This is a genomic window from Phenylobacterium sp. LjRoot225 (assembly GCF_964252855.1).
GTDB lineage: Bacteria > Pseudomonadota > Alphaproteobacteria > Caulobacterales > Caulobacteraceae > Phenylobacterium.
In genome coordinates this window covers 1,786,428-1,898,380 of the sequence record NZ_CAXUPL020000001.1, presented here as the reverse complement: position 1 = coordinate 1,898,380, position 111,953 = coordinate 1,786,428, and the positions used below count along the sequence as shown (strand labels likewise).

Annotated in this window: 101 protein-coding genes and 1 tRNA gene (2 of these 102 cut by a window edge); 52 read left to right on the top strand and 50 right to left on the bottom strand. The window is 68.6% G+C overall.

The features are described from left to right. Positions 1–264: the 3' portion of an FG-GAP repeat domain-containing protein gene (locus tag ACSQ2B_RS08920; protein ID WP_436049094.1), read on the top strand. It extends 1,098 nt beyond the left edge of the window; 264 of the gene's 1,362 nt are visible here — the last part of the coding sequence; its start codon lies off the left edge, out of view; the stop codon is at positions 262–264. 158 nt (positions 265–422) lie between these two features. Here the strand turns inward: ACSQ2B_RS08920 and ACSQ2B_RS08915 are convergent, their stop codons facing one another. The 4 genes from ACSQ2B_RS08915 to ACSQ2B_RS08900 form a co-directional block, all read right to left on the bottom strand. Beyond that, positions 423–659, bottom strand: a complete 237-nt coding sequence (locus ACSQ2B_RS08915) for a helix-turn-helix transcriptional regulator (protein WP_436049610.1) — start codon at positions 657–659, stop codon at positions 423–425. Positions 660–1,307: 648 nt separating this feature from the next. Further along, positions 1,308–1,550, bottom strand: a complete 243-nt coding sequence (locus ACSQ2B_RS08910; RefSeq protein ID WP_436049093.1) for a hypothetical protein — start codon at positions 1,548–1,550, stop codon at positions 1,308–1,310. 260 nt (positions 1,551–1,810) lie between these two features. Further along, positions 1,811–1,887 (bottom strand) — tRNA-Arg (locus tag ACSQ2B_RS08905). 203 nt (positions 1,888–2,090) lie between these two features. Further along, positions 2,091–2,300 (bottom strand): hypothetical protein, encoded by a 210-nt coding sequence (locus tag ACSQ2B_RS08900; RefSeq protein WP_436049092.1) that lies wholly within the window; start codon positions 2,298–2,300, stop codon positions 2,091–2,093. A 263-nt stretch (positions 2,301–2,563) separates the two neighbouring features. Between ACSQ2B_RS08900 and ACSQ2B_RS08895 the strand changes: the two genes are divergently transcribed. Beyond that, positions 2,564–4,660: a TonB-dependent siderophore receptor gene (locus tag ACSQ2B_RS08895; RefSeq protein WP_436049091.1), complete on the top strand. Its 2,097-nt coding sequence runs from the start codon at positions 2,564–2,566 to the stop codon at positions 4,658–4,660. A 69-nt stretch (positions 4,661–4,729) separates the two neighbouring features. On the opposite strand, the gene ACSQ2B_RS08890 is transcribed toward ACSQ2B_RS08895, so the two are convergent. From ACSQ2B_RS08890 to ACSQ2B_RS08860, 7 genes are all read right to left on the bottom strand, one after another. After that, on the bottom strand, positions 4,730–5,242 hold the full coding sequence (locus ACSQ2B_RS08890) for a CarD family transcriptional regulator (protein ID WP_436049090.1): 513 nt from the start codon (positions 5,240–5,242) through the stop codon (positions 4,730–4,732). A 323-nt stretch (positions 5,243–5,565) separates the two neighbouring features. After that, positions 5,566–5,907: a ferredoxin FdxA gene (gene fdxA / locus ACSQ2B_RS08885; RefSeq protein ID WP_436049089.1), complete on the bottom strand. Its 342-nt coding sequence runs from the start codon at positions 5,905–5,907 to the stop codon at positions 5,566–5,568. A 174-nt stretch (positions 5,908–6,081) separates the two neighbouring features. Further along, positions 6,082–6,363: an RNA-binding S4 domain-containing protein gene (locus tag ACSQ2B_RS08880; RefSeq protein ID WP_436049088.1), complete on the bottom strand. Its 282-nt coding sequence runs from the start codon at positions 6,361–6,363 to the stop codon at positions 6,082–6,084. Continuing rightward, positions 6,360–8,927: a helicase-related protein gene (locus tag ACSQ2B_RS08875; protein WP_436049087.1), complete on the bottom strand. Its 2,568-nt coding sequence runs from the start codon at positions 8,925–8,927 to the stop codon at positions 6,360–6,362. The genes ACSQ2B_RS08880 and ACSQ2B_RS08875 overlap by 4 nt, the downstream gene beginning before the upstream one ends. Positions 8,928–9,091: 164 nt before the next feature. Further along, positions 9,092–10,546 (bottom strand): hypothetical protein, encoded by a 1,455-nt coding sequence (locus ACSQ2B_RS08870; protein ID WP_436049085.1) that lies wholly within the window; start codon positions 10,544–10,546, stop codon positions 9,092–9,094. A gap of 98 nt (positions 10,547–10,644) precedes the next feature. Beyond that, positions 10,645–11,400, bottom strand: a complete 756-nt coding sequence (mtnN, locus tag ACSQ2B_RS08865; RefSeq protein WP_436049084.1) for a 5'-methylthioadenosine/S-adenosylhomocysteine nucleosidase — start codon at positions 11,398–11,400, stop codon at positions 10,645–10,647. A gap of 207 nt (positions 11,401–11,607) precedes the next feature. Beyond that, on the bottom strand, positions 11,608–12,651 hold the full coding sequence (locus ACSQ2B_RS08860) for a glycosyltransferase (protein WP_436049083.1): 1,044 nt from the start codon (positions 12,649–12,651) through the stop codon (positions 11,608–11,610). Between the two features lie 254 nt (positions 12,652–12,905). Here ACSQ2B_RS08860 and ACSQ2B_RS08855 point away from each other — a divergent pair, with 254 nt between their 5' ends. Beyond that, positions 12,906–13,547, top strand: a complete 642-nt coding sequence (locus tag ACSQ2B_RS08855; RefSeq protein WP_436049082.1) for a peptidoglycan DD-metalloendopeptidase family protein — start codon at positions 12,906–12,908, stop codon at positions 13,545–13,547. A gap of 3 nt (positions 13,548–13,550) precedes the next feature. Here ACSQ2B_RS08855 and ACSQ2B_RS08850 read toward each other — a convergent pair whose 3' ends face one another. From ACSQ2B_RS08850 to ACSQ2B_RS08820, 7 genes are all read right to left on the bottom strand, one after another. Next, positions 13,551–14,750 carry a thiolase family protein gene (locus ACSQ2B_RS08850; RefSeq protein ID WP_436049080.1) on the bottom strand — a complete coding sequence of 400 codons (1,200 nt, stop codon included), beginning with the start codon at positions 14,748–14,750 and terminating at the stop codon, positions 13,551–13,553. Beyond that, positions 14,740–15,165: a Zn-ribbon domain-containing OB-fold protein gene (locus ACSQ2B_RS08845; protein WP_436049079.1), complete on the bottom strand. Its 426-nt coding sequence runs from the start codon at positions 15,163–15,165 to the stop codon at positions 14,740–14,742. The genes ACSQ2B_RS08850 and ACSQ2B_RS08845 overlap by 11 nt, the downstream gene beginning before the upstream one ends. Further along, a complete protein-coding gene (locus ACSQ2B_RS08840) occupies positions 15,162–16,373 on the bottom strand; it encodes a CaiB/BaiF CoA transferase family protein (RefSeq protein WP_436049078.1) in 1,212 nt (403 codons plus the stop codon). The genes ACSQ2B_RS08845 and ACSQ2B_RS08840 overlap by 4 nt, the downstream gene beginning before the upstream one ends. Then, positions 16,370–16,852: a nitroreductase family deazaflavin-dependent oxidoreductase gene (locus ACSQ2B_RS08835; protein WP_436049077.1), complete on the bottom strand. Its 483-nt coding sequence runs from the start codon at positions 16,850–16,852 to the stop codon at positions 16,370–16,372. Before ACSQ2B_RS08835 ends, ACSQ2B_RS08840 begins: the two co-directional genes overlap by 4 nt. A 29-nt stretch (positions 16,853–16,881) precedes the next feature. Continuing rightward, positions 16,882–18,165 (bottom strand): cytochrome P450, encoded by a 1,284-nt coding sequence (locus ACSQ2B_RS08830; protein WP_436049076.1) that lies wholly within the window; start codon positions 18,163–18,165, stop codon positions 16,882–16,884. A 32-nt stretch (positions 18,166–18,197) separates the two neighbouring features. Then, positions 18,198–19,808: an MFS transporter gene (locus ACSQ2B_RS08825; protein WP_436049075.1), complete on the bottom strand. Its 1,611-nt coding sequence runs from the start codon at positions 19,806–19,808 to the stop codon at positions 18,198–18,200. A 74-nt stretch (positions 19,809–19,882) separates the two neighbouring features. Further along, the gene (locus tag ACSQ2B_RS08820; protein ID WP_436049073.1) at positions 19,883–21,079 is read right to left on the bottom strand and encodes an amidohydrolase family protein; all 1,197 of its coding nucleotides are present in this window, start codon (positions 21,077–21,079) and stop codon (positions 19,883–19,885) included. A 264-nt stretch (positions 21,080–21,343) separates the two neighbouring features. Between ACSQ2B_RS08820 and ACSQ2B_RS08815 the strand changes: the two genes are divergently transcribed. From ACSQ2B_RS08815 to rpmB, 6 genes are all read left to right on the top strand, one after another. Continuing rightward, entirely contained in the window at positions 21,344–22,840 is a 1,497-nt protein-coding gene (locus ACSQ2B_RS08815) for an aldehyde dehydrogenase family protein (RefSeq protein WP_436049072.1), read from the top strand. A gap of 3 nt (positions 22,841–22,843) precedes the next feature. Beyond that, entirely contained in the window at positions 22,844–23,638 is a 795-nt protein-coding gene (locus tag ACSQ2B_RS08810; protein WP_436049070.1) for an SDR family NAD(P)-dependent oxidoreductase, read from the top strand. Positions 23,639–23,659: 21 nt separating this feature from the next. Then, positions 23,660–24,700, top strand: a complete 1,041-nt coding sequence (locus tag ACSQ2B_RS08805; protein ID WP_436049068.1) for an aminoglycoside phosphotransferase family protein — start codon at positions 23,660–23,662, stop codon at positions 24,698–24,700. A 193-nt stretch (positions 24,701–24,893) separates the two neighbouring features. After that, positions 24,894–25,727: an IclR family transcriptional regulator gene (locus tag ACSQ2B_RS08800; RefSeq protein WP_436049066.1), complete on the top strand. Its 834-nt coding sequence runs from the start codon at positions 24,894–24,896 to the stop codon at positions 25,725–25,727. A 154-nt stretch (positions 25,728–25,881) separates the two neighbouring features. After that, positions 25,882–26,928, top strand: coding sequence for a phosphotransferase family protein (locus ACSQ2B_RS08795; RefSeq protein ID WP_436049064.1), 1,047 nt, complete (start codon positions 25,882–25,884; stop codon positions 26,926–26,928). A 399-nt stretch (positions 26,929–27,327) separates the two neighbouring features. Then, positions 27,328–27,627, top strand: a complete 300-nt coding sequence (gene rpmB, locus ACSQ2B_RS08790) for a 50S ribosomal protein L28 (RefSeq protein ID WP_436049062.1) — start codon at positions 27,328–27,330, stop codon at positions 27,625–27,627. Positions 27,628–27,830: 203 nt separating this feature from the next. Here rpmB and ACSQ2B_RS08785 read toward each other — a convergent pair whose 3' ends face one another. Both ACSQ2B_RS08785 and ACSQ2B_RS08780 read right to left on the bottom strand, forming a co-directional pair. Further along, a complete protein-coding gene (locus tag ACSQ2B_RS08785) occupies positions 27,831–28,592 on the bottom strand; it encodes a dienelactone hydrolase family protein (protein ID WP_436049061.1) in 762 nt (253 codons plus the stop codon). Between the two features lie 156 nt (positions 28,593–28,748). Beyond that, positions 28,749–29,192 (bottom strand): pyridoxamine 5'-phosphate oxidase family protein, encoded by a 444-nt coding sequence (locus tag ACSQ2B_RS08780; RefSeq protein WP_436049059.1) that lies wholly within the window; start codon positions 29,190–29,192, stop codon positions 28,749–28,751. A gap of 355 nt (positions 29,193–29,547) precedes the next feature. Here ACSQ2B_RS08780 and ACSQ2B_RS08775 point away from each other — a divergent pair, with 355 nt between their 5' ends. Next, the gene (locus ACSQ2B_RS08775) at positions 29,548–30,324 is read left to right on the top strand and encodes a helix-turn-helix domain-containing protein (protein ID WP_436049057.1); all 777 of its coding nucleotides are present in this window, start codon (positions 29,548–29,550) and stop codon (positions 30,322–30,324) included. Here the strand turns inward: ACSQ2B_RS08775 and ACSQ2B_RS08770 are convergent. Then, a complete protein-coding gene (locus ACSQ2B_RS08770; protein ID WP_436049055.1) occupies positions 30,321–31,565 on the bottom strand; it encodes an alkyl sulfatase dimerization domain-containing protein in 1,245 nt (414 codons plus the stop codon). The genes ACSQ2B_RS08775 and ACSQ2B_RS08770 overlap by 4 nt on opposite strands. A 207-nt stretch (positions 31,566–31,772) precedes the next feature. Here ACSQ2B_RS08770 and ACSQ2B_RS08765 point away from each other — a divergent pair, with 207 nt between their 5' ends. From ACSQ2B_RS08765 to ACSQ2B_RS08745, 5 genes are read left to right on the top strand one after another with little or no spacing between them, the layout of a single operon-like run. Further along, entirely contained in the window at positions 31,773–32,777 is a 1,005-nt protein-coding gene (locus ACSQ2B_RS08765; RefSeq protein WP_436049053.1) for a zinc-dependent alcohol dehydrogenase, read from the top strand. A gap of 59 nt (positions 32,778–32,836) precedes the next feature. Continuing rightward, positions 32,837–33,991, top strand: coding sequence for a sulfotransferase family protein (locus ACSQ2B_RS08760; protein ID WP_436049051.1), 1,155 nt, complete (start codon positions 32,837–32,839; stop codon positions 33,989–33,991). A gap of 3 nt (positions 33,992–33,994) precedes the next feature. After that, positions 33,995–34,786 (top strand): SDR family NAD(P)-dependent oxidoreductase, encoded by a 792-nt coding sequence (locus ACSQ2B_RS08755; protein ID WP_436049049.1) that lies wholly within the window; start codon positions 33,995–33,997, stop codon positions 34,784–34,786. Positions 34,787–34,815: 29 nt separating this feature from the next. Continuing rightward, entirely contained in the window at positions 34,816–35,652 is an 837-nt protein-coding gene (locus tag ACSQ2B_RS08750; protein WP_436049047.1) for an NAD(P)-dependent oxidoreductase, read from the top strand. Positions 35,653–35,712: 60 nt separating this feature from the next. Continuing rightward, positions 35,713–37,014 carry an MFS transporter gene (locus ACSQ2B_RS08745; protein ID WP_436049046.1) on the top strand — a complete coding sequence of 434 codons (1,302 nt, stop codon included), beginning with the start codon at positions 35,713–35,715 and terminating at the stop codon, positions 37,012–37,014. 89 nt (positions 37,015–37,103) lie between these two features. Here ACSQ2B_RS08745 and ACSQ2B_RS08740 read toward each other — a convergent pair whose 3' ends face one another. After that, positions 37,104–37,358, bottom strand: a complete 255-nt coding sequence (locus ACSQ2B_RS08740) for a hypothetical protein (RefSeq protein ID WP_436049044.1) — start codon at positions 37,356–37,358, stop codon at positions 37,104–37,106. Between the two features lie 430 nt (positions 37,359–37,788). On the opposite strand from ACSQ2B_RS08740, the gene ACSQ2B_RS08735 reads away from it, so the two are divergent. Continuing rightward, positions 37,789–38,043 (top strand): hypothetical protein, encoded by a 255-nt coding sequence (locus ACSQ2B_RS08735; protein ID WP_436049042.1) that lies wholly within the window; start codon positions 37,789–37,791, stop codon positions 38,041–38,043. Next, the gene (locus ACSQ2B_RS08730; protein WP_436049040.1) at positions 38,040–38,594 is read left to right on the top strand and encodes an NUDIX hydrolase; all 555 of its coding nucleotides are present in this window, start codon (positions 38,040–38,042) and stop codon (positions 38,592–38,594) included. The genes ACSQ2B_RS08735 and ACSQ2B_RS08730 overlap by 4 nt, the downstream gene beginning before the upstream one ends. A 58-nt stretch (positions 38,595–38,652) precedes the next feature. On the opposite strand, the gene ACSQ2B_RS08725 is transcribed toward ACSQ2B_RS08730, so the two are convergent. The 8 genes from ACSQ2B_RS08725 to ACSQ2B_RS08690 all read right to left on the bottom strand — a co-directional run bounded on the left by ACSQ2B_RS08725 (position 38,653) and on the right by ACSQ2B_RS08690 (position 49,549). Further along, a complete protein-coding gene (locus ACSQ2B_RS08725; RefSeq protein ID WP_436049038.1) occupies positions 38,653–40,950 on the bottom strand; it encodes a TonB-dependent receptor in 2,298 nt (765 codons plus the stop codon). Between the two features lie 66 nt (positions 40,951–41,016). Beyond that, complete coding sequence (locus ACSQ2B_RS08720; RefSeq protein ID WP_436049036.1) at positions 41,017–41,445, bottom strand: DUF2946 family protein; 429 nt, start codon at positions 41,443–41,445, stop codon at positions 41,017–41,019. A 149-nt stretch (positions 41,446–41,594) separates the two neighbouring features. Next, complete coding sequence (locus ACSQ2B_RS08715; RefSeq protein WP_436049034.1) at positions 41,595–42,056, bottom strand: MucR family transcriptional regulator; 462 nt, start codon at positions 42,054–42,056, stop codon at positions 41,595–41,597. Between the two features lie 156 nt (positions 42,057–42,212). Next, positions 42,213–45,392, bottom strand: a complete 3,180-nt coding sequence (locus tag ACSQ2B_RS08710; RefSeq protein ID WP_436049033.1) for a PAS domain S-box protein — start codon at positions 45,390–45,392, stop codon at positions 42,213–42,215. A 372-nt stretch (positions 45,393–45,764) separates the two neighbouring features. After that, on the bottom strand, positions 45,765–47,126 hold the full coding sequence (locus ACSQ2B_RS08705; protein ID WP_436049031.1) for a sensor histidine kinase: 1,362 nt from the start codon (positions 47,124–47,126) through the stop codon (positions 45,765–45,767). Next, positions 47,123–47,794 carry a response regulator transcription factor gene (locus ACSQ2B_RS08700; RefSeq protein ID WP_436049029.1) on the bottom strand — a complete coding sequence of 224 codons (672 nt, stop codon included), beginning with the start codon at positions 47,792–47,794 and terminating at the stop codon, positions 47,123–47,125. The genes ACSQ2B_RS08705 and ACSQ2B_RS08700 overlap by 4 nt, the downstream gene beginning before the upstream one ends. 20 nt (positions 47,795–47,814) lie before the next feature. Then, entirely contained in the window at positions 47,815–48,333 is a 519-nt protein-coding gene (locus ACSQ2B_RS08695; protein ID WP_436049027.1) for a PepSY domain-containing protein, read from the bottom strand. A gap of 1 nt (position 48,334) precedes the next feature. Beyond that, entirely contained in the window at positions 48,335–49,549 is a 1,215-nt protein-coding gene (locus ACSQ2B_RS08690; RefSeq protein WP_436049025.1) for a glycosyltransferase, read from the bottom strand. A 77-nt stretch (positions 49,550–49,626) separates the two neighbouring features. Between ACSQ2B_RS08690 and ACSQ2B_RS08685 the strand changes: the two genes are divergently transcribed. The 4 genes from ACSQ2B_RS08685 (at position 49,627) to ACSQ2B_RS08670 (ending at position 53,469) form a co-directional block, all read left to right on the top strand. Next, complete coding sequence (locus ACSQ2B_RS08685; RefSeq protein WP_436049023.1) at positions 49,627–50,007, top strand: type II toxin-antitoxin system RelE/ParE family toxin; 381 nt, start codon at positions 49,627–49,629, stop codon at positions 50,005–50,007. Positions 50,008–50,325: 318 nt separating this feature from the next. Further along, entirely contained in the window at positions 50,326–50,451 is a 126-nt protein-coding gene (locus ACSQ2B_RS08680; RefSeq protein WP_436049021.1) for a hypothetical protein, read from the top strand. Positions 50,452–50,528: 77 nt separating this feature from the next. After that, positions 50,529–51,283 (top strand): IS5 family transposase gene (locus tag ACSQ2B_RS08675; protein ID WP_436049019.1). Its coding sequence is split into 2 segments (ribosomal slippage): positions 50,529–50,862 and positions 50,862–51,283, totalling 756 coding nucleotides; the frame shifts between segments, so codons are not numbered across the junction. Positions 51,284–51,861: 578 nt separating this feature from the next. After that, on the top strand, positions 51,862–53,469 hold the full coding sequence (locus ACSQ2B_RS08670) for an aldehyde dehydrogenase family protein (protein ID WP_436049017.1): 1,608 nt from the start codon (positions 51,862–51,864) through the stop codon (positions 53,467–53,469). Between the two features lie 93 nt (positions 53,470–53,562). Here the strand turns inward: ACSQ2B_RS08670 and glcF are convergent, their stop codons facing one another. Genes glcF through ACSQ2B_RS08645 form a run of 5 tightly spaced genes read right to left on the bottom strand, consistent with a single transcriptional unit; the run spans position 53,563 to position 58,699 of the window. Continuing rightward, positions 53,563–54,867: a glycolate oxidase subunit GlcF gene (glcF, locus tag ACSQ2B_RS08665; protein WP_436049016.1), complete on the bottom strand. Its 1,305-nt coding sequence runs from the start codon at positions 54,865–54,867 to the stop codon at positions 53,563–53,565. Next, a complete protein-coding gene (glcE, locus tag ACSQ2B_RS08660; protein ID WP_436049014.1) occupies positions 54,867–56,018 on the bottom strand; it encodes a glycolate oxidase subunit GlcE in 1,152 nt (383 codons plus the stop codon). Before glcE ends, glcF begins: the two co-directional genes overlap by 1 nt. Before the next feature lie 2 nt (positions 56,019–56,020). Next, entirely contained in the window at positions 56,021–57,514 is a 1,494-nt protein-coding gene (locus ACSQ2B_RS08655) for an FAD-linked oxidase C-terminal domain-containing protein (RefSeq protein WP_436049013.1), read from the bottom strand. A 9-nt stretch (positions 57,515–57,523) separates the two neighbouring features. After that, positions 57,524–57,877: a hypothetical protein gene (locus ACSQ2B_RS08650; RefSeq protein ID WP_436049011.1), complete on the bottom strand. Its 354-nt coding sequence runs from the start codon at positions 57,875–57,877 to the stop codon at positions 57,524–57,526. A 60-nt stretch (positions 57,878–57,937) separates the two neighbouring features. Then, complete coding sequence (locus ACSQ2B_RS08645; RefSeq protein WP_436049010.1) at positions 57,938–58,699, bottom strand: SDR family NAD(P)-dependent oxidoreductase; 762 nt, start codon at positions 58,697–58,699, stop codon at positions 57,938–57,940. 213 nt (positions 58,700–58,912) lie between these two features. On the opposite strand from ACSQ2B_RS08645, the gene ACSQ2B_RS08640 reads away from it, so the two are divergent. Both ACSQ2B_RS08640 and ACSQ2B_RS08635 read left to right on the top strand, forming a co-directional pair. Beyond that, the gene (locus ACSQ2B_RS08640; protein ID WP_436049008.1) at positions 58,913–60,100 is read left to right on the top strand and encodes an acyl-CoA dehydrogenase family protein; all 1,188 of its coding nucleotides are present in this window, start codon (positions 58,913–58,915) and stop codon (positions 60,098–60,100) included. Next, positions 60,097–61,170 (top strand): phosphotransferase, encoded by a 1,074-nt coding sequence (locus ACSQ2B_RS08635; protein ID WP_436049006.1) that lies wholly within the window; start codon positions 60,097–60,099, stop codon positions 61,168–61,170. Before ACSQ2B_RS08640 ends, ACSQ2B_RS08635 begins: the two co-directional genes overlap by 4 nt. Here the strand turns inward: ACSQ2B_RS08635 and ACSQ2B_RS08630 are convergent. The 4 genes from ACSQ2B_RS08630 to ACSQ2B_RS08615 are packed head-to-tail and all read right to left on the bottom strand — an operon-like array spanning position 61,128 to position 67,277. Continuing rightward, positions 61,128–62,567, bottom strand: a complete 1,440-nt coding sequence (locus tag ACSQ2B_RS08630) for an aldehyde dehydrogenase family protein (RefSeq protein WP_436049004.1) — start codon at positions 62,565–62,567, stop codon at positions 61,128–61,130. The two genes, ACSQ2B_RS08635 and ACSQ2B_RS08630, sit on opposite strands and share 43 nt — an antisense overlap. Positions 62,568–62,593: 26 nt before the next feature. Continuing rightward, entirely contained in the window at positions 62,594–64,084 is a 1,491-nt protein-coding gene (locus ACSQ2B_RS08625) for an acetyl-CoA acetyltransferase (protein WP_436049002.1), read from the bottom strand. Between the two features lie 9 nt (positions 64,085–64,093). Next, entirely contained in the window at positions 64,094–64,909 is an 816-nt protein-coding gene (locus ACSQ2B_RS08620) for a crotonase/enoyl-CoA hydratase family protein (RefSeq protein WP_436049000.1), read from the bottom strand. After that, complete coding sequence (locus ACSQ2B_RS08615) at positions 64,902–67,277, bottom strand: CoA transferase (protein ID WP_436048999.1); 2,376 nt, start codon at positions 67,275–67,277, stop codon at positions 64,902–64,904. Before ACSQ2B_RS08615 ends, ACSQ2B_RS08620 begins: the two co-directional genes overlap by 8 nt. Positions 67,278–67,446: 169 nt before the next feature. On the opposite strand from ACSQ2B_RS08615, the gene ACSQ2B_RS08610 reads away from it, so the two are divergent. From ACSQ2B_RS08610 to ACSQ2B_RS08600, 3 genes are read left to right on the top strand one after another with little or no spacing between them, the layout of a single operon-like run. Beyond that, positions 67,447–68,229: an enoyl-CoA hydratase-related protein gene (locus ACSQ2B_RS08610; protein ID WP_436048997.1), complete on the top strand. Its 783-nt coding sequence runs from the start codon at positions 67,447–67,449 to the stop codon at positions 68,227–68,229. Between the two features lie 32 nt (positions 68,230–68,261). Further along, positions 68,262–70,337 (top strand): 3-hydroxyacyl-CoA dehydrogenase NAD-binding domain-containing protein, encoded by a 2,076-nt coding sequence (locus tag ACSQ2B_RS08605; protein ID WP_436048995.1) that lies wholly within the window; start codon positions 68,262–68,264, stop codon positions 70,335–70,337. Between the two features lie 57 nt (positions 70,338–70,394). Then, a complete protein-coding gene (locus tag ACSQ2B_RS08600) occupies positions 70,395–71,570 on the top strand; it encodes an acetyl-CoA C-acetyltransferase (protein ID WP_436048993.1) in 1,176 nt (391 codons plus the stop codon). A gap of 188 nt (positions 71,571–71,758) precedes the next feature. On the opposite strand, the gene ACSQ2B_RS08595 is transcribed toward ACSQ2B_RS08600, so the two are convergent. Continuing rightward, positions 71,759–72,376 carry a glutathione S-transferase family protein gene (locus tag ACSQ2B_RS08595; protein ID WP_436048992.1) on the bottom strand — a complete coding sequence of 206 codons (618 nt, stop codon included), beginning with the start codon at positions 72,374–72,376 and terminating at the stop codon, positions 71,759–71,761. 155 nt (positions 72,377–72,531) lie between these two features. On the opposite strand from ACSQ2B_RS08595, the gene ACSQ2B_RS08590 reads away from it, so the two are divergent. After that, positions 72,532–73,638: an NAD(P)-dependent alcohol dehydrogenase gene (locus ACSQ2B_RS08590; RefSeq protein WP_436048991.1), complete on the top strand. Its 1,107-nt coding sequence runs from the start codon at positions 72,532–72,534 to the stop codon at positions 73,636–73,638. A gap of 82 nt (positions 73,639–73,720) precedes the next feature. Here ACSQ2B_RS08590 and ACSQ2B_RS08585 read toward each other — a convergent pair whose 3' ends face one another. Continuing rightward, on the bottom strand, positions 73,721–74,863 hold the full coding sequence (locus ACSQ2B_RS08585; protein WP_436048989.1) for an acyl-CoA dehydrogenase family protein: 1,143 nt from the start codon (positions 74,861–74,863) through the stop codon (positions 73,721–73,723). Positions 74,864–74,980: 117 nt separating this feature from the next. On the opposite strand from ACSQ2B_RS08585, the gene ACSQ2B_RS08580 reads away from it, so the two are divergent. From ACSQ2B_RS08580 to ACSQ2B_RS08570, 3 genes are all read left to right on the top strand, one after another. Continuing rightward, positions 74,981–75,742, top strand: coding sequence for an SDR family NAD(P)-dependent oxidoreductase (locus ACSQ2B_RS08580; RefSeq protein WP_436048987.1), 762 nt, complete (start codon positions 74,981–74,983; stop codon positions 75,740–75,742). Between the two features lie 105 nt (positions 75,743–75,847). Further along, complete coding sequence (locus ACSQ2B_RS08575; RefSeq protein ID WP_436048986.1) at positions 75,848–76,483, top strand: carboxymuconolactone decarboxylase family protein; 636 nt, start codon at positions 75,848–75,850, stop codon at positions 76,481–76,483. Between the two features lie 10 nt (positions 76,484–76,493). Further along, a complete protein-coding gene (locus ACSQ2B_RS08570) occupies positions 76,494–77,291 on the top strand; it encodes an enoyl-CoA hydratase/isomerase family protein (protein WP_436048985.1) in 798 nt (265 codons plus the stop codon). A gap of 1 nt (position 77,292) precedes the next feature. On the opposite strand, the gene ACSQ2B_RS08565 is transcribed toward ACSQ2B_RS08570, so the two are convergent. The 5 genes from ACSQ2B_RS08565 to ACSQ2B_RS08545 all read right to left on the bottom strand — a co-directional run bounded on the left by ACSQ2B_RS08565 (position 77,293) and on the right by ACSQ2B_RS08545 (position 83,470). Continuing rightward, complete coding sequence (locus ACSQ2B_RS08565) at positions 77,293–77,625, bottom strand: NIPSNAP family protein (RefSeq protein ID WP_436048984.1); 333 nt, start codon at positions 77,623–77,625, stop codon at positions 77,293–77,295. Between the two features lies 1 nt (position 77,626). After that, a complete protein-coding gene (locus ACSQ2B_RS08560) occupies positions 77,627–78,829 on the bottom strand; it encodes an aromatic ring-hydroxylating oxygenase subunit alpha (RefSeq protein ID WP_436048983.1) in 1,203 nt (400 codons plus the stop codon). Between the two features lie 48 nt (positions 78,830–78,877). Next, the gene (locus ACSQ2B_RS08555) at positions 78,878–81,346 is read right to left on the bottom strand and encodes a TonB-dependent receptor (protein WP_436048982.1); all 2,469 of its coding nucleotides are present in this window, start codon (positions 81,344–81,346) and stop codon (positions 78,878–78,880) included. An 88-nt stretch (positions 81,347–81,434) separates the two neighbouring features. After that, a complete protein-coding gene (locus tag ACSQ2B_RS08550) occupies positions 81,435–81,968 on the bottom strand; it encodes a nuclear transport factor 2 family protein (RefSeq protein WP_436048980.1) in 534 nt (177 codons plus the stop codon). Between the two features lie 5 nt (positions 81,969–81,973). Beyond that, the gene (locus ACSQ2B_RS08545) at positions 81,974–83,470 is read right to left on the bottom strand and encodes an aldehyde dehydrogenase family protein (protein ID WP_436048978.1); all 1,497 of its coding nucleotides are present in this window, start codon (positions 83,468–83,470) and stop codon (positions 81,974–81,976) included. A gap of 319 nt (positions 83,471–83,789) precedes the next feature. Between ACSQ2B_RS08545 and ACSQ2B_RS08540 the strand changes: the two genes are divergently transcribed. Both ACSQ2B_RS08540 and ACSQ2B_RS08535 read left to right on the top strand, forming a co-directional pair. Further along, the gene (locus ACSQ2B_RS08540) at positions 83,790–84,380 is read left to right on the top strand and encodes a TetR family transcriptional regulator C-terminal domain-containing protein (RefSeq protein WP_436048977.1); all 591 of its coding nucleotides are present in this window, start codon (positions 83,790–83,792) and stop codon (positions 84,378–84,380) included. A 126-nt stretch (positions 84,381–84,506) separates the two neighbouring features. Next, positions 84,507–85,283 (top strand): LuxR C-terminal-related transcriptional regulator, encoded by a 777-nt coding sequence (locus tag ACSQ2B_RS08535; protein WP_436048976.1) that lies wholly within the window; start codon positions 84,507–84,509, stop codon positions 85,281–85,283. 11 nt (positions 85,284–85,294) lie between these two features. On the opposite strand, the gene ACSQ2B_RS08530 is transcribed toward ACSQ2B_RS08535, so the two are convergent. Both ACSQ2B_RS08530 and ACSQ2B_RS08525 read right to left on the bottom strand, forming a co-directional pair. Continuing rightward, complete coding sequence (locus ACSQ2B_RS08530) at positions 85,295–86,095, bottom strand: SDR family NAD(P)-dependent oxidoreductase (protein WP_436048975.1); 801 nt, start codon at positions 86,093–86,095, stop codon at positions 85,295–85,297. A gap of 11 nt (positions 86,096–86,106) precedes the next feature. After that, the gene (locus ACSQ2B_RS08525) at positions 86,107–87,177 is read right to left on the bottom strand and encodes an acyl-CoA dehydrogenase family protein (RefSeq protein WP_436048974.1); all 1,071 of its coding nucleotides are present in this window, start codon (positions 87,175–87,177) and stop codon (positions 86,107–86,109) included. A gap of 121 nt (positions 87,178–87,298) precedes the next feature. On the opposite strand from ACSQ2B_RS08525, the gene ACSQ2B_RS08520 reads away from it, so the two are divergent. From ACSQ2B_RS08520 to ACSQ2B_RS08470, 11 genes are all read left to right on the top strand, one after another. Then, entirely contained in the window at positions 87,299–88,498 is a 1,200-nt protein-coding gene (locus ACSQ2B_RS08520; RefSeq protein WP_436048973.1) for an acyl-CoA dehydrogenase family protein, read from the top strand. Between the two features lie 38 nt (positions 88,499–88,536). Continuing rightward, a complete protein-coding gene (locus tag ACSQ2B_RS08515) occupies positions 88,537–90,273 on the top strand; it encodes a class I adenylate-forming enzyme family protein (RefSeq protein ID WP_436048972.1) in 1,737 nt (578 codons plus the stop codon). Positions 90,274–90,352: 79 nt separating this feature from the next. Further along, complete coding sequence (locus ACSQ2B_RS08510) at positions 90,353–90,793, top strand: Zn-ribbon domain-containing OB-fold protein (RefSeq protein WP_436048971.1); 441 nt, start codon at positions 90,353–90,355, stop codon at positions 90,791–90,793. After that, a complete protein-coding gene (locus ACSQ2B_RS08505; RefSeq protein WP_436048970.1) occupies positions 90,790–91,932 on the top strand; it encodes a thiolase family protein in 1,143 nt (380 codons plus the stop codon). The genes ACSQ2B_RS08510 and ACSQ2B_RS08505 overlap by 4 nt, the downstream gene beginning before the upstream one ends. Positions 91,933–91,976: 44 nt before the next feature. After that, positions 91,977–93,239 carry an acyl-CoA dehydrogenase family protein gene (locus ACSQ2B_RS08500; RefSeq protein WP_436048968.1) on the top strand — a complete coding sequence of 421 codons (1,263 nt, stop codon included), beginning with the start codon at positions 91,977–91,979 and terminating at the stop codon, positions 93,237–93,239. A gap of 125 nt (positions 93,240–93,364) precedes the next feature. Beyond that, on the top strand, positions 93,365–94,537 hold the full coding sequence (locus tag ACSQ2B_RS08495) for an amidohydrolase family protein (protein WP_436048967.1): 1,173 nt from the start codon (positions 93,365–93,367) through the stop codon (positions 94,535–94,537). A gap of 67 nt (positions 94,538–94,604) precedes the next feature. Continuing rightward, complete coding sequence (locus ACSQ2B_RS08490) at positions 94,605–95,348, top strand: SDR family NAD(P)-dependent oxidoreductase (protein WP_436048966.1); 744 nt, start codon at positions 94,605–94,607, stop codon at positions 95,346–95,348. A 10-nt stretch (positions 95,349–95,358) separates the two neighbouring features. Next, the gene (locus tag ACSQ2B_RS08485; RefSeq protein WP_436048965.1) at positions 95,359–96,438 is read left to right on the top strand and encodes a phosphotransferase family protein; all 1,080 of its coding nucleotides are present in this window, start codon (positions 95,359–95,361) and stop codon (positions 96,436–96,438) included. A gap of 8 nt (positions 96,439–96,446) precedes the next feature. Continuing rightward, complete coding sequence (locus tag ACSQ2B_RS08480; protein ID WP_436048964.1) at positions 96,447–97,454, top strand: NADP-dependent oxidoreductase; 1,008 nt, start codon at positions 96,447–96,449, stop codon at positions 97,452–97,454. Between the two features lie 208 nt (positions 97,455–97,662). Next, positions 97,663–99,951, top strand: a complete 2,289-nt coding sequence (locus ACSQ2B_RS08475) for a TonB-dependent receptor (RefSeq protein ID WP_436048963.1) — start codon at positions 97,663–97,665, stop codon at positions 99,949–99,951. A 77-nt stretch (positions 99,952–100,028) separates the two neighbouring features. After that, positions 100,029–101,369, top strand: a complete 1,341-nt coding sequence (locus tag ACSQ2B_RS08470) for a spinster family MFS transporter (RefSeq protein WP_436048962.1) — start codon at positions 100,029–100,031, stop codon at positions 101,367–101,369. Positions 101,370–101,376: 7 nt separating this feature from the next. On the opposite strand, the gene ACSQ2B_RS08465 is transcribed toward ACSQ2B_RS08470, so the two are convergent. Then, positions 101,377–102,162 (bottom strand): FadR/GntR family transcriptional regulator, encoded by a 786-nt coding sequence (locus ACSQ2B_RS08465; RefSeq protein WP_436048960.1) that lies wholly within the window; start codon positions 102,160–102,162, stop codon positions 101,377–101,379. Positions 102,163–102,381: 219 nt separating this feature from the next. Here ACSQ2B_RS08465 and ACSQ2B_RS08460 point away from each other — a divergent pair, with 219 nt between their 5' ends. The 6 genes from ACSQ2B_RS08460 (at position 102,382) to ACSQ2B_RS08435 (ending at position 108,388) form a co-directional block, all read left to right on the top strand. After that, positions 102,382–103,701: a CaiB/BaiF CoA transferase family protein gene (locus ACSQ2B_RS08460; RefSeq protein ID WP_436048959.1), complete on the top strand. Its 1,320-nt coding sequence runs from the start codon at positions 102,382–102,384 to the stop codon at positions 103,699–103,701. Between the two features lies 1 nt (position 103,702). Then, positions 103,703–104,917: a CaiB/BaiF CoA transferase family protein gene (locus tag ACSQ2B_RS08455; protein ID WP_436048958.1), complete on the top strand. Its 1,215-nt coding sequence runs from the start codon at positions 103,703–103,705 to the stop codon at positions 104,915–104,917. After that, entirely contained in the window at positions 104,914–106,116 is a 1,203-nt protein-coding gene (locus ACSQ2B_RS08450; RefSeq protein ID WP_436048957.1) for a thiolase C-terminal domain-containing protein, read from the top strand. The genes ACSQ2B_RS08455 and ACSQ2B_RS08450 overlap by 4 nt, the downstream gene beginning before the upstream one ends. Then, the gene (locus ACSQ2B_RS08445; protein ID WP_436048955.1) at positions 106,116–106,544 is read left to right on the top strand and encodes a Zn-ribbon domain-containing OB-fold protein; all 429 of its coding nucleotides are present in this window, start codon (positions 106,116–106,118) and stop codon (positions 106,542–106,544) included. The genes ACSQ2B_RS08450 and ACSQ2B_RS08445 overlap by 1 nt, the downstream gene beginning before the upstream one ends. Further along, complete coding sequence (locus ACSQ2B_RS08440) at positions 106,541–107,473, top strand: TIGR03619 family F420-dependent LLM class oxidoreductase (protein ID WP_436048954.1); 933 nt, start codon at positions 106,541–106,543, stop codon at positions 107,471–107,473. Before ACSQ2B_RS08445 ends, ACSQ2B_RS08440 begins: the two co-directional genes overlap by 4 nt. 108 nt (positions 107,474–107,581) lie before the next feature. Beyond that, positions 107,582–108,388, top strand: a complete 807-nt coding sequence (locus ACSQ2B_RS08435; protein WP_436048953.1) for an SDR family oxidoreductase — start codon at positions 107,582–107,584, stop codon at positions 108,386–108,388. Between the two features lie 288 nt (positions 108,389–108,676). Here ACSQ2B_RS08435 and ACSQ2B_RS08430 read toward each other — a convergent pair whose 3' ends face one another. Beyond that, on the bottom strand, positions 108,677–109,360 hold the full coding sequence (locus ACSQ2B_RS08430; RefSeq protein ID WP_436048952.1) for a MarR family winged helix-turn-helix transcriptional regulator: 684 nt from the start codon (positions 109,358–109,360) through the stop codon (positions 108,677–108,679). 41 nt (positions 109,361–109,401) lie between these two features. Here ACSQ2B_RS08430 and ACSQ2B_RS08425 point away from each other — a divergent pair, with 41 nt between their 5' ends. The 3 genes in view from ACSQ2B_RS08425 to ACSQ2B_RS08415 are tightly spaced (at most 20 nt apart) and all read left to right on the top strand, a layout consistent with a single transcriptional unit that may run on beyond the window. After that, the gene (locus ACSQ2B_RS08425) at positions 109,402–110,550 is read left to right on the top strand and encodes an amidase (protein WP_436048951.1); all 1,149 of its coding nucleotides are present in this window, start codon (positions 109,402–109,404) and stop codon (positions 110,548–110,550) included. Beyond that, complete coding sequence (locus tag ACSQ2B_RS08420) at positions 110,532–111,671, top strand: acyl-CoA dehydrogenase family protein (protein WP_436048950.1); 1,140 nt, start codon at positions 110,532–110,534, stop codon at positions 111,669–111,671. Before ACSQ2B_RS08425 ends, ACSQ2B_RS08420 begins: the two co-directional genes overlap by 19 nt. A gap of 20 nt (positions 111,672–111,691) precedes the next feature. Next, a protein-coding gene (locus tag ACSQ2B_RS08415) for a hypothetical protein (RefSeq protein WP_436048949.1) crosses the window boundary here: on the top strand, positions 111,692–111,953 show its 5' portion. Its footprint extends 110 nt past the window's final position; 262 of the gene's 372 nt are visible here — the first part of the coding sequence; its start codon is at positions 111,692–111,694; its stop codon lies off the right edge, out of view.

The following is a 111,953-nucleotide window of genomic DNA, read 5'->3' as shown; positions in this document are numbered from 1 at the left end:
CCCGGCTTTGTGCCCTTGCAGATGCGCGCCTGGCAGAACGATGGCGGCGGGCATTTCAAGGATGTGACCCTTTCGATCATCCCCAGCCTGACGGTGGGCAGGAGCTGGAACATGACCGAGGGTGACTTCGACGGTGACGGGAAGCTGGACCTTTTCGTAGGAACATGGGGCACGCAGGCCCGCCTCCTGCTCACCGACGAGCAGAAGATCCGCGCCTCCAGACCACCATTCAAGCTTCTTCGTCCGGCCGACCGGCGTTTTTGAACGCCCGTTCCATGCTCGCTTCAGCGAAGTCTCTTGGGCACGTCAACCCAGACGTCTCCTGATCTCAGCCGATCGCGTTGGCGGGCGGCTCGCGCCGGCCCGAGCGGTTCAGCTCGCGCAGGATCTCGATGGCGGCAAGGATGGGCGCTCCGCCGCTGTCAGAGCGCGCGAGCGCGAAACGCAGCGGGCGTGCAGCCGAAGGCTCGGCCGAACGCCGCTATGAAGGCGCTGGTCGATGCATAGCCGGCGTCCAGGCCGGCTTCGGTGACAGAACAGCTTGGGCTCAGCAACCTGGCCGCATGCGTCAGGCGGGCGCGCTGTCGCCACTCAGCGAAGCCAAGTCCGGTTTCTTCGAGGAAGATGCGCTGCAACGTGCGAGCGCTCGCCCCGGACATGCGGGCAAGTTCAGGCAGGCTGATCGCTGCAGGAGGCTCGGTCACCAAGCGCTCTGCCGCGCATCGCCCCCGGCGGTCTCGCGGCAAGACCAGTCTGGTCGGCAAACGCTCGGCGGCGCCCAGGCTGATCAGGGACAGGTCTAAGAGCGTTTGATGTTCTCGGTTCTCCGCCTCCAGAAGGTCAAGCTCGACAATCTGCAGGATAAGCTCCCGCAGAAGCGGCGACACCTCGACGCCGACGCATTTGTCGGGAACCGCCCAGGCGCAGCCTGGCGCGATATACACCGAGCGCATGGCGAACTCGCCACGGGCGAAGATCTCATGCGACACGGAGGCTGGAATCCAGACCGCCCGGGCGGGCGGTACGATCCAGACAGCTACGTCGCTGGCCTCGCGCTTGAGGACCCAGGGGAAGCGCGCCGCTCAACGCCTCCAGGCGGTCCAGGCGAATGTCCGATTCCTGGAGCGATCCCAACTTCCGGAATTGGCGCGGCTAGGACGCGGCGACGCTTGGGAAGCAGCCCAGCAGCGGACCCAAGGTCTCGACGTCAAACTCGAGGTCGCCTCGTCGCCCGCTCCCGGCGGGCACACCGGCGGAGCTCCGCAAGACAGGACGCCGCGGCGGGATCCCGACTCGGCAATGACGTATCAGGGCTCGATGATTTCCACGGTGACGCGGACCCGCTTGCCCTCAAACACGGGCTTGCCGTCCCGTTTGATGGTCGCAAAGTCGTTCACGAATTTCGCGACGCTGACTCCGCGCTCAAGCTCGACGGCGCTACTGAAGATGTGCGGGCCGACGCAACACTGGCATCGCTCGGCGTCCGGCTTTGTGGACCGGAGGAAGGAAATAGAGCCTTCCAAGCTGACGATGGCGATGGGCTTGGTCATGAGGACGCTCGTAGCGATCGAAGGCTGACTCGTCATGTGCCGGCGTGGTCGCTATCCACAGCGCCGCGCACTAGCCGGACGCCGCGCAGCCTTTCGTCTGGGTGCAGGCCACCCCGCGTTGGCTTCCGGATCACCGCGCACGCGAGACCGACAAGTCGCCGTTCCACCAGGGCGCACCGCGCTCTGAGCTGGATCAGCGTGACACTCTTAACTAGAAAAGTGGACACTCTTAACCTGCAAGCGCAGCAATTTTAATTGCGTGGCGGCCCGGAAGGGACTCGAACCCCCGACCTTGGCTTTAGGAAAGCCCTGCTCTATCCGGCTGAGCTACCGGGCCGCGCTCGCGAAATCAGTGGCTTAGCTGATCTTCGATCCCGTCTGAGTTTTCTAGGTCTCAGATAGGTCCCAAAGTGCAGCTGGCGCGCCGATTTGCCGGTGACGGATGCCATGCAGATCGAGCCGCCACAAGTCAGGACATGCTCCTGCTATCGGATTGGCGACCCCGAGGCCGCCCGACGGCGCATCAGCGCCGGCCTCGATCTATCGTGCGGGGCTTTCGGCGGACGATGCGCCGAACGATCCGGTTTCGCCGACGACCAGCTCCGCCTGGCGACCTTGGCTTTGAAGCCAGCTCACCAGATCCCTTCCGATCGAGGTCGCCTCCTCGAAGGAGGCCGTGTGCCCCAGATAACCGCCGCAGTGCCGGACCACCCATTTCTGCCCGTCACGCGCGACGTTGATGACCACCATCGATCCCCTCCAGGATTTAGGTCCGCGGTGCGGTCCAGCCCCTCTTGACCAGAGTTCTTCTCGCATCTCGCAACCCTGCGCTGTCCGATTGCGGACAGTTTGCCCGAACGCGGGTATCGGGCGGGGCGCCTGGGTTGTTTAAAACCAGTCAACACGGAACGCGCGACGCGCGGCGCTTACCCATTTGGTGGGCGTCGTCGAAGGTAAGATTGATTTGCATTCGCATTTCGATAGAAGGGCGCCCCTGGGATGGAGGGCGAACGATGTCGCGGCGGATGAACCGGGATCTAAGGCGCAGGGCGGTGTCCGGCGCGGCGATGGGCGCGCTGCTTTGGGCCGGATCGGCTGTCGCCCAGACGCCCCCGGCGCCTGTCGCCCTCGACGAGGTGGTGGTCACCGCCGACCGCCGGGAGAGCTTCAGCGCGGACTATGTGCAGGCGGGAACCTTCCGCGACGCGCGCCTGCGCGACACGCCGCTGACCATCACGGTGGTCACCAAGGAGCTGCTGGAGGCCCAGCAGGCGCGCTCGGTGCTGGACGCGGTTCGCAACACCGCCGGCGTCAGCCAATTCCAGATCAACAGCCTGATCTACAGCAACCTGGCGATCCGCGGCATCCCGGCGGACAACGTCACCAACTACCGGCTGAACGGCGTGCTTCCGGTCATCAACTTCATCGACATGCCGATGGATAACAAGGACCGGGTCGAGGTTCTAAAGGGCGCGGCCGGCCTCTACTACGGCTTCGCCACCCCGTCCGGGATCGTCAACCTGGTCACCGAGCGGCCCACGGCCGAACCGCTCAACACCCTCGAGATCTTCGGCGACAGCCACGGCGCGGCCGGCGCGGCGGCGGACGTCAGTCGCAACTGGGGCTCGGTGGCGGCGCGGATCAATGCGGGCGTCGCTGACCTGGAGACCGGCATCGATCGCACCCGCGGCGAGCGGCGGTTCCTGACCGGCGCGCTCGACTGGCGGCCCAACGACCGGCTGACGGTGCTGCTCGACGCCGAATACATCGAGCGGGAGATCACCGAGCCCACGGAGTTCGTCCTGCCCGCGGCGGTGAACGGCGGTATCGCTGTTCTGTCGCCGCCGTCGGCGTCGAAGAACCTGGGCGCGGCCTGGATGCTGGCGGAAGGAAACGAGACCAACCTGCTGGCCCGGGTCGAGTACAGGCTGTCGCCCGCCTGGAGCCTCTCGGCCGCCGCGGGGCGCAGCTATCTGAAGCGTGACCGACGCTATTCGTCCTTCAGCGGCTATGACCTGGCCACGGGCGCGGGCGTGGTCAACGTCGCCCTGACCCACGGCAACGACTACGAGAGCGTCATCGTGCGGGCCGACCTCGCCGGCGCCTTCCGCACCGGGCCGCTGACCCACCAGCTCCTGATCGGCGCCTCGCGCAACACGCGCGACACCAACATCCCCACGGCGGTCCGCTACAGCTTCGCCCAGAACCTGTACGCCCCGGTGGCGATCCCGCAGCAGCCGACGCCGCCGCGGATCATCGCCAATCCTTCGCGGGTCGAGGACGTGGGCCTCTATGTCTTCGACCGGATCAGCTATGGCGACTGGCTGCAGGCGACGCTCGGCTATCGCAGGACCGACTACAGCGACATCAGCCGCACCACCCGCTACGAGGTCGAGCCGGACAGCTTCTCCTACGGACTGATGGTCAAGCCGGTCGGCTGGATGACCCTCTACGGCAACTATATCGAGGGGCTGGAATCCGGCGGCATCGCCCAGCAGATCGCCGTCAACGCCGGCGAGATCCTGCCGGCGGCCCTGAGTGAGCAGAAGGAGGTCGGGATCAAGCTGGAGCCGCGACGCGGCCTGCTGTTCACCGCCGCCGGCTTCGAGATCGAACGCGCCTCGTCCTACCTGAACAGCGCCAATGTCTTCGTCCAGGACGCTCGCGCGCGATACCGCGGCCTCGAGCTCAGCCTGTTCGGGGAATTGACCTCCTCGCTGTCGCTGGCGATCAGCGGCCTCTATTTGGACGCCGAGCAGGTGTCGGGGCCGGCGACCATCCTCGGCAAGAAGGTGGAGAACACGCCGAAGCGCTCCGGCTCGGCCTTCGCCGAATACCGCATAGGCGCGGTCCCGGGCCTCTCGGTCTCGGCCGGCGTCTTCTACGTCGGCGAGCGGGCGGTGAACGCCCTGAATCAGGCCTTCATCCCGGACTACGCCACCCTCGACCTGGGCGCCCGCTACGAGACCGAGCTGCTGGGCCGGCCGACGCGGCTACGGGTCTACGGCGAGAACGTCACGGGAAAGCGCTACTGGGCGGCCACCGGCTCGGGCCTGGTCGCCCAGGGCGCGCCGCGCACGGTGCGGTTCTCGCTGAGCGCCTCGTTCTGAGGCGGCCGATCCCAGACGAAAACGCCCGGCGGTGAGGCCGGGCGTTCGCGAACGTCTAAGGTCGGCAGATCAGGCCGCGGCGGCGGTCTTGACCAGCGACTTGTTCAGCATGGTGATCGCCGCGTCGCGGTCGATCTGCTCGATCGCGGCGACTTCGCGGGCCATGCGGTCCAGGGCCGATTCGTAGAGCTGGCGCTCGGAATAGGACTGTTCCGGCTGGTTCTCCGCGCGGTGCAGGTCGCGCACCACCTCGGCGATCGAGATCAGGTCGCCGGAGTTGATCTTGGCTTCGTATTCCTGGGCCCGGCGCGACCACATGGTGCGCTTCACCCGGGCGCGGCCCTTCAGCGTGGTCAGCGCCTTGGAGACCACGTCGGTCTCGGCCAACGGGCGCAGGCCCGCGGTCTTGGCCTTGGCGGTCGGCACGCGCAGCGTCATCTTTTCGTGGTCGAACGTGATGACATAGACTTCAAGTTTCAGACCGGCGACTTCCTGGGTTTCGATCCCCTGCACCTGACCCACGCCGTGAGCCGGGTAGACGACGTGATCGCCAACCGAGAAATCATGACCGTTCTTGCTCATCGAGACACCCTCTCAAAATCTCCGTCCGGGCTAGGACCGGACCGCTAACGCGAGCGACCGTCGTGCGACAAGAATTCCGGTCCGCAGTAGGATCCGCGGCGGCTCATCGAATGACGGGAAAATCGACCTCTTAAAAGATAACCCTTGCCGATTCCGGGACGCTCGCCCGGGTCGACCGCTTCTTCTTCAGGAAGACAGGCAAAGGCACAGCCTTCTCGCCACGTCGTTCCTGACGATAGCATAAAATTGAGCCAGAAGAAAGGGTTGCCGCCGCGCAGCGCGCGTGAGCGCTGGCCGGGTCGATTTCCGGGGTGAGATCCGGCTCAGGAGCCGCGGCCAGGCTTCTCTGAGAAATACTTCTCGAACTTGCCGGTCTCGCGCTCGAATTCCTCGCGGTCCGCCGGGGGCTCGCCCTTCACCGTAATGTTCGGCCAGACCTTGGCGTACTCGGTGTTGACGCGCAGCCACTTGCCGTCGGGCTCGTCCTCGGTGTCAGGCTTGATGGCGTCGACCGGGCACTCCGGCTCGCAGACGCCGCAGTCGATGCATTCGTCCGGATTGATCGCCAGGAAGTTCTCGCCCTCGTAGAAACAGTCGACGGGGCAGACTTCCACGCAGTCCATGAACTTACATTTGATGCAGGGATCCATCACGATGTAGGTCATGGCGCGCTCGCAACTCCAGCTCTCCCCCACAGGGGCGGCGCGGTTTTCACGGCGGAGCGGCGGCTTGTCAATGCCGCGGACCAACCTCCTTCCATTAGGATTTCTGCTAGGGCGGCGTGCGGCGCGGGCTTCCGCCGCGGAAGCTTGGCCTTGGTGGGGGGCGGCGGTGAGAGCTCAGCCGGCGTCGAGAGCTGAGTAGAGGGTGCGGGCTTCCGTTGCGGAACCCCGCCGCTCGCCGAACGCCTGCACCGTCACCGCGATCAGCCGGCCGCCGAGCGCGAACACCAGATGGTCGCCGACCTTCACCGGTCTCGCGCACTTGTCGAGCCGGCTCTCGTGGCCGGCCCGGGTCAGGCGCACCCGGCCCTCGTCGACGAATCGGGCGGCCATCGAGCGGGTCTTGAAGAAGCGCGCGCGCCAGAGCCAGACATCGGCGCGGCAGGCGTCGTCGGTCACGCGCGCACCGCCTTGGGCCTCCGTCGGCGGCGCGGGCGGCGGGCCGGGAGGGCCGACGCCGTCGCCGGCGTCTGCAGGGCCGCCAGAGCGGCGAAGGGCGAGTGCGGCCGAACGGCCGGCCCCGCCTCGGGGGCGGGACGCGTCCGCTCGCCGCGGCGGCGCCAGGCGATCGCCTCGCCGGCTTTCGGCCGGTTGGCGGGGGCGAAGTCGAGGCCGCGCAGGATCTCGTCGATCTCGGCCGGGCTCCAGCCGAGCTCTTCACGGCCGGCCTCGGAGAGGAGGGTTCCGCCGCCCTGCTTGACCCCCTCGCGCAGCAGCTCGTCGAGCCGCTCCAGCTGGTCCACCGGGACCGCAAGGCCGCGCACGGCGCGCAGGCCGTAGGCCGAGAGCACGCGCGGGCCGGGCGCCGGCTGGGGCAGCCGGCTCACGCTCGTGGAGGAGGGCCGCCAGTGCTGCGCCTCGCGCAGCGCCAGGGCCTGGGTCAGCGCCCGGGCGTGCGGCTTCAGCATGGCCGGGAGGAAGATGGAGAAGGCGCCGATTCGCACGCCCAGGCCGCGCAGCGCGCGGCGCTCGACCTGGCTCAGCGCCTTGATCTCGTCGCGCACGTCGGCGCGGTCGAGCACGCCGCCGGCCTCGATCAGCCGGTAGGCCACCCCGCGGGCGAGGCCGCGCAGCCGTCCCTCGGCGACGGCCGCCTCGAGGCCGCGCAGGGCGGACAGCCGGCGCGCCGCTTCACTCGCCACATAGGCTTCCAGCCGGCGGGCCGCGCGCTGGCGGGCGGCGTCGTGGCCGAGCTCGCCGAACAGCCGCACCCGGGGCGCGAAGGGCTGGCCGCCGGACAGCGCCCCCGCCGCCTCGCCACGCCACAGCACCACGCCGTCAGGGCTGAGGGAGAAGGCCTCGTCCGACTCCGCCGCGAGCCGGCCGAGCCGGCGGGCGATCTCGGGGCCGACCGCATGGACCGCCGCGGCCCGCAGCGCCTTCTGCTCCAGGAGCGACGCGCCCTGCGCCGCCTCGAACTGCACCCCGGTCAGGCGGCCGACGTAGTGGCCCTCGACGGTCACCGCGCCATCGGTCGCGACGCCGGCCAGCATGTCCTCGCGCACCCGCAGACCGCGCATCAGGGCGCTGGTCCGGCGGTCGACGAACCGGGCCATCAGCTTCTCGTGCAGGGCGTCGGAGATCCTGTCCTCCAGCCCTCTCGTCTGCGCCTGCCAGGCCCCCGCGTCCGCCAGCCAGTCGGGGCGGTTGGCGACGTAGGCCAGGGTCCGCACGCTGGCGAGCCGGCCGGCCAGGGCGTCGATCTCGCCGTCGGTGCGGTCGAGGCCGGCATACTGCCGGGCGATCCAGTCCTCGGGCACCCGGCGGCGGCCGGCGGTCAGGTGGAAGAAGAAGTCCTTCACCAGCCGCAGGTGGTCGTCGGCGGCCAGCTTGCGAAAATCGGGCGTCTGGCAAACGTCCCACAGCCGGGTCACGGTCGCCCGGTCGCGGGCGCGCTCGGCGACGTCGGGGTCGGCGGCCAGCTGGCGCAGGGTGGTTTCGTCGAGGGCTTCCGAGGCGAGCGTCAGCCCCTCGCGTTCCGGCGGTCTGGCCAGCGACCGCATCAGCTGGGTCAGGGAGGAGAAGTCGAGCTTGGCGTTGCGCCACTCGGACGCGACGGCGGGCTGGAAGTGATGCTGCTCGACGGCCTCGACCAGGTCGGGGTCCATGTCCTCGGCCTCGCCGGTGACGCCGAAGGTCCCGTCCCTCTGGAAGCGGCCGGCGCGGCCGGCGATCTGGCCGACCTCCTGGGGATGCAGGAAACGGGTCCGCTTGCCGTCGAACTTGCGAAGGCCGGCGAAGGCCACATGGTCGACGTCCATGTTGAGGCCCATGCCGATGGCGTCGGTGGCCACCAGGAAGTCCACCTCGCCGGACTGGTAGAGGGCGACCTGGGCGTTGCGGGTGCGTGGGGATAGCGAGCCCATCACCACCGCGGCCCCGCCGCGCTGGCGGCGGATCAGCTCGGCGATGGCGTAGACCTGGTCGGCGGAGAAGGCGACGATGGCGCTGCGCCGCGGCAGGCGGGTCAGCTTCTTCGGCCCGGAATAGGTCAGGCGCGAGAACCGCTCCCGGCTGACGATCTCGGCGTGCGGCAACAGTCGGCGGACCAGGGGCGCCATGGCGCCCGCGCCCAGCAGCATGGTCTCATAGGTTCCGCGGGCGTGCAGCAGGCGATGGGTGAAGACGTGGCCCCGCTCCGGGTCGGCGCAGAGCTGGATCTCGTCGATCGCCAGGAACTCAACCTCCCGCGACAGCGGCATGGCCTCGACGGTGCAGACGAAATAGACGGCCCGCGGCGGGATGATCTTCTCTTCGCCGGTGATCAGGGCGACCGAGCGCGCGCCCCGCAGCTTGACCACGCGGTCGTAGATCTCACGCGCCAGCAGCCGCAGCGGCAGGCCGATCATGCCGGAGGCGTGCCCCAGCATGCGCTCCACGGCCAGGTGAGTCTTGCCGGTGTTCGTCGGGCCCAGCACCGCCACAAGTCTGGACGGGGCTGCGCCGGAGGGGCGGTCGCTCATGAGATGAAAATGGGGTCGGGCGGAGAGTCGGACAAGCGAGGCGTAACATCAGGGGCGAAGCGGGCAGGGAACGCCTCACAAACGGCCAACGCCTTCGAACTCCTACGCAAATACCTGCGCCTGTAAAAGAAAGAGCACGGGCGTGGCGCAGGTTCCCTGGACTTTTAGAGGCCGCGCCGCAGCGAGATGCGGACCGCGCGGGCGTCGTCGCCGCGGCGTTCGACGAGGTCGGGGCTCCCGTCCGCCCGCGAGCCGGACCAAGTGTAGGTGGTCACCTGGCGCGAGCCGCCAACCAGATTGTCGAGCTCCAGGCTGATCCGCAGGCGGCCGGCGTCATAGCGCACGGCGCCGTCGAGGCCGGAGGTGGCGCCCAGGTTGGTGACCTTGGACATCTGGTAGAGGTTCTGCGGCCCGTCCGCCTTGGCGATCAGGCTCCAGCTCAGCGGCGAGGTGGGCAGGGCGCCGCTGAGCTGCAGCTGGGCGCGATAGGGCGTCTCGCCCGAGATCGGCCGGCGCGCGCCGGTGAAGGGATCGTAGACCTGGGATCGTCGCCAGCTGACCTCGCCGGCGAGGATGGCGCCCGGCAGGCCCACGGCGGCGAGCGGCGCGGCGAGGTTCACGTCCAGCTGCCGCCGCGCGCCCTGGCCGATCCCGACCGGCGCCTCGCTGGCGCCGACGGGGCCGAGGTCGGTGACGCTCGCCAGCCGCCAGCGGGTGGCGCGCGCCGAGAGCTTCACCCCGCCGGGCAGCTGTTGCTCCAGGCTGAGCCCGTAGCGCCAGCCGCGGTCGGGCTGCGGCGCGGCGCCGCCGCCGGGCGTGGCGAGCTGGGCGTAGGCGGCGAATTTCGCCGGATCGACCGGGGTCACGCTCTCTTCGAGGTCGAGCCGCCACAGCATGCTGGGCGAGGGGGTGAGCACCAGGGCGACGTCCGGCGTCAGGTAGGCGGCCTGGGACTGCAGGGCGTCCGCGCCGCGCCAGCCGACATTGAAGGTCTGGGCCGCCTGGCCCGCCTCGAACGAAATGTGCGGTGAGGGCTGCCAGGCGAGGCGGGCGAACAGCCGCCGCGAGGTGACCCACAGCCGGGTGCCCCCGTCGGACGGCTCGCCGGGGTTCAGGGTGTCAAGGGCGTTGGTCGAGGTCTCGGCCCCGGCCTGGAGGGCCGTGGGACCTGCCTGGGCGGCGAGGCGCAGGCGAAGGAAGCGCGACTGGTCGACCGCCAGCTGCTGATCGGCGCTGTAGGCCAGGGGGTCGATAAAGTTGCGGGTCCGACGCTCGCGGTTGCCGGCCTCCAGGCTGAGCTGGGCGCCGCCGAACGTCGCCCATCTGGCGGCGAGCTGAACATCGTCGCTGGTCCAGGATGCGGGTCGGATCACGGTGACCCAGGCCGCGTCGACCGCGCTCAGCTGACCGCCGCCGCGCTCGAAGGCCGCTGTCAGCGAGGTGTCGAACGCGCCGAGACTGGCCGCCAGCTGGGCGCGCCCGCCGAGGCTGGCGTCGGCGGCGATCGGTTCGAGGGAGACGCGCGCGGCGGGGACTTCCAACAGGACCTGCTGGGCGGCGGCCGGCGCAGCGAGGGTCGCGAGCGCGCCCGCGGCCGCCAGGGCTCCTCCCCGTTTCATCGCCGATCGTGTGGAGCGCCTGCGCATCGTCCCCCGACCTGACCATCCACGCGCAATACGGGTAATTTAAGCCCGCTGGGCCCGGCCGTCGAGGGCGCCTAGGCAGCGACCAGCAGTCGCAGGAGCTCGTCCACGCACAAAGCTGAGTTGTGCGCCGCCATGGCGGCCATCTGCGGATAGGTCAGGTGGCTTTCCTCGCCGGCCAGGTCGGAGAGGGTGCGGATCACATAGAGCGGCGCGCCCCAGGCCCTGGCGACCTGGCTCACCGCCCCGGACTCCATGTCGATGGCGTCGGCGCCGAAGTCGGCGCGCAGCTGCTGGCGCGTCGCGCCGCAGTTCAGGAAATAGTCGCCGGTCACCACGCCGCCCAGGCGCACGGGGGTCTCCAGGCGATGGGCCACCGCCTCGACGAGCGCCGCGAAGTTGACGGCGACCTCGGGCTCGACCGGCGGCAGGGTGGAGAGCCTCGGCGCGCCGATCGGGATCGTCCCATAGGCGACGGGGGTGAATGCGCCGCCGGAGACCAGGCCGTAGTCGTGGATCGCCAGCCGGTCGGCGAACAGCACCGAGCCGACCGGCAGCTCCGGATCGAGCCCGCCGGCAACGCCTGAGAAGATCAGCGCCTTGGGGGAGAACAGGCTCATCAGGACCGTGGCCGCGGCGGCGGCGTTCACCTTGCCCATCCCGCTGAGCGCCAGCACAAGCTCCTGGCCGTCGTGCTCGCCGCGGAAGACCTGGGTCGGGCCATGCCGCTCCGGCTCCAGGGCGAGCTGAAGCCGCGCGCGCAGGGCGTCGAGCTCTTCAGGGGTGGCGCAGAGGATTCCGTACACGGCGAGCTCCAGCTTCGTCGGCATGCGCCGAACGCCCCCTCGGTCCAGTTTACCCCGGAGCGGACCGGCCAAGGGCCGGATCCGGGGCGACAGCTCCCCCGCAAGCGGTGGAGCATCTACGGCCCAGATCCTCCACCGCAACGCGGGGGTGGCTCGCGCAGCGAGACGGAGGGGGGGCGGCGTCGATGGCGGCTTGAAGGCTATAGGTCGGGCATGGCGCCCGCCAGCGGCTCAGACGGCGGCGAGGGCCATGTAGCGGGCGGCGAGCTGGTTTTGGCCTGTCGTCTCATAGAAGACGGCCAGGTTATGGGCGGCCATGTGGCTGCCGCGTCCGGCGACCGACCCGTCGAGGTCTGGCCGCTCGCCGATCTCCAGGCAGCGCTTCCAGGCCGCCTCGACGATCGGCAAGAAGTCCGAGGCCGCGCGATCCGGCTCGTGGGTGGCGCATTCCAGGTAGAGGTCGCCGATCGCGAAATAGAAGTCGGGCGACTCCCCCCAGGCGCTGACTTCGGCGTTGGCCAGCACCAGGGCGTCGTCCAGCCGGCCGGCGCTCTTCAAGGCGGTGATGGCGCGGACCACCAGGGAATGGCGATAGGGCGCGTCGGGGCCCGCCAGCCGCAGGGCTTCGGCGAAGCAGATGGCCGCCTGGGGCAGGTGCTCGCGCACCTGATGCTCCTTGGCCAGCTGGAACCACAGGTAGGGATCCTCCGGCGTCGCCTCCAGCGCCTGCATCAGCAAGGCCTCGTTGCGATCGCCCTTGCGCGCCAGATTGTCCGGCGTGTAGCCGTCGTGTCCGAGGATCAGGGGCAGGCGCCGCGCGCGCGTGGGCCCGACCGGCTGTTCATGGATGCGGCCCTCGTAGCGGGCGCCGCGCGGCAGCAGGCGCGGAAGCCAGGTTTGCGCCCGCCCGCCCGCGCCGGCGTCGCCCATGGCGCTGTCGCAACGCACCATGCCGAAGAAATCGCCGCCCGCAGGCAGGGCCTGGGGGGAGAGCGCCGCCTCGGCGCCGGCCTCGATCCACTCGTCGGCGTCCAGCACCAGGTTCCAGGCGGCGTCGGAGAGGGCCAGGGAGGCGTTGCGGGCCGCGGCGAAATCGTCGCACCAGTCGAAGGACGAGACCTCGGCCCCAGCCGCCGCGGCGAGCGTCGGCGTGCCGTCGGTCGAGCCGGTGTCGAGCACGATCATCCTGTCGACGTGGGGCCGGGCGCTGTCGAGGGCGCGGCCGATCACGGCCGCCTCGTCACGCACGATCATCACCAGAGCCAGCCGGGTCATGGATCTCCCCATCTGGGGGGAGGCTTGCGTGCGTCGCGTTAACGGAGGCTTGCCGGCGACGGCCCTCGCGCCTCTGTGACGCATCCCTACGGCCACGCTGCGCCGCAAAACCGCCCTTTCGCCCTGGCCAATGCCCCTTCTGCGCTCCGCAAGCTGGCGAGCAAGTCCGGCTGCGGCGCCCGGGTGGTCGAGAAAAGGTGGTGTGAATGCAGGCGACGTCCTCTCGCGACGCGCGGCGCGCAAAGCGCCGTGGAATGCAGGCGGCGGGCGTGCTGCTGGCGATGGTCGGCGCGGCGGCGCTCGCGGCGCCGGCGGTGCATCAGGCAGGCGGCCCGCGGGCGATGCTCGCCGAGGCGACGGGCGGCGCCCCGCAGATGGTCGGGCCCGAACAGGTCCGGCGGCTGGTCTGGCGCGGGGCGGACATCGACGGCGACGGCCAGGCCGACTTCGCCAATCCGACCGGGCACGAGACCCGCAAGACCGACGCCTATGGCTGCGGCGAGTTCGGCGCCTCGCGCGACGGCGGGTCGAGACCGCACGAGGGCGTGGACTTCATCGCCGACGCCGGCCAGCGGCTGGTCGCGCCGATCTCCGGCTACGTCACGAAGATCGGCTTCGCCTACCCCGGCGACAGCAGGTTGAAGTTCGTCGAGATCAGCAATCCGGCGCTGCGCTACGCCGCGCGGGTCTTCTACATCGACCCGCTGGTGGTGGTCGGTCAGTCCGTCCACCTCGGCCAGACCATCGGCGCGCACCAGACGCTCGAGCACAAGTACCCGGGCGGCATGACCGACCACGTCCACCTGGAGATCATCGACACCCGGGGCGAGCGGATCGACGCCGCCCGGCTGATCACCGCCCGCTACGAGTCGGTTCCGGCGGCCCCTCGCGGCTGACCTTCAACCGCCCCGCTTCAGGAGCAGCGCCCCGTAGCCGAAGCCGCCGTTGCTGACGGCGCAGACGCGGGCGTCCTGCACCTGGCGCTCGCCGGCCTGGCCCCAGAGCTGCAGGCAGGCCTCGTAGGTGTGGCCGTAGCCGTGGAAGCGGCCGGCGGAAAGCTGGCCGCCGCTGGTGTTCATCGGCAGCTCGCCGTCCAGGCCGATGCGCGACCCGCCCTCCACGAAGGCGGCGGCCTCGCCGCGGCCGCAGAAGCCCAGGCTCTCCAGCCAGAGCAGGGTCAGGATCGAGAACCCGTCGTAGATCTGGGCGACGTCGACGTCGGCGGGCTTGAGGTCGGTGCGCGACCACATCATCGCCCCGGCCCGGTCCGAGGGCAGGGCGGTGAAGTCGCCGCGGTGCCAACCGACGCCCAGGCCGCCCAGCGACATTCCCATGGCCTCGATCTCGATCGGCGGCCGCGCGAGATCGCCCGCGGCGTCGCGATGGGAGAAGAGGATCGCGGTCGATCCATCGATGTGGGTGTCGCAGTCGTAGAGCCGGAGCGGCGAGGAGATCACCCTGGAGGCCAGATAGTCCTCGATGGTGATCGGCTTGCGGTAGATGGCGTTCGGATTGAAGGCGGCCATCCGCCGGCTGTTGACCGCGATCGCGCCCAGCTGGGCGGAGGTCGCGCCGTATTTGTCGAAATAGGCCTGGGCGTAGAGGGCGTAGAGGTTGGCCGGGGAAAAGGCGTTGAACGGCACGGTCCAGGACGAGCCGCCGCGCACCGGGGCGCCGCGCTCGGGGCCGCCACCCATGACGCCGGCATGGTGCACCTTGGCCCGCGCGCTCGCCTGGGCGACCGTGCGGAAGACCAGGACATGGCGGCAGAGGCCTGACGCGATCGCCTGAATGGCGCTGATGATCGCCCCCATGTGAGCATGGCCCTCGGTGGAGGCGCCGACCCAGGTGGGCGTCATGCCCAGCGCCAGCATGGTCTCCGTCGCCCCGACCGGCGAAATGCCGCCGCCGTCCGGGGCGGGACCCGGATAGGTCGTCAGGCCGTCGATGTCGGCCGGGTTGAGGCCGGCGCCTTCGATGGCGGCGAGACAGGCCTCGACGGTCAGTTGCAGGGGGCTCTGGCTGGAGGGGCGTCCCGCCGCCGTCTGCCCGGCGCCGGTGATGCGGACCTGCTTCTCGGGATAGGCCCTAGCTGGCATCCGCGCCCCCGACAGGGTGAAAGAGCGGCAGGAAGACCTCGCCCTGCTGTTCGAAGGTCACCTCGACCGGCAGGCCGGTCCGCACGTCCTCGACCGGACAGCCGACGATGTTGGTGAAGACATAGAGCTCGGCCTGCTCGACCAGCTCAACGGCGGCGAAGACGAACGGGACCGCCAGGCCTGGCACCCAGGCCTGCTGGTTGACGGTGTAGGAGGCCACGCGCGCCCGTCCGGAGACTGGGGTGGGGCTCACATCGCCGCCGCACTCCGGGCAGCGGGGCAGCGGCGGGTGCTGGTAGCGCCCGCAGGCCGCGCATCGGCCGATGCGCAGCCGGCCGTCCGCCCCCGAGGTCCAGAAGAAGGCCGTGTCGGGGTCGAGCGCGGGAAGCTGCCGGGCGAAGCGGACCTCGCTCAAAACACCACCCCGGACACCTTCAGGTCGATGATCGCCTCCTCGTCGAAGCCGAGGCTGGCGAGGATGGCGTCGCTGTCGGCGCCGAGTTGCGGCGCGGGACGCGACTTCAGAGGCGCGCCGTCGAACTGCATGGGGACGCTGACCATGTCGAGCGTGCGGCCGTCGCCATAGTCGACCGGCTGCAGATAGCCGTTGGCCTGGACCTGCCGGTCGTCCTTCAGCTCGCCAGCATGCTGGACGACCTCCCACTGGCCGTCCTGGCGCTTAAGGATCTCGCGCCATTCCGCCAGGGTGCGGCTGGCGAACAGGGCGTCGAGCTCGGTGATGCAGACGCCGATGTTGGCGACGCGCGCCTCGGCGGTCTCGAACCGCGGATCGGCGGCCAGGTCGGGCCGACCGGCGACCTCGCAGAAGGCCGGCCAGTACTTCTGGCCCTGCAGCATGCAGAGCGACAGGAAGCGCCCGTCGGCCGTCTTGTAGACGTTCACCAGCGGGTTGTGCGCCGCCTCCCGCTTCGGCTTGGGCAGGGCGGTCACGCCCAGCGCGGTCGCCTGCATCATCGTGCGCTGCATCGACCAGACGGCGGTCGAGAGCAGGGACACGTCCACCACCGAGGCGTGGCCGGTCATGGCGCGCTGGGCGATGGCGGCGGCCACGCCGCCGGCCAGCATGGCCGCGCTGGTGGTGTCGCCATAGGCCGGGCCCGGGGGCTGGATCGGATAGGGGGAGGTCTCCGGCGTCACCGCCGAGGCGATGCCGCCCCGCGCCCAGAAGCTGATGGAGTCGAAGCCGCCTTTTTCGCCCTCCGGCCCCTGCCGCCCGGTCGCGCTGCCGACCGCGTAGATGATGTTCGGATTGCGCGCGCGGACGTCGTCGACGTCGATCTTCATCTTCCGCCGCGCCGGCGGCAGCAGGCTGGTCAGGAAGACGTCGGCATCCTCGATCAGTTTGTAGAGCACCTCGACGGCGCCCGGCAGGCGCAGGTCGAGGGTGAGGCTGCGCTTGCCGCGGTTGTAGGCCTCCCACGACAGATCGAAGCCCGAGTCATTGCTGACGCCGGAGATCTTCAGGCCCCGGATGGGGTCGCCAGCCGGCGGCTCGATCTTGATGACGCTCGCGCCCATGTCCGCGAGCATGCCGCCGGCCGCGGGCACGAAGGCCCACATGGCGACCTCGACGACCTTGACGCCTTCGAGGGGCCGGCTCATTTGCTGGCTTCCTTGGGGCCGGGCTCCAGCTTGCGCACGGGGTCGAGGACCACCACCGGGATCTGCCGCTCGGTGCGCGACTGGTAGACGTCGTAGTTCGGCCAGTTCTGGATCGCCTCGGCCCAGATCTCCTCGCGCTCCGGCGACTGGGCCGTGCGGGCGACGGCCTCATAGATGTCGGCCTTGACCTGCACCTGGACGTGCGGATCGTCGAGGATGTTCAGGTACCACTTCGGATGGGTCGGCGAGCCGCCCTTCGATCCCATGATCACCCAGCTGTCGCCGTGCGGCGTGAAGATGATCGGGATGGTCCGGGGCTCGCCCGAAAGCCGGCCCTTGGTGGTCAGCAGCAGGATCGGCGAACCGTTCCAGATATAGCCCTGCTCGCCGTTGGTCTCGCGGTAGACGCGGACGTGCTCCGGGCCCAGCAGGCTGAGGTCGGCCGGCCGGTAGACCGGCGCCTGGGGTTGTTCGCTCATGTCGTTCGGCTCCGAGGTCCCCAGGGTCATCAACGCAGCAGCACCGGGATCGCCGACATGCCTCGCTGTTCGAGGCCGCCGGTCAGGTAGGGCGCGGGCTGGTCCGGATCGAGGCGCAGGTTGGGGAAGGCGTCCAGCAGGGCGTTGACGCCGACGTGGATCTCGCTGCGGGCGACGTTCATCCCCAGGCACTGGTGGGCGCCCATGCCGAAGCCCATGTGGCCCTGCGGCGGACGGTGCAGGTCGTAGGCGTCCGGGTTGCTCCAGCGGGCGGGGTCGCGGTTCGCCGCGCCCAGGCAGATCTCCAGCACGGCGCCGGCGGGCAGGGCGACGCCTTCCAGCTCGGTGTCCTCGGCGACCAGCCGGCTGAACACGGGATCGGTCGGGTTCCAGCGCACCGATTCCTCGATGGCCTTGTCCACCAGACTGCGATCCGCCTTCACCGCCTCGAGCTGGTCTCGATGGGTGAGCAGGGCCCACAGCGTGATCCCGAACTGCCGCCATGACGTGCCGCCGCCGGCCAGCATGACCAGACGCGCGTTGATCACGATCTCCCGCTCGGTCAGCGGGCGCTTGGTCCCGTCGGGAAGTTCGAGCTCGGCCTGCAGCAGGCCGGTGATGACGTCGTCGCCGGGCGCGGCGCGGCGCTTGGCGATCAGATCGATCAGCATCCGATCGACGGTCTCGCTGGCGGCGCGGGCCTCCTCCACCGAGATGCGGCCGTGGGCGCTGCTCTTGACGATGGCGTGGCGGAAGACGAGGGCGTCGTCGCCCTGCATGCCGATGGCGCGAGTGATGGTGTGCACCGGCACCCGCGCGCAGAGCTGCAGGTTCAGCTCGGCCCGATCCTGGCTCTTCAGGTTGGAGACCAGGGTGTCGACGATCTCGTTGATGAAGCGATCCCGCCACCAGGTCAGCGTTTTTGGCCGGATAAACATCGGCTGCAGCATGTTGCGGTAGCAGCGGTGCTGGGGCTCATCCATTTCCAGGATGCCGAGCCGCTGCTCTTCGCCCGCGGCAGGGTGGTGCATGATGCGCGAGGAGAAGCGCTCGTGGTCGCGGAAGGCGGTGTTGCAGGCCTCCCAGGTGAAGCTGGTGTAGCCCTGGCGGCCGACCGCCATGACGTGGCGCTGATGGAACGGCAGGTTGAGCAGCTCGCGCAGGAAGCCCTTCTGCACCGGCGCGCGCTCGCGCAGCGCGTTCATCGCCGGGTTCATGTCTTCTTCCACGAGGTTGCCTGCGTGCTCGGCCTCGCGGCGGACGTCGTAGAGCTCTTCGTAGATGGTGTCGTCGGCGATCAGGACGGTGTTCATGGGAGCCTCGGGTGAATGCGTGAGCGGGGGCGTCAGACTGGGGCGAAGGCGACAAGCGGCGCCTCGCCGGCGGCCTCGGCCCGGGTGCGCCGACCGGCCTCGGTCTCGCCCTTCAGGCGGCGCGCGGTGAGAAGAAGGACGATGATGGCGATCGGGCTGAGGGCCTGGATGCTCAGCATGCCGGTGGCCAGCGAGCCGGTCAGGGTGCTGACCTTGCCCGCCCAGTAAGGGCCGGCGCCGGAGGCGATGACGACGCTGACCAGGGCGAAAGCGGACGCCGCGGCGCCCCGCATGCGCGGCAGAACCAGGTCCTGCACCAGGGCCCCGAAGGCGCCGGACCAGGCGGATCCGACCAGGCAGAAGGCGGCGTAGGCGACGAGATAGACGGTCGAGGTCTGGGCCGTCAGCATGGCGATCATGGCCGGCGTCGCGGCCAGCAGGCCGAGCAGCGCCACCCAGATCGGCGCCCGGGCGTCGCGCCGCTTCCAGGTGTCCGTCAGCCAGCCCCCGAGAATCACTGCGGCGCCCGCGCCGACGGCGAAGATCAGGCCGAGGGAGACCCCCGCCGATCCGGGGCTCATGCCCAGCACGCGCATGGCGTAGGGCGCAGCCCAGGCCTGCACCGTTCCGATGACGCAGGCGATCAGGGCGCCGCTGGCCATCGCCAGGGTGAAGGTCGGGCAGCCGAACGTCAGGCGGAACAGGGGCAGGTCGCGCAGCTTCAGCACCTGTCCCCAGGTGCAGATCGAATAGGCCCCCAGCGCGATGGCGGCCCACTGGGCGAGATCGCCGGTCAGCTGGACGAGGGCCGTCGCGGCGCCCACGATGACGGCGATCAGCACCAGGTTGGCGCAGAGGGCGCGGAGGCCGCCCAGGGCGTACAGGGTGAAGAGGGTGAAGGGCGGGACGGCGGCGCCGAACTCGCGGACGACCAGCCGGTGCAGCGGCGACGGCGGCCTGGGCGGGCGCGGCGGCTCGCGCAGAGACGCCACCAGCAGGGCGAGCGGCAGGCCCGGCAGGCCGACGATCACCAGGGTCGCCTTCCAGCTCGGGACCGTGCAGGCGTTTCCGAACGGGACGCTGCGGCAGAGCTCGCCCCAATGCTGCAGAAGCAGCCCGCCCGTCAGCAGGGCTGCGGCGCTGCCCAGGAAGGCGCCCGCCAGATAGGTGCCGATCGCCGCCGCGCGACGGCGCGCGGGGAAGTACTGCGAGAGCAGCGAGTGCGAGCACGGGTTGGCGGTGGATTCGCCGATGCCCACCCCGATGCGCGCCGCGGCCAGGCCGCCGAAGCTGGTGGCCGCGGCGCCCAGCACGGTCATGGCCGACCACACCGCCAGGCCTGCCCCCATCAGCCGGGTGCGGTCCACTGCGTCGGAGATGCGCCCCATGGCGATGCCGACCACGGCATAGAAGACGGCGAAGGCGGTGCCGAGCAGGAAGCCAAGCTGGGCGTCGGTGAGCCCGAGGTCGGCCTTGATGCCCTGGGCCAGGATCGAGAGGATCTGGCGGTCGAGGAAGTTCAGGAAGCTGGAGGCGGTGAGCACCGCCAGCGCCAGGTAGGCGTAGCGCTGAACCGGCTCCACCGGCGGTGGCGCCGATGAAGCCGGCTGTGCGGCCGGGCGCTGCAAGTCGATCTGCGCCAAGGCGCTCACTCCCTAGTCTTGTTCTTCTTCTTGATGGTCCGCACGCCGCGGCCGAAGCCGCGGCGTGGTCGAGATCAGTCGACCGCGTAGACCCGGCGGGCGCGCTCGCAGACGATCTCGCGGATGTCCTCGTCGGGCACGCCCGCGAAATCGCGGGCGATGACGTCATGGGAGTTGGGGAAGGTGGTCTCCGAGTGCGGATAGTCGGACGACCACATGATGTTGCGGCCCCCGGGCAGGTTGCGGTTGATGACGCCGACCCGGTCGTTGATGAAGGAGCCGAAGACGTTGCGGTCCATGTAGAAGCTGGGCTTTTCCTCGAGCTGGCTCTCGGTCCAGAACCGCTGCTTCTCCCAGGTGCGGTCGAGGTATTCCGCCAGCCAGGCCATCCAGCCGACCCCGCTCTCCACCTGCACCAGGCGCAGCTTGGGATGTCGCTGGAAGATGCAGTTGAAGATGAAGATGCCGATCGGCTCGGCCATCGCCAGCTTGCTCATCGGCATGTCGGCCAGGAAGTGCTTCTTGTCGCCGAAGCGGGGGATCCGCCCGCCCAGGTGCATGGTCACCGTCATGTCCAGGTCTTCGAACGTCGACCAGAGGCGGTCGAATTCCGGATCGGTGTACGAGCGGGCCCCGCCGGGATCGCCGGTGAGCGCGGCGCCCTGGGCGACCTGGATCGCCTTGACCTCGATCGAGCTGCTGACGCCGTCGTTGGCCTGGGGGAAGGCCGGGATGTTGACGCTGCGGAATCCGAGCTTGGCGGCGTCGTGGACGATGCGCAGGGTCTCGTCGACGTCGCGCATCGGCACATAGGCCACCGGAACCAGCCGGCGGCGGTCGGCGGCGCAGAAATCCCAGAGCCAGCGATTGTAGGCCTCGAAGCTGGCGATATAGAGCTCGCTGTTCATTGTGCCCAGCGGGCCGCCGCCGAACAGGACGGCGGCGTCCATCCCGTCCTGGTCCATGTCGGCGAGGCGGGTTTCCGGCAGCCAGACCGGACGCATGTCCGAGCGCCGCCCGACCATCTTGAAGTCCTTGCCGGTGCGGCCGGCCTGGTTGCTGATCATCATCACCGGCCGGCGTTTGCCCTCGAAGACGATCCAGTCATTCTCCTCGCCATGCTCGATCCGCGGCGCCAGCTCGCGGAGGTGCGGCGGCAGGTACTCCGCCCACATTTCATAAGGCGGATCGCAATGGGCGTCGGCGTCGACGACCCGCTGCCGGGTCTTCGGTTCAGAGGGACGTTCGGTAAGGGCCTGGTCCAGTGACATGAGCGTCTCCTCCTGGGTCCGTCAGCGTCAGATGCGCGACTTAGAATTCGTAATTACGAACAAGCTACCGAAATGCCGAACCACGAGTCAAGCAAGTCGGGTCGGTTTCACCGGCCTGTGACCGTGCGTACGAATGCGAACGGGAGTTCCAAATAGAGAAAAATATCTTGCTGGCCGGAGCCGCGGCCGATATCCCTGAGAGACATCAAAGAGGCAGCGGCCGCGGCGACAACCGGGGCGCAAGCAGACGCCCAGGGAAACGCCATGACGATCCACACACAACCGGCCGCGATAGGTCTTCCCGAACGCTTGTTCATCGGCGGCGAGTCCGTAGCCGGCCAGGGCGAGACCTTCACCGTCATCAACCCGGGAACCGAGGCGGTGGTGGCCAAGGTCGCAGGCGCCTCGGCCGCGCAGGTCGAGGCGGCGATCGCCGCAGCGCGACAGGCCTACGACAGCGGCGTGTGGAGCGACCTGCCGGCGCTCGAGCGGGCCGAGGCCCTGCGCCGGCTGATGGCCTACCTCTTCAGCCAGCGCGAGCGGCTGGTGGATCTCGCCGTCCGCGAAGCCGGCTGCCCGATCAGCTCGGGCACCATGCACGCCCAGGTGAGCACCCCGCTGCAGCACGGCCTGGATGTCATCGACCTCTTTCTCAAGCTCCCGGAGTTCGAGGAGAATCCGATCCCCTTCAACGAGCGGATCACCGCGCGCGGCGGCGCGATCCAGAGCCTCAGGCGCTACCTGCCGGTGGGCGTGGTGGCGGCCATCTCCGCCTACAACTTCCCCTTCTACACCAACCTCTGGAAGGTGCTGCCGGCGCTGATCACCGGCAACTGCGTGGTCCTGCGGCCCAGCCCGCTGACGCCGCTCTCGGCCCTGATCTTCGGCGAGGCGGCGGAAGCCGCGGGACTTCCGCCAGGCGTGCTCAACGTGATTGCGGAGGCCGGCGCCGCCGGCGGGGTCACCCTCTCCACCCACCCGGACGTCGACATGGTCGCCTTCACCGGCTCCACTGCGGTCGGCAAGCAGGTGATGGTGCAGGGCGCCGACACCATGAAGCGGCTGCAGCTCGAACTCGGCGGCAAGTCGGCGCAGATCTACCTGCTTGACGCCGTCGCTGGCGCCGCCGCGGCGGCCGCCCAGGTCTGCTTCGCCCACGCCGGCCAGGGCTGCGCACTCGGCACCCGCATCTTCGTGCCCGAGGCCGACAAGGCCCAGGCGATGGAGGCGATGGCCGCCATCCTCGCTCGCGCCAGGATCGGCGATCCCGCCGACCCGGAGACCACCGTCGGTCCGGTCGTCAGCGCCGCCCAGCGCGACCGCTGCCAGCGCTATGTCGACCTGGCGGTCGAGGCCGGCGCCCGGGTGGTCTGCGGCGGCAAGCGTCCGGCCGGTCCGGACAAGGGCTTCTACTTCGAGCCGACCATCCTCGACACGCCGGACAACAAGAACCCGGCCGCCCAGGACGAGATCTTCGGCCCGGTGGTCAGCGTCATCGGCTATGGCGACCTCGACCATCTCGTCGAAATGGCCAACGACAGCGAGTTCGGCCTCTCCGGCTACGTCAACGGCAAGGACATCAAACAGGCGATCGCGGTGGCTTCGCGCATCCGCACCGGGACGATCAACATCAACGGCGGCCTGCTCAGCGCCTACGCCTCGTCCGGCGGCTGGAAGTCGAGCGGCGTCGGCCGCGAGCGCGGCGTCGAGGGACTGCGCGTCTACCAGCAGATCCAAGCCATGAACATCCAGGGGGCCTGAGCCATGATCGAAGGACTGCTGAAGGGAAAGAGCGTCGTCATCACCGGGGCGGCGTCGGGCGTGGGACGCGCGGCCGCAGAGCTGTTCGCGCAGCACGGCGCGCGGCTGATCTGCGCCGACATCGCCATGGACCTGGTGGAAGAGACCCTGGTCGCCGTGAAGGCGATCGGCGGCGAGGCCCGCGCGGTCCGCTGCGACGTCAGCAAGAAGTCGGAGGTCGTGGCGGCCGTGGCCGCCGCCGTCGAGGCCTACGGCCGGCTGGACGTCATCTACAACAATGTCGGCATTCCCTCGCCCAAGACCGAGCAGGGGATGATGGCCAAGCTCACCGACACCACCGACGAGCAGATCCAGAAGCTCTACGCGGTGAACGTGAACGGCGTGATCTACGGCTGCCAGGCCGCGATCGAGCAGTTCCGAATCCAGGGTGGCGGCGGGGTGATCGTCAACACCGCCTCGGTGGCCGGGCTGATCGGCTGGGGCGGGGTGCTCTACGGCTCGACCAAGGGGGCGGTGGTCAACCTCACCCGCACCTTGGCCATCGAGGCGAGCGGCGAGGGGATCCGGGTGAACTCGGTCTGCCCGGCCGGGATGGCGACCCGCTTCATCACCGGCGACCGCGGACCCTTGCCCGACGCCGCCCTGGCGGGCATGGCGAAGGCCTATCCGCTGGGCCGGGTCATCGATCCGCTGGACACCGCCAAGGCAGCCCTGTTCCTGGCGTCGGACCTGTCGAGCAACATCACCGGCGTCAACCTGCCGGTCGACGGCGGGCTTTCGGCCGGCAAGCCGCTCTAACAACAAAGACAGAGGACGCAGATGCCCGCTCTGGAAGTCCCCCACACCTTGGCGCAGGCGCTCGACGCCGCCTGGCTGACGAAAGCCCTCACGCCGCTTACAGGCGGCGCCACGGTCACCGGCGTCGAGACCGTCGAGGTCATCAAGACCGTGGCGACCAAGGTCCGCTTCACCGCCGCCTACGACGGCGCGCCGGACGGGAAGGGCGCCTTCTGCCTCAAGGGGTTTCTCGACGTCGATCCCGAGATGGCCAAGGGCGGGGCCACTACGGTCCTGGAGGCGGACTACTACGACAAGTTCGCCGAGAAGCTGTCGGTGCGCGTTCCGGACTGTGTGGCGACGGTGGTCGACCGCGAGGCGCCCCTGGGCGTGATCATCATGCGAGACCTGATCGCCCAGGGGGCGCGGTTCTGCTCGGCGCTCGAAGCCTTCACCGCGGACGAGGCCGCCGAGAGCCTGGGCCAGCTGGCCGCCCTGCACGCCGGCCGCACCCTGTTGGAGGAGGCGCCCTGGGTGCGCCGGCGGGTCGCCGAGCTCGCCAAGGCCCAGTACGTGCCGCAGCCCCTGCTGCAGGAAATGCTCAACGGCCCGCGGGGCGAGGGGCTGCCCGCCCGCACCCGCGACGCCGCCCTGCTGATCGAGGGGATGAAGGCGCTCGCCGCCGAGGACGAAAAGACCCCGGACGTCCTGGTCCACGGCGACAGCCACGCCGGCAACATCTTTCGCACGGCGGCGGGCCCAGGCCTGATCGACTGGCAGCTGCTGCAGCGAGGCGGCTGGGCGCTCGACGTCGCCTATCACATCGCCGCCGTCCTCCCCGTGGAGGTCGCCGAGCGCGAGGAGCGGGCGCTGCTGGGGCGCTATCTGGAGACCGCCCGGGGGCTCGGCTGCGAGACGCCGGATCCCGAGACCGCCTGGGCGCAATACCGGATCGCGGCGGTCTACGGCTATTATCTGTGGTCGATCACCCGGCGGGTGGATCCGGCGATCATCAATGTTTTCGTGGGACGCTTGGGCGCTTCGGTGACGCGGCACGAGAGCTATCGCCTGCTCGGCCTCTAGCAGGCTGCGCTCCGGTGAGCTCGCGCGGCAAACCCGATGAAATTCCAGTCATTCCATCGTCAGACGGGAAGCGGCGCCGCGGCGGGCGCCGCTTCGACCGGCCCGCAGTTGACGGCTAGACCGCAGCCCCTTATTGCGCGAATTCGAAATCGCGAAAGATAAGATGGCGCGTTCCTCTCCCGGTGTCCGACGTGTGGCCGCCATCCTTAACTTCATCGCCGATCACCCGGGACAGGCGTTTACGCTCACCGACCTGGTTCGCGCCTTGAAGCTGAGCCGCGCGACCTGCCACGCCCTGCTCACCGGCCTGGTCGAGGTCGGCTACCTCTATCGCGCCAGCGACAAGAACTACGTCCTGGGCCCGGCGCTCGCTGCGATCGGCCGGGTGGCGGCCGAGCACGCCTCGCCGCTGCAGATCGCCCAGCCGGAGATGCGCGCGCTGGCCGATGAGTTCGAGGCTATCTGCTCGGCCTTTTTCCGGGACCGCGACGACGTCGTCGTGCGCGAGCGGGCGGCCTCGGTCTCACACCTCGGCTTCTCGAACCCGCAGGGCGCGCGCATGAAGCTGCGCGCGCCGTTTGCTGCGATCTATTACGCTTGGTCGCCGCTGGCGGAGGCGGAGGCCTGGCTCCAGGCGCTGACGCCGCCGGTGACGCCCGAGCAACGGGAGACCATGTCGGGAAACATGGCCTTTGTGCGCCACCATGGTTACGCCTTCCACGTGCGGAACCCGGGCTTCCAGTCGGTGGTGCCCCCGGAGCAGGTGTTCGAGAGCGAGCGGACCGACTTCCCCGTCCTGGTCCCCACGGAGCTTCACCCGGACGAGCAGTACGCCCTCGCCTCCGTAACGGCGCCGGTCTTCGATTCGGAGGGGCGGGTGGCCTTCGTCCTGGGGCTGATGGGATTCACCCGCCAGATATCGGGCGCGGAGGTCGAACGGATCGGCCTGCGCCTACGCGAGGCCTGCGACCGCATCACCCGCTTCATCGGCGGCAGGGCTCCGAAGGCCGGGGCGGTCGCGTCCTGAGGCCTCGGGCGCCGGCCGCGCGCCGGCTTCGAACCTGCCGATTGACGTCCTTGGGCGCATCTCGTACGCCTATTAATGAGAACGAAAGTTCGCAATAGAGAACAATGAGCGGAGGCCAAACCGATCCTGGCGCCGCCGCCATAGGGACGGACCGATGCCAGATGTGATTGTGGCGCCCGAAGTGCGGGACCTTACGACGCTCTCGCGGCAGCTCACGGCCTGGCTCGGCGCCCAGCTTCCGGAGGCCCAGGACATCCGGCTGGAAAACCTCGCCTATCCCTTCGGCGCCGGGCAGTCGCACGAGACGATCCTGTTCGACGCCAGCTGGACGGCGCGTGGCCGGCCAGAGGCGCTGGGGTGCGTCGTGCGCATCAAGCCCGGCCGCCACACGGTCTTTCCCGACGACTTCTTCGAAGAGCAGTACCGGGTGATGCGGGTGATGCATGACGGCGGGCGGGTGCGGGTGGCCCGGCCGCTGTGGTTCGAGCCGGACCCTTCCATTCTCGGCGCACCCTTCTTCCTGATGGAGAAGTGTCGCGGCCGCGTCGCCGTGAGCGTGCCGCCCTACGCCCAGGCCGGCTGGGTGGCGGAGGCGACGCCCGCCCAGCGGGCGAAGATGTGGGAGAACGGCGTCCGGCAGCTGGCGGCGATCCAGCACACGCCGCTCTCCGCCGTCCAGTTTCTGCGGGGTCCTGACGGCGCGCGCGAGGGGCTGCCGCAGGAATGGGACAAGTACGTCCGGTTCGTCGCCTGGCTCAGCCGCGACCGGCCGTGGCCGGTGCTCGAGGCGGGGCTGAAGCGGCTGGCCGACCGCTGGCCGGCCCACCAGCCCGCGGGCGTGGTGTGGGGCGACGCGCGCCTCGGCAACATGATGTTCAACGACCAGTTCGAGGTCGTGGCGGTGATGGACTGGGAGCAGCCCTCGCTGGGCGGGGCGCTGCACGACCTGGCCTGGTGGCTGTTCCTGTCGAACATGATGCATGGCGAGGCGCCGGGCCGGCCGCATCTGGAAGGCATGGGGACGCGCGGGGAGACGCTCGCGCTCTGGCGCGAGGTGACCGGCGTCCCGACCGACGACATCGAGTGGTACGAGGACTTCACCGCCCTCAAGATCTCCTGCCTGTCCATTCGGACGGCGGGACTGAAGGGACTGCCGCCGCCGGACGAACAGGCCCTGGCGCGACGTTTGAAGCTGGTCTGACGCGCCCGAGCGCCAATCAGCTCATCAGGCTTGAGTTGGCCACCCGGCAGCTCAAGACCATCTGGCCGGCGCTTCAGGCGTCGGCCTTTTTTTGTCCGGTGTGAGAGCTGTGCGGCCCAGCTGGCGTCGCCCGTCCTCATTTTGGGGAATGGCTGGAACGGCAGCGAAACGAATCGGGTCCGAATCAGCGACATCGGCCGATTCAGTCTTTGTTCCGTACGACATATTGTGGGTCGAGTCGGTCGGAGCCACAACAAGGTCGCCTGTAACCACCGGAAGCGCGCTGTTAGACGCCAGCTCGCCTTGACGCGGCGGGTCGCCTTCCTCTATATCGCCCGCTTCCCGCACGGACCGTCTGGTTCGTCGCTTCCTTTTTCCCTACGCGAAGGTTCTTTCGCCATGTCGCGCCGTTGCGAACTCACGGGCGTCGGCCCGCTGGTCGGCCACAATGTGAGCCACTCGAATATTAAGACCAAGCGCCGCTTCCTGCCGGCCCTGTCTCCGGTCAACCTGCAGTCCGATGCGCTCGGCCAGTCGTTCAAGCTGCGCATCCGCAATGCGGCCCTGCGCACGCTCGACGCCCGCGGCGGCCTCGACGCCTTCCTGCTGAAGGCTCGCGACGAAGAACTTTCGTCGCGCGCGCTGAAGATCAAGCGCCAGCTGAAGGCCAAGCTCTCGGACGCCCAGCCGGCCGCCTGAGCCTAAGACCAAGTGTCGTTCCGAAAGGGCCGCCCGCGAGGGCGGCCCTTTTGCTTTGCGGCCGGTGTAGCCCCCTCCACCCCTTCGGGGTCCCCCTCCCCCAGCGGGGGAGGAGAGTCGAGGTTTGCAGCGCCCTTCTCCTCCCCCCTTGGGGGAGGGGGACCCCGAAGGGGTGGAGGGGGCCGCGCCGCCCCCGCCGGAGCTTAAGCCGCCACCGGCGCCTTCAGCGTCTCGCCGAACAGGGCCAGCATCTCGCGCCAGTGACGCTCCGAATGCTCCTTGTCGTAGACCGGCAGGTCGTCGGGCGCGTAGCCGTGCAGGGCGCCGCGATAGATGGTGACCTCGGCGTCGACGCCGGCGTCGCTCATCGCCTGGCGAAGCGTCACGAACTGGTCCTCGGTGAAGTAGGGGTCCTGGTCGGCGCCGGCCACCAGCACCTTGGCCTTGATGTTCGGGGCCAGCAGGTGCGGGCTGTCGGGCTGGTCGGTGACCACGTGGCCTGCGTGGAAGGCTCCGGCGGCGGCCACCCGGTCGGGGAAGGTCCCGGCGGCCCGGAGCGCGAACGTCCCGCCCATGCAGTATCCGGTGACGCCGATCTTGTCGGCCCTGGCCTGCGGCTGCTTGGCCAGCCAGTCGAGGAAGGCGCTGGTGTCGCGCATCCCCATCTCCGCATTGGTCGAGCCGATGAACCTGCCGAACAGCGCCTGGCGCTTTTCGGGGTCGGAGAAGACCTCCGCGGGCACCATCGGCTCATAGCCGCCGAGCCGCCAGAACATGTCGGGCAGCAGCACATAGTACCCGTTGGACGCCAGCCGCTTGGCCATCTCGAACATCGTCGGGCGGATGGCCAGTCCGTCCATGTAGAACAACACCGCCGGCCAGGGGCCCGCTCCGGCGTCCGGCGTGAAGACGAAGGCGCGAGCGTCTCCGTCGGGGGTGGGGATGGTCACATCCTGCTGGCTCATGGCTTTCTCCCTTATGCCGACGAAAAGTTTATGCCGAGCAGCTCTTCCCGCGCGACTGAATCTCTTGGGACGTCGTGGAAACGGCTCGGCATAGCATCGGGCTGGCAAGCCCGCGCCGATGATGCAGGTCGACGCGCTGCTATCGGCATTCCGAGCTCAATAGTAGGCGCCCAGCTTGGAGTGGTCCCAGCTCACATACTTGAACGGTGTGAAGCGGATCAGAACTCGCTTTTCGAGCGACGCCTTGACCTGGTCTCGCATGGAGGCGCTGAGGCTTGCCGACAGGTCTGGGCTCGCGCGGATGAGCTGCATGCCTTCGGCGATCGCCGTGGGATCGTCGATGATCTCCGCATCCGCGTAGGCGATCACGGACTTCAGCTCCGCATAGGTCTCGCCGCTTTCCACCAGCAAGGTCGCGCGGGGATCCCGCTGCAGATTCTTCACCTTCTGGCTCTTGCGGAAGGAGGTCACGAGGATGCGCCCCTGATCGTCGAGGCCGTAGTCGAGCGGCACGGGATGCGGCATGCCGTCGGGGCCATTTGTGGCGACGATGACGCGTACCCGAGCGGCGAGGTAGTCTCGGATTTCTTGGGCGGTCATTTTGATGAGTTCGCGGCGTGACGGCATCCGTTCCCTTGCGTCTTTCTTGTAGGCGGTCTCAGGCGCACGGTGGGTCGCATCGTGGCGGCCAGCCGCGAGTTGCTGGAGCAAGGCGCAACCTAGCCGGCGTCTGTGAGGCGAGCAGCATTGAGGAGCTCCGGCGATGAGTCGGATTACGGTCGGTGAGGCGGAAATCCGTTCCGCCCTCGACGCCGAGGATAGGCGCCCGATGCAGGTCCTGTCAGAGGGAGCCGCGCCAGCGCCGACGGCTAGGATGACAATCAGCGCCGAGCTCGAGCTTCCGTCCGCTCGAATTCAGCTCGCGCGCCTGAACCACGACCGCGGGTGCGAGCACATGTTTCGCCGCGACAATCTGTTCTGGATGGATATCTGCCTGACGCCGCGGCGGCCGAACGAGCGCGCGCGCTATGTCGACCGGTGGGGACCGCATCGCTTCTCGCCTCTGGGCCCGGTCATTGCGCTGCCGCCGGGAGAGACCTTGCACATGGTGAGCGCGGGCGGCCGACGCACATCCTTGATCTGTCAGCTGCCCGCCGAGGCCGTGCAACGCTGGTTGCCGGAGGATTTCGAGCTCACCGATCGCAGGCTGGAGGCGTGTCTGGACATTTCCAGCGCCACGATCCGCAGCCTTCTGCTCCGCCTCGCCCAGGAACTGCACGACCGGGCGGCGGGGTTTGAGGCGCTTTGCGAGGCGATCGCCTCCCAGCTATCCATTGAACTCGCACGATATCTGATGGCCGCGAGCGAGGCGGTCGATACCGGCGGTCTCGCGTCCTGGCGCCTTCGGGTCATCGACAGCCGGTTGGCGAAGCCGGGCGCGGCGCCGACGCTCTCCGACCTCGCAGCCCTGTGCAACATCTCCGTGCGCCAGCTGACGCGCGGCTTCAGGACAAGCCGCGGCTGCTCGATCGGCGACTATATGGCGCAAAGCCGCATCGAGACGGCGAAGCGGAGGCTCGCCACGGGGGAAGGCATCAAGGCGATCGCCACCTCCATGGGCTACGCCTCCCAATCCACCTTCACCTATGCATTTCGGTGCGCCACCGGAGTGACCCCTCGGGAATTCCGGACGCGCGTGCTGCGGGGAGGGGACACGGGGCCTCGCAGTTAAACGTCCAGATCCCGGATCTCCGCGGCGATGGACATGCGCTCCCAGAGGTTCTTGCCGCCGGTCTGTGCGAGCAGCAGGGTGAGCGCCTCGCGCTTCACCTGGCGGGCGAGCTCGGAGCCCGGCTCGGCGGCGAGCGCGACGTCCAGCAGGTGCAGCGCCTCCAGCGGCTTCTCCTCGGCGACGAAGGCCTTCGCCCGCTCGGCCAGACGCTCGGCGCCGCCGGCCAGCTCGGCGATGGCCGGGGCGACGCTGGAGGCCCGCACCCCATAGAGCTCGGTCAGGCCCCGGGCGGGGTCGTACCAGCCGGTGTACTCGTGCCAGATCGCCCGCACGTTCCAGGCGACCTTGCCGTACTCTTCGGTGAGGGTGAGTTCCGGCGGGGTGCTGATCTCGCGCATCAGGGTGCTGAGATCCTTGCCTGCGTTCATGCCCTCGACAGTGCGGTCGTGCACCCACTGCACGGAATCTATGATGCGGGTGACCTCGCGCTCGATGTGCTCGGCGCCGCGGATCTCCTCGTGGCCGGTGAGGACCAGCTCGGGCTTCAGCGCCCGCAGCGTCTTGATCGAGTCGATGAACTGCAGCGCCCAGCGGGGCTTGTCGCCGCGCAGGGTGTTGAGGTTCGGATGATTGCCGAACAGCGGGCCGAACAGATTGCCGACGACGGCGATCTTCTCCTCGGGCAGCCAGACGATCACCGCCGAGCGCGTCTCGCCGCCGGGCGTGTGGATCACTTCGAACCGGCGACCGCCAAGCACGAAGGCCAGGCCCTCGTCGCCGATCAGCAGGTCTGGCGCGACCTCCTTCGTCGGCGTGATGTCGCCGAGATTGCGGGTGATGCCGCCGAACACCCGCCCGGAGCCGCGCCGGTAGTGGGGACTGAGCACCTCCGAATAGACCCGGTCCTCGGGGTAGGTCTTGTGCGCCACGACCAGGTTGTCGGGGGTCTTGTAGACCTCCAGCCCGCCGTACTGGTTGGCGTGGCTCTGGGTCAGGATGATGTAGCGGATCGGGTTCTTCGAGACCTCGGCGAACTGCTCACGCCCGCGCCGCGCGTCGCCGAGGGTCCCGGCATTGACCACGACGTCGCCCTCCGGCGTGGTCAGAAGATAGCTGTTGCCGACGCCCCGGCTCTCCCAGACGCCGGGCGCGCGCTCGATCGCCTTCGCCTGGTCCTCGCCGGATTTGATGAGCTCGGCGACCTTCAGGCCGTCGTTCGAGAGGCTCGGATCAGCGGTCATCTTCGGCTCCTTCGATCAGTCCTGGATTGTTCGGCCGACAGGATCGTGAGGCGCAACCTGCTCGTGACCGTTGGAGCACGACAGGTGTCGGGATCGGCCGGCGCTCCACAAAGGGGCCGGGCAGCGACAACTGCCCTGTCTTGCTGCGCGCCGTTTAAGGGCGATGCTCCATCCCAACAGAAAAGCGGACCTCACAGGGAGGAAACGATGAAGGTGGCGGTTCTGCACGGGCCGGGCGATCTACGGCTCGATGACGCGCAACGCCCGACGGCGGGCCCGAAAGACCTGGTGATCAAGGTCGCCGCGGCGGGGATCTGCGGCACGGACCTGCACTTCCGCCACATGGGCCCGCGCTTCGACGCCCCCATGGCGCTCGGTCACGAGTACGCCGGAGAAGTCATCGAGATCGGCCCGGAGGTGAAGAGCTTCAAGATCGGCGATCGCGTCGCCTACAACTCCAACAACAGCCCCGCGGACATGGGCCGCGGCGGGGAGTGCGGCGGCTTCTCGGATTACGTCGTACTGCGCGACGTCGACGACCAGACCCAGGCGCTGTGCCGCGTGCCGGACAACGTCAGCCTGGAGCACGCCGCCCTGGTCGAGCCTCTTTCCGTCGCGGCGCACGCGGTCAACCGCGCCGATCCCAAGCCCGGCGAGAGCGTGGCCATCTTCGGCGTGGGCCCGATCGGCCTGGGCGTCGTCGTCGCGCTGCGCCTGAAGGGGATCGAGGACATCATAGCCTTCGACCTCTCGCCGCTGCGCCGGGAGCGGGCGGTGGCCCTGGGGGCCAGGGCGGCGTTCGACCCGCGCGAAAACCCGCCGGCCGAGATCCTCAAGGAGCTGCGCGGGACGGGCGCGATCTGGGGTGTCGAATACCCCAAGACCGACATCTATTTCGAAGTCAGCGGGGCGCCAGGCCTGCTGTCGCAGATCGCCGACTTCTGCATGAAGCGCAGCCGGATCATCACCGTGGCCATGCAGCGCCACACGGTGACCTTCGACGGCACCAAGCTGATGAGCAAGGAGATCAGCGTCATCGGCGCGTCCGGCTATCCGACGGAGTTCCCGGAGGTCATGGGGGAGCTGGCGGCCAAGGTCGTCGACCCCGAGGCGATGATCACTCATCGCTTTCCGTTCTCGGACTTCCTCCACGCCTTCGAGGTCGCCGACGACGCCAATGGCGCGGCCAAGGTGGTCCTGACGTTCGACTGAACTCGCCGCCGCCGTCTCATTCCCCAATCCGGGCGATCGCCCATTCTAGTGGACGCAAAATGTCACTGACCTTCGACGACGTCGTCAACGCCGCGCGCGAGAAGACCGGCGGCCTTCCTGATCCCGACATCGACTCCTGGAAGGAGGGCCTGGAGATCCTGGTGAAGGATCACGCCCAGGCCGACCGCTTGACCGAGCGCGGCTGGGGGATCGTCAAGAACCGCTACGTCGATGCGCTCGCCACGCGGATGCAGGTGGACGACTACATTCGCAAAAACCCGGCGGTGGCCCAGGCAGAGGTGAAGCGCCCGGTCTTCATCCTGGGCATGCCGCGGACCGGCACGACCGTAGCCAGCTACATGATGGCCGCGGACCCGGCGAACCGGTCGATGCTGCGCTGGGAGGCCTACAACGTCGCGCCGCCAGCGGCGCCAGGCGCTCTCAAGAGCGATCCGCGGTGCCTGGCCGAGGTGGCCAAGGACGAGATGATGCTCAAGGCCAATCCCAAGACGGCCGCCGCGCACTGGGAGCCGGGCGATGGGCCCACCGAGTGCGTCCACCTGCTGGCCCAGGATTTCCGGTCGCTGATGCTGGCGGTGATCGCCACCACGCCGACCTATCACGACTGGATCCTGTTCACGGACATGGAGACCGCCTTCGCCCACAGAAAGCGCGTGCTGCAGATCCTGCAGAGCACCAACCCGGGGCGTTGGGTTCTGAAGATGCCCTCGGACTCGCTGTTCATCCGCCAGCTGTTCAAGACCTTCCCCGACGCGAAGGTGATCTGGACGCACCGCGACCCCTACGCGACCTTCGCCTCGTCCATCAACATGCGCGGCGGATCGCGGCCGATCTTCGAGAAGGACGAGGGCCGCGAGTACATGCGCCAGCGCTTCCCGCTGCAGATGGCCATGCACCTCGCACGACCGCTGGAGGTCGCCAAGGAGCGGCCGGGCGACATCTACAACCTCTACTACGACGACATGCTGGCCGATCCGCTGGCGCAGATGAAGAAGGTCTACCGCTGGCTCGGCGACGAATGGACCGAGGCGACCGTGACCGGCATGCGCCAGTGGCTGCAGGAGAACCCGCAGAACAAGCTGGGCAAGCACACCTACTCGCTGGCCGACTGGGGGTTCAGCAAGAAGGACCTCGAGCCCTACTTCTCCGACTACCTGCGCGTCCACCCGGTCGCCACCAGCACAGAGGCCTGATCCATGACCCGTGGACTTTTCGATCTCACCGGCCGCGTCGTGCTGGCCGCCGGCGCCAACAGCGGCATCGGCCTGGGCTTCCTGATGGGCTGCGCCAGGCAAGGCGCGGACGTGGTGGTCTGGGGCCGCCGCGCCGACCGCAACCTCGAGGCGCTGGAGAAGCTCAAGGCGGCGGGCGCCGGGCGCACCCACCACGAGGCGGTGGACGTCGCCGACGAGGCGGCCGTGCAGGCGGCCTTCGCCTCGACCGTGGAAGCCCTCGGCCGGGTGGACTGCGTCTTCGCCAACGCCGGCTTCACCTCGCGGGCGCCGTCCTTCCCGGACATGACCAGCGAGATGTACCACGAGTTGCTCAACGTGAACCTGCACGGGGCCTTCTACACCCTACGTGAGGCGACCCGGCACATGCGCGACCGGGCGCAAGCCGGCGACCCCGGCGGTTCGCTGGTGGTCTGCGGCAGCCTCTCCATCTTCCACGGCATCCAGGGGATGGAGCACTACGCCGGCGCCAAGGGCGCGCTCGCCGCCATGGTCAAGGGCCTCGCCGTCGAGATGGGCCAGTACAAGGTGCGCGCCAACATGCTCGCGCCCGGCTTCATCATGTCGGAGATGACCGAGGGCGCCGCCCAGGTGCAGGGCATGGTCGAACGCTTCTCCGCCATCACCCCGCTCGGCCGGCCGGGCTATCCCGACGATATCGAGGGGCCCGCCGCCTATCTCGCCTCCGACGCCTCGAAGTTCCACACCGGCGACATCCTGGTGATCGACGGCGGCCGGACGGTGAAGTCGCTCTGATCGGCGCATCGGGAGAGAAGGGACTTCAGATGGCGCAATCCGACGATCGGCCAGTGTGCGGCTTCATCGGCCTGGGCAGTCAGGGCGCGCCGATGGCGCGTCGCATGATCGATGCGGGCTTCATCACCTACCTCTGGGCCAGGCGCCCTGAGACGCTCGAGCCGTATCGCGAGACGGCGGCCCGGTTCGCCGGGTCGGTCGCGGAGCTCGGCGCCGAGGTCGATCACCTGGGGCTCTGCGTGGTCACGGATCAGGACGTACGCCAGGTCTGTGATCAACTGATCCCGGCGATGCGGCCGGGCAGCCGCATCGCCATTCATTCGACCGTGCATCCCGACACCTGCCGGGCGGTCGAAGCTCAGGCGGCCGCGCGCGGCGTGCGGATTATCGATGCGCCCGTCAGCGGCGGCGCCCCGGGGGCGCAAGCCGGAACCATGGCGGTGATGGTGGGCGGAGATCCGGCCGATCTGGCCGCCGCCCGCCCGGTGTTCGAGACCTTCGGGCGACTGATCGTGCATCTCGGGCCGGTCGGCGCCGGGCAGCACGCCAAGCTGATCAACAACACGCTCATGGCTGCAAACCTGGGCCTGGCGAACAGCGCCTTGGAGGCGGGCCAAGCCCTTGGAATGAACCAGCAGGCGCTCGTGGAGCTGTTGCAGGCGAGCAGCGGCAGAAGCTTCGCCCTTGAGGTGCGCGGCCGAATGACCGATCCGACCAGCTTCAGCCATGGAGGGAGCCTCCTCGCCAAGGACGTGCGTCTCCTGGGCGAGGTCCTGGGCCAGACAGATCCGGCGTTCGCAGGGTTGCGCGACGCAGCGCTCCCCTTTCTCGACATCGTGCTCGAGGGGCGCGCGAACAGATACTGACTCCAGGGCGCTCCGGGGACTGAGTTCGGCCCCGACACGACCGCAGCAACAGGAAGCTCCTTGCATACCCCTTCGAACCCGGATGAAGCCGCGGCTGAATGGCGGGCGCACTGGCCGCTCGTGCTCGCCGCGATGGCGGGCGTTTCCTTCTATTCGGTGGGCAGCTACACGACCGGCCTCTTCATGGAGCCGCTGGGGCGGGAGTTCGGCTGGAGCCGCGCGCAGATCTCCATCGGCCTCACCATCACCTCCCTGATGACGATCCCGCTGTCGCCTGTCGTCGGCGCGGTCATCGACCGCTGGGGTTCACGTCGGCTGGCGATCCCCGGCGTGGCCCTCGCCATCGCGACGATCGCCGCCTTCGGGCTCGCGAACGGCAGCATCGCGCAATGGATCCTGCTCTGGACCCTGTTCGGCGTCGCCTCGCTGCTGATCAAGACGACCGTCTGGACGGCGGCGGTCTCGGGCGCCTTCAACGCCGCGCGCGGGCTGGCGTTCGGGCTCGTGCTCGGCGGCACCGCGGTCACCCAAACCATCGCGCCCGTCATCTCCCAGCAGCTCATCGACCACTTCGGATGGAGGCAGGCCTATTTCTGGCTCGCCGCCGGCTGGGGCGGACCGGTGCTGCTCCTCGTGATCCTCTTCCTGGTCGACAGGGCCGAACCGAAGGCGCGGGATCAGGCGGTCTCCTCGGACCTGCCCGAGCCCGTCAAGCCGCCAGCCGGCCTGGGTTTCCGTGAGGCGTTCCGCAGCATAGCGCTGATCCGGATCGGCCTTTCCACGCTCATCACCATGTTCGCCACCGTGGGGGTGCTGATCCACCAGGTGCCCATCCTCACCGAGGCCGGCGTGACCCGGGAGCACGCCGCCCTGCTCGCCGGCCTCGGCGGGATCGCCGGCATGGTCGGCAAGCTGGTCACCGGCTGGCTCAGCGACCGCATGGACGGCGGGACCGTCGGTGCGATCACCCTGAGCTCCACGGCGATCGCCTTCGTCCTCCTCCTGGAGCCTCTGCGCTCGCCCGCCCTCATCGTCGTGGCCATGGTCATCATCGGCTACGCCTCTGGCACGAAGCTGCAGATCTCGGCCTATCTGACGAGCCGTTACGGGGGCCTGCGGAACTTCGGCAAGATCTTCGGCGTGATGGCGAGCCTGATCGCCGTCGGCGGCGGCATCGGACCGGTGGCCGCCGGCGCGATCTACGATCACTTCGGCAACTATACGCCCTTGCTGCTCGCCGGCATTCCAGCCTGCCTGATCTCCGGTCTGCTGATCTTTAGGCTCGGGCCCTACCCGTCGTGGAGCGGAGAGCCGGCTCAGGCTGAGGACGCCGATTCGGCCGCCCTCGCGCGCCCAACCTAAGCGTCCGTTCAAAAAGAGCCGATAGAGGCCGGCGCCGTCTACGCGGCCTTGGCTATCCGGGCCGCACGCTGCTGCACGGCATGTTCATGCTACGGCGGGTTCGGCGCCTCGCCGGCGACGTGGTCCGCCCTCCGAGCCGAGCGCGCGACGAACTCACGACCGGCTTCCGTGATTTGGCAGATGTAAGGTGAGTTGGCCTGCCGGTCCGAGCGACCCACGAAGGTCACGAGCCGTTTGTTGATCAGGCCGGGCGCGCTCAAGAACGGGACCTCGCCAACGCCGTCCAGGGCTTCGGCCAAGGCGATCAGGGCGCGTTTCTGCGCCGCACCAACCTGTCGCGTCATACGATGCTCCGTCCCACGGGCCCAGGGTTCTAATTCAGAGGGCGAGTGTCAACCCTTTGGAAAGCCAAGGGTCCTCGTTCGATCTCGGCAAGGTCGTTTCGCATGCAGTTGGTGGTGCAGCAATCTCTGCGGCGCGACGCCGGCGACATGGAGCCCTCCGCGCTTCGTCGGCGTTCGCCGCGAGCTGCAAGGTGGTTCACCCGCCCCGGCGCACGTCGGAGAAACCGCCAGCATCCGGGACGTCGACCTGTCTTTTGAGCGTGGCCATCTCGGCTCATCCCTACAGGCTTCATCTCTTCGCCGGGGTGGTCGGTTCCGGCGGCAGGAATTGAAAAGCCTCAGTGGCGCCCGCCTATGAATCTAAACCTATCCGTGTTATGTTTATGAAACACAACTGCCGAGATCACCCTGAGCCCCGGAGAGGGACCAAATGGTGGTAGTCATCAGCGTCGCGCGCGTCGGGACAAAATGGGCGGTCCAGCACTGTGGCGGCTATCTCGGTCACACAAGTTCGCTCGAGGAGGCGACCTCAATAGGAAAGGATCTCGTGACTTGGCTTAAGGGCCAAGGTCGGCAGGCGGAGCTGATCGTCGGCGAGACGGGATCGTTCGCTGCGCCGCCTCCTCAGATCGCGAAGACCGGGCGCGAGGGCGAACGCCAGCCGGCCTCAAGGGCGGCGATGTGAAAAAGCATTCGATCGACGCCGAGCGCCCGCCGCGGGTGCAGTACGCGGCTCTGCCATGGCGTGCAAACGATGGCGGACGCCTCGAGGTCCTGTTGATCACCTCGCGCGGGACTCGCCGATGGGTGATCCCCAAGGGCTGGCCCATCAAGGGGTTGAGGCCGGAGTCGTCGGCGGCGCGCGAGGCCTTCGAAGAGGCCGGCGTGACAGGCATGCCGGCGGCGGCGGCGCTCGGCGGATATGGCTATGCCAAGGTCTTGCGCAGCGGGCGGACACGCGAGGTGCAGGTTTCAGTTTTCGCCCTCGAAGTCACGCACGAAGCGGAGCGTTGGCCAGAGCGCGAGCAACGGGAAAAACGCTGGGCGCCCCCCGAGATCGCGGCGGAGCTCGTGGACGAACCGGAACTTCAGCTGCTCATCCGCAGCTTCGTGGCGGGAGCCCTGAACCGCTGCTGCTCAGGGGGCGTCGCGGGGCAGGCTGTGCAGGAACTTGCTGCGATAGGGCTCGTGGCGCCCCGCGCGAAAGGCGACGCCGCGTCAGCCGGCCCCGCTTAGATTCCCCTGCTCGACCCGCGCCGGCGCCAGTTGGCAGCTCCATGTTGTATTTCGCGGCTCACCGCTTCCACTTCAGCTCGACCATGACGGTCCGCTGCGTATAGGGGTGGAAGACCCAGGCCTTGTCGTTGTTCAGGTTGTCGATGCCGACGCTGGCCTGGACCTGATCGTTGATGTCCCAGGCGAGCTTGGTGTCGACGATGAAGAACTCCGAGGTGTAGCCGTAGGTGTCGCCCCGCTGGGAGCCGGTCAGGTCGCTGTTCGGCCGTGAGGCGTAGCGGAAGCCGACCGACAGCCGCAGCGCCTCGTTGATCCGGTAACGGGCGGCGCCGTTGATCCGCCACTCGGGGATGCGCGGGAAGCGCACGCCCTCGGAGTCCGGCAAGGCTCCGTTCTTCACCGTCCGGGCGTCGATCCAGGCGACATTGGCGTCGATGTCGAGGCCGGGGACCAGCACGTCGCTGGCCTCGCCGATCAGTTCGACCCCGTATTGGCGCACCACGTCGATGTTCTTGAACGAGGAGGTCACCACGCCGAACTGGTTGAAGCCCTGCAGGCTGAAGATCGCGTCTTCGACCCGCTGGTAGAACAGGCTGCCGGTTATCCGCACCGGGCCGAAGCTGTGGCGCACGATCAGGTTGGCGTCGCGCGAGCGCTCCGGCTTGAGGTTGGGATCGAAGCTGTTGGGATCGAAATTGCCGAGGCTGTCGAGCCTGCCCTGGAAGAGCTCGCCCACGGTCGGGAAGCGCGTGGCGGCAGCCAGGCTGAGCTGGGTCCGCCAGCCCGGCGCGATCTCCCACTGCAGGGAGACCTTGGGGCTGATGGCGTCGTCGTCGCGGTCGGCGTAGCTCTGCAGCCGGGGCGCGCCGGCGACCAGCCGGCCGACGCCGCCGTCGAACGCGCGCCAGCGGTCGTAGCGCACCCCCGCCGTCAGGCTCAGGTCCGGGGTGAGGGAGATCTCGTCCTCGGCGAAGACGCCGATCAGCGAGGTCTTGCCCAGGGTCTCGGCCGAGAAGGTCCGGCCGGTGGCGGCCTTCCAGCTGGCGGCGCCGAAGGTGGTCTGGTCGGTCTCGTAGAGGTTGCTGTTGAGGCCCACGGCCACGGCGTGTCGGCCGAAGGCCCGCTCGGCGGTCAAGTCGCCGGTCCACCAGCCGGTCTCGCCCTGGTTGGTGAAGGTTCCGGCTCCGTTGGAGATTCCAGTGGTGTAGCCGCTGGACGTGCGCGAGCGCTGCCGGTCGATCCAATAGTGGGAGAGGTTGGCCGAGACGTCCCAGCCGGCCAGCGGGCCGGCGAGCTTCAGGCCCGCCAGCATCTCGCGCCGGTCGGAAAGGCCCAAGGTCAGGCCGGACGCCGTGTAGGTTTGGCCGCCGACGACTACCTTGCCCTCGTAGACCGGCCCGCCGGAGGCGTCGCGCAGATAGGTGGTCGGATTGGTCTGGTCGGAATCGGTGTTCCACAGCACGAACAGGCCCTGGGCCGTCCAGCCCCGGCCGAAGTCATAGCCGACGCGGGCGCGGACCTGATCCTGGATCGTGTGGTCCGGCGCATAGGCCCCGGCCACCGGCGTCTTGAGGATCAGGTTCGGGTCGACCACGGCGCCGCTGACCGGCGCGCCGGTCCCGATGGCCGCCGCGAGCTGGGTCCACTGCATCGGCTGGCCCATGTTGTCGAGCCGGCGGTAGCTGATCCGGCCGCTCCAGGGCCCCTTCGCCTGCTTCCCGGCGAGCCCGGCCTCGAAGGTGTAGCCGTCGTAGGTCTTGTCCGTGCCGTACTGCTTGTAGGGCTGGGCGAAGACCTGGGTGATGACGAAGGCTTCCCGGCTCTCCGGCGCCTGGGTGGTGATCGAGACGACGCCGCCCATGGAGGCGCCCGGATAGCGCGCCGAATAGGGCCCGTAGACGATGTCGAACTGTTTGACCTCGCCGGGACCGACGACGCCCCACTTCGGCGGGAAGGCGAAGCTGTTGCCCAGGAAGTTGGAGACCACGAAGCCGTCGACCATCACCAGGCTGCGCGCCGACTGGGTGGAGTGCGTCCCGCGGAACCCGGGCACGGCGTTGGCGTCGCCGATATAGCGTTTGCGCACGAAGAAGTCGGGCGCGTACTTCATCAGGTCTTCGACATTGACGGCGTTGATCGCCTCGAACTCGGTCTTGCCGAGCGACACCGAGAGCCCCCGCGGCTCGACGGTGATCGGCTTGTCGCTGCGGCCGACGACGATCACCTGATCGACCTCTGCGGCGGCGGTGGAGGCGGCGGCGTCGGCCAGGGCGGCGGTGGGAAGGAGAGCCGGCGAGAGCGCCAGGGCGGCAAGAAGCGCGCGCGCCGAACAGGCGCCGCGAAGGTCGAGGGACATGGGATTCCGATCGTCGGACAGCATGGAAGAGCCGGCGCGCAAAGGCGCGCCGGCGGCGGGATGCGATCAGACGAGGATCGGCGGGCCGGTCGTGGGCGGCGGCGGCGCGGGGAGGCCGAGGCCCGGCCGCTGATAGGCGAAGGCTGCGGCGGTGTCGCCGACGGTGGCGAAAGCCGGCCCGGTGACGGCGTGCGCGATCGGCGCGGTCAGCGGCGCGGCCACGCCGGCGAAGGCGCAGGGGTGTCTGCCTTGGGACTTGTCCGCGGGCTTGGCGGGGGCTTTCTTGCCGAGCTTACGGACCTGTCCGTCCGTGTCGACGGCCACGGTCATCGCGCCTTGGCCGGTGCAGATGACGAGCGTCGGCAAGCCGCCCTGAACCGTCTGCGGGGCGACCATGAAGCCGCCGGGGACGAGGACGCGCATGGCGAGCGCGATCACCGCGAGGGCGTAGGCGCCTCGCGATATCAGCTCGGCCAGTCGTGAGCCCGTTCCCATGGGGCGGCGCTATCCCAAACGCAGGCATGGATCAAGGCTAGGCCGCGTCCGCGCCCTCACGCGCTTGGCTCACGTCGGCTGCAAGGGACCGAACCGACGTCGAACGGCCCCCATGGCGGCTGCGAGCCGCGCATGGGGGCTGCTGACAGCTATGCGCCAGCGGACTTGCGGGGGGCGCGCTTGGCGGGGGCGGGCTTCGCAGCCTGACGGCCGCCTTGGCCAAGGCCCATGCTCTTCGCCAATGCGGAGCGAGCCGCAGCGTAGTTCGGCGCGACCATCGGATAGTCCTTAGCGAGGCCCCACTTGGCTCGGTAGTCCTCGGGGCTCAGGTCGTACTTCGTGCGCAAGTGGCGCTTCAGGCTTTTGAACTTCCGACCGTCTTCGAGACAGATCAGGAATTCCGGGGTGATCGACTTCCGCACCGGCACGGCAGGCGCCTGAGCTTCAACCGGGGCTTGCGTTGCGCCAGTGCTCACGCCCCGCAGCGCGTCGTGGACCTGTTTGATGAGGCTCGGCAGTTCAGTGACGGACACTGTGTTGTTGCCAACGTAGGCGGACACAATGTCAGCGGTCATTTCGATCACGCCGTTTTCGGTGTCGTTTTCGGACATAGGCTTCTCTCGGTTAAATTCGATGGGCGGACTTATACCTATTCTTGCCGAATGCCCATCAGTCTTGCTGCCGGGCGGACACCGCCAATGTCCCCGAGCGTCCAGTCACTGTTTGCTCGCCAACGACCGATCGTGCTCGGGGAACCGGATGTTCCGTCATGGCGTCTCGCCTCCGTTGAGACGCGCCAGGGCGTCGCGAAGCTCGCGCATCTTCGGCGGCTTGCCGAGCACCTCGTCGACGTGCGGCGGGATGTCGTTGTCCGCCAGAAGGCCGCGGCCCCAACCGGTGAGCAGGAGCACGGGGGTGGCCGGCGATCGCGTCTTGATGGCCGACGCGACCTGGCGACCGTCGACGCGGGGCATGCCGAGATCGGTGATCACTACATCGAACCTGCCGCCGTCATCATCAGCGGCGCCGAAGGCGTCGATCCCCGATTGGCCGTCATTGGCCGCGGTGACCATATGGCCATCGGCGCTCAGGGCGTCGCCGAGCGCTTTCAGCAGAACGGGATCGTCGTCGACCAGCAGGATCCGCATTCGCGGGGGTTGCGTCCCGGACGCGCTCTGAGGCCGGGCCGGCGTCTCCGGCGCGGGCTGGGCCGTAAAGATCAGCCCAATCGTCGTGCCCGCGCCGGGCTCCGAAGCGATGTCGATTTCCCCGCCATGGCGCTGGGCGACGCCATAGACCATGGCGAGGCCCAGACCCGTGCCGCGCTCGCCCTTGGTCGTGAAAAAGGGCTCAAGGCATCGACGGCGCGTCTCGTCGTCCATGCCGACGCCATTGTCCGCCACCTCGACTCGAACTGCGCCGTCGGTCTCCGACGTGCGGATGGTGATCGCTCCGCCTTGCGGCAGCGCATCGACGGCGTTGAACACCAGATTCACCAGGGCGTCGCGGATTTCGCTCTCGACGCCCATCATGGTCGGCAGCCCGGACGCCAGCTCCGTGCGGACATCGATGACGTCGCCGCGCTGGACGGCCATGTCGCGCCAACGCACCTTGGTGAGATCCAACACGTGCTGGACGAGCTCGTTGACCTGCACGGGGGCTGCGATCAGCGCCGACTCGCGCCGAGCGTAGAACTCGCGCATGCGCGAGATCGTGTGGCCGACGTCCTCGACGGCGCGCTGGATGATCTGGAGATGGTCGCGCGCTGCGGGACTGAGGCCAGCTTCCGTCTCGAGGATGAATTCAGTGTAGAGCGCCACGGGCGACAACGCGTTATTGATGTCGTGGGCGATGCCGCTCGCCATCTGGCCAAGCGCGCGAAGCCGCTCCTGCTGCATGACGGTCTGCTGGGACTGGCGAAGATCGTCATAGGCCGTGCGCAGGGCGCCGTGGAGGTGCGCCTGATGGAGCGCGAGCGCAGCATGCTCGCTCAGCTGTCGCAGGAACTCGCACTCTGCGCTGACAAAACCCTCCGCCGCCGACCGCGCCACGACGAGTATGCCGAACACCGTATTCTCCACCTGCAGCGGCGCCGCCACCAGTGAGCGTAGTCGGCTTTGCGCCAGCCGTTGCGGAAACGGAAAATCCAGCTTGGCGATGTCCGGCTCGTAGACGAGTTGCCCCCGCATGCATTGCGACAGGCCATTCTCGTCGAGGTCGATTCGCGCCCGTTCCGGCATGGCCAGTTCAAGCGCCAAGGCCTGGCTGTTGACGCCGACGGCGGCGACCGTGAACGCGCGGTCTAGACCATCGTAAAGGCACAGGCAGGCGAAATCGGCCGGCAGTTGGTCCTCGACGCTGCGGACCACGACCTGAAAGATGCTCTGCACGTCCTGGCGGTGGCCGATGGCGCGCGTGATGTCGTCGAGCAACGCCAGGCGTTCGAGTTGGGTCTTGAGCTTGGCTTCCGCCTGTTTGCGTTCGGTGATGTCGCGGACAAAGCCGGCGAAGGTGACGCCATCTCCTATGCGAATGGCCGTGATCGCCAGTTCAACGGGAAATTCGTGTCCATCGCGATGCAATGCGGCGATCTCGATGCGTCTGTTGAGGACGGCGGTTTCCCCGGTGGCGAGGTAACGGGCCAGTCCCTTCCTGTGACCCTCCCGGTAGCGTTCCGGCATGATGGTCTCTTCGACCGGCCTGCCCAGCGCCGCCTCGCGGGTCCAGCCGAAGACCCGCTCCGCCTGAGGGCTCCAGCCGCTGATCAAGCCGGTGTTGTCCATGGTGATCACCGCGTCCAGCGCCGTCTGGATGATCAGGCGGGTGCGCTCTTCGCTCGCGGCAAGAGCCTCTTGCGCGCGCTTGCGCTCGGTGATGTCGGTCGAGATCCCGAAAATCCCGAAGGCCTGGCCGGAATCATCCCGAAGCGGCGATTTTACCGAGATGTAGGCGTGGGGGCCGTCGTCGTGGGGGGCGATCTCCTCCTCGGTGATTGGCTGGTCCGCCGCGGCGACACGCTCGTCCATGGCGCGGAACGCATCGGCGGCTTCCTTGGGGAAGATGTCGTGGTCGCACCTGCCCACCATTGCGGCGGGCTCGACATGAAAGATCTCGGCCCAGCGGCGGTTGACCAGGAGGTAGCGCCCCGCGAGATCCTTGACGTAGATGACAGCCGGCGAGGTCTCGACAATGGCTTCGAGCAGCCGTTGGCTGTCTCGGTGGGCCTTCATCTCCCGTTCCAAGGTCTCATTCGCCGCCTCGAGCTCCGCGGTGCGTTCGAGCACCCTTTGATCCAGGTCCTCGTTCAGCCGCGCCAGCCGCGCCTCGGCGCGGACCCGTTCGCGCGACTCCCGCGACGCGATCTCCATCACCGAGAGGAACAGAACGGCGTGCGCGGCGAGCCGCCAGAGGTGCGCGGCCATCGCCGGACCATCGGCGGGTGCTCGCGAGTACAGCATGAGAAGGTTCGCGACGACCGACGTCGCGGCCATCAAGGCCACTGGGCGCACCAGCGGGTCGGCCTCTCGCATCCGCCAAGCCGATAGGCCGACGGCCGTCCAGAGGAGCGGCGACGCGATCAGGGCCGGACGCGTGACGCCGAGCGGCCCCGGAGGCAGATAGGTCGGGACGAGCTGAAAGGCCGTGAAGAGGGCGCCAGCCACGACAATGATCGCCCAGGCGAACCGAGGAAGGTTCGCATCAGCCTGCCGCATCCGCCATAGCGCGGCGCCCACGGCGATCGGGAGCGTGTGCGTCGATGGCGGCCATGTCGCCGAGCGCAAGAAACCCCGGGCCTGGGAGACCGGCGCGAGCAGGCCCGACCATTCGAAGGTCACCAGGACATGAATGAAATTGAGGACAAAGGTCACCGCAAAAGCGACGGCAAGCAGCTTCGGGAATAGGCGGACCGATTGCTGGCCCATATCCCACAACAGCAGCGCCAGCATGCCCGACAGCAGGGCCAGGCCCGTGTCCAGCATCGTGTGAAGTTCCGAATAGTCTTTCGGGCCCGCGGCCAGGAGCTCGCTGCCGACGATAATGCAGGCGAGCAACACCACGGCGGCCGCCCGGGGCAGCTTCACGCCAACGGCTGTCTCGTCCATGGTGACCCCACCTATTCGGTCACTCGCGCCGCGGTATGTCTTACCGGACCGACGCAACCATAGCTAACAGTATGGTCTTCGCATACCTCCTTAGGTAGGTTGGCGTGCGCGGTGGATTGCCCGGCTACGCCTGCCCCGAGCGCCATCGTCGCGGCAGGCGCGGCGACACGGCGTTCAAAGACCGGATGCTGGGAAGGAGGCTTCCGCCTCACGCTGCTATGCGGGCCGGAACCGCACCGTCGCCTGAAGGCCCGGCTCCGCGTCGCTCAGGTGAATGGACGCGCCTATCCTCTTGGCGGCGGCGTCCACGAGGCTGAGGCCCAGCCCAAACCCTCCAACCCCTTCGGTCCGCGTCCGGTAGAAGCGCTCGAACACGCGCTGGCGTTCACCGTGCGGAATGCCCGGCCCATTGTCGCGCACGACGAGCGCGGGCCCGCTGGCGTCGGCGGCGACCGCAACCTCAATGCGCCCGCCCGGGGGCGAGAACTTCAAAGCGTTGTCGAGGAGGTTGCTGACCATCTGGAAGATAAGGTCCCGGTCGCCGGCGACGAGCACGTCCGGATCGGAGGTGAGGGTGAGGGATTGGTCCCGCGCCTCCGCCGCCGGCCGGTGCCATTCGACGGCGTCCTCGACCAGCGGCCGCAGATTGACTGTGGTCAAGGCGGGCTGCTCCCCGCTCTGCAGGCGGGCGATGCGCAGCAGGGCCTCGAACATCGATTGCAGCCGGGCCGCCTCTTCGAGCGCCGCGGCGGTGCGGGCGTGGTGCTCGACCGACGGGGTGGCGGGATCGGCCAGTTCCTCCAGCTCGGCGCGCAGTCGAGTGAGCGGCGTCCGAAGCTCGTGGGCGATGTTGTCGGAGACGCGGCTGATGGAGGCCACGAGCTGCTCGATGCGGGACAGCATCTCGTTGAGGGTGGTCGCCAGCTGATCAAAGTCGTCGCCGCTGCCGCGCAGCGCCACGCGGCCCGAAAGGTCGCCGGCGATAACCGCCCGCGCAGCGCGGTTTATGCTCTCCAGCCGCTGGGCGACCGCGAAAGTCATCACGAGGCCCCCGATGACGCCAAGCGCGAGGGTCATGCCCAGCCCCCAGGAAAGCGCCTCGAGGATCAGGTCTTCGCGCTCGTCGAGGTCCTCGGTGTCGAGCCCGACGATCAGCCGGTAGCCGCCGGCAAGCGCCACGTCCCGCACGACGGCCTCGTGCTCCTCCTCCGCGCCGGTGGCATAGGTGCCGAACTCGTAGCGACGCCACTCGCGGCCGGCGACTCTCGGCCAGTCGATAAGGTTCGCCGCGACAACCCCGCCCCCCCGGGCGACGAGCACATGGTAGGGGAGTCGGCCTCGCGGCGTGGCGGCGCGGCGCTCGAGGGCGCGGATCAGCGCATCGCGGCCGTCGCGTGCATAGACGGAGACCATCTCATCGCTCTCGACCTGGATGCGGCGCTCGACCTCCTGCAGCGGCCGCCAGACGCCGCCGAAATAGCTGACCCCCAGCATCAGGCCGATGGAGCCGTAGAACAGCGCCATGTAGACGAGGGTCAGGCGCAGGGTCAGGCTGCGCAGGGGATTGCGCCACCTCATGTCCGGAGGCTGTAGCCCATGCCGCGCACGGTCTGCAGCAGCGGCGGCTCGAATTCCTTGTCGATCTTCTGGCGCAGGCGGCTGACGTGCTGGTCGATGATGTTGGTCTGGGGATCGAAGTTGTAGTCCCAGACGGCCTCCAGCAGCATGCTGCGGCTGACCACCCGGCCGGCATTGCGCAGCAGGTATTCGAGCAGGCGGAACTCGCGCGTGGTGAGGTCGATCGACTCGCCCGAGCGAGTCACGGTGCGGGTGATCAGGTTCATCTGCAGGTCGGCCAGGGCGAGCTCCGTGGTCTCCCGCACCACGCCCTTGCGGCGGCTGAGCGCCTCCACCCTGGCCAGCAGCTCCGAAAAGGCGAAGGGCTTGGCGAGATAGTCGTCGCCGCCGGCGCGCAGGCCCTTCACCCGGTTGTCCACGTCGCCCAAGGCCGAGAGGATCAGCACCGGCGTGCTGTCGCCGGACGCGCGCATGGTCTGGAGAATCTTCAGCCCGTCGACATTCGGCAGCATGCGGTCGAGGACGACGACGTCATAGGTCTCGGCGGCGACGCGGAACAGCGCCTCGCGCCCGTCCGCCACATGGTCGACGAGCCAGCCCTCCGCCTTGAGGCCCTTGACCACGTGGCTCGCGACGCGGGCGTCGTCCTCCACGACCAGCACGTGCATGACGACCTCCGAGATCAGTTCTAGTCGTCGATGACCGGGGAGATCGCGCCTGTGCGCAGGTCCACGCGCACCTCGCGGTCGGGCGCGCCGGTCAGCTCCGCTTCGTAGTAGTACCGGCCGCCCTCGCGCTCCAGCCCGATGTCGGAGACCCGGCCCTTGGTGGCGTCTTCCACCAGCGCGATGGTCTGGGTCAGGGTCCGGGGCGCCGCCTGCGCAATCCTCAGGTGCTCGCCGGTGAAGGGCAGGCGCACCTTGGCCGGGCGGGTGTGGCGCAGGACCTTGCCGGTGGTCGCGTCCACCTCCGCCTCGATAGCCCGGCCGTCCTTCACGAGATCGATGTCATAGACGAGGGCTCCGCGCTCGTGGTCGAGCTCCGCATCGAAGGCGCGGGCGTCCAGCGACTGTTCGGCGGCGGCCACCGCCTGGGAAAGCGGCACGACAGGCGGACGGGCGGTCGCGGTCTGGGCTGGCGCCTGGGCCAGAGCCGGCAAGCCGAGGCCAACAACGGCGGCGGCGAGGATCAGGGTCTTGGTCTTCATGTCAGTACTCCGTGTTTCGGCCCCCGAGGCTCTTTCCTACCGGCGACAGATGGCGCGCGGCTTCGGGGGACATTTGGATTTCGCCATGTGCGGTCCGAGCCTCGGCATGCGCTTGGAGCACGATCCGGCAGAGGCGATCCGTGGCGGCGTGGAGCGAGTAGTGGTCGGCGCGGTCCTGCGGGAGGATCCGGGTGGCGGGGTCGAGCTGCAGGCGAATGGCGCGGGCGAGATCGGCGGGCTCGGGCCGGGCGAGGACCCCGTAGCGACCGCCGGCCAGGACCTCCGGGGCGCTGCCGGCGGTCACCGCGGCCACGACGGGCGCGCCGCAGGCCAAAGCCTCGAGCAGGCTGTTGGAGGCGCCTTCCCAGCGGGAGGGCAGCACATAGGCGGCGGCGCGGGCGACCAGGGGGAGGGGATCGGCCACCTCGCCCTCAAAGCGGACCGAGTCGGCCACGCCGCGCGCGGCCGCCAAGGCTTCGAACCGGCGGAGCACGTGGGCGGGGCCGCGGCCCAGGACCAGCAGGCGCAGGTCTGGGGCGTCGACCGCGCGCAGTCGTGCAAGGGCCTCGATCAGGCCGTCCAGGTTCTTCTGGCGGTGCAGGCGCCCGACCGCCACGAGGAAGGGCGGCGCCCCCGGGGCCGTCCAGGGATGGTCGCAGGGCGCCTGGCCGCGGGCGCGGAGGACTGCGGCGTCCACGCCGTTGGCGACCACATCCAATCGGCGGTCGCGGTGGGCGGCGCGGAAGGGCCGACGCTGCGCAATTACGGCGGAGACCGATACGAGCCGGGTGGCGTCCCTGGCGATCAGCCGCAGGCCCAGCGCGCGCAGGCCGCGAAGCAGCGGGACCTCGCCGGGATGGAAGAGATCGTTGCTGATCCGGTAGAGGCGCGGCATCTCGATCATCCCACGCAGCGCCGCCCAGACCGCGAGGTGTGCGTGATTGCCCATGGAGAGCACGAGACCCGCCTGCGTGTCCTCCAGGCGGCGACGCAGCGCGGGCACGGCGGCCGCCAGGGCGAAGGCGCGGGGCCCCCGCCGGCGGCCGAGGCGGGTCAGAACCGGACCTGCCAGATCTGCGGCCAACGGGCCGTCCTCAAGGCAAACCACCTCCACGGCGGCGCCCCGGCCGGCGAGCGCATTGGCGAGGTGGACGGTGTTGCGGGCGACGCCGTCACGGGTGAGCGCGGCGCAGAACAGCACGACAGGTTTTGGCATAGGCCGAGCCTCGCCAAGACGGATGGCGGCAGCCTCCGCCGAGCATTTGGTTTTGGCCATCTTCCGGGCGCGCCGGCGTGTGCGAGCGCCTGGCTGTCTATCGCCTCACCGAAGCCGCCGAGACCGACTTCGTCGAGATTCTAGCTTGGTCAGAGACGCAATTCGGCGGCGCGGCCCGCCGCCGCTACGAACGGCTGATCGTCATGGGGCTGATCGACATCGCGGCCGATCCTGTGCGCCCAGGCAGTCTCGCGCGGCCGGAGCTGGGGGGCGACATCCGCAGTTGGCATCTTCGCGGCAGCCGTGAGCGCGCGCGGGGCCCCGATGGCGTCGTCCAGCAGCCTCGGCACTTCCTCATCTATCGTCCAGTCGAGGTCGGATTGATCGCGATCGGTCGCGTCCTACACGATGCGATGGAGCTGGAGCGCCACCTGCAGGGCCCTGGCGCCCGGGATTGAGGGCCGGCCAGATCAGGCGTCGCGGATGTTGAAGCGGGCGGCCATCTGCAAGATCGGTGAGGAAGGGCCGGGCCCCGGAATTCACTGATCGCGGAATGACGTGGTCTGACCCAGAGGACCCATGCTCTGTTTCACCGTGGCGTCCGCTCTGAGACAGTGAGACGTCGGCCCGCTTTACGTCGGTGATCGCCCTTCCGGCGCCTCGATTTTTGTGAGACCGGCAGAACTCGGCAGCCAGCCGGCTGGAATGGATTTTCGAGGGGTCAGAAACGGTGGGGTAACCGAGGTGGCCTTACCCTAGGCGGAGGGAGGCTGCTCATGGCTGAAATGGTTCTGTATGCATTGATGGTGATCCTGATGATCGTCGCGCCGCCCACCTTCATGTTCGGCTTGGCCATTCGCGAGCAGAGGCTTCGGGTCGGCGCCGCCGATTTAACGCGCTAGGAGCTGTGGACTCTTAGGATTCCCTGCGACTCCGAAGCGTGATTCAAGACTGCTTTTTGGGGGCAGTCTTGGGGGTGATGGACCGCTTGGTGCTTAGCGACGACCAGTGGGAGCGGATCGCCCCGCTGGTCATCGGCCGTCCGGATCAGAAGGGCTCGACGGGCCGGGACAACCGGATGTTCGTCGAAGGCGTGCTGTGGGTGGTGCGCACCGGTTCGCCGTGGCGGGATCTTCCGGAGGTGTTCGGCGACTGGAACAGCGTCTGGCGGCGGTTCAGCCGCTGGAGCGCCAAGGGGATCTGGTGGCGCATCTTCGAGGCGCTCTCGAATGATCCCGACTTCGAGTACCTGATCGTCGACTCGACCATCGTCCGCGCTCACCAGCACGCGGCGGGGGCGAAAAAGGGGGGCCTGAAGATCAGGCCATTGGCCGCTCCCGCGGGGGCTTGAGCACCAAGATCCACATGGCCGTGCGAGGGTTGGGCTGTCCCGTGCGGTTCACGCTCACCGCTGGCCAGCGCGGCGACGCGCCCCAGGCCGGCCCGCTGATCGAAGGCCTGCCAGCCCAGGCCGTAATGGCCGACACCGCCTACGACTCCGACCGCCTGCGCCAGGCGATCGCCGAGAAGGGCGCGGTCGCGGTGATCCCCAACAACCCGTCCCGATCCCGCAAGCACCCGCTCGACAAGCACCTCTACGCCCAGCGCCACCTGGTCGAGTGCTGCTTCAGCAGGCTCAAGCAGTTCCGGCGCGTCGCTACACGCTTCGAGAAGACCGCCAGGAACTATCTCGCCATCGTCACCCTCGCAGCCATCGTCCTCTGGCTACGCTAAGTGTCCACAGCTCCTAGGGCCTGGCGGCGGGGGGCGGTTCGCCCCTGCGGACCACGCACGTCCGCCGCGAGAGCGGGCGGCTGCAACACGTGGTGCGCTTCTCTGCCGAGAGCCCTCGCGATCTACAGGGGCGGTGAAGTTGCCCAGGGCGCCGCTCGGACCCCGGCCACGCCTGACGGTTCTAACGTTCCACAATGGGTCGTTCCGGCCCCGTTCGGCCGTCCCGGATGCCGGAGTCAATCGAGCTCGGGCCTCGCGTTTACGGGATCCTCAGCAGACCCGTCGCACGGCCTTCTGCACTGTATTGCGCCCGCGTTCGGCCGAATTCACATGCCGACGCACAATTCAGTCTCAAGAAACTCCCCAGTTTCGATCATCGCCCGCCTCTGAGCGGCCCAGCGCTCGACATCTTCATTGCGGCAGCTCCTGGCGGAAAGGCGTGGGCCAATATGTCGAAGGATATTGGCCGCGCGCGATTTTCTCGGATGATTAGAACCTGGACTCGCGCGGGATCGGCATCTTGGAGAAGATGCGTATCAACGGATCGAGGATGAACTGGCGGAAAAAATTGTCCGCCTGTGTTCGCCTATACACGTCTCCCAGAGAAAGATTGCCGCTCGCGGACGCGCGGACGCGTTCGTAACCTGCAACAACATTCATTAAGGCGGCCTCGGCCGCTAAAGCGGAGGAAGACGATGGCCGGGTTATTGGAGCGGGATTTCTGTTCGGAACAGGCGTTGCTGCAGCATGGGGGCAAGCTGTTCATTGACGACAAGTGGCTCGACGCCACGTCTGGCGCCACCCTCGATGTCTACGATCCCGCGACGGGCAGTGTGATCGCCAAGGTCGCCGCGGGCGATACGGAGGACGTGGATCTCGCCGTGCGCGCGGCCCGAAGGGCGTTTGAGAACGGCGCCTGGTCTAAGCTCACGCCATCCGAGCGCGGCCGTCTGCTGTGGAAGATTGCAGATCTGCTGGAACGCGACGCCGCGGAGTTCGCCCGCATCGAGTCGATCGACAACGGCAAGCCGATCACGATGGCCCAGGGGGACGTTACGCTCGCGATCGACATGTTTCGCTACATGGCCGGTTGGGCGACCAAGATCACAGGGACCACGACGCCGTTGTCGCTGGGGTTTGAGCACCACAGCTTTACGATCCGCGAGCCTGTCGGGGTCGTGGGGCAGATCATTCCGTGGAATTTCCCGCTCCTGATGGCGGCCTGGAAGCTCGCTCCAGCCTTGGCGGCGGGCTGCACGGTGGTCCTGAAGCTCGCCGAGCAGACGCCGCTCACCGGCCTGAAGCTTGGCGAGTTGTTCCAGGAGGCGGGCTGCCCCGCCGGCGCCGTCAACATCATCTCCGGCTTCGGCGAGACGGCGGGCGCGGCGATCGCGGCTCATCCGGGCATCGACAAGGTCGCCTTCACCGGCTCGACCGAAGTGGGGAAGATGATCGTCCGCGCGGCCATGGGGAACCTGAAAAAGGTGACCCTCGAACTTGGCGGAAAGTCGCCCGTCATCGTCTTCAACGACGCCGATCTCGAGGCGGCCAGCGCCGGCGCAGCGGCCGGCATCTTCTATAACCAGGGACAGGTCTGCACGGCCGGTTCGCGCCTGTACGTCCACAAGTCGGCCTTCGACCGGGTGGTGGCCGATGTCGCGGACACCGCCGGGAAAATCAGGCTCGGACAGGGATTGAATCCCGACACCCAGATGGGACCCCTGGTCTCGGACGAGCAGCTGGGGCGGGTTCTCGGATTCATCGGCGCTGGCCAGGACCAGGGGGCGACGATCGTCGCTGGCGGCGAACGCCACGGGGACGCCGGCTACTTCGTCAAGCCGACGGTGCTCACGAACACCAGCCGCGACATGACGGTCGTCCGGGAGGAGATTTTCGGTCCTGTCATCGTCGCCGAACCCTTCGGCGATGATGATCTCGACAAGATCGCGGCGATCGCCAACGACACCGAGTACGGCCTGGCTGCTTCCGTGTGGACCAAGGATATCTCCAAGGCCCACAAGATGGCGCGCAAGATCAAGTCGGGCACGGTGTGGGTGAACTGCCACAATGTCTACGACGCCGCGCTGGCTTTCGGCGGCTATAAGCAATCCGGCTGGGGCCGCGAAATGGGCGAATACGCGACCCAGAATTACACGGAGGTGAAGGCCGTTACGTTCAAGCTTTGACTGAGCGCTGCGGAGGTTCCGAAGTTCGCTCAAGCCCGCCACCAGGCGTAAGCGAACTTCGGAATCGCGGCCGAGGATTTGGCTGGGCCTGGTTCAGGACGCCTCGAGGCGGGACGTCACGGCCGCTGGGGCAGGACCGCCGGTCGCCCAGTCCAGCAGCTCGATGGTGTGGACGACCGGCGACTGGGCGTGCAGGCCGATCTGAACCGCGCACCCCACATTGCCCGTCGCGATGACGTCGGCCGCGAGGCGGCCGAGATGGGTCGACTTTCGCTCGCCGAGGCGGCCGGCGATGTCGGGTTGCAGGATGTTGTAGACGCCGGCGGAGCCGCAGCAGATATGCGCCTCCGCCGGCGTTCGCACCGTATATCCCGCTTCGCGCAGCAGGCGCACCGGCGCGTCCGACACCTTCTGTCCGTGCTGCAAGGAGCACGGCGGCTGATAGGCGACGATCAATCCCGTCTGCTCGGCGGCGGGGAGCTCGCAGCGCACGAGGAATTCCGAGATGTCCAGCGCCAGAGCCGAAACCCGCGCCGCCCGTTCGGCGTAGGCGGGATCGTTGCGCAGCATGAAGCCGTAGTCCTTGATGGTCGTGCCGCATCCGGACGCTGTGATGAGGATCGCGTCGAGCCCGTCTGCGTCGATCAGGCGCGACCAAGCGTCCACGTTGCGCCGCGCCGCCGCCAGGCTCGCATCCTCGCGGCCCAGGTGATGGACGAGCGCGCCGCAGCATGCCTCGCCCGGGGCGAAGCAGACGTCGTATCCCGCGCGATTGAGCAGGCGAATGGCGGCTTGGCGGATCTCCGGCCGAAGCACCGGCTCAACGCAGCCCTGCAGCAAGACCACGCGCCCCTTGGCGACGGCCGCCTTCGCGTCGCGGGTCGGCGCCGGGCGCGCGAGGTGTCGCGGGGCCAGGGCCAGCATCGACGCCAGGGGGCGCAGGGCCGCAACGCCGCCCAGCAGCGGCCTTGCGGGCCTGGCCAGCCGCGCCAGCCTCAGCGCGAGCCGGAAGCGGTTCGGGTAGGGCAGGGTGCCCGCTAACAGGGCGCGCAGCGCGCGCTCGTGGGGCGGCCTGCGGTAGCGACGCTCGATGTAAGCCCGCGCATGGTCGACCAGGTGCATGTAGTTCACGCCCGAGGGGCAGGTCGTCATGCAGGAGAGGCAGGAGAGGCACCGGTCGACATGCTTGACGACCTCCGCCGTGGGCGTGCGCTCGGTCTCGAGCATGTCCTTCATGAGGTAGATGCGCCCGCGGGGGGAATCCAGCTCGTCCCCCAGCAGGAGGTAGGTCGGGCAGGTCGCGTTGCAGAAGCCGCAGTGCACGCACTTGCGGATAACCGCTTCCGAGGCGGCCATGGCGGGATCTGCGAGCTGGGCGGGGCTGAACTCGGTGCGCATCAGAACCGGCCTGTTTCGAAGAGCCCATGTGGGTCGAAGGCGCGGCGGACGCGCGCCTCCAGCGCGGCCACGCCGCGCTGGGGCGGATGAAACGCTGGAACCCTCGCCCGCAGGCTTTCCGGTCCACGGACCAGGGCCGCATGTCCTCCAGCTGAGGCGGCGATCGTTCGCACCTCGTCCGGCGCGCCGTCGGCGGCGGCCCAGATCAGTCCGCCGGCCCAGTCCATAAGCCATCGGGTGCCGAGGGGACGCAGAGCGTCCACGACCGGCGCACCCTGGCTTGGGGGGACGCTGATCCGCCAAAGCGGCGCGTCCGCCGGAAGGGAGTGGAGCGTGCGCAGCCGGCCCCAAATCGCGTCCGCTTCCGCCGCGTCCGAGGTTTGCAAAGCCCCGAACCCGGCCAGGGCGCGGGACAGCATTTCGCAGCGGGCGGCGACTGAGGCCGGAAAGCCCTGGATGCGGAAGGCGGTCAAGGCGGGCGCGTCCGGCAGATGCGCGGCGGCGGCGATTTCGGCTTGCGAGCCCATGGCGGTGGTCATGGCGGCCACGGCCCGGCCGGGGTCGAGGCCCGTGAGCACGAGGGTGGCCGTCGTCCTGGGCGCTGGCAGCACCTTGAGCGTGACCTCCGTCAGAGCCGCCAGGCGTCCCCAGCTGCCGGCCATGAGCTTCGGCAGGTCGTAGCCGGTGACGTTCTTCACCACTTTCCCGCCGGCCACGAAGGCCTCGGCGCGCCCCGAGACGCCGCGGAACCCCAGCAGGTGGTCGCGAGCCGCGCCTTGGGAGAGTCGTTGCGATCCCGCCACCGCCGCCGCGATCACGCCGCCCAGCGTCGCGGCTCCCGGCGGCGTCCCGAAAATGGGGCCGTGGTCGAACGGCTCGAACGCCAGCATCTGGCCCTCGCTCGCCACCAGCGACTGGATAGCCGCCAGGGGGGTCCCTGCGCGCGCGGTCAGCACGAGCTCGGCAGGGTCGTAGTCGACGACTCCCGTGAAGCCGCGCATGTCGAGGATGCGCGAGGCGGGGGCGGGGCGCCCCACCCCTTGCTTGCTCCCGCCGCCGCGGATCGAGAGGGTCGCGCCGTCCCGCGCCGCCTCGGCGATCGCCTCGCAGAGCTCTGTCTCGTCGCAGGGCGTCAGGGGTGGTCCGGCCACGATCAGAACCTGGGAAGCTCGGGAAACCGCGCCTGCCCGCGATGGACATGCACGCGGCCGAGTTCGGCGCAGCGATGCAAGGTCGGGAAGACCTTCCCGGGATTGAGCAGGAGCTGCGGGTCAAAGGCGCACTTCACCCGCTGCTGGTGCGCCAGATCCACGGCCGAGAACATCTCCGGCATCAGGTCGCGCTTCTCGACGCCGACCCCGTGCTCGCCTGTGAGCACGCCGCCCACCTCAACGCAGAGACGCAGGATGTCGGCGCCGAAGGCCTCGGCGCGTTCGAGTTCGCCCGGCTGGTTGGCGTCGTAGAGGATGAGCGGATGAAGGTTGCCGTCGCCTGCGTGGAACACGTTCGCAACCGCCAGGCCGTGGACCTCCGAGAGGGCCCGCATGCGGTCGAGCACGTCGGGCAGCCGGCGACGCGGGATCGTGCCGTCCATGCAGTAATAGTCGGGCGCGAGCCTGCCGACCGCGGGGAAAGCCGCCTTGCGCCCGGCCCAGAACGTCAGCCGCTCGTCTTCGTCGCGAGAGATGCGGCTGGAGACCGCGCCGTTGGCGAGCGCGATCCGTTCGACCTCGACGATGAGCTCGGCGCATTCCGCCTCGGGTCCGTCCAACTCCACGATCAGAAGCGCCTCGACGTCGAGCGGGTAGCCCGCGCGCACGAAGGCCTCGGCCGCGTGGATGGCGGGACGGTCCATCATCTCCATGCCCGCCGGGATCACGCCCGCCGCAATGACGTCGGCCACGCACTGGCCTGCGCCCTCCACTGTCGGAAAGCCGAGCAGGATGGCGCGCGCCGTCTCGGGTTTTGGGAGGATGCGGACCGTCACTTCCGTCACGACCGCGAGAAGCCCCTCGGAGCCTACGATAACGCCCATAAGGTCGAGGCCCGCCGGGTCGAGCTGGCGACCGCCAAGGCGGATGACCTCGCCATCCATCAGCACGATTTCCGCGCCCAGGACGTTGTTGCTGGTCAGGCCGTACTTCAGGCAGTGGACCCCGCCGGAGTTCTCCGCGACGTTGCCGCCGATCGAGCAGGCGATCTGGCTGGACGGATCCGGTGCATAATAGAAGCCGGCGTCCTCGACCGCGCGGGTCACCGCCAGGTTGGCGACTCCCGGCTGAACGATCGCGATTCGGTTCGCGTAGTCGATCTCCAGCACTCGGTTGAACTTGGCCATGCCCAGCAGCACCGCGTCGGCGAGCGGCAGAGCGCCGCCCGACAGCGAGGTGCCCGCGCCGCGCGGGACCACCTTCACGCCGTTCTGATGGCACCAGCGCAGCACGGCCGAAACCTGCGCCGTGGTCTCGGGAAGCACCACCACCATCGGCGGCTGGCGGTAGGCCGTGAGGCCGTCGGTCTCATAGGGCCGCAGCGCATCCAGGTGGTCGATCACGCCCTCGCCCGGCACGATCGCCCGTAGCGCCGCGACGATCGACCCGCGGCGCGCCAGGACAGCGCGATCCGGCTCCGGCATCTTCAAGGACATGAGCCCAGCCTAGCGCGGGCCATTCAGGTCGGCAGAGGCAAATGAAGTCATGACCGTCGTGAAAAGCCTGTCTTTGGCGTCCGTACGAGCTCCTCTGGTCGGCGACGTGGGCGCGGACCGGAATGATGGACTGTGGCGGGAAAGGTCCGCGATGGGCCGATCTCGACCCTCCGGGAGCCGCCTGAATGTCCGCCGGTCGCGCTCGCGGCCCTTGCCGACCAGGCGGAGGCGCTTCAGGGCGATGCGCGCCAGATCGACCGGTTCGGGCGAGACCTCGAGGCCGTGCACGGCGGCGGCGTGGGAGATGACCAGCCTGATATAGCCGAGGTCCATACCGCTCGTGACGCCGCCGGCGTCTTTCATGTGGCCTGCCTGAACGCCTTCTTTCAGTCGGGAGCCCACCAGTGACGAAGGCGCGACCGCCTACATCGACTGACCGTCGTCGAGGGTCAGCAGGCTTCCAGTGATCTTGGCGCCTGAGGGACCGGCCAGCATCAACAGCGCAGCGTCGAGGTCGGAGGCGTCCATCAACCTGCGTCGCGGGAACCGGCTGATCTGCTTGCGGCCGCCCTCGGAGCGGAACCATTCGGCGTTGATGTCGGTCTCGATATAGCCGGGACAGATGGCGTTCACCGCCACGCCGTGTTTGGCGAGATCCTTCGCCAGACCCCGCGTCATCATCGCCACCGCGGCCTTGGAGGCGCAGTAGGCCGAAAGACCCGGCAGGACCGTATGGCTCAGGATCGAGGCGATGTTGATGATACGGGCCTGCTCGCGCTCAGCGACCCCCGAGGCGATCATCCGGCGGGCCGCTTCCTGCGCGGCGAAGAAGGTCCCGCGCACGTTCACGTCGAAGGTCTCATCCCAGGTCTCCACCGACAGGTCCAGGACGTGGCCCTCGCCTGAGACGCCCGCATTGTTGACCAGGATGTTGATCGGCCCCAGCTCGGCCTCGATCCGGTCGAACGCCGCCGCAAAGGTTCCCGGCTGCGTGATATCGAGCGCTAGCCCCACCGCGCGCCCGCCGACCTCGCGGATCTCGGCGGCCAGCGCTTCGACCCGCTCCAGCCGCCGTGCGGCCAGGCCGACCGCTGCGCCATTGTTGGCGAGCAGTCTCGCGAAGTGGGCGCCCAAGCCGCTCGAGGCGCCCGTCACCAGCGCGACTTGACCGGATAGATCGTTCATCGTCTCAAACTCCGCAGTCCCGGCGACGCCTCAAAGAATCCGACTATGTCCCTTGGAGCGGCGCTAGCGACCTATTCACTTGGTTAGTTGTTCCGTCCGGCGGGCCCTCGCAAACTCGGAGCCATGCAGCCTGCCCGCCTGAGGCGGCGTTAGGCGCGGCAGGAGGCGGCCGGCGCCATCTCCGATCCAACCGATGATTGGCGGGACTCCCAAATGACAGAGGCGGATAAGCCCGAAGCTGGCGTCACCGCAGAGGCCGGCGCCATCGCCGCCAGGGTCGAGGCGTTCGTTCGCGGCACGGTCGCGGCCTATGAGAAGGACGCGCGGCTTGGTCCGCATGGGCCGGACGAAACCCTTGTGGCGGAGCTGCGCGCGAAGGCGCGCGCCGCGGGCGTGCTCACCCCGCACATCCTGGACGACGGTAGTCACCTGAGCCAACGCGAGACGGCGATCGTGTTGCAACGGAGCGGCCTGTCGCCGCTGGGGCCGATCGCCTGCAACACCATGGCGCCCGACGAGGGCAACATGTACCTGCTCGGCAAGGTCGCGACGCCGGCGCAGAAGGCGCGTTTCCTGGCGCCGCTAGTGGCGGGCGAGGCGCGGTCCGCTTTCTTCATGACGGAGCCCGCTGAGGATGGCGGGGCCGGTTCCGATCCCTCGATGATGCAGACCACCTGCCGTCTCGATGGCGAGCACTGGGTGATCAACGGACGCAAGAAATTCATCACCGGCGCCCAGGGGGCGAGGGTGGGGATCGTCATGGCGAAGTCCGAGGACGGCGCCTGCATGTTCCTGGTCGAGCTGCCGGACCCGGCCATCCGCATCACCCGTGTGCTCGACACCATCGACAGCTCGATGCCGGGCGGCCATGCCGTGGTGGAGATCACCGACCTGCGCGTGCCGGCAGACCAGATGCTCGGCGCCTCCGGCGAGGGGTTCAAATACGCCCAGGTGCGCCTGTCGCCGGCGCGCCTGTCGCACTGCATGCGTTGGCACGGGCTGGCGACCCGCGCCAACGAGATCGCCGCCGACTATGCCTGCCGCCGCCACGCCTTCGGCAAGCCGCTGATCGATCATGAGGGGGTCGGCTTCATGCTGGCTGACAACCTCATCGACCTCAAACAGGCCGAGCTGACGATCGACTGGTGCGCCGGAGTGCTCGACACCGGGTCGCTGGGTACGGCGGAAAGCTCGATGGCCAAGGTCGCGGTCTCCGACGCCCTGTTCCGGGTCGCCGACCGCTGCGTGCAGGTGATGGGCGGCGCGGGGGTGTCCGGGGACACGATCGTCGAACAGGCCTTCCGGGAGATCCGCGCCTTCCGGATCTATGACGGCCCGACGGAGGTCCACAAATGGTCGCTGGCCAAGAAGATCAAGCGGGACTGGCAGGCCGCCCAATGACCAGCGACAGCGGCACGACGGCGGTGCGCGAGGGCTACGGCTTCGATGTCGGCGCGATCGAGGCCTGGATGCACGAGAACGTGCCGGACTACTCAGGACCGATGCGGGTCGAGCAGTTCCAGGGCGGCCAGTCCAACCCGACCTACAAGCTGGTCACACCGGGCCGGAGCTATGTCCTGCGTCGCAAGCCGCCCGGCCAGCTGCTGAAGGGGGCGCATGCGGTCGAGCGCGAGGCCAAGGTCGTCAGCGCGCTGGGGCAGGCGGGTTTCCCGGTCGCCCGGGTGCATGGGCTCTGCACCGACGATGCGGTGATCGGGACCTGGTTCTATGTGATGGAGATGGTCGAAGGGCGGATCTTCTGGGACGCGACCCTGCCGCAGGTCCCGCGGGCCGAGCGCGCCGCCTATTTCGATGCGATGAACGCGACCATCGCGCAGCTCCACAGCCTCGACTACGCCGCCGTGGGCCTCGGCGACTATGGCCGGCCGGGCAACTATTTCGCACGCCAGATCGCGCGCTGGTCGAAGCAGTATCTCGACGATGCGGAAGCCGGGCGCGACCCCAACATGGACCGGCTGATCGAATGGCTGCCGGCCAACCTGCCCGAAGGCGACGAGACCAGCATCGTCCACGGCGATTTTCGTTGCGACAACATGATCTTTCATCCGACCGAGCCCCGCGTCTTGGCGGTGCTCGATTGGGAGCTCTCGACGCTGGGCCACCCGGGCGCCGACTTCGCCTATCACGCCATGATGTACCGGATGCCCCCGCACATCGTCGCCGGCCTCGCCGGCGCCGATCTCGGAGCGCTGGGCATTCCCTCCGAGGCCGACTACCTGGCGGAATATTGTCGCCGCCGAGGCCTCGCGGGCATGCCCGGGTACGACTTCTACGTCGCCTTCAACTTCTTCCGGCTCGCCGCCATCTTCCACGGCATCAAGGGTCGGGTGATCCGCGGCACCGCGGCGTCCGCCGAGGCCCGGCAGCGGGTCGCGGTCCTGCCTGAACTCATGGCGCTCGCCTGGGCTCAGGCCGAGCGCGCCGGAGCGGGCCTCGGCTTGGAAATGTAGATCGACTTCGGCCGGGTGAATTCGAGCAGGCCGCTCAGGCCGTTCTCCACCCCGAAGCCGGATTGCTTGTGTCCGCCGAACGGCGTGTGCGCCGGCAGGTGTAGGTTCTCGTTGATCCAGACGGTGCCGGTCTCGAGTTGGTGGGCGACCTCGACTGCGCTGGCGACGTCGCTCGACCAAACCGCGCCGGCCAGGCCGTATTCGCTGTCGTTGGCGCGCCCGATCACCTCGTCGAGGTCCTTGAAGCGCATCATCGGCAGGATCGGCCCGAAAGCCTCCTCGGTCACCACGCGCGCGGTCTCCGGCGGGTCGTCGACGATGGTGAGGGGCACGAAATAGCCGGGACCCGAGGGGGCCGGACCCTGCAGCAGGGTCAGCCCCGCAGCCCGCGCCTCGTCAATCAGCTTCAGGACCCGCTCGTATTGCGGCCGGTTCTGGATCGGGCCGAAGCCGACGCCGGGCTCCAGGCCGTCCCCCACCCGCGCCGATCCCGCCAGGGCGACCAGGGCGTCGCGGAGCCGGTCGTAGACCGCCTCGTGGACGTACAGCCGCTTGGTCGCTACGCACAGCTGGGCCGAGTTGAAGAAGGCGCCCTGGAAGATTCGCGAGGCCACCTTCTCCACGTCGACGTCGGCCAGGACGATGGCGGCGTCGTTGCCGCCGAGCTCCAGGGTCACCCGCTTGAGATCCTTGGCGGCGGCTTCCATCACCCGCTTGCCGGTCGCCGTGGAGCCGGTGAAGGAGATCTTGGCGAACCCCTCGTGCGCGGTCATCCAGGGCCCGAGCTCATCGCCGCCGCTGATCACGTTGAGCACGCCGGGCGGCAGCACCTCGCGCAACAGCTCGGCGATCTTCAGCATGCAGAGCGGGGTGAAGGGCGAGGGTTTGAGCACCATGGTGTTGCCCGCCAGCAGCGCCGGCGCGACCTTCCACATCGCCAACGAGACCGGGAAGTTCCACGGCACGATCGCGCAGACCACTCCCAGCGGTTCGTGATGGACCTCGATGCGGCGGACATCGCTGTCCTCGGTCACCTCGACCGGCAGCTCCCTGGCGGCGACCGCTTCCAGCCAGGCGGCGGCCCCGGCGATCTCGTATTCCGCGAGGGGCAGGGGCCGGCCCTGTTCGAGGGTGAACAGGCGTCCGGCCTCGGCGACGTGGCCGCGCAACAGCTCGCCGGCCAGCAGGAGCCGTTCCCGACGTTCCGCGATCGGCGTCCGGCGCCAGGATTTCTGGGCCAGGGCGGCGGCGGCCACTGCCCGGTCGAGATCCTCGCGCGCGGCGCGCGGCGCCGTCGCGAAGGCGGCTCCCGTCGCCGGATTGATCACCTCGATCGTCTCGGCGGCGCTGACGAGCTCGCCGCCGATGGTCATGCGATAGTCGGAACGCCAATCCACAGCTCGTCCTCCTTCCAGGGTAGAGATCAGCGCGCCCACACGCGGCCCAGCGACTCATTCGAGACGATGCGACCGCGGCTCCCAACCGGTTCGGCGCGCCCGTCGGTCAGAAAGGCCAGCATCGCCCGATCGCTCGCGTCGACGTGAGCCAGCGCGCGCGCCCCGGCGGGCGTCCGGGCGATCACGACGCCGCCCGAGGGCTCGCCCGCGCGATCGTAGAAGACCGTGTAGGTCTCGATCCGGGCCTCGCCGAGGTGCTCGCGGTCGAGCTCCGGGATCGGCTCTCGCGCCGCATCGGCCTCGGCCTGATAGTCGAAGTCCTGCGGGAAGCTGGCGGCGGCGATCAGTTGGCGGCCCAGGATGATGCTGTGGTTGTCCTCGGCGAAACCGCCATTGGCGAACAGGAAGCCGTAGCGGCCTTCGCGGCGCAGCCTTTGGACCATCGAGACGACCGCGTGGCTCATGTAGTTGGCGATCGGCCCGCCGCCGAAGGTCAGGCCGCCGAACACCGTGGCCGGCCTGTCGACCGGCCAGCCCAAAGTGCGGCGCGCCATCTTCGGCACGCAAGGGAAGCAGCTGTAGAGCTCGACAAAATCCATGTCGCCGATCTCGAGCGCGTTGAGCGCAAGCGTTCTGCGCAGTGAGACGTCCATGCTGGCGCTGCGGTCATACCGGTCGCGCCGAAGAATGTTGGCCTGTTCCTTCGCGGCCGCGCCAAGGCCGACATAGATGAGCCGGGCCTCGGGCACGCCCAAGCGGCGCGCCTCGGCGAGGCTGGCCACGACGAAGGCTGCGCCCTGGTTCACCGCGCTGTTGGCCACCATCAGCTTTGTGTAGGGGAAGGCGAGCGGCCGGTTGCGCTCGGAGGGGGTGAGGATGTCCAGCGCGCTCGCGGGCCTGCGGATCCACGCGCCTTCGTTCCCGGCGGCGATCTCCGAGAACTGCGACCAGATCTGGCCGCTCTCCGCCTGGGCCTGCGTCAGAGTCTGGCCATAGGCGGCGCGGCCGGCGTTCTCGTACAGGGGATAGACGTCGACGGGGGCGGTCAGGCCGTAGCTCTGGGCGTAGCCCGGCTTTCGATGTGTCCGCAGGGGATCGGGCGCCCGGCCGCCCGCGTTGCGCGCCGCCGCCTGCGCGGCCGCCGTGCGCAAGGCTTCGCCTCCGACCACGGCCGCCAGCTTCGCTTCGCCGGCGCCGATCCGGTTGGCCGCCTCGTTCAGGAAGCGGATCGGGGTGTCGCCGTGCGGCGCGGGCGACTGGTAGGCGATCTTCGGACGGGCGCCGATGACCGCCGCAAGCGGCTCGCACAGGTTCCCGAGCTCGCGAAAGCTGATCTGGTCGACGATGGCGAGCATGTCGAGCTCGCGCAGCACGGGCGCGCCCATGTCGGCCTCGGCCTTGTGCAGCGCCGAGGCCATCAGGCCCAGGGAGTCCAGCCCCGCCTCGGGATCGGCAGGGCGGTCGTTGACCTGCCCTACGCCGACGATCACGGGAACGCGTTCGGGATCGATCGCCATCGCCTCGCCCTACCGCGCCTTCCAGATGGGCGCGCGCTTCTCGGCGAACGCCCGCGGGCCTTCGCGTCCGTCTTCCGAACGGATGATGACCGCCGCCTCGGCGTCGTTGAGGGCCCAGGCGGCCCGGTCCGTCTCGATGGCGCCATCGGCGATCCCATTGGCGATGCGCTTGCTCGCCTGGACCGCGAGCGGGGCGTTGAGCGCGATCTTCTCCGCCAGCGCCAGGGCGGCCGCCATCACCTGGTCGCGCGGGACCACCCGGTTGACGAAGCCCAGCTCCAGGGCGCGTTGGGCGGTGAAGCGCTCGCCCGTGAGCAGGAATTCCATCGCCAGCTTCCGCGGAAGCTGCTGGACCAGGCGGTGCGCGCCGCCCGCCGCGGCGATGATGCCGCGCTTCACCTCCGGAAGGCCGAACATCGCCGTCTCGGCCGCCACCACCAGATCGCAGGCGAGCGCCAGTTCCGTGCCGCCGCCCAGAGCGAAACCGTTGACCGCAGCGATCATCGGCTTGGAAATCGGGTGCGCCACCACGCCGGCGAAGCCCCAGGCCGCCTGGGTCCTGTCCCTGGGCGCGATCCGTTCGCCGCGCGCCATGGCCTTCAAGTCGCCGCCGGCGCAGAAGGCCTCATCGCCGGCGCCGGTGAGGACGACGGCGCGCACCTCGGCATCGTGCTCGGCCCGTTCCAGCGCCAGGCCCAGACCGACGTGCACCGCCTCGTTGACGGCGTTGCGCGCCTCGGGGCGGTTGATGGCGACGATCAGCACGTGGCCGCGCTGCTCCACCAGCACCGCAGGCGCAGAGTCCTTAGCCACGTCCTCAGCCACGAGCGGTCTCCCTTCTGCCTTCGCCGGTTTCAATGAGGCGCGCGATCTCTGGCGGGGTCGGCTCCAACACGCCGGCGGCGATCAGGCGGACGATCTCGGCGGCGCCGAGCCCCAGCCAGTCGCGCACGACTTCGGCGGTGTGCTCTCCCATCACCGGCGCGGGCTGGGTCGGCGGCTCGCCCAGCCCCCCCGAGCGGGCGAGGAAGCGCTCGGCGACGACCTCCTCATCCATGTGCGGGTGCTGTTCAGTCCGGAACAGGCGGCGCTCCCGATAGTAGCCGAACTCCGGCAGGTCGCCGACGCGCAGCATCCGGCCCGCCGGCACGCCCGCGGCCTGGAGCTGCTCCATCGCGTCTTGCGAAGACCGCGACGACAGCCAGTCGGAAAGGAGCTCGTCCACCCTGGACCGCGCCGCCAGCCGTCCCTCCCGCGTCTGCAAGGCCGCGTCGTCGCAGCCGAGGATGGGCGCCAGGCGGCGCCAGTCGCCGTCATCGCGCACGGTGACGACGCACCATTCGTCCTCGCCCGCCGCGCGGTAGACGCCCCAGGGCGCGTCCGGAGAGGCGGCGAGGCTGGGCTCGCCCAGGGCGCGGGCGGCGATGTCCGTCGCAAAGTGGTCGAGCATCACCTCGAGCTGGGCGATCTTGGCTGCGCCGCCGCGGCCGGTCCGAAGCCGCCGGATGAGCAGGGCGAGCACCGCGGTCGCGCCAATCCGCGCCGCCACGTGATCGGGATAGACGGTGATCGAGTCGCTGTAGCTTTCCGCATCGTCCGCGTAGCGCCAAGCCTCGCTCACCCCGGCCACGGCGCGGACCAGCGGTCCGTAGCCCATGCGCGACGCCCAGGGGCCATGGGCGCCGAAGGCGCTGCTTTCCAGGCTGATGATCGCCGGGTTGAGCGCGGCCAGCTCCTCATGGCTGATCCCCAGGGACTCCAGCGTGCCGGGCTTGAAGTTGGAGAGCACCACGTCGGCCTGCGCCGCGAGCCGGCGGAAGATCGCCTTGCCCTCGGGGTCGCGCAGGTTGAGCCCGAGACTGCGCTTGTTGCGGTGTCCGGCGCCGAAGCTGACCGAAAGGCCGGTGGGCAGATAGGATTGCCGCGCGCCGTCGGGAAAGTCCGAACATTCCAGCTTCACGACGTCGGCGCCCAGGTCCGCAAGCAGGCGGCCCTGTTCGGCGCCGACGACGATCACGCCTAGATCGAGGACCTTCAGCCCGGCCAACGGCAGGGCTTCGGCCGCGAGGGCGGCGCTCGGCTCCAGCCTCTCCGCCGCGGCCGGAGCGGGCTGCGCGCGCGGCCCCATACGCACCCCGTCGATCTCGACGATTCCGTTCGGAACCGGCGCCTGCCGACCGTCGCCCAGAGGCATGTGGACGAAGGCTGCCCGCTCGGCGAGATGGTCGGCGGTCAGGCATTCGTCGAGTGTGCGCAGGGCCGCGATCGGCACGCCGAACGCCTGCCCCTGGCGTTCCAGATCCGAGCGGCTGCTGTTGGCGAACAGCGCTGCGATGGCTGCGGTGAGTTCGGGCGCACGATGGCGGACCACCATGCTGTTGAACTGCGGCCCGGCAAATTGCGCCGGCTCGCCCAGCCAGCGGAACATGCCCTGCCACTGGCGCGGCGCGAGCAGGCAGATCCGCACGTGGCCGTCGGCGCAGGGGAAGATCGGATAGCGAAAGCCCTTCGCCGGCCGCTCCGGCGACAACAGCTTTGCGGGGCGACCCATGGTGGCTGTGCCGTTCATGCCGAAGCCTGGGTCCAGCGCCTGGACGGCGCCGTCCAGGGCCGAGACGTCGAGCCGGTCGCCGTGTCCGGTGACCAGCGCGCGATAGACCGCGACCAGGCCGGCGAAGGCCGCCTGGGCCAAGGCGCAGCTGATCGCGAGTTCGGCGGGCGGCAGGAGGGGCTCGCGTCCCCGGACGCCCGAGCGACAGAGCATGCCGGAAAGGGCGTGCAGCACCGCGTCCGTGGCCTGCCACCGCGAATAGGAATTGTCCCGCCCGAACATGCTGACGTCCATCACCACGAGCTCCAGCCGTTGGAGGGCGGCGGCATCGAGTCCTCGGGCGAAACCGGGATCCTCTCCGCTGAGGACGATCATGTGCGCGCGCCGCAACAGGGCGTCGAACGCCTGGGCGTCCGCCGGTTGCGTCGGATCCAGGCGCAGGACCCGCTTTCCGAGGTCGCCGATCTGTTGGGCGAGGCCGGCGCGGGGAGCGGCGTCGCCGGCGCTGTCCGCATGCCGGATCCGCACCACCTCCGCGCCCAGGTCGGCGTAGAGCCGGCAGAGCGGCGCGAGCGGCCCCTCGACCATATCAAGGACAACCACGCCTTCGAGCGGGCGGGCGGCGTCAGCAGTCAGGGTCATGGGCGGATCGCTCGACGCATGGTCGTGACGATCACCCCGCCCGGCTTTCCGTCAACCTAGCCAAAAGGCGAGTACGCCGCCGGTCATTGATCAAGCATTTGAAGTGCATGCGGCGCTGGTCACGCTCAGTGACGCCGATCCGATGGGGGTCATTGCGAAGGAGCCTGGCATGGCGAGCCGGAAGGTCTTGCTGGAGTTGCGGGGCGACGTCGCGATCGTGACGCTCAACGACCCGGAGAGCCTCAACGCCATAAGCCTGCCGCTGCTGGAGGACCTCGACGAAGCGATCATGGAGGCCGCCGGGCGCGCCCGCGCCATGATGCTCACCGGCGCGGGCCGAGGGTTTTGTTCGGGCGCGGGGCTCAAGGGCGTATTGGACGCCGGCGGAGGCGCCCCGGACTTTGGGCGCGAGCTGGAGACCCACCTCAATCCGGTGATGCGTAGGCTCCGCGCCTTGCCGATCCCGTGGATCTCCGCCGTTCGCGGTCCTGCCGTGGGCGCAGGCTGCGCCTTGGCGCTCGCCGGCGACCTGATCGTGGCCAGCGACACCGCCTATTTCGTGCAGGCCTTCGCCCGGGTGGGCCTGGTCCCCGACGGCGGGTCCACCCACCTGCTGACGCGCGGCACCACGCGTGTCCGGGCCATGGAGATGATGCTGCTGGCGGAGAAGACGCTGGCGGCCCAGGCGGTGCAGTGGGGCCTGATCAATCGTGTCGTTCCCGACAACCAGCTGGACTCCGTGGCCATGGAGCTGGCCGCGCGTCTCGCGGCCGGCCCGACCCGCAGCTACGCCCTGATCCGCGAGGCCGCCTGGCGCGCCTTGGACAGCGGCTGGGAGGAGGTGCTGAGGCTCGAGCGCCAGAACCAGAGCCTCGCCTGCGCCACCCAGGACGCGGTGGAAGGGATCGCGGCGTTCGTGGAAAAGCGTCCGGCCCAGTTCATGGGCCGATAGGGCGGCCGATCGGAAAACGGGGGAGATCTCGAATGACGCAGATCAACGAGGTGACACAGCTGCACACGGTCGACGGTGTCGCTGTGCTGGCCATCGACTCGCCGCCCGTCAACGCCCTGGGGGCTGCGGTGCGACGTGGCCTGCAGGACGGCCTGCGCGCCGCCCTGGCTGACGCCGCGGTGAGGGCGGTCGTCATCGCCTGCGCTGGCCGCACCTTCTGCGCCGGCGCCGACATCAGTGAGTTCGACAAGCCGCTGGCGCCGCCACACCTGGTCGAGCTGTTCGCCAGCATCGACGCCGCGGAAAAGCCCGTGGTCGCGGCGATCCACGGCACGGCGCTCGGCGGCGGCCTCGAGCTGGCGCTCGCCTGCCACTATCGCATCGCCGCCGTGACGGCGCAGCTCGGCTTGCCGGAGGTCGCTCTTGGCCTGCTGCCCGGGGGCGGGGGCACGCAGCGCGCCCCGCGACTCGTCGGCGTGGCGGATGCGCTGGAGATCATGGTCCTGGGGCAGCCGATGTCTGCGCTCATCGCGCAGGCCAAGGGTTTGGTCGACGTGCTGGCGACGGAGGCGGACCTCCGTGAGGATGCGGTTCGCTACGCGCGGCGGCTGGCGGATACCGATGCGCCGCTGCGGCGGACGCGCGATTTGGCGACCGATCTGTCAGGCCTTGAGGCGGCGTCGGTCGTCGCCGAGTTCACCGCCCGGAATGCGCGCCTGTTCAAGGGATTCAAGGCGCCTCTGAACATCGTCAAGGCCGTCGAGGCGGCGGCGGGCCTGCCGTTCGACCAGGGCATCGCCCGGGAGGCGGAGCTCTTCGACGAACTGATGGCGAGCCGGGAATCCGCGGCCCAGCGCCACCTCTTTTTCGCCGAACGTGCGGCTGCGAAGATCCCCGGCCTGGCCAGGGAGGCCCAGGCCCTGCCGGTCAAATCCGTCGCCGTGATCGGCGCGGGCACCATGGGGAGCGGCATCGCCACCACCTTCCTGAACGCGGGCCTGCCGGTCACCCTGGTCGATCGCAGTCCCGAGGCGCTGGAGCGGGCGGGGGCAGCCATATCCAGCACGCTGCGCGCGGCGGCTGCGAAGGGACGGATCACCTCGGAAGTCGGCGAAGCGCAACTCGCCCGCCTGACGACAAGCGCCGAGCTGTCGGCTGTCGCCGACGCCGACCTAGTCGTCGAAGCCGTCTTCGAGCAGCTCGAGCTGAAGAAGGCTGTCTTCGCCGACCTCGACCATGCGGCCAAGCCGGGCGCGATCCTGGCCAGCAACACCTCATTCCTCGACCTGAACGCCATCGCCGCGGCCACGTCCCGGCCGCAGGACGTCGTCGGGCTGCATTTCTTCGCGCCGGCCAATGTGATGCGGCTGCTGGAGGTCGTGCGCGGCGAGCAGACCTCCGATGCGGTGCTGGCGACCGCCATGGGCCTGGGCCGCCGACTGAAGAAGGTCGCGGTGCTCTCCGGCGTCTGCGACGGCTTCATCGCCAACCGCCTGATGGCCCGTCGCGGCGAGGCCGCCGACCGGCTCATCCTGCGGGGGCCGATGCCACGATACGTCGACAAGGCCCTGACCGGCTTCGGCTTTCCGATGGGCGTCTTCGCCATGCTCGACCTGGTCGGGCTGGATGTGGTCGGTTGGGATCGCGAGACCAGCGCGGGCCGCACCGTCCAGGAAGTCCTCTGTGAGCGCGGGCGGTGGGGCCAGAAGCAGAACGGCGGATATTACGACTACGACGATCAGCGGCGCCCGTCGCCGTCCCCCGTCGCCGACGAGATCATCCGGGAATTCCGCACTCGCCAGGGTGTGCAGCCGCGGTGCTATGCGGATGACGAGATCATCGCCGAGCTTCTCTATCCGGTCGTCAACGAGGGCGCGAAGCTGCTGGAGGAGGGCGTCGCCTTGCGGGCGTCCGACATCGATATGGCGCTGGTCGCGGGCTATGCCTGGCCGACCTTCACCGGCGGCCCGATGTTCTGGGGCGACACGGTCGGCTTGCCGAAGATCCTCGCGCATCTGAAGGCGAAGCAGGCGTCAGGCGATGCGATCGCCATTTCACCGCTGCTCGAGCGCCTGGCGACGACCGGCGGCGCCTTCACCGGCCGATAATTCTACCCGGACAATTAAACGACCAACTTAGCCGCGAGCGGCGAACTGGAGCATCCCATGGCAGAGGCCTATATCGTAGCGGCGGCGCGGACCGCCGGCGGCCGGCGCGGCGGCAAGCTGAAGGACTGGCATCCGGCGGACATGGCCGGCGCGGTGCTGGACTCGCTGGTCGCCCGCAGCGGCGTCGATCCGGCGGCGATCGACGACGTGGTGATGGGGTGCGTCAGCCAGGCGGGCGAGCAGAGCATGCACATCGGCCGCGGCGCGGTGCTGGCCTCGGGACTGCCCGACAGCGTTCCGGCAGTCAGCATCGACCGGCAATGCGGTTCGTCCCAGCAGGCCATCCAGTTCGCCGCCCAGGCGGTGATGTCGGGCGTGCAGGACGTGGTCGTCGCCGCGGGGGTCGAGAGCATGACCCGCGTGCCCATGGGCCTGCCGTACCTGCTGCCGATGCAACATGGGGTCGGCGCGGGGCCGTGGTCGCAGAAGATCAAGGCGCGCTACGGCGTCGAGGAGTTCAGCCAGTTCACCGGCGCCCAGATGATGGCCGACAAATACGGTTTCGACCGGGAGGCTCTCGACCGCTTCGCCCTGGAGAGCCATCGCCGCGCCGAGGCGGCCACGAAGGCGGGGGCCTTCGAAAACGAGATCGTGCCGCTCGAGATCGAAGACGGCATGGGCGGAAGCACGCTGCACGCCGCTGACGAAGGCATCCGCTATGGCGCGACGCTGGAGTCCATCGGCTCGGTCAAGCTGCTGCAGGAGGGCGGGACCATCTCGGCGGCCACAGCCAGCCAGGTCTGCGACGGCGCCTCGGGCGTCCTGGTGGTCAGCGAAAGCGCCCTGAAGGCGCATGGCCTCACGCCGCTGGCGCGAATCCACAATCTCACGGTCACCGGCGGCGACCCGGTGATCATGCTGGACGAACCGATCCGGGCCACCCAGCGCGCGCTACAGCGGGCCGGCATGCGCGTCGATGATATCGACCTCTATGAGGTCAACGAGGCATTCGCGCCGGTGCCGCTGGCCTGGTTGAAGATGATCGGCGCCGACCCGCAGAAGCTCAACGTGAACGGCGGCGCCATCGCGCTCGGCCATCCGCTCGGCGCGTCCGGGACCAAGCTGATGGCGACGCTGATCTACGCGCTGAAGGCGAGGGGCAAGCGCTACGGCCTGCAGACCATGTGCGAGGGCGGCGGCATCGCCAACGTGACCATCGTCGAGGCGCTTTGAGTGACGCTATCGGGATGTGCGGCCGTCGTAACCGACGGGGCGCTGCGGATGGCGCGCTGACAGCCATGCCCGTACCCGGCGCCTTAGTTCGCGGTCAAGGTCGGTCGCGACACGTCAGAGATCGGCCTGGTTCAGCCCATGATCGGATCGCAGAGGCATTGCAGCGCTGCGGTCGGGGAGGCCTGCGTCTACGGGGGCGACTGGCGGGCAATGGCCCGCTCGAATGCGGGGCGTCGGCTCAGTCGCCCCAAATAGTCGCGTTGCGCACTCGACAGAAGGTCGCCGAGGCCGATGTGCTGGGCGAGCATCAATGCGTAGCCCACGCAGATATCCGCAACCGTGAACTGCTCGCCGGCCACATATGGCGCGCGCCCGAGCAGCGCCTCAAGCCAGCACAGCCGCGCGTGGAACCACAGCCGATAGTCGTCGGCAACCGCCGGGTTGCGCCGTTCCTTGGGCTCGAACAGCGCGTAGCGCAGATACACCGCCTGCGGAAAGGTGAGCGTCGCCTCGCCGTAGTGAAGGGCGTTGAGATAGTCTCCATAGCGCGGATCCTCCGGGCCGAGGGCAAGCCCGCCGTCCGGATAGCGCTCCGCGAGATACTGACAGATCGCGCCCGATTCAGTCATTCGCGTGTCGCCGTCGACGAGCAGCGGCACGGTGCCGAGCGGATTCTCATTGAGATAGGCCGGAGTTGTTTGGCTGGGGGGGAAGGGCATTGTCACGAGATCGTAGGGCAGCCCGAGTTCTTCGAACGTCCACAAAACCCGGAAAGAGCGGGCGTTGTCGCAGTGATAAAGGCGCATGCGGCTTGCCTGAAATAGTAAGTCGGAACAATATGAGTCCGACGAGCTCAATGTAAACTATAGTGCGTGGAAGTTCAACTTGGTGATATTTTGATTCATCGCCTTTCGGAGGGCGACGTCATGTCGAGCGCGGCAAGTATCCATGGGAAAGACAGATGAAGGTCACCGCCGCAGTCGCCACCGCGCCGCGATCGCCGTTCGAAATCCAGCTGCTCGATCTGGAACCGCCGCGCTCCGACGAGATCCTCGTCCGCATCGCGGCCGTCGGGCTCTGCCACACGGATGTGTCCGCGCGAGATCAGCTGCTTCCGATCCCGCTGCCCGCCGTGCTCGGTCATGAGGGCGCGGGCGTCGTCGAATCGGTGGGCGAGGCGGTGACCAAGGTCGTGCCCGGTGATCGCGTGGTGCTGACGTTCCGCTCCTGCGGACGCTGCACCCGCTGCGAGGTGCACCAGCCCAGCTATTGCGAGCATTCGGGCGTACTCAACTTTGCCGGGGCGAGGCCCGACGGGAGCCGTGCGCTGAGGCGTGACGGGGAAGCGATCTCGAGCAACTTTTTCGGCCAGTCATCCTTCGCGACTCACGCCCTCGCCTATGAACGGAATGTCGTGAAGGTGGCGCAAGACGCTCCGCTCGATACCTACGCCCCGCTGGGGTGCGGCATTCAGACCGGCGCAGGCGCCGTGCTGCGCTCGATCGCCTGCGAGCCCGGGTCCAGCCTTCTCGTCACCGGCGCGGGATCGGTGGGACTAAGCGCGGTGATGGCCGCACGCGGCATTGCACGGTGCGGCGCGATTATGGTGTCCGATCCGATGCCGGAGCGGCGAGCGCTGGCGCGTGAACTCGGTGCGACCCACGTCATCGACCCGGCCACAGGCAAGCTTGCCCATCTCGTCCGCGCGATCATGCCCGCCGGCGTCGACTACGCGCTGGATACGACCGGACAGTCCAAAGTTATGGACGCAGCGGTGTTCTGCCTGCGATTGGCAGGAACCCTCGGACTGCTCGGCATCCCCGCCAAGGCGGACGCGCCCACGCCCGGCTATGCGAACGTCGTTCTGGCCCGCGGTCTGAGAATTCAGGGCATCCTCGAAGGCGACAGTGACCCCGACGTCTTCATCCCCGAGCTCATTGCGCATCATCGGGCAGGGAATTTCCCGTTCGATCGGCTGATCTCTCGATATCCGTTCACCGAGATCAACCAAGCGATTGACGACCAGCACGCCGGGAAATGCACGAAGGCCGTGCTCGTGATGGAGTAGACGCAACGGCTGGCTCGGCGGGCGAAACTCGGGCGAGTTCCCATCCTGCGTGTCCCGGGGCGCCCGGCGGCGCATGCGCCGGTCAGAGGCTGCGCGCCACAATTTCCTTCATGATCTCCGAGGCGCCGCCGTAGATCCGCGTCACTCGCGCATCGCGCCACAGGCGCGCGATCATCGACTCGTTCATGTACCCGGCGCCGCCGTGCAGCTGCAGCGCCTCGTCGCAGATCTCGTTCTGCAGCTCGGTGTGGTGGAGCTTGGCGGCGGAGGCCTCGGCGGTGGTCAGCGCGCCGGCCACGTGCCGGGCGATCGCCCAGTCCAGATGCGCCCAGCCGACCTGGAGCTTGGTGGCGGCGTCGGCGAGCGTGAAGCGCGTGTTCTGGAAGGCGAAGATCGTCTGTCCGAACGCCTTGCGATCCTTGGTGAAGGCCAGCGCCTCGTCGAAGGCGCGCTGGGCGCCGGCCTGGGCCTGGATGGCGATCGACAGCCGCTCCTGCGGAAGCTCCGACATCAGGGCGGCGAAGCCCCGGCCCTCGTCCCCCAGCAGGTTCGAATGCGGTACGCGCACATCGTTGAAGAACAGCTCGGAGGTGTCGGCGGAATGCTGGCCGATCTTGTCGAGGTTGCGGCCGCGGGCGAACCCCTCCCGATCCGCCTCCACCAGGATGAGGGACATTCCCTTGGCCCCGGCGGCCGGATCGGTCTTGGCGACGACGATCACCAGATCGGCGAGCTGGCCGTTGGTGATATAGGTCTTGGCGCCGTTGAGGACGTAGCTGTCGCCCTCCCGCCGGGCCGTCGTGCGGACGCCCTGGAGGTCCGATCCGGCGCCCGGCTCGGACATGGCGATCGCGACGATCGTTTCGCCGGAGATCATCCTCGGCAGCCAGCGCTGCTTCTGCGCCTCGGAGCCAAGGTGCTCGATGTAGCTGACGACGATGTCCGACTGCAGCGTCAGCCCCGCGGACGAGCCGGCATAGGCCAGCTCCTCGCCGACGATCGCGTTGAAGCGGAAATCGAGTCCCAGGCCGCCGTAGTCCGGCGACACCGTCGGGCACAGCAGGCCGGCCTCGCCCGCTGCGCGCCAGAACGTGCGGTCGACGATCCCCTGCGCCTCCCAGCGGTCGAGATTCGGGATCAGGGCGCGGTCGAAGAAGCGCCGGACCTGGTCGCGGAACAGGACGTGGTCTTCGTCGTAGAGGGTGCGGCTGGAGGCTGGGATCATCTGGATCCGAGTTTGATCCCGCGGCCGCCCGATCTCGCCTGATCTTTCAGTCAGCTTGACGGGGTGGCCGCACGCCGCGTGTGCTCAGGCGCGAGCCCGCAGCGGGGAGAGGTCGTTATGGCGCGTCTGAACGGCAAGGTGTCGCTTGTCACTGGGGCGGCGAAGGGACTGGGCGCGGCTATCGCCGCCGCCTTTGTCCGCGAGGGCGCGCGCGTGGTCCTGTGCGATGTCGACGAGGCGGAGGGCGCCCGCCTGGCCGAAGACCTGGGCCCTCAAGCCGAGTTCCTGTCGCTCGACGTCAGGCATGAGGGTGAATGGATCGCCCGGCTGGCGGAGGTGGACCGCCGCCATGGCCGGCTCGACATCCTGGTCAACAACGCCGGCGTGGTCCGGCTGGGCACCATCGAGGACACCTCGGAAGCCGACTACCGGGCGGTGATGGCGGTGAGCGCCGACGGGACCTTCTTCGGTTGCAAGCATGCGGTGCCGCTCATCGCCCGTTCCGGCGGCGGCGCGATCGTCAACCTGTCCTCCATCAATGCGATCCAGGGCAATCCGCCGGTGACCGCCTACAGCGCCGCCAAGGGCGCTGTGTCGGCCCTGACCCGCGCCGTCGCCGTCCATTGTCACGAGCAGGGCTATGGGATCCGCTGCAACGCCGTCCTGCCGTCCTCCATCGACACCCCGATGGTGCGCTCGGTGGCGCAGCAGGCCGGCGCGGCCAGGACGCCGGCCGGACGGTTGGGCGCGCCGGAGGACGTGGCGCAGCTGGCCGTCTATCTGGCCTCCGATGAATCCGCCTTCATGAGCGGCCAGTGCCTGGTGCTGGACGACACCGCCTCGGTCGCGCGCCGGCGGCCTGAAACCCTGCCGGTTTAGCGGTTGCGATCCGCAAGATTATGATAATTATAGTAATAAATAAGCGTCCCAGAACGCGGAACAAGAATGTGCGTGGCGAACCCGCACGCGACGGAGGAAACGATCATGTCGAGGCTCAGCCTGGTCCCTTTGGAAGCCTGGCCGCCGGAGCTGCAGGCGGCGCTCGGCGATAGCGCGCCTACGGCCATCGAGCTCGGCGTCACGCGCATCACCGCTCACCGGCCGGTGCTGTCGCTCGCCATGCTGCAATACAATCAGGCCCTGCGCGCCAACCGCACGCTTCCGGAGCGCTTGCTGGAGCTGGTCCGGCTGCGGATCGCTTTCCACAATCAATGCCGCAGCTGCATGGCGATCCGCTACGCCAGCGCGGTGGACGACGGCCTGGAGGAGGGCGCGGTCTGCTCGCTGCAGAAGCCCTACGAAGCCTGCGACCTTTCCGCGGCCGAAAAGGCGGCGATCGACTACGGCGAGCGGATGGCGACCAACCATCTGTCGATCGACGACGTGGTCTACGATGGATTGCGCAGCTTCTTCAGCGAACCCCAGATCGTCGAGCTTGGCCTGTGGGTCGCCTGGTGCGTCGGCCTGGGCCGGCTCGCCGCCACCTGGAACATGGTCGAGGACCTGCCCGAGGATTTCCAGGATCGCTCGCAGGAGCGGATCGGCCCATGGCAGGGCGCGCCGGTCGTGGTGAACCGCGCAGCCGCGGACGCCCAGGCGTTCGAGCCGGCCGGCGAATAGGGCCGCCGCCATGTCCGAGGTCTATGAGGACCTGCTCGTCGAGCGGTCCGGCCCCGTCGGCTGGATCAGGATCAACCGTCCTGACCGCCGCAACGCCCTGCGGCCGCAGACGCTGGCCGAGATCTGCCGTGCGGTAGACGGGCTCTCCGCTGACCCGGCGGTGCGTGCCATGGTGCTGGCCGGCGAAGGCAAGCACTTTTCGGCGGGCGCCGAGTTCAGCTTCCTGGAAGGCCTGAAGACCACGCCTGCGCCCCAGGTGAAGAGCGATATCTACGCTCATTTTCAAGGCGCGGCGCGCAGGCTCCATCACTGTCCGAAGCCGACGATCGCGGCGGTCTCGGGCGCCGCCATCACCGTGGCCTGCGAGCTGGCGCTTACCTGCGATTTTCGCCTGGTCGCGCCGACGGCCGAATTTCACGAGAGCTGGATCAAGCTGGGGCTGATCCCCCCGTTGGGCGGGCTGTTCCTGCTGCCCAGGCTGGTGGGGGCGGGCCGCGCGGCGGAGATCGTGCTCGCCGGACGGCCGATCGGCGCGGAGGAGGCGGTGCGCATCGGCCTGGCCTCGGAGTTGGTCGACGCCGACCGCCTTCACGAACGCACCCAGGCGTTCGCGGCGCAGCTCGCCGCCCTGCCGCCCCTGGCCTACGCCGCCGCCAAGGAGGGGCTGCGGCGCGGGGCGGAATCCAGCATGGAGAAGGAGTGGGCGACCAATGTGCTGGCCCAGGCCATGCTGCTGGGCACGCAGGACTTCGCCGAGGGGCTGGCCGCCGTCGTCGAGAAGCGCCCCGGCGTGTTCGTCGGGGCGTAGCTCAGGCGGCGGAAGGCTGGGCGCTCGGCATGTAGGAGGCGGGACTGGCGAAGACCACGGTCTCGCTGATCACCGCCTGCTCGAGCATCGCCTTGAAGTCCGGAAAGGCGGGATCGGCTGCGAAGGCCGAAAGCGCCCGGTCGTAGTGCTGGAAATCGTCCAGCTCCCAGAGGTCGATGACGTTGCCGAGCCGTCCCGAGCGTTGGACGAAGGCGCCGGCGAGACGCCAGCCCTCCCGCTCCAGGAAGGGGACGGCGGTCTTCTCCATCCCGTCCAGGAACCGGCCCAGCTGGGCGGCGTGGATCTCCAGCGTGACATGCAGGTAGACCGACATTTCAGCGTTGATCCAACGGCATGCCGATGACCTCGGCGAGGTGACGGTGGGTATTCTGCAGCGCCGCCTCGTTGCGGCCGAAGACGATCTCGAAGCCCAGCGGGGCGTGCTCGAGATTGCGCTGGCCCTCCCGGGAGACGCTGTAGTCCTCGGTGCTGACCACGTGGACGATGTAGTCGTGGGCGTCGACGAAGGCCTGGTCGGGCGTCGCCGCCGGCGCGTCGGCCCCGCGGTGCACGGAGAGCAGGGTGAAGGACTTGCCGACGCTTTCGCCGGGATAGAGGCGGTACATGCCGATCAGGCTGCCGCCGCCCGCCGCCGGCGCGCCGTAGATGATCGAGTTCGGGAAGATGAAATGGCTGCCGCCGTAGGGCGTGACAGGCCATTGGGCCTCGTCCTGGCCGACGTAGTCCCGATAGCCCTGGTTGGTGAAGAGCACCCGGTAGTGCGGCCCGAAACCGTCGTACAGCGCGACGTTGCTGACCGTCGTCTGGCCGAAGGTGGTCGTGTGCAGGGCGCTGAAGTGATAGGCCTCGCCGTAGGTGTCGAGGCAGTATTTCCAGTTCGCCTCGGCGTCGACGCGGTCCTGCTTGATCGGCCGGGCGCCGGCGAGGTCGAGGGCGAGCAGCTGTGGCCCCATGTCGCCGAGCCAGGCCTCCACGTCGATCTCCTCCTCGCCAGCGTGGGCCTTCACGAAGATCATGCCGCCCCATTCGCCGACCGGCACACGGACCAGGCCGCGGGCGGCGCGCTCCATCCCCTCGAAGGCCGTCTCGCCGGGCACCCCGACCAGCCGGCCTTCGGTGTCGAAGCTCCAGGCGTGGAACGGGCAGACCATCAGCTTGCGCCGCTCGCAGGCCGTCACCAGCCGCGCGCCGCGATGGGTGCACATGTTCAGGAAGGCGCGCGCCTTGCGGTCCTGGCCGCGGACGATGAGGATCGCCGGACCGGCGGCGTCGAAGGTGAAGCTGTCGCCCGGCTCGGCCACGTCGAGCGACAGGCAGGCGAGCAGCGGCAGCTTGGCGAACAGCTCGCGCCGCTCGGCCTCGTAGCGCGCCGGATCGGTGTATTCGCTCGGCGAGACGCTGAGCGGCGCGTTGGCGAGATCGGTGGTTCCGCCATGCGCCAGATGGGCGACGGCCCGGCGTTCCAGATCGCGCATGGTGTCGGGCTTGCGGCGGAAGTCTTGTGAAACGGCGGTCATGGACCTCCTCCCCTAAGGAGGCGCGCCGGCCGGGGCCGGCGCGCGCGACTAGTATTTCCAGGTGACCTGCACGGCGATCGTGCGGGGCAGGTTGGGGGCGGAGGTCAGGTCGGACCTGACGCCCGCCGCCGTGCCGGTGCCCGAGCCCGAGCTCGGCGCATCGGAGATGTAGGTCGCCACGTATTTGTCGGTCAGGTTCTTGCCGATGAGCGCGAACTCCAGGCGCTGGTCGCGCGTCCGCAGGCGCAGCGAGGCGTCGATCGTCGTGAAGGACGATTGCTTGGTGAAGGGATTGGCCCAGGGGTTGCCGAAGTAGGAGCTCGAGTAGCGGAGGTTGGCGCTCGCCCCGAACACCAGGCCTTGGGTCAGGTCGTGCTCGTAGTTGGCTTCCAGCGCGCCGGTCCATTTGGGCGCCAGCGCGGTGGGCTTGCCGCCCAGGTCCTGGATCGTGCTGCCGGTCGCGTCGATCGTGCAGCCTTGGGCCGGCGTCTGGCCGCCCCAGCAGGGCGCATCCGGGAAGCTCTTGTAGCGTGCGCGGTTGTAGGCGAGCGTCCCGCGGAGCACCAGGCCGGGGGCCGCCGGCGGAGCCCACTCGGCTTCGAACTCGACGCCCCTGGCGGTCGAGCTCCCGGCGTTGCGGGTGATGAAGACGACGTGCGGGGCGTCGAAATAGTCGACCTGCAGGTCGGTGTATTCGTAGGCGTAGGCGTCGAGCGCAAGCCGCAGGGTGTGGTTGGCGAGGAAGGCGCGCAGTCCGCCCTCGAAGCCCTTCACCTTCTCTGGCGAGAAGGCGACCTTGTCGACCGTGGTCGTCACCGAGTCGAGCGCGCTGATGGAGAAGCCGCCGGACTTGTAGCCATGCTTGTAGGAGGCGAAGGCGGTCCAGTCTTCCGACGGCGTCCAGGTCAGCGTCGCTTCCGGCGAGAAGTTGTGGAACTTCTGGTTGGCCGCGAGCACGTGGCCCTGGCGGAACGCCGCCTGGAACGGCGGCACGACGTAAGGCTGGGTGAAGGTCGAGTCCTTCGTCTCGTGCGTCAGGCGAGCGCCGACGTCGAGGGCGAGGGTCGGGGTGATCTTCCACTGCACCTGGCCGAAGCCGGCGAGCGTGTTGCCGTCGGTGCGGGCGAGCTTTTCCAGGGTGAGATATTGGAAGCTCGGATCGGGCGCTGCGGAGTTTGCCAGCGCGCCGGGGAAGATGATCTGCTGGAGGAAGTCCATCCGGGTGGTCTGGGCGAAGATCCCTGTCATGAAGTTCAGCGGCCCATCCAGCGTGGTCTGGGCGCGGATCTCCTCTGAAAAGGCCAGGTATTTCGACCGCTCGAAGCCCCAGGTGCCGCCGTTCGTCCCGCCGGTGAAGTCATAGTCGCCGAGGAAGTAGTTCACGAACCGGTGCAAGCCGGTGACCGAGGTGATGTTGACCTTGTCCGCCGTGTAGGCGGCCTTGGCGCTGAGGGCGTAGGCGTCGTAGTCCTGATAGAGCTGGCCGTCGTGCCGGTTGAGGATGCCGTTGGTGGCAGCGATGTCGGTCGGCACCGGATTTTGCTGCATGTGCCGGTCGGCGTTGCAGGTCTCCGTCGGATTGACCTGGGTGCGCCCGAGCGGGCAGTCGGTCATCTCGTAGTTCCAGGTCGCATTCTTGGTGCGGTATTTGGTGACGCCGCCCTTCAGCGTCAGGCTGAACTGATCGGACGGCGTGTACTTGGCGGTCAGGCGCGCGGAGAAGTCCTTTTCCTGCGGCAGGTCGCCGACCGGCGCCGGGACCTGGTGCACCGTCGCGGCGAAGCCATTCGCCACATCCAGCGTCGTCAGCGTCTTCGCCGGCGCGTCGTTGTGCATGTAGGCGCCGGTCTGGTCCGAATAGCGGACCGCCAGACGCAGGCCGAGCTGGTCGGTGATCGGACCGGAGATCACGCCCTCGTAGTTGGCGGCCTTCCCCTTGAACTCATAGCCGGCCCGCGCCAGGGCCTCGAAATGGTTCCCCGGGTCGGCGGACTGGAAGGAGAGCACCCCGGCCGTGGCGTTCTTGCCGAAGAAGAGGGCCTGAGGTCCGCGAAGGATCTCGACCTGCTTCATGTCGAAGAAGCCTTCGTTGATGATCCGCCCCTGGCCGTAATAGACCCCGTCCAGATTGACCGCGACGGACTGCTCGATGCCGACGCTGGTGAAGGTCGAGCCGATGCCGCGCAGGCTGATGGTCGCGCCGGAGCCGGAGTTGCCGCGCACCACGTTGAGCTGCGGCGTGGAAGCGGCGATGCCTTCGATGCTGCGAAGGTTGAACCGGTCCAGCTTTTCGGACGAGACAGCGGTCACCGCGACGGGAATGTTCTGGATGTTCTCGTCGCGCTTGCGGGCGGTGACGATTATTTCGTCCAGGGCCGCGGCCTGCGCCGGCTCGGCGGCTGAGGTCGCGTCGGCCTCGGCGGCGTGCGCGGCCAGTGGAGCGCCGGCGAGCGCCGCGGCAGAGGTGGAGATGAGCAGCAGGCTGCGTGCGCCCGCCAGGCGAGTTGCGTGCATCATTGTGAGTCCTCCCCAGGACCTGATTATTTTTTTGGGCTGCCCCCCCGCGGGGACGTCGTCGAAGGTGTTGGTTTGAAGGTGGTGGTGGTTATTCGAAGGTGGATGGGAACGGGCGACCAAGCTGTTCGCCGATGCGGGCGCCGCCATATTCGCCGGCGGACACAAGGCGCAGGCGGTCCATTCGCCAGCCCTGGGGCGTGCGGACGAACCGGTTCTCGTAGCGGCCCCAGCGGTGACAATCGGCGGTCACCGGGAAGCCGGTGAACCGCTGCCACGAGTACATGTAGCAGTTGAGCACCACCCGGTCGGGCGTCTCGAAGGTAAGCTCGGGATTGGCGATGTGGTGGCTGCCGCTGACCGTCACCGCCAGGGCGTCGCACAGGAACTTCCGCAGCGCCTCACGCCCCTGAAGCACCCAATCGTCGCCTGGGATGAACTGGCTGACGCTGTCGCCGACGAACAGGTCCGCCATGGCGGAGCCGTCGAGATTATCGGCGTGGCGACAATAGGCGTACATCGTCTCGAGGATGTCGACGCGGTCCTTGAGCTCGCGGATCACCGCGGCGAGATCGCTGTCCTCTCGCCGCGTGGAATTCGGCCGCTCTGCGATTGTCTGCGACATGTGGGTCACCTGATCTTGAGCCAGACAGTCTTGATTTGGGTGAGATGCTCGAGCGAGGCGGCGCCGAGGTTCCGGCCGTAGCCGGACTGCTTCATTCCGCCGTACGGGATGGAGGGGTAGACGCGCTGGTAGGTGTTCACCCACACCGTCCCGGCGCGCAGGTCCTGGCTCAGCCGGTGCGCCCGCGAGAGATCGCGGGTCCAGACGCCGGCGGCCAGGCCGAAGTCGCTGTCGTTGGCGATCGCGACCGCCTCCGCCTCGGTATCGAATGGGATCACCGTCATCACCGGCCCGAAGATCTCTTCCCGGGCGATGGTCATGCCGTTGTTCACGCCGGTGAAGATGGTCGGTTCGTGGAAGAAGCCGGCCTGGCCGTGGCGGCCGCCGCCGAGGACGACCTCGGCGCCTTCCTGGCGACCGATATCGACGTAGCGGCGAACCCGGTTCAGCTGCTCCTCGGAGACGAGGGGCCCCATCTGGGTGTCCTTGGCGAAGCCGGAGCCCAGGCGGATCGAGCGCGAGCGCGCCACCATCTCGGCGACGAGCTCGTCGTGGATGCCGCGCTGGACGAGCACCCGGGTGCCGGCGGTGCAGACCTGGCCGGAGTGGCCCCAGACCGCATTGGCGACGGCGGTGGCGGCGCTGTCCAGGTCGGCGTCGTCGAACACGAGCTGCGGGCTTTTGCCGCCAAGCTCCATGCTCACCCGCTTCAGGCGGGGCGCGGCGGCGGCCTGGATGCGTCGGCCGGTTTCGCCCGAGCCGGTGAAGCCGATCGCGTCCACCAACGGATGCTCGACCAGCGCCTGGCCGACCACCTCGCCCTTGCCCTGGACGACGTTGACGACGCCAGGGGGGATGCCGGCTTCCAGGCAGAGGCGACCGATGATGATCGCCGCGAGGGGGGTCTGCTCGGCCGGCTTCAGCACCACGCTGTTGCCGCAGGCGAGCGCCGGTACGATGGCGGCCGGCGCCGCCGAGGGGCCGTTCCAGGGGGTGATGATTCCCACCACGCCGACCGGCTCGCGCACTTCCTGCACCACCACGTCGGGAGGGCAGGCGGGAGCCGAGCCGTGCAGCTTCGTCGGCCAGCCCGAGTAGTAGTCGACAGCGTCCTGGCCGAAGTTGACGATGAATTCCGAATAGGCCCGCACCAGGCCGCCGTCGATGACGTCAATGTCCATCAGCAGGTCGCGGTTCTGAGAGATCAGCTGGCTAAGCCGCCGCAGCCGCCGCTCCTTCTCGAGCGGATCCAGATTGCGCCAGCGACCGTCGTCAAAGGCGGCGCGGGCGGCGCGGGCGGCGCGGTCCACATCCTTAGCGGTCCCGGCGGCGCAGCGGGCGAACTCGGCGCCGGTCGCCGGGTCGTAGACCGCGAATGTCTCGTCCGAAAAGCAGGTTTCGCCGTCGATGAGATGGCCGAAACGGCCCTCGGCCAGGAAGGCTTTCGCAGCTCCGGAGAGGTGTTCGTCGAGCGAAGGTTTGACGAGCGCTTCAGTTGTCATGAATCCTGCTTGGGCTAAACAGATCGCTCGCGCTTCGGGCGCAGGCCCGCATGCGCAGCAGCCGTGATGGCGGCGGCGATCTAGTGTGCAATTACTTGTCATCTGGCAGGAGAAACTGCGTCCGAGCGGGCCGAGACTTGCTCGCACGTGCGTTCCGAGCCACTAGGGGGCGGGCAGGGGTCCTTGCATCTGGGGTTTCCTCCGGTTGTAATTTATTATGATGATCGTTATATAACCGCTGTTATATGACGAGTGTTTTAGAAAGGTGTCAATGCCAGTTGTCGTCGATCACGAAGCGCGGCGCCGGCAGGTGATCGCTGTGGCGTCGCGGCTGATCGCCGCAGCGGGGTTGGAGGCCGTAACTATCCGCGACGTCGCGGAGGCGGCGAATTGCAGTACGGCGATCGTGTCCCACTACTTCCGCAACAAGCGGGAGCTCCTGATACTCACCTACTACTCGAGCATCGACATGTCGCAGGCGCGATGCGACCGCGTGTTGGCGGCGGATCGCGAGGACCTGCGAGCCTTTACGGCCGAATTCATGCCGTTGGACGAGGAGCGATTGATCGAGTGGAAGATCTGGTTGGCGTTCTGGGCGCGGGCGGTGGCCGATCCGGAAATCGCCGAGATTCAGCGCGGCTGCGTCACCCGCGCGCGCGACGCCTTCCTCGGCGTCATGCGGACGTTGGACGCGAAGGACCTTCTGATCGCCGGCCTCGATCTGAGAGAAGAGGCGCAGCGGATCCTCATGCTGCTCATGGGGATGGCGGTTCAGGTGATGTTCGATCCGGTCGACTGGCCTGCCAAGCGTCAACAGGCGATGGTCGACGCCGAGCTGCGCAAACTCTATCGACCGGGCCGCATCCCGCCAGGGCTGATGGCCGCGGAGGCGGCTCTGGAGCGGGCCTAGCGCTCCGGGCGGCCCGAGGCGCGGAGCCGCGCGGCGGTTTCTGGCGCGGCCGATAAATTCGGCGGTAGGATGCCTGCGCCGCGGAAGCCATGACATGCTGCGGAACGCGCTGAGCGAAGGGCCCTGATGGGTTTGTTGCAGGACGACCTGGAGATCACGCTCCAATCCGTGAGGATCGCGGCGCTGGAGGACATCAGGCCCGCCGCGATCGCCTTGCGCGACTTCGCCTGGCGTCACGGCCGTTTCCGCGTGGCCGCGTGTCACAACATCGCCAGCAAGACGTCGATGACCGACGCCGAGGGGAATGTGCTGGCCACCTCGGTGTTCGGCTGGACCGAGGACGACCGCTGGTGGCGGACCCCGCAGCTCGCCTTGCACTCGCCCTTGCCGACGGCCTGCCGCTACGAAAGCGAGCCCTTCTGGTGCAATGCGGCCGGCTTCCACGGGAGCCTTCCGAATCCGCTGATGGACGCAATCGATCGAAGCGACTTCGTCACTCGGAGCTTCGCATCCGCCGCCATCGTGGTGCCGGTCCACCTGCCGTTTGGCCAGATCGGCGCGGTGAGCTTCACGCTGGAGGACCCTCTTGAGACGGACCTTTCCGAGACCTTCGCGGCGCACGCGCCGGCGCTGGGCCTTCTCACGCGTCAGTTCATCACTGGATATGTCCGCGTGCGTTCGGCGCAGGCCCGCCTTCCGCCGATGTCGTTGCTGAGCAAACGGGAAGTCGAGTGCTTGCGGTGGGCCGCGGCGGGGAAGACCGATGTCGAGATCAGCCTGATTCTCAAGCTGAGCCGGGCCACGGTGAGGTTCCACCTGCGCAACGCCTCGGAGAAGCTGGACGCGGTCAACAAGAGCCAGGTGCTCTTCAAGGCCGCCCAGCTCGGCTACATCGCGTTCTGATCGGCGCCTGCTCATCTCGCGGTCCAGCCGCCGTCCACGCGCAGGTCGGCGCCGGTTACATAGGAGGCCGCGTCGGAGGCCAGGAACACGGCCGGTCCGGCCAGTTCGTGCGCCTCGCCCAGCCTCGCCATGGGAGAACGGTCGCTCGCCCGGGCGACAAAGCCGGGTTGTTCCTCGACGATGGAGGGCCAGGGAAAAATCCCCGGACTGAGCGAATTCACCCGGATCCGCCGCGGCGCCAGCTGGACCGCCAGATAGCGCGTCAGCTGCATCAGTCCGGCCTTGGTCGCGCCGTACTGCGGCGGGGTCGGGGAGAGTCCGCAATCCTCGTACATCCGGAAGTCCGGACTGACGTGGCCCCACTGGGACGCGATGTTGATCACGCAGGCCTGGCCGGCCTCCGCCGCGGCGGTCGTGAGGGCGGGCAGGGCCGCTGTGATGTTGGCATGGGAGGCGACCAGACCGCTCTCGACGATCCCGCGGAAGCGGTCGATCTCCGCACCGGCGTCCTTGCCGCCGAGGCCGCTGATCGCGTTGTTGATCAGGACGTGCAGCTTGGGCAGGCCGCCCAGGAAGGCGTCCGCCGCCGGCCGGTCGGTGACGTCGAAGGCGGCGACGCTTGCCGCGCCGCCGCCGCTTTTGATTTCGGCGGCCAGGCCTTCCAGCGTCGAGCGCGTGCGGCCGTTGACGATGACGTGCGCGCCGGCGTCGGCGAAGGCGAAGGCCATCGCGCGTCCCAGGTGCCCCGCCGCGCCGGACAGGAACACCGTCTTGCCGTCGAGGCGGAAGCTGATGCGGTTCGCTGGGTCCATGGCCAGGGTCCTCAGGCCGCCCGCAGGGCGTTGTAGCGGGACGTCTCATGGTCGGCGTCGCCGAACAGGCTGGACAGAACCAGGACGCGCTTCAGGCCGGCGCCCACCTCGAGCTCGTCCGATATGCCCATGCCGCCGTGCAGCTGGATCGCCTCCTCGGTGATCCGCAGCGCAGCCCGCGAGACATAGGCCTTGGCCGCGGCCGTCGCTGGTTTCAGTTCCGAGGGTGACGCCAGGGCGGCGCGGAAGAGCATCGAGCGCGCCTGTTCCTTCAGGGCGTAGAGGTCGGCCAGGCGATGCTGGATCGCTTGGAAGCTGCCGATCGTCGCCGAGAACTGGCGGCGGACCTTCACGTAGTCCAGCGTCGCGGCAAAGGCGAAGTCGATGACGCCGAGCATTTCGGCGCTCGCGGCGAGCCGGACGCGGTCCAGCACAGGCTGGATATCGTCCAGGCTCAGCCCCAGGGGTTCGACCGCCGCGCCGTCGAATTCGAGCTCGCAGGCGAGCGAGCCGTCGACCAGGCGAAGGGCGCGCGTCTGCATCCGGTCGCGGTCGCAGGGCGCCAGGTAAAGCCGCGCAACGCCGTCCTCGACCGCGCTGACCACATAGGCCTCGGCGCCATGCGGGACGCAGGTCTTGCGGCCCGTCAGTCGGCCGGATCGCACAACGGTCTCGAGGCGCTCCAGCGAGAAGCGGGCCGGGTGTTCCGCGAAGGCGAAGCCCAGGTGGGACTCGCCTGACAGCAGCGGCTCCAGCCACCGCTCCCGTTGGGCGGGCGTCGCGGCCTTGGCGAGGATGGCGCCCGCCGCGACGATCTCATTCAGGACGGGCTCCACGACGAGCGAGCGGCCGAGCGCCTGCATCACCACCATGGTCTCGACCGGGCCGCCGCCGACCTCCTCGGGCCCGTCGGCAAGCAGCGGCAGGATCCCGACCTCGCCGAGAAGCTTCCAGTTCTCCGGCGAAAAACCTTCCGGCAGGGCGCGATAGGCGGCGCGGCGGCCGGGCTGGTAGCGGTCGGCGGTGAACCGCTCGACCAGGTTCTCGATCATCCGCTGGTCGTCGTTCAGTTCGAAGTTCATGGCCTCGTGTCGGTAAGGGGGCGCTGGAGCGGCTTGATCGGAGGTTTTCACGCGACCGGCCCGAGTGCTCCTCTCCTTTTGGTCAGGCGAACCGCCCGGCCGGTTTCTGCAGACTTCGGTCATGGACATGCAGTTCACGGCCGAGCAGCGCGCCTTTCGTGAAGAGGTTCGCGACTTCCTCGAGCAGCGGCTCACGCCGGAGCTCAGGGCGGGCGCGCGCCTGACGCCGACGGTCTTCGCCGAACCCGACATCGGCCGCGAATGGCAGCGCATCCTCAACGAGAAGGGCTGGCTGGGTTACGCCTGGCCGAAGGGCTACGGCGGCGTCGGCTGGGATCCGGTCCGGCGCTACATCTTCGAGAAGGAGTGCGCGCTGGCGCACGCGCCGAAGCTGGCCGCGCTCGGTCTCGCTCTGCTCGCGCCTGTGCTGCACAGGTTCGGGACCGAGCGGCAGAAGCAGCACTATCTGCCGCGGATCCTCTCTGGCGAGCACTACTGGTGCCAGGGCTTTTCCGAACCCGGCTCCGGATCCGATCTGGCCAGCCTGCAGACGCGGGCGATCCACGACGGCGACCGCTGGATCATCAACGGCGGCAAGCTGTGGACCACCCACGCCCATTACGCCGACCACATGTTCTGCCTGGCGCGCACCCGGCCGGAGGGCAAGCCGCAAGCCGGCATCAGCTTCCTGCTGGTCGACATGCGCCAGCCCGGCGTGGAGGTGCGTCCGATCCTCAGCATTTCCGGCGATCACGAGGTGAACGCGGTCTTCCTCGACGATGTCGTGGCCGAGGACATGATCGGCGAGGACGGGTCCGGCTGGACGATCGCCAAGTTCCTGCTGGAGAACGAGCGCGGCGGCAGCTGCCATGCGCCCGCCTTGCTGATGGAACTGGCCGATCTGCGCGCCGAAGCCTCTGCGGTTCCCGGCGACAGCGGTGGTCCGATCAGCGAAGAGCCGCTCTTCCTCTCCGAGCTCGCGGCGCTGGAATTCCAGGCCCAGGCGCTCGAGGTGACCGAGCTGCGCGTGCTTGCGGAGACGGCGCAGGGGCGCGCCTCCGCCCAGAGCTCCCTGGCTAAGCTGATCGCCTCCAACCTGCGCCAGGACGTCAGCCGCCTCAGGCTCAAGATGCACGGCTACGCGGCGCTGCAGCTACCCGACGAGCGGCCGCTCTACGGCGAGGCCGCGCCGGAGCCAGTTCTGTCGCGGGCCGCCCAGGTCGCCGCGGCGACCTACCTGAACAATCGCGCCTGGACGATCTTCGGCGGCAGCAATGAGATTCAACGCACGATCATCGCCAAGACAGTGCTCGGTCTCTGAGCGATGGCGCGCATGGCTCCTAGCCTGAGAGGCGCGCCATGAGCTTCCCGGCCATGAGCATCGCCGAGGCCCATGCCCGGCTGACCGCGCCCGGCTCGCCGTTCGAGATCGAGGAGATCGAAATCGGCGGCGCCCGGATGCGGGTCTGGAAGACGGCGCCGGCGACGACCCGGACGCTGCTGGCGATCGCGCGCGGCCATGGCGAGCGCACCTTCCTGGTGCTGGACGACGAGCGCGTCAGCTTCGACGGCTTCCATCGCGCGACGGCGGCCTTCGCCAGGGCGCTGGTCGAGGCCGGCGTGTGCAAGGGCGACCGCGTCGCCATCGCCATGCGCAACCTGCCGGAGTGGGCGGTCGCCTTCTTCGCCGCCTCCTCGGTCGGGGCGATCGTGACGCCGCTCAACGGCTGGTGGACGACCGCCGAGCTGGACTACGCCCTGGCCGACTCCGGCGCAGCCTTCGCCGTCGTGGATGCAGAGCGGCTCGCGCGGATCGTGGCCGGCGACGCCGCCTCCGGCCTTCGGCGGATCTATGTCGTCCGCGCAGATGGGGAGGTCGGCGGGGCGAGGCGGCTGAAGGAGATCATCGGTCCGCCCGCCGCCTGGCCGGCGCTTCCAGATGACGATCTGCCGGGGGCCGAGCTCGCCGCGGAAGACGACGCGACGATCTTCTACACCTCCGGAACGAACGGCCGGCCGAAGGGCGCGCTCGGCAGCCATCGCAACATCCTCTCCAACATCATCGCCGCCGCGAGCGCGGCCGCGCGCGTCCATCTGCGAAGAGGCGAGCCGGTCCCGACTCCGGCGGCCGAACCCCAGGGTGGCGCGCTGCTGACCGTGCCGCTCTTTCACGTCACCGGCTGCCTGGCCATCCTCGCGCCCTGTCTCTACGCGGGGTCCAAGCTGGTGTTGATGCGCCGATGGGATGCCGAGCGCGCCATCTTTCTGATCGCCCAGGAGCGGTTGAGCTGGTGGATCGGCGTGCCGGCCATGGTGCTGCAGCTGATCGAACACCCGTCGCGGGAACGCTTCGACCTCTCCTGCCTCGCCAGCCTCGGATACGGCGGGTCGGCCGCGCCGCCGGAGCTTGCGCGGCGGATCGCCGAGGCCCTGCCGGGCGCGACCGCTGGCCACGGCTGGGGCATGACCGAGACCTCGGGCCTGGCCACCACCCACTCCGCTGAGGATTACGCGAATCGACCGGGCAGCTGCGGGCCGCCGGTCGCGGTCGGCGAGGTGAAGATCACGCGCGCGGGAACCGACGAGTCGCTGCCGCCGGGCGAGATCGGCGAGCTCTGGTACCGCGGCCCGCAGGTGGTGAAGGGCTACTGGCGCGATCCCGTCGCCACCCGCGCCGCCTTCGTGGCGGGATGGGTGAGGACCGGCGACCTTGCGCGCATGGACGCCGAGGGCTTCGTCTCCATCGTCGACCGCCTCAAGGACGTGGTGATCCGGGGCGGCGAGAACATCTACTGCGTCGAGGTGGAGAACGCCCTGGCCGAGCATCCCGCGGTGCTCGAGGCGGCCCTGGTCGCGCGGCCGCACCGCGTGCTCGGCGAAGAACCGGTGGCCTTCGTGACCCTCAGGCCAGGCCGGGCGGCCACGGACCCGCAGCTGCGGGCCTTTCTGCAGTCGCGGCTCGCGCCCTTCAAGGTTCCGGCGAGCTTCGAGATCCGGACCGAGCCGCTGCCGCGAAATCTCAACGGCAAACTCCTCAAGGCGGAGTTGCGCCAGGCGCTGGCGTGGGAGGGCAGCGACGTTCCGAAGCTCGCATGACGGCCGGCGCTGACGCAGTTGAATTTCACGACCAAGACTCTCATAATCATCGTAATAAATTAGAATGTGGAGGACCGGGATGGAGACCGCGCCGGTGGCGGAAGGCCTGTTCGAGGTGGTGGACGGGGTTCCGCACCTGATCGGCGGCCGCAGACGGAGCGACGGGCGCATGGTCTTCCCGTGCCCCGGCGGCCCCGAAGGCCAGCTCTATGACCGCGTCCGCCTCGCGTCCGAGGGCGTGCTGTGGTCGTTCACCGTCCAGCGCTTCCGGCCCAAGGAGCCCTATGCCGGGGCCGACGACGAGGAGAGCTTCCAGCCCTTCGCCCTGGGCTACGTCGAGCTGCCCGGGGAGGTCATCGTCGAGGGCCGGTTCGAGGTCTCGGACTTTTCGAGCCTCCACATCGGCCAGGCCATGCGCCTGATCCTGACGCCCTTCCGCAAGGCCAGCGGCGAGACCGTCCTGGCCTACGCCTTCACGCCTATCGCTTCTGGGGCGACCGCCTTGCGAGACGCAGCATGACCGACATTCACATCGTTGGCGCCGGGATCCACACCTTTGGCCGGCATGACGACCTCACCGGCCTGGACCAGGGCGTGTTCGCCGTCCGCCAGGCGCTGGCCGACGCCGGCCTGGACTGGTCCGACATACAGTTTGGGTTCGGCGGCTCGGAGGCCGCCGGCAACGCGGACGCGGTGATGCCGCGCCTGGGGCTGACCGGCATGCAGTTCATCAACGTCAAGAACGGCTGCGCGGCCGGCGGCTCGGCCCTGCTGTCCGGCTACTGGGCGATCAAGTCGGGCGAGTTCGACCTGGGTGTGGTCGTCGGCTTCGACAAGCATCCGCGCGGCGCCTTCAACGCCATGCCCGCCGACTGGGGCTTGCCGGAGTGGTACGGCGAGCTGGGCTTGATGCTCACCACCCAGTTCTTCGCCAACAAGATCACCCGGTACATGGGGCTGCATGGGATCAGCCCCGTGACGCTGGGCCGGGTCGCCGAGAAGGCCTTCGAGAACGGCGTACGTGCGCCTCACGCCTGGCGGCGCAAGGCGATCAGTCTGCAGGCGATCATGGACTCGCGGATGATCTCGGATCCTCTGACGCAGTACATGTTCTGCTCGCCCGCCGAAGGCGGCGTCGCCCTCATTCTCGCCTCGGACCGCAAGATGCGCGAACTCGGGCTCTCGGGTCCGAAGGTCCGCGGCGCGGCGGTGCGGACCCGGGTGCCGGGCTCGTTCGAGGTGTTCTCGCCGTCGCTGGACGTCGAGCGTGGCCCGTCGCCGACTCAGCTTGCCGCCAAGGCCGCCTACGACATGGCCGGCGTCGGGCCGGACGAGATCGACGTCGCCCAGATCCAGGACACCGAGAGCGGGGCGGAAATCATGCACATGGCCGAGAACGGATTCTGCCAGGACGGCGAGCAGGAGCGGCTGGTGGCGGACGGCGCGACCCGCCTGGGCGGGCGCCTGCCGATCAACACCGACGGCGGATGCCTGGCCTGCGGCGAGCCGATCGGCGCCTCGGGCCTGCGCCAGGTCCATGAAAACGTTCAGCAGCTTCGGGGCCGCGCCGAAGGGCGTCAGACGCCGGACGCGCGCCTCGCCTACAGCCAGGTCTACGGCGCGCCGGGCCTTTCGGCCGTCGTCATCCTGGAAGCCTGATCCGTACACAAACAAAAACAACGCTCTCGGGGAGGGCCCGGCCGATGATTTTCGAGCATTCAGACGAGACCCGGACGTGGATCGCGCGCGTCCAGCGCTTCATGGACGAGCACATCTATCCGAACGACGAGCTCTATCACAGGCAGGAGCGGGAAGGGGACCGCTGGAAGGCGGTGCCGATCGTCGACGAGCTGAAGGCCAAGGCCCGCGCTGAGGGCCTGTGGAACCTGTTCATGCCGCCGCACAGCGGCCACGTCCACGTGGACGACACCTTCGAATTCGAGGGCGTTCAGCTGTCGAACCTGCAGTTCGCCGCGGTCGCCGAAATCCTGGGCAAGGTCGGATGGGCCTCCGAGGTCTTCAACTGCTCGGCGCCGGACACCGGCAACATGGAAGTCCTGATGCGCTACGGCACCCGGGCGCAGAAGGACCGCTACCTTCGTCCGCTGATGCGCGGCGAGACCCGTTCGTCCTTCCTGATGACCGAGCCGGCGGTCGCCTCGTCCGACGCCTCCAACATCGAGACCCGCATCGAACGGGACGGCGACCACTATGTGATCAACGGGCGCAAATGGTTCTCGTCCGGCGCGGGCCACCCGCGCTGCGACGTCTACATCGTGATGGGCAAGACCGATCCGACCGCCGGTCCCTACAATCAGCAGTCGATGATCCTGGTGGATCCGAAGACGCCGGGGATCACGGTCGAGCGCATGCTGCCGGTGTTCGGCTACGAGCACGAGGCGCACGGGGGCCACGCCCAGGTGCTGCTGGAGAACGTCCGCGTGCCCGCTGGGAACATCTTGCTGGGGGAAGGCCGCGGGTTCGAGATCGCGCAAGGCCGTCTGGGGCCGGGGCGGATCCATCACTGCATGCGGATCATCGGCGCCTGCGAGGTGGCGCTGGAGATGATGTGCCGGCGGCTGCTGTCGCGCGTGGCTTTCGGCAAGGCGATCGCCGAGCACTCGGTCTGGGAGCAGCGCATCGCCGAGGCGCGGATCGACATCGAGATGTGCCGCCTGCTCTGTCTCAAGGCGGCCTACATGATGGACGTCGCCGGCAACAAGAGCGCCCGCGCCGAGATCGCCATGATCAAGGTCGCGGCGCCGCGCATCGCCTGCAAGGTGATCGACGACGCCATCCAGGCCCATGGAGGCGCCGGCGTGACGGCGGATTTCGGCCTGGCCGAGCTGTACGCCAACAATCGGATCCACCGCATCACCGACGGTCCGGACGAGGTCCACGCCCGCACCGTGGCGCGGCTGGAGCTGCGCAAATACGCCAACGCCGCGCCCGGTCAGGCGGCCTGACGTCTTTCTTCGAGGCGAAGGGATTCCGCTTGGCGGCCGCCAAGATTGTGCTAATCATCATCATAAATTAGCGACCCAACAGCCAGGGCGGAGCCCGCTGCCCAGGGTCCATCGGAGGAAACCAAGTGAACGCAATCATCAAGGACTTCAAAGTCGTCGACACCGACACCCACGTGATCGAACCCTACGATCTGTGGACGTCGCGCATCTCGGTGGCGAAGTACGGCGACAAGGTTCCGCACGTGAAATGGGACCCCAACCACAACGAAGACGCCTGGTTCTTCGGCGGCGAGCGCACGACGGCCGCTGCCGGGGCCGCCATGGCCGGCTGGCACGAATATCCGCCCAAGCGCCCGCAGCGGCTGGAGCAGGTGGATCCCGCCCTCTACGCCGCTGCTCCGCGCCTGAAGAAGATGGACGAGTACGGGATCTGGGCGCAGATCCTCTATCCCAACGTCGCCGGCTTCGGGGCTGGCCGCTATCTGGCGCTCGGCGACTCCGAGCTGATGCTGCTGTGCGTGAAGGCCTACAACGACTGGCTCACGGAGTGGAGTTCGGTCGACCCCAAGCGGCTGGTTCCGCAGATGGCGCTGCCGTTCTGGGATGTGCAGCTGTCCCTCAAGGAAATGGAGCGCTGCGCCAAGCTCGGCCACAAGGGCCTGGTGATGTGCGGCGAGCCGGAGCACTTCGGGCTGCCCAAGCTTACGGACCCGCAGTGGGATCCGTTGTGGGCCGCCGCCCAGGACATGGGCCTGCCGATCAACTTCCACATCGGCACCGGCGACATGTGGTACTTCGACATGATGCACGAGAGCATCGGCCGGCACGCGGCCTTCGCCTCGATGGGCGCCCTGTTCTCGATGGACAACGGCAAGATCATCTCGCAGATCACCTGCGGCGGCATCTGCGAGCGCTTCCCGAAGCTCAACTTCGTGTCGGTTGAAAGCGGCGTCGGCTGGCTGCCGTACCTGCTGCAGGGCCTGGACTACCAGTGGCTGAACTGCGGGGCGCACAAGGAAAACCCGCATATGAAGCTGCTCCCTTCGGAGTACTTCAAGCGCCAGATCTATGGCTGCTTCTGGTTCGAGCAGGGCCTGAAGCCGGCCATCGACTTCCTCGGCGCGGACAACATCCTCTACGAGACGGACTTCCCGCACCCGACCAGCATGAGCCCCGGCCCCGCCACCTCGGCCCTGGCGCCGGGCGACTACATGGAGGAGGTGTTCCAGGGCGTTGCGCGCGAAGACGTGGGCAAGATCGTCCACAGCAACGCCGCCCGCATCTACCACCTCGACTGATCCTCCCCTGAGGAAACTGGGCTGGGCGGCGCCCGGCCCTCTTTTTCAAGCCGGAAGGGGAGGCGAGGTGGCCGACTATTTCGACATGACCGGCAAGGTCGTGCTGGTGACCGGCGGCAGCCGCGGCCTGGGCTATGAGATGGTCAAGGCCTTCGCCGCCGCGGGCGCGGACGTGATCGTCTCGAGCCGCAAGCTGGAGCCCTGCGAGACGGTCGCCGCGGAGGTGCGCGACCTGGGCCGCCGCGCCCTGGCGGTCGCCTGCCATGTCGGCAAGTGGGACGAGCTTCCGCGCCTGGTGGAGGCGGCCTACGACGCCTTCGGCCGGGTCGACGTGCTGGTCAACAACGCCGGCATAGCCCCCGTCGCGCCGCGCTCCTCGGAGATCACCGAAGAGATGTTCGACAAGACCGTGGCGGTGAATTTCAAGGGGCCGTTCCGGCTCTCCGCCCTGATCGGCGACCGCATGGTCCAGGCTGGCTCCGGCTGCATCATCAACATCAGCAGCTTGGGCGCCCAGAAGCCCAGCCCCGAGTACCCGGTCTACGCCGGGGCCAAGGCGGCTCTGAACATCATGACCCAGGACCACGCGCTGGAATTCGGCCCCAAGGTGCGGGTCAACGCCATCCAGTGCGGCCCCTTCTGGACCGACATCGCCGAATCCTGGGCCGAGGAGGTGAACCGGACCTCGCCCGCTGCGGCCAGGCGCATCGGACGGCCCGAGGAGATCGCCACCACGGCGCTCTATCTCGCCAGCGACCGCTCGAGCTTCACAACGGGGGCGATCATCCGCCTCGACGGCGGCGTGCCGTGAGGAGGCCCGGATGAACGCGCCTGCGCAGAAATACCTCGGCGAGACGGTGGAGGTGAAGCCGGCCCACCGCATCGACCAAGCCCGTCTCGTCCAGTTCCTGGGCGACATGATCGCGGACTACGAGGGGCCGCTGGAGGTCCGGCAGTTCGAGGGCGGCCAGTCGAACCCGACCTATCTGCTCTCGACGCCCGCCCGGAAGTACGTCCTGCGCCGCAAGCCGCCGGGCGTTCTGCTGAAGTCCGCTCACGCGGTCGACCGCGAGCACCGCGTCATGCGCGCCCTGTTCGAGTGCGGTTTCCCGGTCCCGGAGCCGCTTGCGCTCTGTGAGGACGACAGCGTGCTGGGGTCCGCCTTCTATGTGATGCGCCACGTTCCCGGGCGGGTGTTCCTGATGAGCGCCATGCCGGACCTGACGCCGGCCGACCGCGCGGCGGTCTACGACTCCGCCAACGCGACCCTGGCGCAGCTGCACAGCGTCGACCCGGTCGCCGCGGGCCTCGAGGACTTCGGCCGGCCCGGCAACTATTTCGAGCGGCAGATCAATCGCTGGAGCCAGCAGTACCAGGCCTCCCGCACCGAGGAGATCCCGGCGATGGAGCGGCTGATGGCGTGGCTTCCGGCCGCCGCGCCGCCGGCCGGGGAAACCCGCCTGATCCACGGGGACTACTCGTTCCACAACCTGCTGATCCATCCGACCGAGCCGAAGGTGGTCGCGGTGCTGGACTGGGAGCTCTCGACCACGGGCGACCCGCTCGGGGATCTCACCTATCACGCCATGGAATGGTACCGGCCGGACGACGGCGACGCCCGCGGCACGCTGCGGAACCTGGATCTCGCGGCCCTCGGCATTCCCGACCTCGAGAGCTACGTGGCCCGCTACTGCGAGCGGGTCGGGCGCCCGCCGCTGGAGAACCTCGCCTTCTACAAGGCCTACAACCTCTTCCGGGTCGCGGCGATCGTCCAGGGGATCACGGCCCGGGCCCTGCAGGGAAACGCGGCGGCCGCCGGCGCGGCGGAGCAGGCGGCGCGGGTGCGTCCCCTGGCGGAAGCCGCTTGGGCCTGCGCTCGGGAAGCTGGAGCAATCGAATGAGATCTGACATGCAACGCCAGTGGGTGGTCGCGCGGCGGCCTTCGGGGCGGCCGTTGGAGGACGGCGACTTCGAGCTGGTCGAGGCGCCGGTGCGCGCGCCGCGCGAGGGCGAGGTCCGGCTGACCACCCTCTATCTTGGGTTCGACCCCGCCCAGAAGAGCTGGATGGAAAACCTCGCGACCTATGTGGCGCCGGTCGAAATCGGCGGGGTGATGCCGGGCCTGGGCGTCGGCGTCGTCGCGGAATCGCGCGCTCCGGCCTTCGTCGCCGGCGACATTGTCTGGGGCATGATCGGCTGGGAGGAGCAGCCGACGGTTCCCGCCGCGGAGGTCTGGAAGCTTCCGCCCGAAGTGCCGGCCAGCGCCGCGCTGTCGATCTTCGGCGCGACCGGACGCACCGCCTATCTGTCGCTGATGAAGGTGGGCAAGCCGGTCGCCGGCGACACCCTGGTGATCTCCGGTGCAGCTGGCGCCACCGGCTCGCTCGTCGGCCAGATCGGCAAGATCGCCGGCTGCCGGGTGATCGGCATCGCCGGCGGGCCCGAGAAATGCGCCTTCCTGACCGATCAACTCGGGTTCGATGCCGCCATCGACTACAAGAACGAGAAGGTGCGCACGCGGCTGCGCGAGCTCGCGCCCGGCGGCATAGACATCTTCTTCGACAATGTCGGGGGAGACATCCTCAACACCGCCCTGGCGCAACTGGCCCTCAAGGCGCGGGTGGTCATCTGTGGCGCGATCTCCCGCTACAATTTCGATCCGCGCAGTCCTGAGATGCCGGAAGGACCCCGGAACTATTTCAACGTCGTTTTCAGTGGGGCGACGATCCAGGGCTTCCTGATGCCGCAGTACGAGAGCGACTACCCCGAGGCCGACCGGCGTCTCGTCGGCTGGCTGCGGGCCGGCCGACTCATCCTCGGCGAGGACGTGCAGGTCGGCTTCGAGAACGCGCCCTCGACGCTGCGGCGGCTGTTCGAGGGCCGCAACATCGGCAAGCAGCTCTTGAAAGTCGCCTAGGCGCTGGGCGCCGGCGCCGGCCGTCGCGACGGCGCTTGACGACAACTCCTGATAATGATGATCATCATTGTACTAATAAGGTAGGGAGGACGCGTGAGGGGCGACGGGGCCAGGTTTGGCTCCGTAGGGGTTCGCGGCCCAATCGGCCGCGCCAGGTCCGCTCACATCCGTCCTCACCTGCCGAACACAGGTCCTGGGGAGGACACACATGCGGACCAAGAGGATTCCACGTACCCGTTCGCTTGCCTGGGGCGCGAGCACAGCCGCGCTGCTGACGGGCCTGGGCTTGATGGCGACGCCGGCCACGGCCCAGCCTGCGGCCCAGCCGCCAGCGGCGCCTGCCTCCAACACCTTGGGCGAGGTGATCGTCACGGCTACCCGTCGCGAGGAGGCCCTGAGCAAGGTCCCGGTCGCGGTGACGGCGATCAGCGGCGAGCAGGTCAAGGCCGCGCGCCTCGGCAACTTCAGCGACCTGCCCTCGATGGTTCCCGGCGCGACCTTCGTCAGCACCAAGGGCCAGAGCACGGCCAACGTGCAGATCCGCGGTCAGAGCACGACCAACGATGCGCCGGCGCTGGAACTGCCGGTCGCGATCTTCATGGACGACATCTACTACGGCACGCTCGCCTCATTCAGCGCCGACTTCTTCGACCTCCAGCAGATCGCCATCCTGCGCGGCCCGCAGGGCACGACCTTCGGCCGCAACGTCGTGGGCGGGGCGTTGCAGATCACCAGCAACAAGCCGAAGCTGGGCGACACCCATGGCGAGGTGAGCGTCACGGCGGAAACCTACGGCCGGCACGGCTCCTCCGGCTTCGAGAGCCAGGGCTTCTTCAACCTGCCGATCAACGATCAGGCGGCCGCGCGGATCGCCTACAGCGTCAAAGACGTCGACGGCTACATGCACAACGTCGTGACGGGGAACAACCTGTCGGACCAGAAGAGCTACGCGATCCGGCCGTCGTTGCTCTGGCAGCCGACCGATGATTTCAGGCTGACCGCATTCGTGCAGTACAATCACGAGAACATGTTCGCCTCGGGCTACCGGTTCTTCGGCCAGGGCGCGGTGGTGGCCAACGCCCAGGCGATTTCATCCAGCCCCTGGGACGTCTTCCAGGACGTCGATGGCGTGAACCGGCGGAACATCGTCGCGGGCCAGGTGCGGGCGGACTGGGATCAGCCTCTGGGCACGCTGACCTCGATCACCAGCTATCGGACGCTGGACTCCTTCTATCGCGACGACGGCGACAATGGTCCGTTGCCGATGAACAGCAACTCGATCAACGAGAGCAAGGAGTTCCAGTTCAGCCAGGAATTCCGGCTGACCTCGCCCAGCGGACGACGGTTCGAATATGTGGCGGGCCTCTACTACGGGTTCGAGAACCTGAAGAAGTCGATCACCTTCGGCTTCAACGGCACTGTGCCCGGCCAATTCCTCGGCGTTCTGACGGGAGGCAGGTTGCAGAACGAGACGGTCACCGGCGACGCCCATGTCATGACCATCGCGCCCTTCGCTGAAGGCAAGTTCCACGTCACCGACCAGTTGGCTCTGACGCTCGGCGCCCGTTACACGCTGGAAGAGAAGAACGGCTACACTCGGCACGCCAACGGGTCGGTCTTCTACGGCGCGCCGTTCGACGTGCATTTCAGGGAGACGTGGCGGCGCCTGACGCCGCGCGCCATCCTCGAGTTCAAGCCCACCGACGACGCGCTGCTCTACGCCGGAGTGTCCACCGGCTTCAAAGGCGGCGGCTGGTCGCTGACCAGCACCAATCCCGCCGCCGCCGTCACCCCGTTGGACCCGGAGAAGAGCACTAGCTACGAAGCCGGCGCCAAGGTGAAGCTGTTCGACCGCAGGCTCTCGATCAACGCCGCGGTCTATCAGGCCGACACCAAGAACCTGCAGGTCCGCTCCCTGGTGGGGCCGGTGCTCACCGACACCAACGCCGGCACCCAGCGGGTCAAGGGCGTCGAACTGGAGACCGTCGCGGCCCTGTTTGATGGCCTGCGGATCGGCGCCAACTACGCCTACACCGACGCCAAGTACCGCTCCTTCCCGGGCTGCGCGGCGGGCAATGCCGACTGCAGCGGCAACCGCGTGCCATTCGTGCCGATGAACGACCTCAAGCTGTTCGCCGACTATGCCTGGAGCGCCTGGGGGGGCGATCTCAGCGCCCATGTCGACGCCCAGTGGGCCTCGACCACCGAGGTGGTCCCCACCAACTATCGCCTGGGGGGCCAGCCGCTGGCCCGGCCGTTCACGAAGAAGGACGGCATCCTCAACGCCTCGCTGACCTATGAACCGGTCGGCGGCTCCTGGCGGCTGCAGCTCTGGGGCAAGAACCTGACCAACCGCTGGTACATGTCCGCGCCCGCCAACTACTACTTCTACTACCTGACCACCGCCGAGTTCGCGGCCGGCCTTCGGGAGGTCGACCGCGGCGTGATCAACCCGCCGCGGCAGGTCGGGGCGACGTTCACCTACAAGTTCCAGTAACTCACCGAAACCGCCCGGCGGCTCCGCCGGGCGGCTTCCACCGCCGCGTCCCGCGCGGCAGATCAGGTCGGCCCGCCATGACCAGCTCATCGCCCCGCTCGCTCCGCTACAGCTGGTTTGCGCTCGCCCTGCTGTTCGTCGTGGCGCTGTTCAACTACGTCGACCGGACGATCCTCTCGATCATGCAGGTGGCGCTGAAGCAGGACCTCGATCTGAGCGACACCCAGCTCGGCGCCCTGACCGGCCTGTCGTTCGCGGTCTTCTACTGCACCTTTGCCCTGCCGCTGGCGCGGCTGGCCGACCGGGTGGCGCGGAAATATGTGCTGGCCGCGGCGCTGACCGTCTGGACCCTGATGACAACGGCGAGCGGGCTTGCGGTCAACTATGGGACCCTGCTCGCCTGCCGGGTGGGCGTGGCTGTGGGGGAGGCGGGCTGCGTGCCGGCCTCGCAATCCCTGCTCTCAGACTTTTTTCCGCGCCACCGGCGCGCCGTCGCCATGGCGGTCTGGGGGCTGGCCCTCCCGCTGGGCGGGATGCTGGGCTTCGCCTTCGGGGGCAAGCTGACCGCCGCACTCGGGTGGCGCGACACCTTCATCATCGTGGGCCTGAGCGGCCTGGTCATGGCGCCCGTGATTCTTCTGCTGCTGAAGGAGCCGCCTCGCGGGCGCTTCGATGCGCCAACTGCGGCTCCGCTGCGCCGCCGTTCGGTCCCCGAAGCCCTGCGCCTGCTCTGGGGGCTGCGCTCGTTCCGCTATCTGGCGCTCGGCGAGGCCTTGCAGGCCTGGGCGCAGATCGCGATGTCCTCCTGGAACGCACCCTTCTACAGCCGCGTCCACGCGATGCCGATCGCCGAGGTCGCCACCTGGCTGGCTCTGTCCACCGGCTTCGGCGGCGCGGTGGGAATCTTCCTGGGCGGCGCGCTGGCCGAGCGGCTCTCACTCCGCGACGTCAGCTGGTACATGCGCGTCCCGGCGATCGCCGCCCTGCTCACCGTTCCATTCGCCCTGGTGCAGTACCTGACGGGCGATGTTCGCGTGTCGCTGGTCTGCTCGTTCATTCCGGCGACCATGGTCAACGTCTATTCCGCGCCGGGAAACGCGGTCTCCCAGACCCTGTCGCCGCCAGACATGCGCGCCTTCACCGCGGCGGTCTACATGCTGGTCGTCAACCTGGTCGGCATCGGCGTCGGTCCCACGGTGGTCGGCGCGCTGAGCGACCTCTTCGCCGACCGCTTCGGCCTAGGCGACAACGCTCTGCGTTACGCCCTGGCGACGGTGGTCATCCCGGCGACCGGCGCAGCGGCGCTGTTCTGGCTTTCCAGCCTGCATCTGCGCCGGGAGATGCGTCCGTTGCATGAGAGAACGCCGGCGGAAGCCGACGCTGAGGTTGAAGCTGCGGCCGTGGCGGTTCCCAACTAGGACCGGCTCAGCGCCAATGCACCTTGTCGCCGATCTTCAGCGGCCAGAGCGACTTGAAGTGCGCCACCTCGTGGCGGATATGCTCGCGCATCCGCTCGGCGGCGAGGTCCTCGTTCCCGGCGATGATGGCTTCGGCGACGTCGCGGTGATGGTGGACGATGTGCTCTTCCAGCTCGCCGCGCTCGGCGCTGGTGAGGACCTGTTCGGTGACGATGTAGCCGATCGGCTGGAGCGTCAGCGAGAGCACCGGATTGGCGGCCAGTTCGCCGACGATGTCGTGGAACATCAGGCCTTCGCGGACGGCCCAGGCGTGATCTTCCTCGAGGAAGGGACTGAGCAGTTCGTTGACGCGCTTGCGGTCCGGATTGCGCGCCGCAAGGCGGGCGAGCATGGGCTCGGCCTCGATCCAGGCCTCGAGCAGCTGTTCGTAGTTCGCGCCCAGCATATGCAGATGCAGGGTCAGGGTGCGCGCGACGTTGGCGGGAACGACGCGTCCGACAACGGTGCCTGCGCCGGGGCCGGGCCGGATGACGATCAGCCCCTGGACCTCGAGCAGGCGCAACGCCTCGCGCAGAGAGGACCGGCTCACCCGGTACTGCACCAGCATCTCGGATTCCAGCGGCAGCCGGTCGCCCGGCTTGAGCTCCTGCGCGACGATGTCCCGCACGATCTCCAGCGCGACCACTTCCGAGGTCTTCAGCGTCCGACGGCCGAGCTCCCAGCTGACCGGCCTGCGGGCCACGCCTTTGATCGGCTCGGGCGCAACCTCAGCCTGCACTCGACGCGACGCCATACGACCGATCTCCCTCTCGAACCCGCGGCCATCGCCGCCGAAATCCAATTCCTGACTAAGATCTCCTAACACATTGGACGCCGTCCGCGGCCAGTCCAATGGTTGACAGCTCTCGGTGCGAGTTCATAATGATGATTATAACGGACTTGCCCAAACAAGCACGGACCGGAGAGCAAGCTCCGGCTTAGGGAGCGCGCCCGACGGGCGCTGAGGCGTTTCATGCAAAGCGTTGCGGCGAGTTCTTTGGCCGACAAGTCGCCGGCGTCACGCGCGCCGCGTCCCCGGCAGGGGCCGCTCGCGGGCGTACGGGTCGCCGATTTCTGCTGGATGGGCGTCGGCGCCTGCGCCACCCGCCTGCTCGCCGACTTCGGCGCCGAGGTGATCCGGATCGAGGATCGCAATCGTCTCGACATGCCGCGCCGCCTGCCGATCTACAAGAACGATCCCCGGACCTACGGCGAAGAGGATGCGAACCCCGATCCGAACAAGGGCGGGCTGTTCAACAACTACAACCGCAACAAGCTCGGCGTGACCATCAATATGCGCAACCCGAAGGGGCATGCGCTCGCCGAACGGCTGATCGCCGCCTCCAGCGTGGTGACGGAGAACTTCGCTCCCGGCGTGATGGAGCGCTGGGGTCTCACCTACGAACATCTGCGGGAACTCTCGCCCTCGGTGATCTACGGCCGGATGAGCGGCTTCGGCCACACCGGTCCGCACGCGGAATACAAGAGCTATGGCCCGGTGGTGCAGGCGGTGAGCGGCCTGTCCTACATCAGCGGCCTGCCGGGGCAGGAGCCGTCCGGCTGGGGGCTGTCGTACATGGACAACGAGGCGGCCTTCTTCAACGCCGCGGCCGTCCTCACCGCGATCTACCACCGAAACCTGACCGGCGACGGCGCCGAGATCGACGTCTCGGCCGTGGAGGCGGGGATCAACCTGTTGGGACCGGTCTTGCTGGAGGTCACCGCGAACGGCCGCTCGACGCGGGACGGATCCTTCCCGATCGGCAACCGCCTTGAGCATCCGAACGCCGCGCCGCATGGGGTCTATCCCTGTATCGGCGAGGATCGCTGGATCGCGATCGCCGTCTTCAACGACGCAGAATGGCGAGGGCTATGCGCGGTGATGGGCCGTCCCGCCTGGACCGCGGAGGCGCGGTTCGCCACCCAGGCCGGTCGGTTCGGCAATCAGGAGGCGCTGGACGCCCATCTCGCCGAATGGACCCTGGACAAGGACCGGTATCAGTTGATGCACGCCCTGCAGGCGGCTGGCGTGGCGGCGGGCGCCGTCCAGACGGCCGAGGACACCAACGACCACGACCCGCAGATCGCCGGTCGCGGGCTCTTCTTCGAGATGGACCATCCGGTGATCGGCGAGGCTCGGTTCGAAGGCACGCCGATACAGTTCTCCCGAACGGTTGAGGACCGATGGCGTTCGGCGCCGCTGCTGGGCGAGGACAACGCCCATGTCTTCAAGTCCCTGCTCGGACTTTCCGAGGACGAATTCGAAGAGCTGAGCGCCGAGGGAGCGATCTGAGATGGCCGAGCGCCCACATGCCCTCGCCGGGCTGAAGATCGTCGAGGTCGCCGACGACATCGGCGGCGAGTTCACCAGCCTGCTGCTCAGCCGGCTGGGCGCCGAGGTCGTCAAGCTTGAGCCGCCGGAGGGCTCGCCCACCCGCCAGGTCGGGCCGTTCGCGGCCGGCCGCGCCGACGCCGATTCCAGCCTCAACTTCTGGTGCTACAACTCCAACAAGAAGAGCGTGACGGCGGACCTCGGCAGCGCCGAGGGCATGGCCGCGCTCAAGGACCTCCTCGCCGACGCCGACATCCTGGTCTCGACCCTGCAGCCCCGCGCCCTGAAGGCGCTCGGCCTGGAGCTCGACGGGCTCACGCAGACCTATCCGCGGCTGATCGTGCTTTCGGTGACGCCGTTCGGCCTGACCGGACCGTGGGCGGACTACAAGTCCAGCGACCTGGTGGCGCTCGCCGCTGGCGGGCCGCTGATCAGCTGCGGGTACGACGACCATGCCATCCCGCCGATCCGGCCGGGGGGCAACCAGGGCTACCACAGCGCCGCGAGCTTCGCGCAGATCGGGGCCATGCTCGCCCTGCTGGACCGCCAGAAGACCGGCCGCGGCCAGCTGCTCGACGTCTCGATGCACGAGGCTTGCGCGGTGAACGTGGAGCTCGCCAACCCCTACTGGTTCTATCCCAGGATCAACGTGCACCGGCAGACCTGCCGCCACGCGCAGCCCTCGCCGACCCAGCCCGCCCTGTTCCAGTGCGCCGACGGCCGCTACGTCTATTTCGCCCTGATCCTGTCGGAGCCGAAGGCCTGGAACGCCCTGGTCAGGTGGATGGAGACCAAGGACATGGCCGTCCACCTCACTGAGCCGGCGTTCAGCGACATCGCCTATCGCCAGGCGCATTTCCAGGAGGTGCAGGAGCTGGTGGAGTGCTTCTTCCTGGTCCAGGACAGCCACGACGCCTACCGCGACGGCCAGGCGGCGGGCCTGCCGGTGGGCGTGCTCAACGCGCCGGAGGACCTGTTCGCCGACGAGCACCTGCAGGCCCGCGGCTTCTTCCAGGAGGTGGAGCACGAAGGGGTGGGCAAGGTGGTCTACCCCGGTCCGATCTACCGGTTCTCCTCCTTCGAGGAGGTCCCGCGCACGGCCGCGCCCCGGCTCGGCGAGCACACCGCCGAAGTGCTCGGCGCCGCGGTGAAAACGATCGAGGAGGTGCGGGCATGATCGATGACGAACTCGCCTTCGCCGGACGCGACAAGTGCGCCGTCGCGGGGATCGGCCAGACCGAATTCAGCCGCGATTCTGGCCGCAGCGTCCTATCTCTCGCCACGGAGGCGTCGCTGAAGGCGATCGCCGACGCCGGCCTGACGCCGGCCGACATCGACGGCGTCGTGCGCTGCGACCACGACACGGTGACGCCCTACACCCTGGCGGCCTCCCTGGGCGCTGTGAACATGCGCTACTGGGCCGACACCGGTCCGGGCGGCGTCGCCCCCTGCATGATGATGGGCCTTGCCATCGGCGCGCTGATGTCCGGTCAGGCCAAGGCGGTCCTGGCGTTCCGCTCGCTGAACGGCCGCTCCGAGATGCGGCTCGGCGGACGAGGGCGCAAGGTCGAGCCCGAGGCGGTCGGCGGGTTCGGGACCTACGACGAGTTCTACGTCCCCTATGGCCTGCAGACCGCCGGCCAGACCTTCGCGATGGTGGCGCGCCGCCACATGATGCAGTTCGGCACGACCTCTGAGCAACTGGCCGAGGTGGCGCTGGCCTGCCGCGAGCACGCCAACCAGACGCCCCACGCCATCATGGCCGACCGGCGCCTGACGCTCGACGACTACCTGGCCTCGCCGATGATCTCCTCGCCGTTGCGGCTGTTCGACTTCTGCCTGGAATCGGACGGCGCCTGCGCCGTGGTGATCACCCTGGCCGAGCGCGCCCGCGATCTGCCGCGGCCACCGGTGCTGATCCGCGCGGTGGCGGGCGGCGTCCCGCAGGACCATCGCCCGGGGATGATGTTTCCCGTGGTCACCCGGCAGGATCCCACCGAGCTCGGTGGGCGCCAGGCCGGGGCCGAACTCTGGCGCCGGGCCGGCGTCGGACCCGCGGAGGTGGACATCGCCCAGCTGTACGACTGTTTCACCATCAGCGTCATCCTCCAGCTCGAGGCCTATGGCTTCTGCGAGAAGGGCGAAGGCGGGCCCTTCGCCGCCTCCGGGGCGCTGAAGAAAGGCGGCCGCCTGCCGATCAACACCGGCGGCGGCCACATGTCCGAGGGCTATGTGCACGGCATGAACCACATCGTGCAGGCCGTCCGTCAGCTGCGCGGGGAGGCCGATATGCAGATCGACGGCGCCGAGCTCTGCCTGTGCACCGGCGGTCCTTTGCCGGTCGGCTCCAGCGTCCTCTTCCGGAAGGCGGCGTGATGAGCGAGCGCACCATCCTGCCGAATGTGGACGACCGCGAGACAGGTCCCTTCTTCGCCGCGGCGGCGGAAGGCCGGCTGGTCTACCGCGGCTGCCTCGACTGCGGTCGCGGCCTGCAGCCGCCGACGGCGCACTGCCCCCACTGCGGCGGCTGGAACACCGACTGGAAGACCGCCAGCGGCGCGGGCTGGCTGTTCAGCTGGACGACGGTGGTGCGCCAGATCCATCCGGATTTCCCGGCGCCCTACACCCTGGTCGTCGTCGAGCTGGACGAACAGCCCGACGTTCGGCTGCTCGGCCGCCTGGACGGCGAGCCGGAGCTCGCCCTCGGCATGGCGATGGAGGTCTGGTTCGAGCGGCTTGGACCTGACGGTCCGACGCTTCCGCAATGGAAGCCCGCGATCGAAATTCCGGAGGGGACGCGATGACCGACAAGCCGAGCTTCGGTATCACCACCTACAACTATGCGCCGGAGGATATTCTTGCGCTCGCCAAGCACGCCGAGCGGCTTGGCTTCGAGGGGCTCTGGTTCGGCGAGCACTACGCCAGCCCGCGCGCCTACGTCGGCCACCACCCGTCGCGCAAGGAGACGCCGGCCGACAGGAACGACGCGCGCGACAAGGAGATCATCGGCGACGAGGTGAGGATCTACGATCCGTGGTTTCTGCTCGGCGCCGTGGCGGGCGCGACCAAGCGGCTGAAGATCGGCACGGCGATCTGCATCGTCCCGATGATGCAGCCGCTGCTGCTGGCGCGCGCCACGATCACGGCGCACGACGTGTCCGGCGGGCGTTTCCGCCTCGGGGCGGGGGCGGGGTGGCTGCGCGAGGAGTTCGACGCGTTCGACCTGCCCTTCGAGCAGCGCGGCGCGCGCCTGGACGAGACGATCGAGATCCTGCGCAAGGCCTGGGCGGGCGGCTACTTCAGCCACCAGGGCGAACACTTCAATTTCGAGGAGCTGCAGATTTCACCGCATCCTGTGAGGGTGCCGCTGGTGTGCGGCGGCAACTCCGGCCCGGCGCTTCGGCGGGTGGCCCGCGTCGCCGACGCCTGGATCAACTCCGCCAAGATCACCCTCGCCGAAGCGCTGCAGCTGCGTCAGACCATCGAGGCCGCGCGCACGGCGCAGGGGACCCAAAACCGGCCTTTCGAGTACTATGTGCGGCCGCATACGCCAGAGCCCGAGGACGTTCTGGCCTATGTCCGCGAGGGGTTCCGGAACGTCGTCCTGTGGGGTCCCGACGTCTGGCCGAACGATCCGCGAGTGCCCCTCGACACCAAAGTCGCGCGCCTGGAAGCGGTGGCCGGCAATCTGGGCCTGGCCGCGGCGCCTGCACGGGCAGAAGCCGTCGCTTGACCCGACGCGAGGCGTAGCGAAGGGCTTGGGCGCCTGTTCCGCCGCCGCGGCCCCGACCGCGGCGCTTTTCACCGAAAACAACGGCTTTTCAGCCGGAGGGCGCAGCTGATGCGGGTCGAAGGCAAGGTCGTGGTCGTCACCGGCGGAGGCTCGGGCATAGGCCGAGCGCTGTGCCAGCGCTTCGCCCGCGAGGGCGCCCGCCGCATCGTCGTCGCCGACCTGAACGCGGCGAACGCCGACGCCGTCGCCGCTGAGGTCCAAGGGATAGCCCGACGCTGCGACGTCGGCTCGGAAGCCGACATCACGCAACTCGTCGAGGAGACCGAAGCGACGGTCGGCCCGATCGACCTGTTCTGCTCGAACGCCGGCGTGCTGCTGAACGACCCGGATCCGGACGATCCAGCCTCCGCGCCAAACCGCGACTGGGAGCTCAGCTGGTGCGTCCACGTCATGAGCCACATCTACGCGGCGCGCGCTCTGGGACCGCGGATGGCGGCCCGCGGTGACGGCTATTTCCTCAACACGATCTCGGCGGCGGGCCTGCTCACCCAGCTCGGCAGCGGCCCCTACAGCACGACCAAACACGCCGCGATCGGATTTGCCGAAAGCCTCGCCATCGCCTACCGCGACCGTGGTCTCCGTGTATCGATCTTGTGCCCACAAGGCGTGGCGACGCCGATGGTGCAGGATGTGATGGAGACGCCGGCTGTCAGTGACGGCGTGCTCACCCCGGAAGAGGTCGCGGACTGTGTCGTCGAAGGCCTGGAAATGGAGCGCTTCCTGATCCTGCCGCACCGCCAGGTCGCCGAATACATGCTTCGCAAGGCGAGCGACTACGATCGCTGGCTTTCCGGGATGTCTCGTTTGCGCGCGAAACCAATTGCCAGGCGCCCGCCGGAGCGCCGGGCAGATTGATCATCATCGAACGCGTTCTGCACGACGCCATGGAGCTCGCCACTTGCGAGGTCCTGGTCTGGGACTGACGACCGCTGGCGTCGCGCTCTCGATCTTGGCGGTTCCTAAGGCTAAGCTGCCCACATATGACAGGCCTTTGATTTCAAGTCCTTAGGTAGTCTCCTGTGCAGGGTCTGTCACACGCGCCGCCACTTTCGCTGGGCTTCGCTCGAGCGCGATCCGGTGGGTTGGCGTCTTGTGGGGTGACCCTTAGGGGACGTTCGGAGACGGAACGTCGCCGGCGCTGCCTCAATTCAGGTTGTCGAAGATGCGCGTGAGGAGCTTGTTCAAACCTTGCACCTCGTCGCCGGCGACGCCCTCGAAGGCGCGTGCATAGACCTGCGTGGCGATGTCCCAGGCCTGGCGCCGGGCTTCCAGGCCGTGGGCGGTCAGCACCACCTCGGTGACCCGGCCGTCGGTTTCGCGCGGGCGGCATGCGACCAGCCCGTCCGCCTGCATGCGCTGCACGATCTTGGTCATGGTCGGCAGTTTGACGATCGCGTGTTCGGCGATCTCGCTGACGCTGGCGCTGTCCTGGCCATGCAGTGACATCAGCACCCGCCAGCGCGGCACGTCGAGGCCGGCGGGCTTCAGAGCCTGCTGCAGCTCCTCGAGGTAGAGGGCGACTACGCGCGTCAGCCAGTAGAACGGCCAGGACTCGTGCGCAAAGGACGCGTCGTCGGGGGTGGGCGCCAGGGTCCTGCTCTTTGGGCCAGCCACCCTTCGACTCATGAGCACTCCCCGGGATTCCATCGGACCGTCCCACAAGAAAGATGAATATTCAAGTAAATGATCCGCCGTCGAGTTGAGTGACGGTTCCCCGGCCAGGGTGTCGGCGACACCCTGGCCGGGCGCCCAGGGTTTGGGCAGGGTCTCGAAATCGCGCGCATCACGCACGACGATAGTTGAATATTCACGTGACTCTTCCATCATCGGCCTTAGCAGCGACGGCGCTGGAGGCGTTTGTGGGACCGTTGACGGAAGTCCTTGGGATCGGCGGTCCGGGCCTGCGGGTCGCGGTCAAGGATTGCATCGATATCGCCGGGACCCGCACCGGCCTGGGCAGCCGGGCGCGGACGGACGTCGCCCCGGCGCGCCGCAACGCCGATGTCGTCGAGGCCTTGCTGGCGGCGGGCTGCCGGGTGGTGGGCAAGGCCGCCATGCACGAGTTCGCCTATGGCGTGACCGGCCTCACGCCCGACGGCGAGGGGCCGCTCAACCCCGGCTTCCCCGACCTGATACCGGGCGGCTCGTCGAGCGGATCGGCTGCCGCCGTCGCCGCTGGCCTGGCGGATTTCGCGCTCGGCACCGACACCGGCGGTTCGGTGCGGATGCCCGCCGCCTGCTGCGGGGTGTTCGGTCTCAAGCCCAGCTTCGGCCGGCTGAGCCGGGCCGGCGTGACGCCGGCGGAAAGCTCGCTGGACTGCGTTGGCCTGCTGGCGGGCCGCGCGGGAATGCTGGCCGAGGCCATGGCGATGCTCGACCCCTCCATCTGTGCGGTTGGCGAGGCGAGCGGGTCGACGCTAGGCCTGTTGGCCACGGACGCCGATCCGGAGGTCGCCGCCGCCGTCGCGGCGGCGGCCCTGGCGAGCGGCCTAGCCCTACGCCCCGCGACCCTGGCCGGGCTCGCCGAGGCCTTCGATGCGGGCCTCACGATCATCGCCGCAGAGGCCTGGGCGGCTTACGGCCGTCACGTGGAGGATCCCCGCCTTGGGCGCGACGTCGCCGCGCGCCTGTCTGCGGCCGCCCGCATCGGGCCGTCCGAGGTGGCCGCTGCGGAAAAAGTCCGGCGTGCCTTCACCGTCGAGGTGGACCGAGCCCTCGAGGCGGTTGACGCCCTGGTCTTGCCGACGCTGCCGACGTTCCCGCCGACGCGCGCTCAGGCCGCCGACGCTAGCGCCATCCTGCGGATCACGGCGCTTGTCCGCCCCTTCAACCTGAGCGGCCACCCGGCGATCTCGATTCCGCTGCGCGCGCCATCGGGGCGGCCGATCGGGCTGCAGATCGTCGGCCGCAAGGGCGAGGACGAGCGGCTCTGCGTGCTCGCCGAGCTCTTCGAGCAGCGCGTCTCCAACGTCATCACCATACATGCCGAGAGCACGCCATGCGGCCCCAGGCCATGACCGATCCGGCTCCGATCGAGGCGCTAACGGCCGAAGTGCGCGCACGCAGCGCCGAATTCGAAGCTCGCAAATGCGTCCCCCGCGACATGGTCGAGCGGTTCCGCAAGATCGGGGTCTATCGCGCCCTGGTCTCTCCGCAGTTCGGCGGTGACGGCAAGTCGCCGGCCGAGTTCTGCCGGCTGATCGAGGAGATCTCCGTGGCCGACGGCTCGGCGGGATGGGTGGCGAGCTTCGGCGCGGCGGCCACCTACCTCGCCGCCTTGCCGATGGAGACCCTGGGCGAGATCTACGCCGAGGGGCCCGACGTGGTCTTCGCTGGCGGCCTGTTTCCGCCCCAGCCGGCGACGCGCACGCCGCAGGGTCTGCGGGTGTCGGGGCGGTGGCGGTTCGCCAGCGGCAGCCCGGGCGCGGACCTCATCGGCGTCGGCGTCGTCGTGCCGGACGACGACACGGGCGGGTTGCCGCGCATGGTCGTGATGCGCGCGTCGCAGGTCATCATCCAGGAGAACTGGGACGTCATCGGCCTGCAGGGCACCGGCAGCCATGACCTGCTGGTCGACGACGTGCTGGTTCCGGAGGCCTGGACCTTCATCCGCGGCGGCAAGCCGACGCTGGACGAGCCGATCAATCGCTATCCGGCGATGGCGCTGGCCGCCCAGGTTCTCGCGGTGGTGGGCCTGGGCGTGGCGCGCGGCGCCATCGACGAGCTAACCGGCCGCCTCGGCGGCAAGGTCTCCATCGTCGGCGGCGCCAAGCTCACCGACCGGCCGCAGGCGCAGATCGAGGTCGCCCAGGCCGAGGCGCGCCTGCGCTCGGCCCGAGCCTGGTTCTACGAGATGACGGAAGAGATCTGGGCGGCGGCCTGCGCCGGCCGGCCCGCGAGCCCGCAGGCTGTCACCCTGTTGCGCCTGGCCTCGATCAATGCGGCCCGCGCCGGCGCCGACGTGGCCCAGGCCATGTTCCGCTTGGCCGGGACCTCCGGCATCTACGCCGCCCACCCGCTGTCCCGCCGCGTGCGCGACGCCATGGTCGTGGCCCAGCACGCCTTCCTGTCGGAGGGCCACAGCCAGATCGCCGGCCGCATCCTGATGGGCGGCGACGGCCAGCCCGGCTTCCCCTGACCGCAACGAGGAGATCGCCCATGTCCGACGTACAGCCGAAGCTCAGGACCCTGTTCTGTCTGGCCGTGCTGCAGAACTTCTTCGACCTCCCGGGATCGGAGATCGGCCTCGTCTGGAAGGCGACCGGCCAGATGCTGCGGGGCATCGCCGACATCCCGGGCGCGGACATCTTGGGCACGCTGGACGACGACCAGACCATGGTCGGAACCTCGCCGAACGGCTGGCCGTGGACGGCCTATGTCCTGGCCGACATGCCCGATCGCGACAGCGTGGTCGCCGCCT

What these genes read in the sequence shown, in the direction of transcription:
- ACSQ2B_RS08915 (WP_436049610.1), bottom strand. Translation starts at nt 659, where the DNA reads ATGTCCGGGGCGAGCGCTCGCACGTTGCAGCGCATCTTCCTCGAAGAA.
- ACSQ2B_RS08910 (WP_436049093.1), bottom strand. Translation starts at nt 1,550, where the DNA reads ATGACCAAGCCCATCGCCATCGTCAGCTTGGAAGGCTCTATTTCCTTC.
- ACSQ2B_RS08900 (WP_436049092.1), bottom strand. Translation starts at nt 2,300, where the DNA reads ATGGTGGTCATCAACGTCGCGCGTGACGGGCAGAAATGGGTGGTCCGG.
- ACSQ2B_RS08895 (WP_436049091.1), top strand. Translation starts at nt 2,564, where the DNA reads ATGTCGCGGCGGATGAACCGGGATCTAAGGCGCAGGGCGGTGTCCGGC.
- ACSQ2B_RS08890 (WP_436049090.1), bottom strand. Translation starts at nt 5,242, where the DNA reads ATGAGCAAGAACGGTCATGATTTCTCGGTTGGCGATCACGTCGTCTAC.
- fdxA (WP_436049089.1), bottom strand. Translation starts at nt 5,907, where the DNA reads ATGACCTACATCGTGATGGATCCCTGCATCAAATGTAAGTTCATGGAC.
- ACSQ2B_RS08875 (WP_436049087.1), bottom strand. Translation starts at nt 8,927, where the DNA reads ATGAGCGACCGCCCCTCCGGCGCAGCCCCGTCCAGACTTGTGGCGGTG.
- ACSQ2B_RS08870 (WP_436049085.1), bottom strand. Translation starts at nt 10,546, where the DNA reads ATGAAACGGGGAGGAGCCCTGGCGGCCGCGGGCGCGCTCGCGACCCTC.
- mtnN (WP_436049084.1), bottom strand. Translation starts at nt 11,400, where the DNA reads ATGCCGACGAAGCTGGAGCTCGCCGTGTACGGAATCCTCTGCGCCACC.
- ACSQ2B_RS08860 (WP_436049083.1), bottom strand. Translation starts at nt 12,651, where the DNA reads ATGACCCGGCTGGCTCTGGTGATGATCGTGCGTGACGAGGCGGCCGTG.
- ACSQ2B_RS08855 (WP_436049082.1), top strand. Translation starts at nt 12,906, where the DNA reads ATGCAGGCGGCGGGCGTGCTGCTGGCGATGGTCGGCGCGGCGGCGCTC.
- ACSQ2B_RS08850 (WP_436049080.1), bottom strand. Translation starts at nt 14,750, where the DNA reads ATGCCAGCTAGGGCCTATCCCGAGAAGCAGGTCCGCATCACCGGCGCC.
- ACSQ2B_RS08840 (WP_436049078.1), bottom strand. Translation starts at nt 16,373, where the DNA reads ATGAGCCGGCCCCTCGAAGGCGTCAAGGTCGTCGAGGTCGCCATGTGG.
- ACSQ2B_RS08835 (WP_436049077.1), bottom strand. Translation starts at nt 16,852, where the DNA reads ATGAGCGAACAACCCCAGGCGCCGGTCTACCGGCCGGCCGACCTCAGC.
- ACSQ2B_RS08830 (WP_436049076.1), bottom strand. Translation starts at nt 18,165, where the DNA reads ATGAACACCGTCCTGATCGCCGACGACACCATCTACGAAGAGCTCTAC.
- ACSQ2B_RS08820 (WP_436049073.1), bottom strand. Translation starts at nt 21,079, where the DNA reads ATGTCACTGGACCAGGCCCTTACCGAACGTCCCTCTGAACCGAAGACC.
- ACSQ2B_RS08815 (WP_436049072.1), top strand. Translation starts at nt 21,344, where the DNA reads ATGACGATCCACACACAACCGGCCGCGATAGGTCTTCCCGAACGCTTG.
- ACSQ2B_RS08810 (WP_436049070.1), top strand. Translation starts at nt 22,844, where the DNA reads ATGATCGAAGGACTGCTGAAGGGAAAGAGCGTCGTCATCACCGGGGCG.
- ACSQ2B_RS08805 (WP_436049068.1), top strand. Translation starts at nt 23,660, where the DNA reads ATGCCCGCTCTGGAAGTCCCCCACACCTTGGCGCAGGCGCTCGACGCC.
- ACSQ2B_RS08795 (WP_436049064.1), top strand. Translation starts at nt 25,882, where the DNA reads ATGCCAGATGTGATTGTGGCGCCCGAAGTGCGGGACCTTACGACGCTC.
- rpmB (WP_436049062.1), top strand. Translation starts at nt 27,328, where the DNA reads ATGTCGCGCCGTTGCGAACTCACGGGCGTCGGCCCGCTGGTCGGCCAC.
- ACSQ2B_RS08785 (WP_436049061.1), bottom strand. Translation starts at nt 28,592, where the DNA reads ATGAGCCAGCAGGATGTGACCATCCCCACCCCCGACGGAGACGCTCGC.
- ACSQ2B_RS08780 (WP_436049059.1), bottom strand. Translation starts at nt 29,192, where the DNA reads ATGACCGCCCAAGAAATCCGAGACTACCTCGCCGCTCGGGTACGCGTC.
- ACSQ2B_RS08775 (WP_436049057.1), top strand. Translation starts at nt 29,548, where the DNA reads ATGTTTCGCCGCGACAATCTGTTCTGGATGGATATCTGCCTGACGCCG.
- ACSQ2B_RS08770 (WP_436049055.1), bottom strand. Translation starts at nt 31,565, where the DNA reads ATGACCGCTGATCCGAGCCTCTCGAACGACGGCCTGAAGGTCGCCGAG.
- ACSQ2B_RS08765 (WP_436049053.1), top strand. Translation starts at nt 31,773, where the DNA reads ATGAAGGTGGCGGTTCTGCACGGGCCGGGCGATCTACGGCTCGATGAC.
- ACSQ2B_RS08760 (WP_436049051.1), top strand. Translation starts at nt 32,837, where the DNA reads ATGTCACTGACCTTCGACGACGTCGTCAACGCCGCGCGCGAGAAGACC.
- ACSQ2B_RS08755 (WP_436049049.1), top strand. Translation starts at nt 33,995, where the DNA reads ATGACCCGTGGACTTTTCGATCTCACCGGCCGCGTCGTGCTGGCCGCC.
- ACSQ2B_RS08750 (WP_436049047.1), top strand. Translation starts at nt 34,816, where the DNA reads ATGGCGCAATCCGACGATCGGCCAGTGTGCGGCTTCATCGGCCTGGGC.
- ACSQ2B_RS08740 (WP_436049044.1), bottom strand. Translation starts at nt 37,358, where the DNA reads ATGACGCGACAGGTTGGTGCGGCGCAGAAACGCGCCCTGATCGCCTTG.
- ACSQ2B_RS08735 (WP_436049042.1), top strand. Translation starts at nt 37,789, where the DNA reads ATGGTGGTAGTCATCAGCGTCGCGCGCGTCGGGACAAAATGGGCGGTC.
- ACSQ2B_RS08725 (WP_436049038.1), bottom strand. Translation starts at nt 40,950, where the DNA reads ATGTCCCTCGACCTTCGCGGCGCCTGTTCGGCGCGCGCGCTTCTTGCC.
- ACSQ2B_RS08720 (WP_436049036.1), bottom strand. Translation starts at nt 41,445, where the DNA reads ATGGGAACGGGCTCACGACTGGCCGAGCTGATATCGCGAGGCGCCTAC.
- ACSQ2B_RS08715 (WP_436049034.1), bottom strand. Translation starts at nt 42,056, where the DNA reads ATGTCCGAAAACGACACCGAAAACGGCGTGATCGAAATGACCGCTGAC.
- ACSQ2B_RS08710 (WP_436049033.1), bottom strand. Translation starts at nt 45,392, where the DNA reads ATGCTGGCGCTGCTGTTGTGGGATATGGGCCAGCAATCGGTCCGCCTA.
- ACSQ2B_RS08705 (WP_436049031.1), bottom strand. Translation starts at nt 47,126, where the DNA reads ATGAGGTGGCGCAATCCCCTGCGCAGCCTGACCCTGCGCCTGACCCTC.
- ACSQ2B_RS08700 (WP_436049029.1), bottom strand. Translation starts at nt 47,794, where the DNA reads ATGCACGTGCTGGTCGTGGAGGACGACGCCCGCGTCGCGAGCCACGTG.
- ACSQ2B_RS08695 (WP_436049027.1), bottom strand. Translation starts at nt 48,333, where the DNA reads ATGAAGACCAAGACCCTGATCCTCGCCGCCGCCGTTGTTGGCCTCGGC.
- ACSQ2B_RS08690 (WP_436049025.1), bottom strand. Translation starts at nt 49,549, where the DNA reads ATGCCAAAACCTGTCGTGCTGTTCTGCGCCGCGCTCACCCGTGACGGC.
- ACSQ2B_RS08680 (WP_436049021.1), top strand. Translation starts at nt 50,326, where the DNA reads ATGGCTGAAATGGTTCTGTATGCATTGATGGTGATCCTGATGATCGTC.
- glcF (WP_436049016.1), bottom strand. Translation starts at nt 54,867, where the DNA reads ATGCGCACCGAGTTCAGCCCCGCCCAGCTCGCAGATCCCGCCATGGCC.
- ACSQ2B_RS08655 (WP_436049013.1), bottom strand. Translation starts at nt 57,514, where the DNA reads ATGTCCTTGAAGATGCCGGAGCCGGATCGCGCTGTCCTGGCGCGCCGC.
- ACSQ2B_RS08650 (WP_436049011.1), bottom strand. Translation starts at nt 57,877, where the DNA reads ATGAAAGACGCCGGCGGCGTCACGAGCGGTATGGACCTCGGCTATATC.
- ACSQ2B_RS08645 (WP_436049010.1), bottom strand. Translation starts at nt 58,699, where the DNA reads ATGAACGATCTATCCGGTCAAGTCGCGCTGGTGACGGGCGCCTCGAGC.
- ACSQ2B_RS08640 (WP_436049008.1), top strand. Translation starts at nt 58,913, where the DNA reads ATGACAGAGGCGGATAAGCCCGAAGCTGGCGTCACCGCAGAGGCCGGC.
- ACSQ2B_RS08635 (WP_436049006.1), top strand. Translation starts at nt 60,097, where the DNA reads ATGACCAGCGACAGCGGCACGACGGCGGTGCGCGAGGGCTACGGCTTC.
- ACSQ2B_RS08625 (WP_436049002.1), bottom strand. Translation starts at nt 64,084, where the DNA reads ATGGCGATCGATCCCGAACGCGTTCCCGTGATCGTCGGCGTAGGGCAG.
- ACSQ2B_RS08615 (WP_436048999.1), bottom strand. Translation starts at nt 67,277, where the DNA reads ATGACCCTGACTGCTGACGCCGCCCGCCCGCTCGAAGGCGTGGTTGTC.
- ACSQ2B_RS08610 (WP_436048997.1), top strand. Translation starts at nt 67,447, where the DNA reads ATGGCGAGCCGGAAGGTCTTGCTGGAGTTGCGGGGCGACGTCGCGATC.
- ACSQ2B_RS08605 (WP_436048995.1), top strand. Translation starts at nt 68,262, where the DNA reads ATGACGCAGATCAACGAGGTGACACAGCTGCACACGGTCGACGGTGTC.
- ACSQ2B_RS08600 (WP_436048993.1), top strand. Translation starts at nt 70,395, where the DNA reads ATGGCAGAGGCCTATATCGTAGCGGCGGCGCGGACCGCCGGCGGCCGG.
- ACSQ2B_RS08595 (WP_436048992.1), bottom strand. Translation starts at nt 72,376, where the DNA reads ATGCGCCTTTATCACTGCGACAACGCCCGCTCTTTCCGGGTTTTGTGG.
- ACSQ2B_RS08590 (WP_436048991.1), top strand. Translation starts at nt 72,532, where the DNA reads ATGAAGGTCACCGCCGCAGTCGCCACCGCGCCGCGATCGCCGTTCGAA.
- ACSQ2B_RS08585 (WP_436048989.1), bottom strand. Translation starts at nt 74,863, where the DNA reads ATGATCCCAGCCTCCAGCCGCACCCTCTACGACGAAGACCACGTCCTG.
- ACSQ2B_RS08580 (WP_436048987.1), top strand. Translation starts at nt 74,981, where the DNA reads ATGGCGCGTCTGAACGGCAAGGTGTCGCTTGTCACTGGGGCGGCGAAG.
- ACSQ2B_RS08575 (WP_436048986.1), top strand. Translation starts at nt 75,848, where the DNA reads ATGTCGAGGCTCAGCCTGGTCCCTTTGGAAGCCTGGCCGCCGGAGCTG.
- ACSQ2B_RS08570 (WP_436048985.1), top strand. Translation starts at nt 76,494, where the DNA reads ATGTCCGAGGTCTATGAGGACCTGCTCGTCGAGCGGTCCGGCCCCGTC.
- ACSQ2B_RS08565 (WP_436048984.1), bottom strand. Translation starts at nt 77,625, where the DNA reads ATGTCGGTCTACCTGCATGTCACGCTGGAGATCCACGCCGCCCAGCTG.
- ACSQ2B_RS08560 (WP_436048983.1), bottom strand. Translation starts at nt 78,829, where the DNA reads ATGACCGCCGTTTCACAAGACTTCCGCCGCAAGCCCGACACCATGCGC.
- ACSQ2B_RS08555 (WP_436048982.1), bottom strand. Translation starts at nt 81,346, where the DNA reads ATGATGCACGCAACTCGCCTGGCGGGCGCACGCAGCCTGCTGCTCATC.
- ACSQ2B_RS08550 (WP_436048980.1), bottom strand. Translation starts at nt 81,968, where the DNA reads ATGTCGCAGACAATCGCAGAGCGGCCGAATTCCACGCGGCGAGAGGAC.
- ACSQ2B_RS08545 (WP_436048978.1), bottom strand. Translation starts at nt 83,470, where the DNA reads ATGACAACTGAAGCGCTCGTCAAACCTTCGCTCGACGAACACCTCTCC.
- ACSQ2B_RS08535 (WP_436048976.1), top strand. Translation starts at nt 84,507, where the DNA reads ATGGGTTTGTTGCAGGACGACCTGGAGATCACGCTCCAATCCGTGAGG.
- ACSQ2B_RS08530 (WP_436048975.1), bottom strand. Translation starts at nt 86,095, where the DNA reads ATGGACCCAGCGAACCGCATCAGCTTCCGCCTCGACGGCAAGACGGTG.
- ACSQ2B_RS08525 (WP_436048974.1), bottom strand. Translation starts at nt 87,177, where the DNA reads ATGAACTTCGAACTGAACGACGACCAGCGGATGATCGAGAACCTGGTC.
- ACSQ2B_RS08520 (WP_436048973.1), top strand. Translation starts at nt 87,299, where the DNA reads ATGGACATGCAGTTCACGGCCGAGCAGCGCGCCTTTCGTGAAGAGGTT.
- ACSQ2B_RS08515 (WP_436048972.1), top strand. Translation starts at nt 88,537, where the DNA reads ATGAGCTTCCCGGCCATGAGCATCGCCGAGGCCCATGCCCGGCTGACC.
- ACSQ2B_RS08510 (WP_436048971.1), top strand. Translation starts at nt 90,353, where the DNA reads ATGGAGACCGCGCCGGTGGCGGAAGGCCTGTTCGAGGTGGTGGACGGG.
- ACSQ2B_RS08505 (WP_436048970.1), top strand. Translation starts at nt 90,790, where the DNA reads ATGACCGACATTCACATCGTTGGCGCCGGGATCCACACCTTTGGCCGG.
- ACSQ2B_RS08500 (WP_436048968.1), top strand. Translation starts at nt 91,977, where the DNA reads ATGATTTTCGAGCATTCAGACGAGACCCGGACGTGGATCGCGCGCGTC.
- ACSQ2B_RS08485 (WP_436048965.1), top strand. Translation starts at nt 95,359, where the DNA reads ATGAACGCGCCTGCGCAGAAATACCTCGGCGAGACGGTGGAGGTGAAG.
- ACSQ2B_RS08480 (WP_436048964.1), top strand. Translation starts at nt 96,447, where the DNA reads ATGCAACGCCAGTGGGTGGTCGCGCGGCGGCCTTCGGGGCGGCCGTTG.
- ACSQ2B_RS08475 (WP_436048963.1), top strand. Translation starts at nt 97,663, where the DNA reads ATGCGGACCAAGAGGATTCCACGTACCCGTTCGCTTGCCTGGGGCGCG.
- ACSQ2B_RS08470 (WP_436048962.1), top strand. Translation starts at nt 100,029, where the DNA reads ATGACCAGCTCATCGCCCCGCTCGCTCCGCTACAGCTGGTTTGCGCTC.
- ACSQ2B_RS08465 (WP_436048960.1), bottom strand. Translation starts at nt 102,162, where the DNA reads ATGGCGTCGCGTCGAGTGCAGGCTGAGGTTGCGCCCGAGCCGATCAAA.
- ACSQ2B_RS08460 (WP_436048959.1), top strand. Translation starts at nt 102,382, where the DNA reads ATGCAAAGCGTTGCGGCGAGTTCTTTGGCCGACAAGTCGCCGGCGTCA.
- ACSQ2B_RS08455 (WP_436048958.1), top strand. Translation starts at nt 103,703, where the DNA reads ATGGCCGAGCGCCCACATGCCCTCGCCGGGCTGAAGATCGTCGAGGTC.
- ACSQ2B_RS08450 (WP_436048957.1), top strand. Translation starts at nt 104,914, where the DNA reads ATGATCGATGACGAACTCGCCTTCGCCGGACGCGACAAGTGCGCCGTC.
- ACSQ2B_RS08445 (WP_436048955.1), top strand. Translation starts at nt 106,116, where the DNA reads ATGAGCGAGCGCACCATCCTGCCGAATGTGGACGACCGCGAGACAGGT.
- ACSQ2B_RS08440 (WP_436048954.1), top strand. Translation starts at nt 106,541, where the DNA reads ATGACCGACAAGCCGAGCTTCGGTATCACCACCTACAACTATGCGCCG.
- ACSQ2B_RS08435 (WP_436048953.1), top strand. Translation starts at nt 107,582, where the DNA reads ATGCGGGTCGAAGGCAAGGTCGTGGTCGTCACCGGCGGAGGCTCGGGC.
- ACSQ2B_RS08430 (WP_436048952.1), bottom strand. Translation starts at nt 109,360, where the DNA reads ATGATGGAAGAGTCACGTGAATATTCAACTATCGTCGTGCGTGATGCG.
- ACSQ2B_RS08420 (WP_436048950.1), top strand. Translation starts at nt 110,532, where the DNA reads ATGCGGCCCCAGGCCATGACCGATCCGGCTCCGATCGAGGCGCTAACG.